This window comes from Streptococcus cristatus ATCC 51100, assembly GCF_000222765.1.
In the GTDB taxonomy this organism is placed as follows: domain Bacteria; phylum Bacillota; class Bacilli; order Lactobacillales; family Streptococcaceae; genus Streptococcus; species Streptococcus cristatus.
Genome location: NZ_AFUE01000008.1, coordinates 60,172 through 175,514 on the forward strand (window position 1 = coordinate 60,172; position 115,343 = coordinate 175,514).

Below are 115,343 nucleotides of genomic sequence, written 5' to 3' on the forward strand. Positions count from 1 at the left end.
ACTATGTGTCAATTATCAATGCGCCAACAGCCGATAAACCTTATGGCAAGTCTTACACAGTCGAGATGTTGGGCAATGTAGTCGGCAGTAAACCTGTTCGCTATTTGAATGTAGAAATGAAACGTCTCAAGGAATTGGCTATCGCTCAGATGCAGGCTGGCGAGACTGTTTGGTTTGGCTCTGATGTGGGTCAGTCCAGCAATCGCAAGGCTGGGATCATGGAAGCAGGTATGCATGATTTAACCTCTAGTATGGATATCCAGTTGACCCAAGATAAGGCGGGTCGTCTTGATTACAGCGAAAGTCTTATGACTCATGCAATGGTACTGGCTGGAGTAGACTTGGATGAAAAGGGTCAAGCTAAAAAATGGAAGGTAGAAAATTCTTGGGGCGAAAAGGTTGGAGATAAGGGATACTTTGTCGCTAGCGACGCTTGGATGGACGAGTATACCTATCAAATCGTCGTCCGAAAGGAGTTTCTGACAGCTGCAGAATTAGCTGCTTATGAAGCAGAGCCTCTTGTCCTAGCACCGTGGGATCCAATGGGAGCTCTTGCTAATGGAGAAATGATTTGATAGGATGAGCAATTGCAGAAAGCTATTGATTTATTTAAACATAAAAAAGATTGGATTTCTAAAATCCAATCTTTTTTGTTTAACGATGTTCAGTTCCTTGGTTAGAACTAGTTGAGCCGCTGGTTGTTCCAGAACTTGTTGAACTTGTTTGGGAACTAGAGTTGGTACTACTATGTTCTTCGCTGGATTCACTCGTACTTTGACTTGAAGATTCTGAGCTTGACTCAGAAGTAGAGCTTGAAGATGATTGGGTATAAGCGCGGCTGTAAGTAGAAGTACCATTGAGATAGAGATAGGATCCGCTACGGAAAAGTCCGCTTGGTGGTGTCCAGTCTTCATTGCTATAGCCTGTCAGATAGAGCATCATAGAGCGGTAAACATCGGTTGCTACCTTAACTCCATCATCTAAAACAGGAGTGAGGCGGTTTGAGTAACCGGTCCAAACAGCCATAGAGTACTGTGGAGTGTAGCCAACAAACAGCTCGTCTGGTGTGACAATGCTAGAACTGTAATAAGGTTTTGTCAACTTCTCTAGTTCATCATCTGCATAGTTGGAAGTGCCGGTTTTACCTGCTTGATAGACTCCTGGAATTGCAGCATTGGTACCAGTTCCAGATTGAAGAACGGTCTTCATCATGTCTGTCATCATGTAGGCTGTCGTTTCTTTCATGGCTTTTGATCCGCCATTTGAAAAGACTTTTTCTGTACCGTCGCTAAAGACAACTCGGTTGACGTATTGCGGTTTGTAATATGTACCGCCATTAGCAAAGGCAGCGTAAGCGGCAGCCATTTTTTCGCTACTTGCTCCGTATTGGTTACCAGATTCGCTTGTATTACTTGAAATCGCATTAGAATAATGCATTTCAGGGTAATTAATACCAAGGCCATTGAGGAACTTCAATGAATTATCTAATCCGACTGCTTCCAGCGATTTGACGGCTGGTACGTTACGGGATTCTTGGATAGCGTATTGGATAGTAATCCAGCCATAATAGCGTTTATCCCAGTTATAGACAGGAGTAGAGGTTCCAGGGAAATAGTAAGGAGCATCTTGGATTGAGGCAGCAGTGGAAGTGAAAACATTGTATTCCAAGGCTGGGGCATAATCGGTGATTGGTTTCATGGTAGAACCCCAGTCGCGATTCGTTTCGACTGCTTGGTTGGTACCAAAAGAAACGTTGGAAGACTGATGGCGAGCACCCAGTTGGGCAATGACTTTCCCGTTGGTAACATCCATAACAGTTGATGCCACTTGCAGTTCATCATCTGGATAAGCAACATATTCTTCCGTGTTGTAAATATCCCACAATTTTTTCTGGGCTTCGGTATTAACGTTGGTATAAACTTCCATACCAGTCGTAAGGACATTGTAGCCAGTTTCTTCTTCGACTTGCTCAATAACTTCTTTTAAGTAGTTATCCATATAGGCAGGATAGCTAGCTGAATTTTTCAAGCTCTGTAAGCCGTCGGTCACTGGTGTATTGATAGCTTGTTCGTATTGTTCTGGTGAGATGTACTTGAGTTCATACATTTCAGATAGTACGAGATTACGACGTTGAGTGGCAGCTTCTGGGTTTGTGTAAGGGTCATATTGGTTAGGAGCCTGAGGCATTCCTGCAAGCAGGGCAATCTGAGGAAGGGTCAAATCTTTCAAATCTTTGCCATAGTAACTTTGAGAAGCTGTTTGCATCCCGTAATTTCCATTAGACATATAGACTTTATTGACATAGTAGGTCAGGATTTCTTGCTTGGTAGCCTTTCGCTCAAGCTGAGTTGCCAGCCATGCTTCTTGGATTTTCCGAGAAAGGGTAGCATCCGCTGAGGAAGTGGAGAAATAAGTCAACTTGATCAACTGCTGGGTTAAGGTAGATCCCCCTTGACGTCCGCCTCCTTTCAGATTGCTTAGGAAGGCTCCTCCTATCCGAATGAAATCAACCCCACGGTGATTAAAGAAGCGGTGGTCCTCAATCGCAACGATGGCATCTACTAGCTGTGTAGGGATTTGGTCTGTTGACGCATTGACCCGCTTTTCAGAACCTAGGTCCGCAATCAGATTGTTATCGCTATCGTAAATCTTACTTGAAGTTGTTGCGACAAGGTCCTTCTCAGAGAGGGTAGGAGACTTGGCGACATAGTATGTGAAGACAAGAACGCCACTCACAACTCCAATGATAAAGAGAGATAAGAGGGCAGTTGCAAGATATTTTAAGGCCTGCAAAAGGGTTTGTTTATTCATTTGTGATACCACCTAGTAGTTTTTGTTCGATAATTTCAAGGTAAGGGATGCTTGGAAATTGCTTTGTTTCGATTAAAAATCCATGTTCTTGAATGTAAGATAAAGGGAGGGATTTTCCGCCTTTATCCATCTTATAAAATGTAATCAAATAAGATGCCGGAAGTAGATAAGTCTCCCGCAAGCTGGAGAAATGAAGTAAGACAAAGCAAATTCCTTTTTGCTGAAGGACAGCTTCCATATGTTCAATCTGGTGTAGATGGAAATTCTTTAGAGGCATAGCCGTTTTTTGCCGTGTTTCCTTGGCTTCAAAGTCAATATAATGTCCCTTAAAGACACCAGAATAATCGGTCGTGGATGCCTGTCGGAAGTAGGCCTCCACAATCTTTGCGCGACTGCGTTGGGGATAGTCCACTTTGACAATCTGAATGGGTGTCGGTTTCTTATGAATGACAGCGAGCCCCCTACTCAAATAGTAGCTGTTGGATTCGTTGATCATCTTCTCAAAAGACATCCCACGATTGGCAAAGTTAACAGTCGTCTTTGAACCTGGATGGGCTAGTTTACTTTTTATCTTTAGCTTGTGAGGGTAGTTGACCATAAAACTCCTTATTGGTACAATAACATCACTCTATTATATCATAAAAATATTTTTTGAGGGAGAATAAATGACAAGTCTATTAATTGTAGGTTACAAGGCTTTTGAACTTGGCATTACGAATGAGAAAGATATGCGGATCAAGATCATCAAAGAAGCAGTCAGACGGGATTTACAGCGCCTGCTGGATGAAGGATTGGAGTGGCTTATCTTCACGGGGAATTTAGGTTTTGAAACTTGGGTTTTGGAAGTTGCTCAGGAATTAAGAGAAGATTATAATTTCAAGATTGCTACGATTTTTCTTTTTGAAGATCAAGGAAAAAATTGGAACGAAGGAAATCAGGCTAAACTAGCAGATTTTAAACAAGTAGATTTTGTCAAATATGCTTATCCTAGCTATCAAAATCCGAGTCAATTTCGCGAGTACAACCAATTTCTGCTTCAAAATACGGACGGGGCTTACCTGTTTTACGATGAGGAAAATGAGACCAATCTTAAGTATCTTTACAGGGAGATGAAGAATCAAGAACAGTATTTTATCAAAAAATTAACATTTGATGATCTGAATGAGGTTGCAGAAATTTTTTCGGAAAAGTAGGGTATACATCTTGCTTTTTATAGGTGATTTCGTATATAATTGGATATGATAAACTAGATTGGAGTGAGAGCATGGCGAGTATTATTTATACAGCAAAAGATATTTTTGATCAAGACTTTAAGCGTGAAGTGCGAGGATATAGCAAGGCTGAAGTGGATGAGTTTTTGGATAATGTAATCAAGGATTATGAAACTTATGCAGCTTTGGTAAAGGAGTTGCGTGAGGAGATTACCCTTCTGAAGGAACAGGTATCGAATCAAGAAACTGCTACTCCTTCAACGCCTAGTCAGCCAGCTCCACCAACAATTGAGATGCCACAGATGGGAACAGCGACTAACTTCGATATTTTGAAACGCTTAAGCCGTTTGGAAAAGGAAGTTTTTGGCAAACAGATTCTGGACAACGAAGAGCAATAATGTTGCAGAGTGCAATTTTTGGATAATCGCGTGAAGATTTGATATTTTCATGAGGAAAGTCCATGCTAGCACCGGCTGTGATGCTGGTAGTGTTTGTGCTAGGCGAAACAATAAGCCTAGGGACGGAGCAATCCGTTACGGCGACTGAAAAGGCTAAGTCTTTAGATAGGTCTGAATAGGTCTGAAAGTGCCACAGTGACGTAGTTCTTCTGGAAACAGAAGAAGTGGAACGCGGTAAACCCCTCAAGCTAGCAACCCAAACTTTGGTCGGGGCACGGAATGCGTGGAAACGAACATAGCATTCTGACTGGAAACAGTAGACAGATGATTATCGAAGGAGATGGTACCTAGTCATTTCTGGAACAAAACATGGCTTATAGAAAATTGCACATAGGTTAGCTAGCGTATGCTAGCTTTTTGATTAAGGTATAGACTCCCTTTGACAGAAGTGAGCTGAAGGGTTAAAATGAGGAAAGCAAGTTTTTTCTCAAAATGAGAAGCCAAGCAAGAACATTCTGCTTTCTAGCTGAGGCTAGTCTTTAACGGTGTGGCCAATCAGAAATTGATAGAGTAAGAAAGAATGAAAGAAAGATTTAATTTAATTGCTACTGCAGCAGCAGGTCTGGAAGCTGTGGTCGGCCGTGAGATTCGGGATTTGGGTCTAGATTGTCAGGTTGAAAATGGCCGCGTTCGCTTTAACGGAGACATGGCTACTATCATTCAAACCAATCTCTGGCTGCGCTCGGCAGATCGGATTAAGATTGTTGTGGGCACATTTCCAGCCAAAACATTTGAAGAGTTTTTTCAAGGTGTCTTTGCTTTGGATTGGGAAAATTATCTCCCCTTAGGTGCCAAATTTCCCATTTCTAAAGCCAAATGTGTCAAGTCAAAACTGCATAATGAGCCCAGTGTTCAAGCCATTTCAAAAAAAGCAGTTGTAAAAAAATTGCAAAAGCATTATGCACGTCCAGAAGGTGTCCCTTTGCAGGAAAATGGAGCAGAATTTAAGATTGAAGTTTCCATTCTGAAAGATTTAGTAACGGTCATGATTGATACCAGTGGCTCTAGCTTGTTCAAACGTGGCTATCGGACGGAAAAAGGCGGAGCACCAATCAAGGAAAATATGGCAGCTGCGATTTTACTTTTGTCAAATTGGTACCCAGACAAACCCTTGATTGACCCGACTTGCGGATCAGGAACCTTCTGTATCGAAGCGGCCATGATTGGGATGAAGATGGCGCCAGGTTTGCACCGTTCCTTTGCTTTTGAAGATTGGAATTGGGTTGACAAGGACTTGGTACGTCGACTTCGGGCAGAAGCCCTGGCTCAGATTGACCAAGATATTCAGCTGGATATTTCAGGTTCCGATTTGGATGCCCGTTTGGTAGAGATTGCCAAGAAAAATGCGGAAGAAGCCGGTGTTGCTGACCAGATTCACTTTAAGCAAATGCGTCTGCAAGACCTTCATACGGACAAGATCAATGGCGTCATTATTTCCAATCCGCCTTATGGCGAGCGTTTGTTAGACAATGATGCGGTAACCAAGCTTTATCAAGAAATGGGAGAAACCTTTGCTCCTTTGAAGACATGGAGTAAATTTATCTTGACCAGCGATGAGGCTTTTGAAGCCAAATACGGCAGTCAGGCGGACAAAAAACGAAAACTTTACAATGGTACTTTAAAAGTTGATTTATATCAATACTTTGGCCAAAGGGTCAAAAGACAACTAGATTAGAAAGGAAATGCTGTGAGCAAAGAAGAAAAGATGCCAACAGAGCAAGAATCAAAAGAAACCGTTCTTGACTTAGAAGATGCGAAAGAAATGACGGTCGGTCAGGCTGCTCGGAAAAACGAGGAAGTCGAAGCTGGTGTGACCGAAGGAGACAATATCCTTGATAAATACATCAAGCAACACCGAGATGAAATCGAAGCAGGGAAATTTGAAACCCAAAAGCTGAGAATCATGGAAGAGCTGGCACAACAAAAAGAAGCTTTGATACAAGAGACCATCAAACAGCTTAAGAGTCAGTCTCAGGCGAAGGGAAATACTGCCAATGTGCCATTACCTTCGGTGCAGCCAGTGAAAGCAGAAGTTGCAAACTCGGCAAACGTAGAAACTACAAAGCCTGCACAACCAGCGCTAACAGTTGCAGCTGAAGCACCAATCATCCCGGCAACAAAGCCGGTATCAAATCCAGTTCCGACAGTGTTTGAAGATGAGGACGAGCCTGAGACAAAACCTTTCTACAAGAAGAAAGGCTTCCTATACTCAGCCTTAGGTCTTGTAGCGCTTGCCGCTGGAACGACTTGGTACTTTCATCAAGGTCGGGGGAGCCACAAGTCGACAACTAGTTCCAGTTCGACCGTTTCTTCTAGCAAAAAGAAATCGACAAGCTCTAGCGAAGCTAAGAAAGAGGCTGCTAAAGAATTTGAAGACCTTTATGCTAGCTTCTTTACGGATAGTAGTCAGACAGCTATCAAAAATGACAAGTTTGGCGATTTGGATAAGCTGAAAACTAAGTTAGATGTCTTAACTGGCAGCTCAGAATATACAGCTGCTAAGAAGAAGTATGATGATCTTGTTAAGCAAATTTCTGCCATCCAAAGTGTGAATTCGCAATTCAATACGGGTGCTATCGTTGATGGTCTCTTGAAGACGGATGCCCAAGTGAAAGAAAACGCTAATCTTCCAGATGTATCGACAGGTAATAGCAAGTTGGATGAGGTCTTGAAGGCGGCTATTGCTCAAGGACGCAGTCAGCAGCTACCAGCACCAGCGCCTAGTCCGACAGTGGAACCGTCAGCGCCTTCTACAGCACCAGTCGCACCATCAACGCCGCCAGCTGTTAATCCTGCGCCTAGTGATCCTAGTGGCATTAGAAATGCAGAAACTGGTATCGGACTACCAAGTGCAGGAGTCAACCTCCAGCGTCACCTTAGCCGTGTGCCTTACAATCAAGCCGCGATTGATGATGTGAATAATCCTGCTTGGACATTCAATCCAGGTGTTTTAGAAACGATCCTCAAGGTGTCTCGCGAGCGCGGCTACATCACAGGAGATCAGTTTATCCTTGAAAAAGTTAACATTGTCAAGGGGAATGGCTACTACAATCTCTATAAACCAGACGGTACTTATCTATTTAGTATGAACTGTAAGACAGGCTACTTTGTAGGAAATGGAGCTGGGTATGCAGAAGATTTGGATTATTAATCATCTTTCTCACTAATCCATTCAAAATATATAAAAAAGTTAGACGGGTCTGAGGTCATGTATCTCGGACAGCCTGTCTAACTTTTTTGTATAAATAGTTACGTATTGTTAATTCCTATAATAATCTATAATTTAAATCTCTAGGTTAATATAGACAGTTTAAAATAGCTTGATTTATCAAGCTTATTTTCAATAAATGAAGATTTCAATAGATTGAATTCTTGTCTTATTTTTGTTAAAATACTACTTGGAGCATTAGGACACCTAGCATAAAAATGTAAAAAAGTGTGTATTTTTGCTTATAAACTATAGCATGCAATAAGTCAGTTTCTTTGCTAATGGTCATGAGATTAACAAAAACTGGCATGTTGGAAAAGGAAAGGAAAAGGATGTTTCGAAGTAAGAAATATAACAAAGATTTCGAGATTATTGACGAAAAGAAGCGATATAAGCTCTATAAGTCTGGGAAAAATTGGGTAAAAGCTTCAAATTCTCAACTCGACCTCTTTCGTATTGGTGGAATGGGAGAAGTTGTCTCGAGTAGCTTGTCAGATACTGAAGAGCTTGATCACGACCATCTGAGCCTCAATACTCTTGCAGGCCTGGGAGGGATATTAGCCGCTGGGGCAGCGGGGCTAATGGTGACTCAGGAGCAGTCTGTCTATGCAGATGAAATATCTGAATCTACTGATAAAGCAGTTGTCTCAGCTGAAGTCAAGGACAATGAGGAAGCAGCAGAAGCAAGTACAAATTCGATCATTGCTCAAGCGCAAGCGGAAATGCGAAAAGCAAAAGCAGAACAAGCTTCTGAGTTAGCCTCTGTTTCAGCCGCTCAGTCAGTCAGCGCTTCTGTCTCTACAAGTGAGTCAGTCTCTCTTAGCATCTCGACTAGCCAGTCTGTTAGTCAATCGCTCAGCCAATCAGTTTCCGCTAGTAACTCAACTTCTATCAGCCAGTCTGTATCTGCTAGCAATTCAGTCTTGACTAGCAAATCAGCGAGTACTGAGCCTGCTACAAAGGTATCAGAAAGCAAAGCGCCAGCTAAGCTAGAAAGTGCTAACACTACAACTTCTCTAGAACAGGATAAAGTGCTAACTAGCGCATCAGTAGCTGATGCTTCTGTCTCAGCTTCTAATTCTGTCTCACTGGATATCAGAGTCAATGTTGCTGATAGCTTTGTCTCATCTGCTGCCGGACAAAGTGTAGCTAGTGCTACGTTGAGCAATAGCCAAGCCCTAGCAACCAGCAACAACTTGGCCGCTGGTGTGGTAGCTGATAAGAACCAAGCCCAAGGCAAGGATGCGCTCAAACAAGCTGAGAAGAGTCAAACGGTAGATAAGACCGTAGCAACTTCACCAAAAGAGTCTGGTCGGTCAGGCTTCCGTAGTGCGGGCTACTCAGGATTCAGAGCTGTCAATAAAAATATTAGGGTTAATGTCAGTCAATCAACAAGTGGATCGAATGTTTCTGTAGTGTCAAGTTTGTCTATTGAACAGAGTGGATCGACGACAGCAATTGACCAGCAACCTTCTACTTCAAAAGAAGCAAAGAACCTTGAAATTGACTCAGCTGAATTAAAAATAACTGAAATTACTGGTAAGAATAGTGTTAGTGGAGTTCAATCAACTTCTGTCACAACTAGCTTAATTGAAGCTGCTGCGGTTGCATTAGCATCTTCAGAAGTCACTGCTAAACAACAAGAAGAAAACCGTAGGAAGTTGACCAATCTTTCAGCTGAAATAGGTGACTATCTAGCAAAAGCGGTTGATTTACCAAATACGGATTCAGCTCTTGCTAAGGCCAATGCTGCAGTAACAGAAATTGAAAAAGCCCTGACTGATCCAACTAGTGATTTAACAACAGTATTGCAAAAAGCTACTTCAGCGCGTAATTCGATTGTCAATGCTGTGTTGGCGGCAAATTCTGGTGTGCGTGATCCACGAAATGGGACAGAAATTGCTAGAGGGGCACACTCACGTGCAGCCTCTAATCCGCCTACGATTTCTATGCCATCTACTATCACAATTTATAATGATGAAGCAATCAATAATTTTCAGATAAGACTGAATGATGATAAAGGGATGGCTAAAATCACGGCCTCCCCATCCAATGCTATTATTACAGGTTTAAAAGCACCGAACTATCCAACTAACAAGAAAGGGGAATTTGGAGATCTATATATCTATGATCAAAGGGGGAATAAAACAGGTGGTCAAAGAACATACACTATTAACATAATAGGGACGGTGGGTCGTGAAAACGGAACTTGGAAACCCTATAAGCCTGGTACCTATGTTCTGGAGTACACAGTAACAGATATTCATGGTCTGACTGCGACAGCACGTACGAATTTCCATATCAAAGGCTTCAACGAACGCCACAACCCAGTTAGTGGGGATACTGTTATTGTTAAGAATCCCTCTTCTTTGACTGTAAGTGAACGCAATCAAGTACTTGAAAAATTTAAAGAAAAAAACCAGTCGCTTTTATCTGGTAGTGATTTTACGAAAGATGGCGTAACCGGAACGATTTCGGTAGCTGAAAATGGGAATATTACCATTACCTACCGTGATAATACTACAGCTGTTATCCCAGCTAATGTGGATGCTGTCCCAGTTCCAAGTGCGACGGTGACTCGTAACGGTCAAACTCTAACACCTGTAAACGGCAACTATGTTGTGTACGCAGGAGATGATATTCAAATTAATTTCACTGCTACAGATAATAGCGGGCAATTATCAGAATTTAAGATCGTTTCAAATGAAGATGCAAATGGTTCAGCCCTTAAAAATAATTTCTTTGAAGATAATAAATATGGGACGGGGACTGTAGAGCATTTAACGGGGAATATCACAGCAACTACTGCTAGTCCAGCTCGTATTACAGTAAGAGCTCATTTGAATGATAATCTAGAGTACGATAAAAATGGTAGAAATAGTTGGCAACGTAATGCAGTAGCAACGGATAAGGCTGGGAATAAAAATAGTGCAGGAAATGCTTCGCCAGGTAATGTCCGTATTGTGCAAGGTAGACTGACAGATATTATGGAAGGGGTAGCACCGACTGAAACCTTCCAAGTAGAGAATGTTTCTGAATTAAAACTTCAAGAAAAAACTCGTATATTGGCGGCTGTTGAGAAACTAAACAATAAGCAGGAAAAACGTATTGATTCCTTTACTATTAGTAACAATGGAACAATTACCATTATCTATAAAGATAAGACTACGGATACGTTCACTGTAAAACTTTCTGATAGTGAGTATAAGAGTAGCAGTACTTCAACTAGTCTAAGTCAAAGACAGTCAACCAGTGCCTCAGTAAGTGCTAGTACATCAGCGAGTGCGTCGGCTTCAACGAGCGCCAGCCGTTCAGTTTCTGCTAGCCAGAGCTTGTCTACTTCCTTGCGCAATAGCCAATCGGCATCGATGAGCGCCAGCCGCTCGGTTTCAGCGAGAAATAGTGTTTCGGCCTCAGTGAGCGGTAGTCAGTCTGTCTCAGTGAGTCAGAGCGCTGCTTCATTGAGCGCCAGCCGTTCAGTTTCTGCTAGCCAGAGCTTGTCTACTTCCTTGCGCAATAGCCAATCGGCATCGATGAGCGCCAGCCGTTCGGTTTCAGCGAGCAATAGTGTTTCTGGCTCGGTTAGCGGTAGTCAATCCGTCTCATTAAGTAATAGTGCTTCATCTTCGTTGAGCTTGAGTCAGTCAGTTTCATTAAGTAAGAGCGCCTCCGCTTCACTGAGTGGTAGTCAATCTGCCTCATTGAGTAATAGCGCTTCGGCTTCGTTGAGCTTGAGCCAGTCCGTTTCAACAAGCGGGTCTGCTTCAGCGTCATTGAGCGCAAGCCAGTCAGTTTCAGTAAGTGCAAGTGCTTCATCTTCGTTGAGTGGCAGTCAATCCGTTTCAGCAAGTGAATCTGCCTCAACGTCATTGAGCACCAGCCAGTCAGTTTCAACAAGCGCAAGTGCTTCAGCGTCAATGAGTTTGAGTCAATCAGTCTCAGCAAGTACAAGCACTTCAGCATCAGTAAGCTTGAGTCAATCAGTTTCAACAAGCGAGTCTGCTTCAGCGTCATTGAGCACAAGTCAGTCTGTCTCAGTAAGCACAAGTGCCTCAGCGTCCTTGAGCTTGAGCCAGTCAGTCTCAGCAAGTGCAAGTGCTTCAGCATCAGTAAGCCTGAGCCAGTCAGTCTCAGCAAGTGAATCTGCTTCAACCTCAATGAGCGCAAGCCAGTCTGTATCAGCAAGCGTAAGTGCCTCAGCATCGTTGAGCTTAAGTCAATCCGTTTCAGCAAGTGAATCAGCTTCAACGTCAGTAAGCCTGAGTCAATCAGTCTCAACAAGCGCAAGTGCTTCAGCGTCCTTGAGCTTGAGTCAATCAGTTTCAGCAAGTGAATCAGCTTCAGCGTCCTTGAGCACAAGTCAGTCTGTCTCAGCAAGCACAAGCACTTCAGCATCAGTAAGCCTGAGCCAGTCTGTCTCAGTAAGTGCAAGTGCTTCAGCATCAGTAAGCCTGAGCCAGTCAGTTTCAACAAGTGAGTCAGCTTCAGCATCGTTGAGCTTGAGTCAATCCGTCTCAACAAGCACGAGCGCTTCAGCGTCATTGAGCTTGAGCCAGTCTGTTTCGGCAAGTGAATCTGCTTCAACTTCATTGAGCACCAGCCAGTCTGTATCAGTAAGCACAAGTGCCTCAGCGTCATTGAGCACAAGTCAGTCTGTCTCAGCAAGTGCAAGTGCTTCAGCATCAGTAAGCCTGAGCCAGTCAGTTTCAACAAGTGAATCAGCTTCAACGTCATTGAGCTTGAGCCAGTCTGTCTCAGTAAGTGCAAGTGCTTCAGCATCAGTAAGCTTGAGCCAATCCGTTTCAACAAGTGCAAGTGCTTCAGCATCATTGAGCACTAGCCAGTCTGTCTCAGTAAGCACAAGCGCTTCAGCGTCATTGAGCGCAAGCCAGTCTGTATCAGTAAGCACAAGTGCCTCAGCTTCGTTGAGCTTGAGCCAGTCAGTCTCAGTAAGCACAAGCGCTTCAGCGTCACTAAGCCTGAGCCAATCAGTTTCAACAAGTGCAAGTGCCTCAACTTCATTGAGTCTGAGCCAGTCAGTCTCAGCAAGTGAATCAGCTTCAACGTCATTGAGCCTGAGCCAGTCTGTTTCAACAAGCACAAGCGCTTCAGCGTCAATGAGCTTGAGCCAGTCAGTCTCAGCAAGTGCAAGTGCTTCAGCATCAGTAAGCCTGAGCCAGTCAGTTTCAACAAGCACAAGCGCTTCAGCGTCAATGAGCTTGAGCCAGTCAGTCTCAGCAAGTGCAAGTGCTTCAGCATCAGTAAGCCTGAGCCAGTCAGTTTCAACAAGCGAGTCTGCTTCAGCATCAGTAAGCTTGAGTCAGTCTGTCTCAGCAAGCACAAGCACTTCAGCATCAGTAAGCTTGAGCCAATCAGTTTCAACAAGTGCAAGTGCCTCAACTTCATTGAGCGCAAGCCAGTCTGTCTCAACAAGCGAGTCTGCTTCAGCGTCAATGAGCACCAGCCAGTCTGTCTCAGTAAGTGCAAGTGCTTCAGCATCAGTAAGCTTGAGTCAATCCGTTTCAACAAGCGCAAGTGCCTCAGCATCAGTAAGCTTGAGTCAATCCGTTTCAACAAGCGAGTCTGCTTCAGCGTCCTTGAGCTTGAGCCAGTCAGTTTCAACAAGCGAGTCTGCCTCAACTTCATTGAGCTTGAGCCAGTCAGTTTCAACAAGTGAATCTGCTTCAACCTCAATGAGCGCAAGCCAGTCTGTATCAGCAAGTGAATCTGCTTCAACTTCATTGAGCACCAGCCAGTCTGTATCAGTAAGCACAAGTGCCTCAGCGTCCTTGAGCTTGAGCCAGTCAGTCTCAGCAAGTGAATCAGCTTCAACGTCATTGAGCACCAGCCAGTCTGTCTCAGTAAGCACAAGTGCCTCAGCTTCGTTGAGCTTGAGCCAGTCTGTCTCAGTAAGCACAAGCGCTTCAGCGTCACTAAGCCTGAGCCAATCAGTTTCAACAAGTGCAAGTGCCTCAACTTCATTGAGCGCAAGCCAGTCAGTTTCAACAAGCACAAGCGCTTCAACCTCATTGAGCTTGAGCCAGTCTGTCTCAGCAAGCGAGTCTGCTTCAGCGTCCTTGAGCTTGAGCCAGTCTGTCTCAGTAAGTGCAAGTGTTTCAGTATCCTTGAGTCTGAGCCAGTCAGTCTCAGCAAGTGAATCTGCTTCAACTTCATTGAGCACCAGCCAGTCTGTATCAGTAAGCACAAGTGCCTCAGCGTCAATGAGCTTGAGCCAGTCAGTCTCAGCAAGTGCAAGTGCTTCAGCATCAGTAAGCCTGAGCCAGTCAGTCTCAGCAAGTGAATCAGCTTCAAGCTCATTGAGCACCAGCCAGTCTGTCTCAGCAAGTGCTTCAGCATCGTTGAGCTTGAGCCAGTCAGTCTCAGTAAGTGCAAGTGCTTCAGCATCAGTAAGCCTGAGCCAGTCTGTCTCAGCAAGTGCAAGTGCCTCAGCTTCATTGAGCGCAAGCCAGTCAGTTTCAACAAGTGAATCAGCTTCAAGCTCATTGAGCACCAGCCAGTCAGTCTCAGCAAGCACAAGTGCCTCAGCTTCGTTGAGCTTGAGCCAGTCAGTCTCAGCAAGTGAATCAGCTTCAACGTCATTGAGCACCAGCCAGTCTGTATCAGTAAGCACAAGTGCCTCAGCATCGTTGAGCTTGAGCCAGTCGGTCTCAGTAAGCACAAGCGCTTCAGCGTCATTGAGCTTGAGCCAGTCTGTCTCAGTAAGTGCAAGTGCTTCAGCATCGTTGAGCTTGAGCCAGTCCGTTTCAACAAGTGAATCTGCTTCAACCTCAATGAGCGCAAGCCAGTCTGTATCAGCAAGTGAATCTGCTTCAACTTCATTGAGCACCAGCCAGTCTGTATCAGTAAGCCTGAGCCAGTCAGTCTCAGCAAGTGAATCAGCCTCAGCTTCGTTGAGTGGCAGCCAATCTGTCTCAACAAGCGCAAGTGCTTCAGCATCGTTGAGTTTGAGTCAATCTGTCTCATTAAGCACAAGCGCCTCAGCATCAGTAAGCCTGAGTCAATCAGTTTCAACAAGTGAATCAGCTTCAAGCTCATTGAGCACCAGCCAGTCTGTCTCAGCAAGCGTAAGTGCCTCAGCATCGTTGAGCTTGAGCCAGTCTGTCTCAGTAAGTGCAAGTGCTTCAGCATCGTTGAGCTTGAGCCAATCAGTTTCAACAAGCACAAGCGCCTCAGCATCGTTGAGCTTGAGCCAGTCAGTATCAGCAAGTGCAAGTGCCTCAGCGTCACTGAGCTTGAGTCAGTCTGTCTCAACAAGTGCAAGTGCTTCAGCATCAGTAAGCCTGAGCCAGTCAGTTTCAACAAGCGAGTCTGCTTCAGCGTCATTGAGCACCAGCCAGTCTGTCTCAACCAGCGAGTCTGCTTCAGCGTCATTGAGCTTGAGCCAGTCAGTTTCAACAAGTGCTTCAGCGTCATTGAGCTTGAGCCAGTCTGTCTCAGCAAGTGCAAGTGCCTCAGCTTCGTTGAGCTTGAGCCAGTCAGTCTCAGTAAGTGCAAGTGCTTCAGCGTCATTGAGCCTGAGTCAATCAGTTTCAACAAGCACAAGCGCTTCAGCATCAGTAAGCCTGAGCCAGTCAGTCTCAGCAAGTGCAAGTGCCTCAGCGTCATTGAGCGCAAGCCAGTCAGTTTCAACAAGTGAATCAGCTTCAAGCTCATTGAGCACCAGCCAGTCTGTCTCAGTAAGTGCAAGTGCTTCAGCATCGTTGAGCTTGAGCCAGTCAGTCTCAGTAAGTGCAAGTGCTTCAGCATCAGTAAGCCTGAGCCAGTCTGTCTCAGCAAGTGCAAGTGCCTCAGCTTCATTGAGCGCAAGCCAGTCAGTTTCAACAAGTGAATCAGCTTCAAGCTCATTGAGCACCAGCCAGTCAGTCTCAGCAAGTGCTTCAGCATCGTTGAGCTTGAGCCAGTCAGTCTCAGTAAGTGCAAGTGCTTCAGCATCAGTAAGCTTGAGTCAATCAGTTTCAACAAGTGCAAGTGCTTCAGCATCAGTAAGCCTGAGCCAGTCAGTTTCAACAAGCGAGTCTGCTTCAATCTCATTGAGCACCAGCCAGTCAGTCTCAGTAAGTGCAAGTGCCTCAGCTTCATTGAGCTTGAGCCAGTCAGTTTCAACAAGTGCCTCAGCTTCAACCTCATTGAGCACCAGCCAGTCAGTCTCAGCAAGTGCAAGTGCCTCAGCGTCACTGAGCTTGAGTCAGTCTGTATCAACAAGTGCAAGTGCTTCAGCATCAGTAAGCCTGAGCCAGTCAGTTTCAACCAGCGAGTCTGCTTCAGCATCGTTGAGCTTGAGCCAATCCGTTTCAACAAGCACAAGCACTTCAGCATCAGTAAGCTTGAGTCAATCCGTTTCAACAAGCGCAAGTGCTTCAGCGTCCTTGAGCTTGAGTAAATCAGTTTCAGCAAGTGCCTCAGCTTCAAGCTCATTGAGCACCAGCCAGTCTGTATCAACAAGTGCAAGTGCTTCAGCATCAGTAAGCCTGAGCCAGTCAGTTTCAACCAGCGAGTCTGCTTCAGCGTCATTGAGCACCAGCCAGTCTGTATCAACCAGCGAGTCTGCTTCAGCGTCATTGAGCTTGAGCCAGTCAGTTTCAACAAGTGAATCAGCTTCAAGCTCATTGAGCACCAGCCTCAGTGCTTCGATCAGTGCTTCAGATTCAGCAAGTACAAGTTTGAGCACCAGCCTCAGTGCTTCAATTAGCGCATCAGATTCATCAAGCACAAGCTTGAGCACCAGCCTCAGTGCCTCAATCAGCACGTCAGATTCAGCAAGCACAAGTGCTTCAGCATCAGTAAGCCTTAGCCAGTCGGTTTCAACAAGTGAATCTGCTTCAAGCTCATTGAGCACCAGCCTCAGTGCCTCAATTAGTGCTTCAGATTCAGCCAGCACAAGCCTGAGCACGAGCCTCAGTGCCTCAATTAGTGCTTCAGATTCAGCCAGCACAAGCCTGAGCACAAGTCTCAGTGCCTCAATTAGCGCCTCAGATTCAGCCAGCACAAGCTTGAGTACAAGCCTCAGTGCTTCAATTAGCGCATCAGATTCATCAAGCACAAGTGCTTCAGCATTAGTAAGCCTTAGCCAGTCGGTTTCAACAAGTGAATCTGCTTCAAGCTCATTGAGCACCAGCCAGTCTGTCTCAACAAGCGCAAGCACTTCAGCATCAGTAAGCTTGAGTCAGTCAGTTTCAACAAGCACAAGCGCTTCAGCATCACTGAGCTTGAGCCAGTCTGTCTCAGCAAGCACAAGCACTTCAGCATCAGTAAGCTTGAGTCAATCAGTTTCAACAAGTGCAAGTGCCTCAGCATCACTGAGCGCAAGCGAGTCTGCTTCAGCGTCATTGAGCACAAGTCAGTCTGTCTCAGCAAGTGAATCAGCTTCAACTTCATTGAGCACCATCCAGTCTGTCTCAACAAGCGAGTCAGCTTCAGCGTCAATGAGCTTGAGCCAGTCTGTCTCAGCAAGCGCAAGCACTTCAGCATCATTAAGCCTGAGCCAGTCTGTCTCAGCAAGCGTAAGTGCCTCAGCATCGTTGAGCGCCAGCCAGTCAGTTTCATTGAGCAAGAGCGCTTCAGCTTCACTGAGTGGTAGTCAATCTGTCTCAGTAAGCACAAGCGCCTCAGCGTCATTGAGCCTGAGCCAGTCAGTTTCAGCAAGTGAATTAGCTTCAACCTCATTGAGCTTGAGCCAGTCTGTATCAGCAAGTGAATCTGTTTCAACCTCATTGAGCACCAGCCAGTCTGTCTCAACAAGCGCAAGTGCTTCAGCATCAGTAAGCCTAAGCCAGTCAGTTTCAACAAGCGAGTCAGCTTCAGCGTCAATGAGCTTGAGTCAATCTGTCTCATTAAGCACAAGCGCCTCAGCGTCATTGAGCCTGAGCCAGTCAGTTTCAGCAAGTGAATTAGCTTCAACCTCATTGAGCTTGAGCCAGTCTGTATCAGCAAGTGAATCAGCTTCAGCATCAGTAAGTCTGAGCCAGTCAGTTTCAGCAAGTGAATCTGTTTCAACCTCATTGAGCACCAGCCAGTCTGTCTCAACAAGCGCAAGTGCTTCAGCATCAGTAAGCCTAAGCCAGTCAGTTTCAACAAGCGAGTCTGCTTCAGCGTCATTGAGCACAAGTCAGTCTGTCTCAGCAAGTGAATCTGTTTCAACCTCATTGAGCACCAGCCAGTCTGTCTCAACAAGCGCAAGTGCTTCAGCATCAGTAAGCCTAAGCCAGTCAGTTTCAACAAGCGAGTCTGCTTCAGCGTCATTGAGCACAAGTCAGTCTGTCTCAGCAAGTGAATCAGCTTCAACTTCATTGAGCACCAGCCAGTCTGTCTCAACAAGCGAGTCAGCTTCAGCGTCAATGAGCTTGAGTCAATCTGTCTCATTAAGCACAAGCGCCTCAGCGTCATTGAGCTTGAGCCAGTCAGTTTCAACAAGTGAATCAGCTTCAAGCTCATTGAGCACCAGCCAGTCTGTATCAGCCAGCGTAAGTGCTTCAGCGTCATTGAGCTTGAGCCAGTCAGTCTCAGCAAGCACAAGCGCTTCAGCGTCATTGAGCCTGAGTCAATCAGTTTCAACAAGCACAAGCGCTTCAGCATCAGTAAGCCTGAGTCAATCTGTCTCATTAAGCACAAGCGCCTCAGCATCATTGAGCGCAAGCCAGTCTGTATCAACAAGCACAAGCGCTTCAGCATCAGTAAGCCTGAGCCAGTCTGTCTCAGCAAGTGCAAGTGCTTCAGCATCAGTAAGCCTGAGTCAATCTGTCTCAGCAAGTGCCAGTGCTTCAGCATCGTTGAGCTTGAGTCAATCTGTCTCAGTAAGTGCCAGTGCTTCAGCATCAGTGAGCTTAAGCCAGTCTGTATCAGCAAGCGTAAGTACTTCAGCATCAGTAAGCCTGAGTCAGTCAGTTTCAGTAAGTGCCAGTGCTTCAGCGTCAATGAGCTTGAGCCAGTCAGTCTCAGTAAGCACAAGTGCCTCAATTTCATTGAGCACAAGTCAGTCTGTCTCAGCAAGTGCCAGTGCTTCAGCATCAGTAAGCCTGAGTCAATCTGTCTCAGCAAGTGCCAGTGCTTCAGCGTCAATGAGCTTGAGCCAGTCAGTCTCAGTAAGCACAAGTGCTTCAACCTCATTGAGCACCAGCCACTCAGTCTCAACAAGCGCAAGTGCTTCAGCTTCGTTGAGTGGTAGCCAATCCGTCTCATTAAGTAATAGTGCTTCAGCTTCGTTGAGCTTGAGTCAATCAGTTTCAACAAGTGCAAGCGCCTCAGCTTCGTTGAGTGGTAGTCAATCTGCCTCATTGAGTAATAGTGCTTCAGCTTCGTTGAGCTTGAGTCAGTCAGTTTCATTTAGTAATAGTGCTTCAGCATCACTGAGCTTGAGCCAGTCTGTCTCAGTAAGTGCCAGTGCTTCAGCATCAGTGAGCTTAAGCCAGTCTGTATCAGCAAGCGTAAGTACTTCAGCATCAGTAAGCCTGAGTCAGTCAGTTTCAGTAAGTGCCAGTGCTTCAGCGTCAATGAGCTTGAGCCAGTCAGTCTCAGTAAGCACAAGTGCCTCAATTTCATTGAGCACAAGTCAGTCTGTCTCAGCAAGTGAATCAGCTTCAACGTCATTGAGCACCAGCCAATCTGTATCAGTAAGCACAAGTGCCTCAACTTCATTGAGCACCAGCCAGTCAGTTTCAACCAGCGAATCAGCTTCAACCTCGTTGAGCTTGAGTCAGTCTGTCTCAGCAAGCACAAGCGCTTCAGCATCATTGAGCCTGAGTCAATCAGTTTCAACAAGCACAAGCGCTTCAGCATCGTTGAGCTTGAGCCAGTCAGTCTCAGTAAGTGCTAGTGCTTCAGCATCAGTAAGCCTGAGTCAATCTGTCTCAGCAAGTGCCAGTGCTTCAGCATCGTTGAGCTTGAGCCAGTCAGTCTCAGTAAGTGAATCAGCTTCAACTTCATTGAGCACGAGTCAGTCTGTCTCAGTAAGTGCCAGTGCTTCAGCCTCAGTAAGCCTGAGCCTGAGCACTAGCCTCAGTGCCTCAATTAGCGCATCAGATTCAGCAAGTACTAGCTTGAGTACTAGTCTAAGTGCTTCGATCAGTGCCTCAGATTCAGTCAGCACCAGCTTGAGTACGAGCCTCAGCGCCTCAATTAGCGCATCAGATTCAGCCAGCACGAGCCTGAGCACCAGCCTCAGTACCTCAATTAGTGCTTCAGAGTCAATAAGTACAAGTTTGAGTACCAGTCTAAGTGCCTCAATTAGCGCTTCTGATTCAGCCAGCACAAGCCTGAGCACCAGCCTCAGTGCCTCAATTAGTGCTTCAGAGTCAATAAGTACAAGTTTGAGTACCAGTCTAAGTGCCTCACTTAGCGCTTCTGATTCAGCAAGCATAAGTTTGAGCACCAGCCTCAGTGCCTCACTCAGTGCTTCTGATTCAGCAAGCACAAGTTTGAGCACAAGTCTAAGTGCATCACACAGTGCCTCAGATTCAACAAGTACAAGTTTGAGCACGAGCCTCAGTGCCTCACTCAGCGCTTCTGAGTCAGCAAGTGCTAGCTTGAGTACTAGTCTAAGTGCTTCGATCAGTGCCTCAGATTCAACAAGTACAAGTTTGAGCACGAGCCTCAGTGCCTCACTCAGCGCTTCTGATTCAGCAAGTGCTAGCTTGAGTACTAGTCTAAGTGCTTCGATCAGTGCCTCAGATTCAGCCAGCACCAGCTTGAGTACGAGCCTCAGTGCCTCACTTAGCGCTTCTGATTCAGCAAGTGCTAGCTTGAGTACTAGTCTAAGTGCTTCGATCAGTGCCTCAGATTCAGCCAGCACCAGCTTGAGTACGAGCCTCAGCGCCTCAATTAGCGCTTCAGATTCAGCCAGCACAAGCCTGAGCACCAGCCTCAGTGCCTCAATTAGTGCTTCAGAGTCAATAAGTACAAGTTTGAGTACCAGTCTCAGTGCCTCAATTAGTGCAAGCGACTCAGCAAGTACAAGTTTGAGCACAAGCCTCAGTGCCTCAATTAGCGCTTCAGATTCAGCAAGCACAAGTTTGAGCACTAGTCTAAGTGCATCACACAGTGCCTCAGATTCAGCCAGCACCAGCTTGAGCACGAGTCTCAGTGCGTCAATTAGTGCAAGCGATTCAGCCAGCACCAGCTTGAGCACAAGCCTCAGTGCCTCACTCAGTGCTTCAGACTCAGCAAGCACCAGCTTGAGCACGAGCCTCAGTTCCTCACTTAGTGCGTCAGATTCAGCAAGCACAAGCTTGAGTACAAGCCTCAGTGCCTCACTTAGTGCTTCAGATTCAGCAAGCACAAGCTTGAGTACTAGCCTCAGTGCCTCAATCAGTACTTCAGATTCAACAAGTACAAGTTTGAGCACAAGCCTCAGTGCCTCACTCAGTGCCTCAGACTCAGCAAGCACCAGCTTGAGTACGAGCCTCAGTGCCTCAATTAGTGCTTCAGATTCATCAAGCACAAGCCTGAGTACCAGCCTCAGTGCATCAATCAGTGCCTCAGAGTCAACAAGTACAAGTGTAAGTACATCTACATCGCTTAGTGATAGCCTTTCAAGCAGCTTGAGTACAAGTGTGTCACAACAATCAAACTCATTCAGCTACAGTAAGGGTGATCCAACCAGCGAGTCTAAGCCAGAGTTTAACCTGCCAAGCTACCTCGCATCTGTAAGTGCAAGTACTTCAGCTTCTGTAAGTGATAGTCAGTCTATCTCTACTTCATTGAGTACAAGTACAAGTATTTCAGGATCAATCAGTGCCAGTCATGCTATTGCTGACGATTCACTTTCAGCAAGTGCCTACTTGAGTACGAGCGTCTCTACCTCATTGAGCACATCCGCAAGTGTGTCACTGAGTGATAGCGCAAGCATCTCTACTAGTCTGTCTGAAAGTGCATCTGTATCTAGTGCTACAAATCACTCTCAAGCACCTAAGCCGCAGCCTGCACAACCAGAAAAAGTTAAGGTTACTCCAAATACTAAAGCTTTACCAAATACAGGAACTGCCAATAATCCATTAGCAGTGCTTGGATTAGGAATAGCAACGTTGGCATCAGCCTTTCTTAAGAACAAAAAGAAGAAAGAATCAACATCTGATGTGAACTTGGAAGACTAATCTTAAAACCTAGCTAAAATGATACCAGCACTTTAGCGATGGAAAGCAAATCCCAGATAGCCATAGGCTATCTGGGATTTTTGCTTTTTGCATATATAGAATATGAGTTGTGCTGAGATAAAAGATAAACTGGGCAATTTAGATGTTTTAAGCCTGAGACTAGAAAGCGGTGAACCAAGCCAAATATTTTGAAATTTTGCTTTTCCTACTTGTCTGTTATTGTGGTGAGAGGGCCTTGCCGCCTGTTCTAGTTTGCTCTTGAGTATGAAGAAAATAAAAGTTTCAAAATGAGCAAAAATAATTCAATTCTTTTTTAGAAAAGGCTTGTGAGATTAGGCTGGATGTTTTAAAATAGTATAGGAGATTATCCGCTATTTATTTTTCGGAGGAAAAGAAATGTCCATTAATTGGCAAGAAATTATATTTAGCTTTTTAGGAGGCTTGGGGCTGTTCCTGTACAGTATTCGTATGATGGGGGACGGCTTGCAGCAGGCGGCAGGAGACCGACTGCGCTATTTAATTGACAAATACACGAGCAATCCTTTTTTAGGTGTGCTAGTTGGGATTGGGATGACAGCCCTGATCCAGTCTAGTTCAGGTGTGACGGTAATCACAGTTGGTCTGGTTAGTGCGGGGCTGTTGACCTTGCGCCAGGCTATCGGGATTGTCATGGGGGCCAATATTGGTACGACTGTGACTTCCTTCATCATTGGTTTTAAGTTGGGTGATTATGCACTTCCCTTGCTCTTTATCGGTGCGGTTTGCCTCTTTTTCACAAAAAATCGCTCTGTTAACAATATCGGGCGCATCTTCTTTGGTGTTGGCGGGATCTTTTTTGCCCTCAATCTCATGAGTGGAGCCATGGAGCCACTTAAAGATCTGCAAGTCTTTCGCGACTACATGGTTCAGCTGAGTAAAAATCCAGTCTTAGGTGTCTTTGTCGGAACGGGTTTGACCTTGCTCATCCAGGCATCATCAGCGACTATTGGTATTCTACAAAATCTCTATGCCAGCAATCTCATTGATTTGCATGGAGCTTTGCCTGTCCTTTTCGGTGACAATATCGGAACGACGATTACAGCGATCATCGCTTCCTTGGGTGCTAATATTGCAGCCAAGCGTGTTGCTGGCGCCCATGTGGCCTTTAACGTTTTGGGGACAATCATCTGTATGATTTTCTTGTTGCCTTTTACATCGCTGATTCAGTGGTTTGAGACAGCCTTACACTTGTCACCAGAAATGACCATTGCCTTTGCCCACGGAACTTTTAATATTACCAATACCATTATCCAGTTTCCTTTTATTGGCTTTTTAGCATATTTGGTTACCAAGTTGATTCCGGGTGAGGATGAAACCGTTAAATACGAATCTCTTTACCTTGATACGATTTTGATTGACCAAGCGCCATCACTGGCTTTGGGAAATGCTAAAAAGGAACTCCTTCACTTGGGTGGCTATGCGGCTAAATCTTTCGAATTGGCCTATGATTATATTATTAACTACGAAGAAAAATCAGCTGAGAAGGGTCATAAGACAGAGGAAGCCATCAATGCTATTGATGATGAATTAACTCGCTACCTGATTGTCCTATCTGGTCAACAGCTCAATCCAAAAGAGAGTGAAGTCTTGACTAGCATTCTGGACTCTAGTCGTGATTTGGAGAGAATCGGCGACCACTCAGAAGCTTTGTTAAATTTGACAGACTACTTGCACCGCAAGAAAGTGGAATTTTCACCGGCCGCCTTGGCAGAGTTGGAAAACATTTATCAACTGACCTTGGACTTTATCAAAGAAGCTTTGACTTCTGTGGAAACAAATGATGTGGAGTTGGCCAATACTTTAGAAGCCAAGCATGCAGCTATTGACAAGTTAGAACGCAGCCTGCGCAAGACCCACATTGCCCGTCTCAACAAGGGAGAATGTACGCCTCAGGCTGGGGTCAACTTCATCGATATTATTTCCCACTATACCAGAGTTGCTGACCACGCCATGAATTTGGCTGAGAAAGTACAAATGGAACAAATCTAAGACAGGAGGCTGGGACAAAAGTCCTAGCCTCTCAATTGTCTTTGGATTGTCGAGCAAGACGCAGTGGTTGAGTGGGATCTACTACGCTGATTTCATCAGCTTTTACAGCCCTACTCAACTGTGCGGAGGTGGGACGACGAAATCGAATTCTAACGAATTACCGATTTCTGTCCCACTCTCTTTTCTTGATTTAAATAATATAATAAATTTTTTCAAAAAAGAGGTATAGACCATTTACAAATAAAATAGAAAGCGTTATAATAGAGTCAATAGAAATAGAACAAGAGGAGGCAGTCAAATGCCTAAATATATAAAAGCCGATCAGTTCTTCTATCCTCAAGGGATTCGCAAGGGTGGATTTTTGGAAGTGATTGATGGAAAATTTGGAAAATTAGTACAAGAAGTCCCTGCGGATGCAGAAGTGGTGGATTACACAGGCTACTCTGTCGCACCAGGTCTGGTGGATACCCATATCCATGGTTTTGGTGGGGTCGATGTCATGGACAATAACATCGAAGGTACCCTCCATACCATGAGTGAAGGGCTTTTGACGACTGGGGTGACCAGTTTCTTGCCGACAACGCTGACATCATCTTACGAGCAACTCCTAGCTGTGACGGAGAATATTGGTGCGCGCTATCAAGAAGCAAGTGGTGCCAAGATTCGTGGTCTCTACTTTGAGGGGCCTTACTTCACTGAAAAGTACAAGGGTGCCCAAAACCCAGCCTACATGAAGGATCCTCGTATGGATGAATTTCGTGCTTGGCAAAAGGCAGCCAATGGCCTGCTTAATAAGATTGCTTTGGCACCTGAGCGTGAGGGCGTGGGAGAATTTGTCCGTACCATCACTGATGAAGGTGTGACAGTCGCTTTGGGGCACTCTGATGCGACCTATGACGAAGCCAAAGCAGCAGTAGAAGCAGGAGCCAGTGTCTGGGTACATGCCTACAATGGTATGCGGGGCTTGACCCACCGTGAGCTAGGTATGGTTGGGGCTATGTACGAGCTGCCTCACACTTACGCAGAGTTGATTTGTGATGGTCACCACGTGGATCCCAAGGCCTGTGATATTTTGCTCAAGCAAAAGGGCCATGAACATGTAGCTCTCATCACAGACTGTATGACTGCAGGTGGGCTGGAAGACGGCGACTATATGCTGGGAGAATTTCCAGTGGTGGTAGCCAATGGCACAGCTCGTCTCAAATCGACTGGTAACTTAGCAGGATCAATTCTGCAGCTCAAAGACGGCCTCAAAAATGTGGTTGAGTGGGGCATCGCAAATCCTCACCAAGCAGTCATGATGGCCAGTCTCATTCCAGCAAAATCCGTCCACATTGACGATGTCTGTGGCCAGATCAAGGAAGGCTACGATGCCGACTTTATCGTGCTGGACAAGGATTTGGAGCTGGTTGCTACTTATTTGGATGGTGAAAAGCGTTTTGAAGCTGTATCCAGTGTTCTTTAATTGAGTCTCCTTATATTTTTAGAAAGGATGGGGTAACCTGTCCTTTTTAATGTGGGGTTGCTGCTTTTCCCTAGGATTTGCTAGAGGTACTTGGGCAAAGCTAGAATGGTTGGCGCAACTAGAAAGTTTCTGAGATATTTTTCTTAACAGATGGTAGGGCTTTCTCAATGAAAGAGAAGATGTTATAATAGGGTTATCACAGACGAGGAGGACAGGATGAAAAAGATTGATTATAAATTTATGGGAATGGGCTTGGTGTTCCTCTTCTTTGGATTATTACTGCATCGTTTCTTGATATTTATTGCTGGGCTGGCCTTTATCATTTACAGCTTTTTCAGCCGAGGCATGGCTCCAACCAAGGAAAATATCTTTAAGCCAAAATTAGCCAAAAGAAAGAAAAATAAGGAGAACAGATATGAAAAATTATACCCTTAACAATGGCGTCAAGATCCCAGTCTTGGGCTTTGGTACTTGGAAGGCTCAGGACGGAGAAGAGGCTTATCAGTCAGTCTTAGCCGCTCTGAAGGCTGGCTATCGTCACATTGATACAGCAGCTATCTATAAGAATGAGGAGAGTGTTGGTCGAGCAATTAAAGACAGCGGCATTCCGCGTGAAGAGCTCTTCATCACAACTAAGCTCTGGAATAGCAAGCATACCTATGAAGAGGCCTTAGAAGCCTTTGACAGCTCTATGGAGCGGTTGGGGCTGGATTATCTGGATCTCTACCTCATCCACTGGCCAAATCCTAAGCCTGTACGAGAATACGGGGCTTGGCAAAAGCGCAATGCAGAGGTTTGGCGGGCTATGGAAGACCTCTATCAAGCTGGTAAGATCCGAGCGATCGGCGTCAGCAATTTCCTGCCTCACCACCTAGAGGCTCTCCTAGAAACAGCGCGCGTCACTCCAGCCGTCAACCAAATCCGCCTAGCGCCAGGTGTCTATCAGACAGAGGCAGTGGACTTCTGCCGTGCCCATGATATCCTCCTTGAAGCTTGGGGACCATTTGGCCAAGGCGAACTCTTCCAAAATCCAGCCGTGCAGGCGATAGCAGATAAGTATGGCAAGACCATTGCCCAAATCGCTCTAGCTTGGAGCCTACAAGAAGGCTTCCTACCCCTGCCTAAGTCAGTCACTCCGAGTCGGATTGCTAGCAATCTGGACTGCTTTGACATCGAACTGAGTCCAGCTGACCTAGATATTCTCAAAAATATCAGCGGTTTGGAAGGCGGAGCCCCTAATCCAGATGGAGTGGATTTTTAAGCGCCTGATAGGTATCAGCTGAGTTGAAATCAATCTACTCGATATGTTAGTTGTTAGTATTTAAGGAAGTTTTATAGTGGCCTAGGCCTCGGCCGGTCACTTTTCCTATAGAATCATGGCGGCTTAGGCCTCGGCCGGTCACTTTTCTTATGGAATCATGGCAACTTAGGTCTCGGCCGGTTATTTTTCCTATAGAATCATGGCAATCTAGGCCTCGGCCGGTCATTTTCCCTATAGAATCTTTGCAATCTAGGCCTCGAACGCTCTTTTCATTTCTAGTTATAAGATCCATCGCCCCTCGGTCATTTGTCGTCAAAAACAAGTGCCAGATGAGGGGTGATTTTGTGTCTTTTTCTTTTGAAAGACTAGAGGAGAGGAAAAGTAGGAAAGAGGCTCCGTTTTTTGAAAAAATGCCCCTTTCAGGGATAAAAAATGACATTTTAGGGCAAGAGGCCCCAAGCTTCATCTCTACATGCTATACTTGCTTTATCAAAAATATTGGAGAGGTTTTATGATAAACACTACTTACACCATTCGCCCCTTGTCTTATAGCAATCTGACCCACCGTGAGTTTGAGAGTCTAATGGTTGATTCTTATCAGGTACTCACGATTTTTACGAGTTCCTATAGAGATGAGGACATGTACAGCAAGCACCTAGAGGGATTTCATAGCAAACTAGAGCAGTTTCAGGCTCAATTGGCCAATGTGGAAAAGAAAGACTCTATGAGTCTTGTAGAACTAGACAAGGAGCGAGATAACGCTCTGGTTGGTCTTTTTACCTTGCATAAGGGCTTTGCCAAAATCAAAGACAGAGACTTGAAAGAAGCCTATGAAGTCTTGCTGCCAGTCTTTAAAAAATATAAGGATATCACCAAGCACACCAATGCTGTCGCAACGGCCGAGATTAAGAGTCTGCTTAAAACATTGCAGGAAGAGCCCTATCAGGGAGCTGTGATGAGTCTAGGCCTTCTCCCTATGCTGACGGCTGTGATAGCGGCTCAAGCGGACTATGATAAAGGAGAAGCAGAAGCGCGTGCAGTCAAGTCAGCCAAGGAAGTCGGTAAAACCAAACAGCTACGCAACGAAATCTCCCGTAGCTACGACCTCTTTGTGCGCTACACAGCAGCCGTCGCAGAAGCCTATCCAGAGAGATCCCACTTGACCAAACTCCTCAAAGACCTCAATACGATCCGAGATAGCAAGCGCCGTTTAGTTGGTACAAATAAGAAAACAAAAACGGAAGAAGCAGGAGAGAGATCAGCATAAAGAAGCCCCCCTTAGAAGTAAGATTCTGAGGGGGATTTTTGTGGATTTGTGATAGGTCTTTAGTAAGTAGAGACAGTGAATTAAAAATTAACTTATTTCAAATTGTTAATATCACTGATGAAAAGTGAGCGTAATATTGTATTCTCTGTTTTTTAACTCCTAAATCATTCCTCATATGGTTCAATATTTCTTCTGATTTATCAAGTAGTTTTTGTCTATCAGTATTTTCGAAAGAAAGCAATATAAACTCAGACCATGATTTTACAACGTTTTTAGACCCCCATAAAGAAAGACATTTATTAAGAGTTAGTATATCATTTTCTAATTCAGGGTAATTTTGATCTTTATTTTTTACTATTTTATAGATTATCGCTACAAATTGTTCATATGGTTCTTCTCGTTTTTGTGTTAAATACTCTCTTTTTTGTTGTTGTCGTTCCCAAATAAATTTGGCAATAGTAGACGCAATTGAGATTGTACCAGACACTAGAGCTACAATAATAACAGTATCCAGTGTTGGTAGGTTATTAAAAAATGTGATTGAGAATAGTATTGCTTTTACTAGTGCCCAAAGGCTAAAAATGAGAATAGCAATTGCAATAATTTGACCAATACGATATGAAATTTTTTCCATTATGGCTCCTTTAAATTAAAGATACTTTTATTTTACAGAATTAGGATTAAGGAATCAGTATTTTTTAGATAGTTGTACATCTCCTATTATGCTGAAAGCATAAGCTGAAGAAATTAAATATTTTTAAATATAGCAATATCAAAATAGTGTTATTTTAGTATAAAAATACTTTATGGTTCGTTGAGAAACTGATAAAATAGTTCGAAGATAAGCAATAAAATTATAAATAGAGATTGAATAAGGGAATTCAATTGTTAATTAGATATAATTGAGAGTATAGGAGATGAAGATTGTTATGGATAAGTTAGCTATTTTTCAAATGTTGGGTGAATTTTTAAATTCACAATTTATCAGTTCAATGCTCGGTGCTCTTTTGGGCGCTGGGGTAGCAGTGTATATTGCAAAGCTTCAAAATAAGCAACAACTTAAACAGTTGAAATATGAACATAAACTACAACGAGAATTTTTTGAAAAACAAGAAGGGAACGAAAGGGAACGTATATTTTTACAATATACTATTGAGCGTGCAGAGCGTTCGTATGAGATATTGAGTGATTTAAGAAGTGCTAAAAAGTTATTTGTAGATGCAATATTTGAATTGATGAAGAGCCTTCCTAATGATTTAAAATTAGATGAAGATATTGAATTTGAAAAACATTTTTCCTTACTATATGCAGAGTATCTGCTTCCTAAATACGACTCTATTATAAAATTAAGAGATATGTTATTACTAACTCTGGTTATTCAGGATGATATTGAACTATCTAGGTTAAAAGAAGAAGTTCGTAAGGAAGTTGCAATCTTTGTAGACTATCACAAAAAAATAAGTCAAGTAAAGATTTTTGAAGAGTATAAAGAAGTAGCTGATGATTTTATGAGTAAGTCAAAACTGACTGAAAAATGTGACGAATTAAGGACTTATTTAACCAAGTATATAACAGAAACTACATTTAGGCTAGTTTCTCCTGAGAGAATGGCTGAGAAGATACTAAAACAAACAAAAGGGGATTTAAATATTCGATTTAAAGTTGTAAGAAAGGAGAATATGAAAGGGGGCAACTGAAGATTAGATTTGAAACTTTTAATAGAAATTGGAGAAAACTTAGACAATGTATACTTGTCCTACAAAAAATACACAAATAATTTAAGAAAAGGATTTAGTTCTGTATTGGACAGGGCTAGGTCTTTTTTGTTTAATTGGTTTGTTCCTCTGTATAGTACTTTCGTGGTAATTTCTTATAAAAAATACCCCAATCGTTAGATTTTATGTCTAACGTTTGGGGTGTGCTTTTTTATTACAATCTGCTTTATTTATCAATACAATTTCAAATCACGAGGGTCAACTGGGAAAGTTGGGTTGTATGGATTGTGACGAAGTTTGAAGTGTTTGACATTTTCGATGGTTTGAGTTCCAGATAGTTGCATGACGGTTTTTAATTCGGCATTGAGGTGTTCAAAGACTTGACGTACACCGACGCTACCACCAAGGGCCAAGCCATAAATAGCAGGACGTCCAATGGCTACCAAGTCTGCTCCTGAAGCCAAGGCTTTAAAGACGTGTTGACCACGGCGAATACCAGAGTCAAATACAATTGGCACACGTTTATCAACTGCTTCAGCAACTTCTTGAAGTGAGTCAAAGGCAGCTGGTCCACCGTCGATTTGGCGGCCACCGTGGTTGGTTACCCAGATACCAGAAGCACCTGCGGCAAGCGAACGTTCGACATCTTCACGGCATTGAGGGCCTTTGACATACACAGGGAGCCCTGAGTATTCAGCGATAAATTCTACATCTCGTGGAGACAGGCGTTGTTTGGCTGATTTGTAGACAAAGTCCATGGACTTTCCGGCACCTTCTGGCAAGTATTCCTCAACGATCGGCATGCCAACTGGGAAAACAAAACCATTGCGCTTATCAACTTCACGATTGCCCCCTACAGTCGCATCTGCAGTTAAGACAATGGCTGTGTAGCCTTCTGCTTTGACACGATCCATGATATGGCGGTTAATCCCGTCATCTTTGCTGAAGTAAAATTGGAACCAGTGCGGTGTTCCTTGGAGGGCTTGAGAAATTTCTGGAAGATCAACTGTGGAGTAGGAGCTGGTCGTGTAAAGAGAGCCAAACTCATGTACACCACGCGCAGTGGCGACTTCTCCTTGCTCATTTGCTAATTTATGGGCTGCAACAGGCGCCATGATGATTGGTGAAGATAGTTTTTCGCCTGCAAATTCAATCTCAGTGCTTGGATTTTCCACATCACAGAGCGTATGAGGGACAATGAGTTTATGGTTGAAAGCTCGAATGTTCTCGCGTAAAGTGAACGTGTCCTCAGCTCCACTCGCGATGTAGCCAAAAGCAGCTTTAGGAATGACTTGCTGCGCCATGGGCTCCAGATCATAGGTGTTGATAAAATCCACAGGGCCTTCGGCATTGCTTGTTTTGTATGACATAAAATGTCCTCCTTGATAAAAGTAAACGTTTACTTTTTTGATTTACAGGAACATCTTAACTCTTTTTCATGTCATTTTCAAAAATTTTGTCTGGAAGTTTCAGATTGCAATAGAGACGATAAATATTTTTTATCATTGTGATAGAAAATACATATTATCCAAACATGTCTTTTAGTGCTACAATAGCTGTATTATTCCTAGATGGGAGGTTCTCTTTTGGATTGGTCCATTGTTGAACAATATCTACCATTATATCAAAAGGCATTTTTTCTAACCCTGCATATCGCAGTTTGGGGTATTTTGGGAGCTTTTCTAGTTGGTTTACTTGTTAGTATTATCCGGCATTATCGTATCCCTGTTTTGGCACAGCTAGCCACAGCTTATATTGAATTGTCGCGGAATACGCCTCTTTTGATTCAACTCTTCTTTCTCTACTTCGGGCTTCCTCGGATTGGGATTGTCCTTTCCTCAGAGGTCTGCGCCACCCTTGGTCTCATCTTTTTGGGAGGCTCCTATATGGCCGAATCCTTCCGAAGCGGGCTAGAAGCAGTTAGTCAAACCCAGCATGAGATTGGCTTAGCGATCGGTCTGACACCCGTTCAAGTTTTTCGGTACGTGGTCTTGCCGCAAGCCACAGCAGTGGCTCTGCCGTCCTTCAGTGCCAATGTAATTTTCTTGATTAAGGAAACCTCTGTCTTCTCTGCGGTTGCTCTAGCCGACCTCATGTACGTTGCCAAGGACTTGATTGGGCTTTACTATGAGACAGACATCGCACTGGCTATGTTGGTAGTGGCCTATCTTATTATGCTCCTGCCTATATCATTGCTTTTTAGTTGGATAGAAAGGAGGCTCCGCCATGCAGGATTCGGGAATACAAGTACTCTTTCAGGGAAATAATCTCCTGCGGATTTTACAGGGATTGGGAGTCACGATTGGGATCTCTATCCTCTCTGTCCTCTTGTCTATGATTTTCGGTACGGTTATGGGAATCATCATGACCTCTCATTCTAGAGTCGTTCGCTTCTTGACACGTTTTTATCTAGAATTTATCCGCATCATGCCTCAACTGGTGCTACTCTTCATTGTTTATTTCGGTTTAGCCCGAAATTTTAATATCAATATCTCAGGAGAGACTTCTGCTGTTATCGTTTTTACCCTCTGGGGAACGGCCGAGATGGGAGACTTGGTGCGCGGTGCTATCACTTCCCTTCCTAAACATCAGTTTGAAAGCGGACAGGCGCTGGGCTTAACGAATTTCCAACTTTACTACCACATCATCATCCCGCAGGTCTTGAGAAGACTGCTTCCGCAGGCCATCAATCTCGTTACTAGAATGATTAAAACGACTTCTCTGGTTGTTTTGATTGGAGTCGTTGAAGTTACAAAGGTGGGACAGCAAATCATCGATAGCAATCGCTTGACCATTCCAACCGCATCCTTTTGGATTTACGGCACCATACTGGTTCTGTATTTCGCAGTTTGCTTCCCTATTTCCAAGCTATCCACTCACTTAGAAAAACACTGGAGGAACTAAATGTCTGATACCATATTAGAAATCAAGGACCTAAAAAAATCCTTCGGAGACAATCCCATCCTCCAAGGACTTTCCCTAGAAATCAAAAAAGGGGAAGTAGTGGTTATTCTAGGACCATCTGGCTGTGGGAAAAGCACCCTCCTTCGTTGCCTCAATGGCTTGGAAACCATTCAAGGTGGAGATATTCTTCTGGATGGCCAGTCCATTATTGGAAATCAGAAAGACTTTCACTTGGTTCGTCAAAAGATTGGCATGGTCTTTCAAAGTTATGAACTCTTTCCCCATCTGGACGTTCTGCAGAACCTTATCTTAGGTCCTATCAAAGCACAAGGACGGGATAAGAAAGAAGTGACGGAAGAAGCCCTGCAATTACTGGAACGCGTCGGATTGCTCGATAAAAAACACAGTTTCGCTCGCCAATTATCTGGTGGTCAGAAACAACGGGTTGCTATTGTCCGTGCCCTGCTCATGCATCCAGAAATTATCCTTTTTGACGAGGTGACGGCCTCACTGGATCCAGAAATGGTGCGTGAGGTCCTCGAACTCATCAACGACCTAGCTCAAGAAGGCCGTACCATGATTCTAGTAACCCACGAAATGCAGTTTGCCCAAGCCATTGCGGACCGGATTATCTTCCTCGACCAAGGGAAGATTGCTGAAGAAGGAACGGCTCAGTCCTTCTTTACCAATCCACAAACCAAACGAGCACAAGAATTTTTAAACGTTTTTGACTTTAGCCAATTTGGCTCATATTTGTAAAGGAGATTCTTATGAAACTACTCAAATCACTCTTAACTGTTTTTGCACTTGCCTTTGCCCTTATTTTTGTCACAGCTTGTGGCTCAGGCGGAAATGCTACTTCTTCATCTGGTAAAACTACTGCCAAAGCTCGCACTATTGATGAAATCAAAAAAAGTGGTGAACTTCGAATTGCTGTATTTGGAGACAAAAAACCTTTTGGTTATGTAGACAACGACGGTTCTTACCAAGGTTATGACATCGAACTGGGAAATCAGCTGGCTAAAGACCTCGGTGTTAAGGCAAAATACGTGTCTGTTGATGCTGCCAACCGTGCGGAATACTTGATTTCTAACAAGGTGGACATCACCCTTGCCAACTTTACTGTCACAGACGAACGTAAGAAACAAGTTGACTTTGCCCTTCCCTACATGAAGGTTTCACTGGGTGTTGTGTCTCCTAAGAAAGGTGTTATCACAGATGTTAAACAGCTTGAAGGCAAGACTTTGATTGTCACAAAAGGAACTACCGCTGAAACTTACTTTGAGAAAAATCATCCAGAAGTTAAACTTCAAAAATATGACCAATACAGTGACGCCTACCAAGCTCTTTTGGATGGACGTGGAGATGCCTTTTCAACTGACAATACTGAAGTTCTAGCTTGGGCTCTTGAAAATAAAGGGTATGAAGTGGGGATTTCTTCTCTCGGTGACCCAGATACTATTGCACCAGCAGTCCAAAAAGGAAACAAAGAGTTGCTTGATTTCATCAATAAAGACATTGAAAAATTGGGCAAGGAAAACTTCTTCCACAAAGCTTATGAAAAGACTCTTCACCCAACCTATGGTGATGCTGCAAAAGCAGATGACCTCGTCGTTGAAGGTGGAAAAGTAGAATAGGACCGTTGGTTAAGTAGAACAATCTGCCTTAAAAAATGAACCGCATCTCAATAGTTAGACAGAAAAAGTCTAGCAGTTGAGGTGCGGTTCAAATTATGTTTGTTTGATTTGTTTTGATTTCTACAAGTAGAGTTCAGTTAGCTTGTGGGCTACACCATCTTGGTCGTTGGTGAGTTCAAGCTGCTGGTCAGCATAGGGCAGCAGGGTTTCGCTGGCGTTTTTCATGGCATAGCCTGTTCCTGCAAATTCCAGCATTTCGGTATCATTGTGCTCGTCACCAAAAGCGATCAGGTCTTTGCGATCGGCATTGAGGATATTGAGCAGGTACTGGAGGGCGAAGGCCTTGTTAACACCTTTAGGACCGCACTCAAGAATATTGAGAGGACCGCCCCAGGTATTGATGGAGAGTTCATGCTGGTAAAAAGCATTCATCTCTTCAGCCAGAGCGTATTTGTCTGTGGCATGTGTTTGCAGCAAGATAGCATTTGGATTTTTAGTGACCAGCTGCGCTTGAAATTGATTTTCTGGCTTGAAATTATCAATTCCAAAGAGCTTGGGATCTGCGATTTCTTCGTTTGTATTGGTGATGTAGAATTTCTTACGGTATTCACCAGCGATGAAGTCGGCTTCGATCTCCTCTTTTCGTTGGACCATATCTAGCAAAAAGGCTTTGTCTACCGTCAAGGATTGTTCAAATTCCCACTTTTTCTCAGGAATATGAGTCAAAGAGCCGTTGAAATTTATCATGGGAGTATTCAGCTCTAATTCTTTATAGAAATCCAGAGCCATGCGGTAAGGACGGCCAGTTGTGATGATGACCTTGTGCCCTTTAGCCGATATTTTTTTGATAGTTTCTTTGGTAAAATCAGAAATCTTACTCTCAGAGTTGAGCAAGGTTCCGTCCAAATCTACAGCAATTACTTTATTCGTCATTCTTTTTCCTCGTACAGTATCAATCAGTATAGTAAATCTATTATAACAGAATTAAGAATAAATGACACAAGTTGTGGTATAATGTTTCCTCAATAGCTAAGACGAAAGTGTTTGCTGATAGTCTATAAGCGAAGAGAGTTAAAGTAAAGGGGATGATCTTGTATGCGTAAACCAATTTTCATTCACATTTTTTTCCTACTAATTGCATTTGTTGTGTATATTCAGGGGATTACGGTTCAGGGACCAGACCTGATATGGAATATGATTCTGGCCTTAATTGCCTATGACGCTGCGGTCTTAACGACGATATCTAAGAAGCAGAAATGGCTTTATCCACTTTTGTTAGTGGTTTGGCTGGCCTTTTATCCTAATACTTTTTATATGCTGACGGACTTAGTGCACATGACTTGGGTGGGAGACACCCTGTGGAACCCTGTCAGCATGCGCCTATTTATGGCTTTCGTGCCGAGCATTTTATTTGGCGTTTACTGCGGGATTGAAAGCTGGAATATCTTGCGTGAGCGCTGGAAGTGGACTTGGTGGTTGGATATGCTTGCGATTGCGGCTCTGTCTTATCTATCGAGTCTAGCCATCTACATCGGTCGTTATGATCGCCTCAATTCCTGGGACTTGGTGACGCGGCCCCAGCTAGTTGTCCAAAAGCTACTGGAGACCTTTCAGAAGGATCGTCTGGTATTTATCCTTGGATTTACCTTTATCCAAATCATGACTTTGCTCTTTTTAAGCAGAGAAAATAAAAAATAAGACGCTTTAAAGTATTTTTTGGAGCAATGGACTTGAAAAAGTGAATGTTTTTGAGTATAATCATAGTATTGTTCGTAAATAACGAATAAGCAGCGCTGTTTTAAAAGAAAATCAGGAGTTCTCTTTTATACAGTTGCCATAAAACAATTTAGGAGATTATCTATAATGGATAAATTATTTAAACTCAAAGAGCACGGTACGGATGTTCGTACGGAAGTTCTCGCTGGGTTAACAACTTTCTTTGCTATGAGCTATATCCTCTTTGTCAATCCAGCCATGCTGTCGCAAACGGGTATGCCAGCTCAAGGTGTCTTTCTGGCTACGATCATCGGTTCTGTTGCTGGAACACTCATGATGGCCTTTTATGCCAACCTTCCTTACGCACAGGCGCCAGGTATGGGTCTCAATGCTTTCTTTACGTTCACGGTTGTCTTTAGTTTGGGCTATACTTGGCAAGAAGCTCTGGGCATGGTCTTCATCTGTGGTCTGATCTCGCTCTTCATTACCCTGACCAAGATTCGGAAGGCTATTATCGAGTCTATTCCATCAGCTTTGCGTTCAGCTATTTCAGCTGGTATCGGTGTCTTCCTAGCTTATGTAGGGATTAAAAATGCCGGACTGTTGAAGTTTTCGATCGATCCAGGCAACTATGTAGTAGCTGGTAAAGGAGCTGACCAAGCCAAAGCTGCTATCACAGCAAACTCAGCTGCGACTCCGGGATTAGTTGATTTTAATAATCCAGCAGTTTTACTCGCTTTACTTGGTCTAGCGATTACAGTTTTCTTTGTTATCAAGGGCATCAAAGGTGGCATTATCTTGTCTATCTTTACAACGACAGTTGTAGCGATTGCTATTGGCTTGGTAAACCTGTCTGCGATTGACTTTGGTCAGCACAATCTGTCAACAGCTCTGAAAGAACTTGGACAAGTGTTCGGGGTTGCGGTTGGTCCAGAAGGCTTGGGAGCTCTCTTTGCTGATACGGCGCGCCTGCCTCAGACATTTATGGCCATCCTAGCCTTCTCTCTGACGGATATCTTTGATACCATTGGTACCTTGATCGGAACTGGTGAAAAAGTAGGGATCGTCGCAAGCTCTGGTGAAAATCATGAGTCAGAAGGTTTGGACAAGGCCTTGTACTCAGACTTGATCGGAACGACTATCGGTGCAATCGCCGGAACGTCTAACGTTACTACTTACGTAGAGTCAGCAGCTGGTATTGGAGCTGGCGGACGGACTGGTTTGACAGCCTTGGTTGTAGCGGTCTGCTTTGCAGTATCTAGCTTCTTTAGTCCACTTTTGGCAATCGTTCCAACAGCGGCAACTGCACCAATCTTGATTGTTGTTGGGATCATGATGCTTGGCAGTCTGAAAAATATCCAGTGGGATGATATGGCAGAAGCTGTCCCAGCTTTCTTCACCTCTATCTTCATGGGCTTCACTTACAGTATCACGAACGGGATTGCAGCAGGCTTTATCATGTATGCTCTTGTGAAAGTCATCAAAGGTCAAGCTAAGGATGTGCATCCAATGATTTGGATTTTAAACTTGCTCTTCATCCTTAACTTTATCAGCCTAGCTCTTTCTTAAGAATCAGTATTAAGAAGTTGGAAATCTTCCAGCTTCTTTTTTATGCGAGAAAAATATTTGTGAATGATCTTAGTTTCTTTTTGATAGAAGTGAATGGCTTGTTTTCGATAAAAGATTTGGAGGTCTATCTAATTTTTTTCAAACATTTTGCTCTCTCTATTAGAAAATTGAGCGCAAACGCAAATCTTCTGGTATAATAAAAGAATGTTTAGTCATAATGAGGAAGAATTAATCAACTGGGGCCAGCGTCTCGGCAGCTTGCTTCAGGAGCAAGATGTTTTGGTTTTGACAGGAGACTTGGGTGCGGGTAAGACGACCTTTACCAAGGGTTTGGCCCAAGGTCTGGGCATCAAGCAGATGATCAAAAGTCCGACCTATACCATTGTTCGCGAGTATGAAGGGCGTTTGCCGCTTTATCACTTAGATGTCTATCGGATTGGTGAAGATCCAGATTCGATTGACTTGGATGATTTTCTCTTTGGTGAGGGAGTTACGGTCATTGAGTGGGGAGAATTGCTAGGTGATAGTTTACCAGATGATTATCTGAAGCTGACCCTTCTAAAGAAAGAAGATGGCCGCGAGCTAGTCTTTGAAAGTCAAGGGCGTCGTTCTCAGGAACTGCTGGAGGAATTGCTGCATGGCTGAGTTTGAATTAGCCTTGCGGGAGGCAGAGAAGGCAGATGCTGCTGACTTGATTCGCTTTTTAAATCAAGTCGGTGCCGAGTCAGACTACATGACCTTGGATGAGGCTGGGATTTTGATGGATGAAGAGCAGATGGCTCAGTTCATTCAGCGTCAAGCTGAGTCAGATAATCAGCTTTATCTTTTGGCCTTACTTGATAATGAAATCGCTGGGATTGTCAGTATCACAGCGGATTTTCATGAGCGGATTCGCCACATTGGGCAAGTCTTTATCGTTGTCAAACAAGCCTTTTGGAATCAAGGTCTCGGTCGTATTCTGCTAGAAGAGGCTGTCGATTGGGCAGAGAATGGGAGCAGTCTCCGCCGTTTGGAACTGACTGTTCAGGTTCGAAATGAGCGAGCTGTTCATCTCTATAAAGAATTAGGATTTGAAATTGAAGGCCTGCAAAAAAGAGGGGCCTATTTAAGAGAAGGGATATTTCTAGATGTTTACCTGATGGGAAAACTGATAGATTGATGAAATATGTTTAAAAAAATTGTACGAATGTTTTTGAGCCTGCTGCTTGTCACAGCTATTGGAGTAGGAGGCTATGCTTGGACTATTTACAATCAGTCAACGGACGCTCTGTCCCATACTTACAAGGGTTTTGGGAATGAGACGAACGTTATTGCGGAAACCAAGCCCTTGACGATTTTACTGATGGGGGTAGATACAGGAAGTGGCTCGCGGTCTGATACCTGGAAGGGAAATAGCGACTCTATGCTTCTCCTATCTGTCAATCCTCAGACTAAAAAGACGGTCATGATGAGTTTGGAGCGGGATATTCTGACTCAAATCGATGAAAATGGCGAAACGACAGAAGCCAAACTCAATGCAGCCTATGCTTATGGCGGTGCAGAATTAGCCATCGCGACGATTGAGAAATTGATGAACATCCATATTGACCGCTATGTGATGATCAATATGCAAGGACTGGTTCAGCTAGTCGATGCAGTTGGCGGTATTGAAGTCAACAATACTTTTGATTTCCCAATTTCCATCGAAGAAAATGAACCAGAATACACTGCAACTGTCGAGCCAGGTAAGCATTTGATCAACGGAGACCAAGCTTTGGTCTATGCCCGCATGCGTTACCAAGATCCAGAGGGTGACTACGGTCGTCAGAAACGTCAGCGTGAGGTGATTCGAAAGGTCGTTGAGAAGGTGCTCAGTCTTAATAGTATCAGTCATTATCAAGCTATTTTGCGAGCAGTCAGCAAGAATATGCAGACCAATGTAGCGCTGGATTCGAGAAGTATTCCTCAGTTATTAGGTTACAAAGATGCCTTTAGAAGCATTCAGTCTGAACAATTGCGTGGGGAAGATGCTACCTTGGCTGATGGGGGTAGCTATCAGCTGGTTACGTCTGAGCATTTACTGGAAATGCAAAATTTGATTCGGAAAAGCTTGGGCTTGTCCACGGTCAAGAGTTTGAAAACCAATGCCGTACTGTATGAAGATTTGATGGGAGGCAGAAGCCTACGTGCGTCTAATTCTAGCTCTTCAACAACTTATCAGCATGACGAGCAGCCGATTTACAATCAACCAACGGAGAGCAATTATGGAAGTGCTAATTACAGTAATTCTACTCCAGCTCCTCCTGAGCCGAGCGCTAGCAGTGAACCGCCAGCAAGTTCTGCGCCTGCATCTACTCCAGCTTCGACACCGTCAGCATCATCTGCCGATCACCCCACAACATCAGCATCTTCAGAATAAATAAATCGAGGCTGGGACAAAAGTCCTAGCCTCTTAATTGTTTTTGGATTTTCGAGCAAGACGCAGTGGTTGAGTGGGCTCTACTAGGCTGATTTCATCAGTTTTTACAGCCCTACTCAACTGTGCGGAGGTGGGACGACGAAATCGAATTCTAACGAATTACCGGTCTCTGTCCCACTCTCGTTTTTTAATGTTTTTGAATTTTATTTTGTTAGTAATTTCCAGAAGAAATCAATAATATAGGTCAGTCCGTAAGTGTAGATGATGAGGGTGATGGGTTTGCAGAGCACGATAATCAGCATGTACTTTTTGAAGGTCATCTTGGTCAGGGCGGCCAGCATACAGAGGAAATCAGCGGGGCTGATAGGCCAAATCATCATAAAGATAAAGAAACGCTCAAAGCGATTGCCCTCATCCAGCCAGCCCACATACTTGTCATAGGTCCGCTTGCTGACGACGGACTGGACAAAGGCTGGTCCGTAGGTGCGAGCTAGATAGAAGATGATGGCACAGCCAATGACGATGCCAACATAGTTGTAGATGGTGCCGACGATATGCCCGTAGATAAAGATGCCTGCAACAGAGGTCAAGGCGCCAGGGATAATGGGCACGACCGTCTGCAAGATTTGTAGGAAGATAAACAGAGGTGGCCCCCAGACGCCTGCTTGTTTGATAAAGGCAGACAAGGTTTCCTTGGACTGGAGAATCCCTGCATAGTAAGCCCAGATGCAAAAGGCCACTGTCCCCACAGCCCCGATGATGGACGACCAGTTGATGATTTTTTGCAAAAAGGGAGAAACAGCTTTCATTTCTCGATCCTTGCTTGCCATAGGCACCTCCAAGAGAATTGTTCTTATATCTACTATAGCATCTTTTGCCTTTTTTGTAAGCTTTGAAGCTATAGGTGCTAAAAAGTATGAAAGATGATATAATGATATGACTGGTGAGCAATCATCTATAAGCATTCAAAAATCAGGGAGAGTGCTTGTGCTCAAACTAAAAATTCTATGAGTTGGGAGAGTTGTAGTGGAAGAATATTTAAACTTATATCATCAAAAAATGTGGGAGATTGCATATGAGAATCTCATAAGAACATTTTTCCACCTTAATACAATTATTCTCTTTGTACTATTTTTAAGTATTTGGTACTTCTTTTTCGGAAAAAAAACGGATTTTACTATTTATAGCTAGTTATTTTTTCTTGTTCCTTTTGGGTGGAGCTGTGGAGTATGTGAACAGCTATGACAAAATTATGAGTCCAGATTCAATTTATAACAAAGACTTTCTTTACAATTCGTTAATTCCAGTAGAAATTCGTTTACAGATTGAGTATGTAGATGAGCAGCCCTTATCTAGTGTTGATGGAGAGCTTAAGAAAGCAGATGTTATACTATTTGCGGTATCTGCTCCTAGATATTATGCTGGTCTTTTTACTGATACAGCATATTTGTTAACAGGTGAGTATAGACGAGGGAAATCATTTTTAGTTGCTCTAGTGGGATACGAAGAGAAAGATGGTGAATGGGAATCTGTTGACATTCGCATTGCTCCTGGTAAGGAGAAAAAGGATTTTCAGAAGTTTTCGAAGATACTTCATATCAAAAAAGCTAAAGAATCGTCTTTTAATGGCATTGTCAGCTATCTTCAAGAACTTCATGAAAAAAAGTTAGAGAGCGAAAAAAATAGATAGTGGTCTTATGAGCATGATCTTTGTTCCATTTTAAATGAAGCTTCCCGCTTGGGAAGCTGTTTTCATTTGTTTGGAAAATAGAGAAGGGTAAGTCTCCCGATGGCTCTTGGAAGAAATGGGGTTATAGGTGCCAAAAAGCCTATTTTATGCTATAATAGTGCGAATACGATTTTTGGAGAGAGATGTGGCGATTGAAGATTACATGCCCGACTTTGCGGTTGAGGCGGTTTACGATTTGACAGTAGAGAGTTTGAAAAGACAGGGCATCAAAGCTGTTTTGGTGGATTTGGATAACACCTTGATTGCTTGGAATAATCCTGACGGGACCCCAGAGATGAAGAAGTGGCTCCATGATTTGCGGGATGCAGGCATTCGGATTATCGTGGTGTCCAATAATAACCAAAAACGGGTCAAGCGGGCTGTTGAAAAGTTTGAAATTGACTATGTCTACTGGGCTATGAAACCCTTCACTTGGGGCATTGACCGGGCGCTCAAGCTTTTTCACTTTGAAAAAAATGAAGTGGTCATGGTGGGCGACCAGCTCATGACGGATATTCGGGCAGCGCATCGGGCTGGAATTCGTTCGATTTTGGTCAAACCGCTGGTCGAGCACGACTCTATCAAGACTCAGATCAATCGGGCGCGTGAACGCCGTGTGCTCAAGAAAATCACTGAAAAATACGGCCCAATTCAATACAAAAAAGGAATTTAAGAATGGAAGAACTTCTCTGTATCGGCTGCGGAGTCCCTATTCAGACAGAAGATAAGGGTAAGCTAGGCTACACGCCCCAGTCAGCTCTAGAAAAAGGCTTGGAGATAGGCGAACTCTATTGTCAGCGCTGTTTCCGCCTGCGCCATTATAATGAAATCAGCGACGTCCAGCTGACGGATGATGACTTTCTGCGGCTTCTGCATGAAGTTGGAGATAGCGACGCCTTGGTCGTCAATGTTGTCGATATTTTTGACTTTAATGGATCGGTCATTCCTGGCCTGCCTCGCTTTGTTGCTGGAAATGATGTGCTCTTGGTTGGGAATAAAAAGGACATTCTGCCTAAGTCGGTCAAGGATAGCAAGGTGACCCAATGGCTGACAGAGCGGGCTCACGAAGAAGGCCTGCGTCCAGTCGATGTGGTCCTAACCTCTGCTCAAAACAAGCAGGCTATTAAGGACTTGATTGATAAGATTGAGCATTGCCGCAAGGGACGTGATGTGTATGTGGTTGGCGTGACCAATGTGGGCAAGTCCACTCTGATTAACGCCATCATTCAGGAAATTACGGGTGATAAGGATGTCATTACGACTTCGCGCTTCCCAGGCACGACTCTGGATAAAATCGAGATTCCTTTGGCGGATGGCAGTCATATCTATGATACACCAGGCATCATCCATCGTCATCAAATGGCTCACTATCTTTCTGCTAAGAATCTCAAATATGTCAGCCCCAAAAAGGAAATCAAGCCCAAAACCTATCAGCTCAATCCAGAGCAAACTCTCTTTTTGGGTGGTTTAGGTCGCTTTGACTTTGTGGCAGGTGACAAGCAGGGCTTCACAGCTTATTTTGACAATGAGCTTAAGCTCCACCGGACCAAGTTGGAAGGTGCTAGCGGCTTTTATGACAAGCATGTCGGCAGTCTCTTAGTGCCGCCAGTTGGCAAGGAAAAGGAAGAATTTCCATCCTTGGTCAAGCATGAATTTACCATCAAGGACAAGACAGATATCGTCTTCTCTGGTCTGGGTTGGATTCGCGTCAATGACAGAGCCAAGGTTGCGGCTTGGGCTCCAAAAGGAGTGGACGTGGTCTTGCGCAAGGCGATTATCTAAGAAAGGTAGGATGTATGACCCAGTCAACTTTTATCACACCAGAAAAATATGTGGAAGCTATTCAGCAAATACCATACGGCAAAGTGGTTACCTTGGCTGATTTGCGTACTCACTTTGGACAGGATAATAGTGCTCCATTTTTTTCAGGTATTGCTGCTTTGATTGTCGCTTGGTCTGAGGAAGATGCCAAAATCCCCTATTGGCGAGTGCTCAAGTCAGGCGGGGAAGTCAATGCGAAGTATCCTGGAGGCCTTGAAGTACAAAGAGGGCTGCTGGAAGCGGAAGGACATAGCATTATTCAAAAAGGGAAAACAAAGATGAGGTACTATGTCCAAGATTTTCAAAAGAAACGGTATTCATTTGATTTGGAAAGAAATCTCATGTGCGGGCAAGACTAATACTCTTTGAGTATAAGCTCTGCTATTTTTAAAAGAATAAGGAAAACTATGGCATTAACAAGTAAACAAAGAGCCTTTCTCAACAGTCAGGCCCACTCACTCAAGCCCATCGTTCAGATTGGCAAAAACGGTCTCAATGACCAGATTAAAACCAGCATTCGTCAGGCACTGGATGCGCGAGAACTGATCAAGGTTACGCTCTTGCAGAATACAGATGAGAATATCCATGAAGTTGCTGAGATTTTGGAAGAAGAAATCGGAGTGGATACGGTGCAGAAGATCGGCCGGATCTTGATTCTCTACAAGCAGTCTAGTAAGAAGGAAAATCGCAAACTCTCTGTTAAAGTGAAACAAATTTAAGGAAAAATTTCTGTGGAGATATCAGCCTATGGCTATTGAATTACTGACCCCCTTTACCAAGGTGGAATTAGAACCAGAAGCTAAAGATAAAAAACGCAAGCAGATTGGCATTTTAGGTGGGAATTTCAACCCTGTCCACCATGCTCATTTGGTCGTAGCGGATCAGGTCCGCCAACAGTTAGGCTTGGATCAGGTCCTGCTCATGCCAGAGTACGAGCCGCCCCATGTGGATAAGAAAGAGACCATCGATGAAAAGCATCGGCTGAAGATGCTGGAGCTGGCTATCGAGGGCATTGAAGGCCTAGGGATTGAAACCATTGAGCTGGAGCGCAAGGGAATTTCCTACACCTACGACACTATGAAGCTGCTGACAGAGCAACATCCAGATACGGACTATTATTTTATCATCGGTGCAGATATGGTGGACTATCTGCCCAAGTGGTACCGGATTGATGAGCTGGTTGAGCTGGTTCAGTTTGTCGGTGTTCAGCGGCCGCGCTACAAGGCGGGAACTTCCTATCCAGTTATCTGGGTAGATGTGCCTCTCATGGACATCTCATCCAGTATGGTACGGGATTTTCTGGTTCAGGGACGGACTCCTAATTTCCTGTTACCTCAGCCAGTCTTAGACTATATTGAGAAAGAAGGGCTTTATCTATGACCTATGAAAGCTATATCAGCATGAGCCGTGAGGCCTTACTGGCTAAGATGGAAACAGTCATGCCCGAGAAACGCCTGCGACATTGTTTAGGTGTGGAAAAAGCTGCCCGTGAATTAGCGGAGCGCTTCGGTCTTGACGTCGAAAAAGCGGGTCTGGCAGGGCTTCTACACGACTATGCGAAAAAGGTCTCGGATGAGGAATTTCTGGCCTTGATTGACAAATACCAGCTGGATCCTGACCTGAAAAACTGGGGGAATAACGTCTGGCATGGCATGGTGGGCATTTACAAGATTCAGGAAGACCTAGGCATCGAAGATGCAGAGATTCTCCGAGCCATCGAGATTCATACAGTGGGCAGTGGCACCATGTCTGAGCTGGACAAGGTCGTCTATGTCGCTGACTATATCGAGCACAACCGGGACTTTCCGGGTGTGGACAAGGCCAGAGAATTGGCCCTGCAGTCGCTCAATCAAACTGTGGCCTATGAAACAGCAAGGACGGTGGAGCATTTAGCTCAAAAGGGAATCCCTATCTACCCGCAGACCTTGGAGACCTATAATGCCTTTGTAGGATATTTGAAGGAAATAAAAGAAAATTAAAGAGGAACTATGAAAGAACAAGAATTATTGGAATTGGTCGTGAAGGCGGCCGATGAAAAGCGTGCAGAAGATATTGTGGCTTTGGACTTGCAAGGCCTGACTACTGTGACAGATTATTTTGTTATCGTCAGCTCGATGAATAGTCGTCAGCTGGATGCGGTCGCTGAAAATATCCGTGAGAAAGCTGCAGCGGCTGGTGTTTCTGCTGGTCATGTAGAGGGAGACGCAGCTGGTGGCTGGGTTCTCTTAGACTTGGGTGGCATCGTTGTCCATGTCTTTTCTGAGGAAATGAGAGCCCATTACAATCTGGAAAAACTCTGGCACGAAGCGACAGGCGTGGATGTTGCGGCCTTATTAGAAGAAAAAAACAAGTGATTTTTTGCCCTTAGGTAAGAAAGTAGAATTCGGCTCAGTCAGCCTGCTGGCTGGGCTATTTTTGAAAGGAAAAGTATGGCAACTTATGAAACCTTCGCGTCGGTTTACGATGCGATTATGGATGATTCTTTGTATGAGAAGTGGACGGATTTCAGCCTGCGCCATTTTCCCAAGGATAAGAAAAAGCTGCTGGAGCTGGCCTGTGGTACGGGCATTCAGTCCATTTATTTTAAGCAGGCTGGTTTTGATGTGACGGGGCTGGATCTGAGTCAGGAAATGCTGGATTTTGCAGAGAAGCGCAGCCGAGAGGCTGGTTTGGACATTCCTTTTATCCAGGGTAATATGCTAGATTTGAGTGGTGTTGGTCAGTTTGATTTGGTGACTTGTTATTCGGACTCGATTTGCTACATGGAAGACGAAGTCGATGTCGGTCAGGTTTTCACTCAAGTTTACCAGCATCTAAATGAGGGTGGCCGCTTTATCTTTGACGTGCACTCGATTTACCAGATTGACGAGGTTTTTCCAGGTTATTCTTATCATGAAAATGCTGAAACTTTTGCCATGGTCTGGGATTCTTATGCGGACGAACCGCCTCATTCCATCGTGCATGAGCTGACCTTCTTTGTCCAAGACGAGGATGGTCGCTTCACGCGCCACGATGAGGTGCATGAGGAGCGGACCTATAAGATTCTGACCTATGATATCTTGCTGGAGCAGGCTGGCTTTAAGAATGTCAAGGTTTACGCGGACTTTGAGGACAAGGAGCCGACTGACAAGAGCGCTCGCTGGTTCTTTGTGGCGGAGAAATGAGATGACAGTTACCGGTATTATCGCAGAGTTTAATCCTTTTCATAATGGGCATAAATACCTGCTGGAGCAGGCTTCTGGTCTGAAAATTATCGCTATGAGTGGCAATTTTGTTCAGCGAGGGGAGCCAGCTATCGTGGATAAGTGGACTCGGGCACAGATGGCTTTGGAAGCTGGAGCGGATTTGGTCCTTGAGCTGCCTTTCTTGGTCAGCGTTCAGGCAGCGGACTTTTTCGCTAAGGGGGCAGTAGACATCTTAGAGAGGCTGGGCATCGAACAGCTAACTTTTGGGACCGAGGAAGTGCTGGACTACGAGAGTGTTTCCAAGGTCTATGGTGAAAAGGCAGAGCAGATGGAGGCTTATCTGGTTGGCTTGCCTGATTCCTTATCGTATCCCCAGAAGACTCAGGCTATGTGGCAGGAGTTTGCAGGGCTCAATTTCTCAGGCTCTACGCCCAATCATATCTTGGGCTTGGCCTATGCCAAGGCTGTGGCGGGAAAAGATATAAAGCTGTGTCCGATTCAACGTCAGGGGGCTGGCTACCATTCCTTATCAGCTGATCAGGAATTTGCCTCCGCAACGGCCCTTCGTCAGAATTTGGATCAGCCAGACTTTCTCAAGAAATTTACACCAGCCCATCACTTACTTGAAACGGCTCCCAAGGTGACCTGGTCGGACCTCTTTCCTTATCTCCGTTACCAGATAGTGACCTGTCCTGATTTGACGGACTACTATCAGGTCAATCAGGAGTTGGCCGTTAGGATTAGAGAGGCCTTGAAAAGCAGTGAGACCATAGAAGAGCTAGTTGAGCAGGTGGCAACTAAGCGCTATACCAAGGCTCGGGTTCGGCGTCTGCTGACCTATATCCTGGTCGGAGCTAGGCAAGAAGAACTTCCGTCAGGTGTTCATATTTTAGGATTTTCCGAGCAGGGACGCCAGCATTTGTCCAAGCTTAAGGGAAAAGTTGAATTGGTCAGCCGAATTGGCAAGGAGCCATGGGATAGTTTGACCCAGCAGGCTGACAAAGTTTATCAGCTGGGCAATCCTGCACTGACGGAGCAGAATTTTGGCCGCTTTCCACTACAAAATACTCTCTGATAGTCTAGATAGATTTGAGAAATTTATTTTTAAATAGAGAGTGGGACAGAAATCGGTAATTCGTTAGAATTCGATTTCGTCGTCCCACCTCCGCACAGTTGAGTAGGGCTGTAAAAGCTGATGAAATCAGCGTAGTAGAGCCCACTCAACCACTGCGTCTTGCTTGACAATCCAAAGACAATTGAGGAGGTTGGGACAAAAAGATTTCAATTTTTAAAAATCTTAATTATTAAGTCCTTCAAATCTATAATTAAATGTGAAAAGCGAACAAAGCAGAATTCTGATTACCAGAAAACTAGTTTTGTTCGCTTTTTATATTTGAGGTCGGACTTTTGTCCCAGCCTCTTCTTATTCACTAAATCGTAGAAAATAACCATCTGGATCCAAAACCGCAAATTCATGAGGGTAAATAAAGGTATTTCCCACTCGAAACTCTCTTTTTGTCAGTAGACGATGGATGGGATAGTTAGCTGCCAGCAGTTTTTGATAGAGCTGAGGGACATCCTCGATGCCAAAGGAAATATTGACACCACGCCCGAAAGGATAGGTCAGTTGGCCTAATTCTTCGGCGCTGCCTTCCTCTAACATGAGCTGGCAGTCTTCAAGTGAGAGGAAAAGAAATTTCTCCTCGGGACGCTCGTATTCGACAGAGAAGCCCAGTAGGTCGCAGTAGAAGTGACGCGACTTTTCGATGTCAGATACCACAAATTCAGGGATGACAGCCTGATAGTCCATCGGTTTCCTCCTTAAAGTTCAATTTCCATGACAATTGGTGTGTGGTCTTGCCGTGCACCGGAGTCAATCATATCAGACTTGGTTACCTTGTCAGCCACGCGGTTGCTGGTCAACCAGTAGTCGATTCTCCATCCTGTGTTGTTGATTTTAGAAGTCTTGCTGCGCTGCGCCCACCAAGTGTATTGGTTAGGGATATCGCCGTGCAAGTGGCGGAAGGTATCGGTAAAGCCTTTAGCCAGCAGGTTGGTGAAGCCAGCACGTTCTTCATCGGTAAAGCCTGGTGAACGGCGGTTGCTGGCAGGATTTGCAAGGTCGATTTCCTTGTGGGCTACATTGTAGTCTCCAGTTGCGAGGACTGGTTTTTGTTCATCCAGTGATGCCAAGTATTCGGCGTATTTGACATCCCAGACTTGACGCTCATCCAAGCGTTTAAGACCGTCGCCAGCATTGGGTGTGTAGACCTGAGTGACGAAGAAGTCATCAAACTCCAGTGTAATGATGCGGCCTTCAACGTCCATTGTTGATGGAGCGCCGATTTCTGGGAAGGTCACGATGGGTGTCAGTTCTTTTTTGTAGAGGAACATGGTTCCTGCATAGCCCTTGCGGGCTGGCTCTTGAGACGAGCGCCAAGTATTTTCATAGCCTGGGAAGAGCTCTTCTAAAATTTCAAGGTGTTTTTTAGTCGGGCCTTTAGCAGATAGCTTTGTTTCCTGAATAGCGATAATATCCGCATTTTCTGCTTGCAAGGTCCGAAGGACAGCCTGAGAGAGCTGAGCGCGTGCAGAATCACTGGTCAAAGCAGCGTTTAGAGAGTCAATGTTCCAAGAGATGAGTTTCATAAAATGTCCTTTTCTAGTAGAAATTTCCTGAGTTTATTATACCAAAAGATAGAGTTGATTTATAGCAAAGTGATTGTAAAGCTACAAAAAGGCTAGAAGAAGGAGGAGTCTCCTCTTTCAATCGTTAGGAAATATGATATAATGAAGTGTTATCAAAAAAGGTTTCATTAGCCTTGAAAGGATTAAAAAATGACTACAAAACAACCGTTTTATATTACGACACCTATTTATTACCCGTCTGGCAAGCTCCATATCGGGTCTGCCTATACGACCATTGCCTGCGACGTCTTGGCTCGCTACAAGCGTCTTATGGGCTATGATGTTTTTTATCTGACTGGTCTTGATGAGCACGGTCAAAAAATCCAGCAAAAAGCGGAGGAAGCTGGTATCAGCCCGCAAGCTTACGTCGATGGCATGGCAGTTGGTGTCAAGGAACTCTGGAAACTGCTGGACATTTCGTATGATAAATTTATCCGTACGACCGATGACTACCATGAAAAGGTTGTAGCCGATGTCTTTGAAAAACTCTTGGCTCAAGACGACATCTACTTGGGTGAGTACGCTGGCTGGTATTCTGTATCTGATGAGGAATTCTTCACTGAAAGCCAGCTGGCAGAAGTCTTCCGGGACGAAGCTGGAAATGTAACTGGCGGAATTGCCCCGTCTGGGCATGAAGTGGAGTGGGTATCAGAAGAGTCTTACTTCCTTCGCCTCAGCAAGTACCAAGACCGTTTGGTAGAATTTTTCAAATCACAGCCCGACTTCATTACGCCAGACGGCCGTCTCAATGAAATGCTGAAAAACTTTATCGAGCCGGGCCTGGAAGATTTAGCGGTATCTCGGACAACCTTCACCTGGGGAGTACCTGTGCCATCTAATCCAAGACATGTTGTCTATGTTTGGTTCGATGCCCTGCTCAACTATGTGACTGCTCTTGGTTACGGTCAAGATGAGCACGGTAACTTTGATAAGTTCTGGAACGGAACAGTCTTCCACATGGTGGGCAAGGATATTCTTCGTTTCCACTCCATCTACTGGCCAGTCCTCCTTATGATGTTGGATGTGAAATTACCAGAACGTTTGATTGGCCATGGTTGGTTTGTCATGAAGGATGGCAAGATGTCTAAGTCTAAAGGAAACGTGGTCTATCCTGAAATGTTGGTTGAACGCTATGGCTTGGATGCCCTGCGCTATTACCTCATGCGCAGTCTTCCGGTGGGATCTGATGGAACGTTCACACCTGAGGACTATGTAGGTCGTATCAACTATGAGTTAGCTAATGACCTTGGGAACTTGCTCAACCGTACGGTTTCTATGATTAACAAGTACTTTGACGGTCAAGTGCCAGCCTATGAAGAAAATGTGACGGATTTTGACGGAGCTCTGGCTCAGGTGGCAGCCCAATCCATCACTGACTACTACAAACACATGGACGCAGTGGACTACCCACGCGCCCTAGAAGCAGTTTGGACGCTCATCTCCCGCACCAATAAATATATTGATGAAACAGCTCCTTGGGTTTTAGCTAAGGATGAAGCTAAGGTCAAAGAACTGGCAGCAGTCATGAGTCACTTGGCAGCCAGCCTCCGTGTTGTTGCCCACATGATTGAGCCTTTCATGATGGAAACTAGCAAGGCTGTCCTCAGTCAACTGGGCTTGCCTCAAGCAGTTTCGTTGGAAAACCTAGCAATTGACCAGCTCCCAGCAGGTCTGACAGTTGTAGATAAAGGGACACCAATCTTCCCACGTCTGGATATGGAAGCAGAAGTCGACTATATCAAAGGACAAATGGAAGGCAACAAACCTGATATTGAAAAAGAATGGAAGCCCGAAGAAGTGGAGCTCAAACTTAACCGTAAGGAAATCAAATTTGACGACTTTGATAAGGTGGAAATCCGTGTCGCAGAAGTCAAAGAAGTTTCTAAGGTTGAAGGCTCTGACAAACTCCTCCAGTTCCGCTTGGATGCAGGAGACGGCGAAGACCGCCAAATCCTCTCTGGTATTGCTAAATACTATCCAAACGAGCAAGAACTGGTCGGTAAAAAAGTCCAAATCGTAGCCAACCTCAAGCCGCGCAAAATGATGGGCCGCATCAGCCAAGGTATGATTCTATCAGCCGAGTACGGCGACCAACTGACTCTCCTTACTGTGGACGAGAAAGTACCAAATGGAAGTTTGATTGGGTAATGTTATTTAGAACAATTTCTATAATAGGAAATGTTGATTAGCAAACCAACCTAGTAAGTAATGAATCCCAGCAAGATGCTGGGATTTTTTGTGAAATAATTTTCTAAAGACACTTGACAATTCATATATATATATATATATAATACCTAATGAAAATATTTTAGGAGTTAAATGATGAAAATAGTAAAAATTGCATCACTTGTTTTGTTGTTGTTTTTAATTGTCCTTCTTTTTCCGCTGAATCCCTATTTATCAGCTATCCTCGCTATAATTAGTATTGGAACAGCATTTTTAATTCGGAGGAAATAGGATAATGAAAATAGTTAAAAATTTCATAAGAAAAGTTTTGGGAGCTAAGATTTACGTTTGGATTGTGGTAGCCATTCTCGCTATCTTTTTTGTTGTTGCGAAAACTTATAATATCGTTGGATATTTCCAAGGGAAAAACGCTTCAGATGAACGAAGCCAAATCTACACGCAGATAACTCACTTGGAAAAAGTTAATGAGAGTGTTTTTTTGAATGTGGGAATTCAAAAAGTTGAAACGATTGAGAAAGATAAAAAAATACCTGGTACTAATATCAGTATTCCACTCTCTATTAAGAAAGCAATCATCATTCTTAATTATACGGCTAAATTTGGAATTAAGGAAGGAGTCAAGGTTAGGAAAATTGCTGAGCATGAGTATGAGCTGACTATTCCTAAATATGAAGTTATAGGAGTTCAGATACCAGATAATCCAAAAGATCGATACAAACTCTATGATATGAGTGGACAGCTATTGAGCGGTTCAACAGAAAATATTGATACTGGAGAACATGTTGCTAAATCTCTTAGCAATAAAGAACAAGAAGAATATCTTAAACAATATAAAAATCTTATCACAGAATCAGCCGAGCAATACTATAGAGCGATTGTAACTGGTATTGACCCTGAAGCTAAAGTTACCTTTAAAAATATGAATAAATAGGAATCATAACTTTTTGAGTATTGTTACAGTTTAGCTGATAGTGAAATGTGTCGTTCTATCAACTGGGGAAAGCATCTTGCACATCATTGCAAGGTTTTTTTTATGTCCTATACCATATCGCTAGCCCTCAATTTTGTTTTAAACAAACAAATAGTCATAACCACCTGTTTAACGGGTGGTTATGACTATTCATCATCTGTAAATTCTAGGATGTCTCCGGGCTGGCAATCAAGGGTCTGACAGATAGCATTGAGGGTGCTAAAGCGGATAGCCTTAGCCTTGCCCATTTTGAGGATGGAAAGGTTGGCGTTTGTGATGCCGATGATATCGGCTAGTTCTCCCAGTTTCATCTTTTTCTTGGCCAGCTGAACATCAAGATTAACGATAATCATGATAGCAGCCTCCTAGATAGTAAATTCATTTTCTTCAGCTATATCAATCCCCTTTTCCAGAATTTTCATCATCAGCCAAATAATCAGAGCGCCTAAGAGAGGTGTAAAGCTCATACTGGCGTTAAAAGAGAAGGGGAGGGCGATGGGATTGCCTGATGCAGCAACCTTAACGGAAAGAAAGGTCAGAGCCAGAAAGACTTTCCATGCCTTATCAGCTAGTTGCGTGTTTGATGAATCAAAAATCTTTCCACCAATCAAATTTTTGATGAAATTACGAGCAAGATAGATGAGATAAATAGTCAAAGAAGCTGTGAGAAGATTTATAACAAAGGCTAAAATGCTCCACCAATTTGAAAAATCAACTGAGGGCAGAAATTAAACATTGAGCTTTATTCCCAACCTGTCGGAAAGACCGGTGTAAGAAATCACACTTAGGATAGTAAGAAAGACCAGAATAGCAGAATAACCCACTATGATAAGATTCAGAAGAGTAACAATATCTTTGAGCAAAGAGTTATTTTTTAATTCAATCTTTTTCATGATGCTTACCTCTATCGAAAATCAGCCGGCAGTAGATTTTCTTTTCCTTTTATTCTTATTATAATCTTATAATCTATTTTTCATTGTATTTCAAGAAAAATATATCGAAAAACGATAATTTTTATAAAGGCAAAAAGATATCCTATAGAGACTTTGGTATCGATGAAAATTTTGATACAATATGTATTGAATATCAAAGTAACGAAGGAAATAGTAATGAATCCTATGATTATGATTGTGGTACTTGGACTACTCTGGTTAGTCATTGTTTTTCCACTCTATCTTCACTATCGAAAAGAAAATTCTATTAGAAGTAAATCAACATCTTTAATATCAGGCAAAGTAGTAGGATATAACAGTACTATCTATAGTCGCCATGGGGAGCCACCTAAGGTGGCCTTGCCTATTGTAGAGTATACCGTTCGCGGCAAACAATATCGAAAAAGTCTTAAGTATAAACGGTTTATCCCTGCATCTTCAGGAAAAATCCAAAAAGATGTTTTTTCAAGTGACTATGTTTACGGCTCGGATAGGAGTCTAGACTTGAAAAAGATATTTCCAGTCGGCTCAGGTATGTCGGTCTATTATAATCCTAAGAATCCAGAAGAGGCATATGTTGAGCGTTGCATCAGCAATGAAAAGTATTTTAAATATTTGTTTATCGGATTTTCTATTTTCTTTCTCATTCTGATTGGAATTAATCTTTTCCGTATATTTTTGTAGTTTGAAAAGTCTATTTTTGGATATTGAGTGATAGAAATTTTATCTTTTTCAAAATCTGTTGAATTCAAATAGAGTAAAAAATAGGATTGAACTCCTCTTTTTGCTTTCTTTATTTAAACTTAAAGCCTTCATAGACCAGATCTGCTTTAGGCTTGGTCTTTTTAAATTCGTTGGCTAGTTTATCCATCATTTTGACAGGTCCGCACATGAAGACGGTGGTTTTGTCGTCCAAAGGATAATTCTTGAAGTCCAAATAGCCAGAGACCTTACTATCAACCAAATGAAGGTCAAACTGCGGATTCTTAGCTGCGTAGTCTGTAAGTAGGTCTAGGTAAACAGCATTTTCATCTCCAGTATAAGCGTAGTAGAAGCTGACTGGACGATTCAGATTAGGATTTTCGCGGATATAGGAGATGAAGGGTGTAATACCAATTCCACCAGCAATCCAAATCTGCTTTTCCTGCCCCTGGTCAAGAATCATGTGGCCATAAGCCCGGTCAATGGTGACCTTGGTTCCCTCTTGGATCTTGTCATAAAGTTTCTTAGTGTGATCGCCAGAATTCTTGATAGTAAAGTAGACGATATTGTCATGACCGCCAGAGATAGAGAAGGGATGTGGCGCTTTTTCAAATCCTTCTTGGAAAATCTTGACAAAGGCAAACTGCCCATACTGGTAGTCTAGCTTTTGACTAAGCTGGATTTTCAACTCCACGGTATCGTGGTTCAGTCGTTTGACCTGCAGAATTTTTCCCAGATGGCGAAAGGCCAAACTTTGATAGAGGAAGATGATGTAAAAGCCAGAAGCTAAACCGATGATAGCGTAGAATCCGACTACGAAGCCTAGCAAGGTCGGTTTCAGGAGTCGACCGCCCATCAGCATATAGGCGTGGAAGAGACCAAAGATATAGGCCAGATAGACAAAGCGGTGAATCCAGCGCCAAGCCTCATATTTTATGTGCTTGCCAAGATAGGCCACCAGAACAATGCTGACAAAGAGATAGATACCGACATTACCAAGCTGTCCTGCTAGATGAGAGCCCCAGAGACTGCCACCCATGGCAACATTGTGGAGAGCGAGCAGGACGACGGAAAAGATAGCTATAAACTTATGATAGGCGTACATCTTTTCGATGCCATTGAACCATTTTTCCAATAGGGCATTCCGAGTCGCAAGTAAAAAGGTCAGCGAAAGGGTAGTTAAGGCCAGACCGGGTACGATAAAGTTGGTCATTCCAGCTGAAGCCCAAGCATAGATGGTCAGGACTATGCTGACAGCGATAAGGGCGATTCCTTTGATAGATTTCATGATGTTCTCCTTTCTGATTTTTATCACTACTTAGTTGTAAATGAATTCATTACATTCTAACAAAGAAAAAACAAGCTGTCAAGACTGAGTTGTAATCATGCTACAAGTTGCGTCCAATTTTAGAGAATTAACTTGTTAGTCATAATAAAACACTCCTGAATCTAGTTTTCTAGATTTTGACAGGAGTGTTTTTCTTTTATATTAGAGAGTTGTCAAGTGCTGTATTTATAGCTTATTGCTCATTGGGTTCATCTGTTTGAACAGGCTCATTACTTGTGAAAGAAAGATTCTTAGTGAATTCGGATAGATTTTCCTTAACCTCTTGAACAAGTTTACTAGGCTTCAGCAGGTTCATGTCGTCTTTCCAAGACTGGTAGCGTATGTCTACCAGTAGTTTGGCCAGGCGCGTCAGCATTTCCCGCTCCTGGTCAGTGAGGGCGTTGGCATTTTCAAAAACAGCTAAGATTTTGTTGAAATTTTCCAGCTTGGTGAGGTCATTGATGGAGCTGATACCAGCATCTAAGATGAGGCCGAAAAAGAGATCGAAAAAGTCTTTTAGTTCGTCATCAGAAACGCTATCTACCCAGTTTTTCAGGGTTTTATCTACTTGAAGGCTGTCTGGATTGAGGTTGTCCAGTAGGACAAAAGTCTGGCCACTGATCTGCCAAGTGAAGGTATCGTGCTGAGCCAGACCGCCGAAAGCTGTGCTTTTGACAATCTGAGCCTGCTTGGGCGTTTCGAGCATCATTCCGACGATAGAGCCTTGCGGGATGTAGCGCTTTATCTTGTCTGAGATAGTCTGGTAGCCTTGACTGGTGATGACCGAGTGATTCAGTCCGGGGGCATCATAACTGTAAATGCTCTGAATGCGCTCTTGATACTCTGGCTCGATCTGACTAGCAGCGTAGGAAGCTAGGTTGCCGCCCTTCGAGTGACCTGTCAGGATGAACTGCCCAGGCAGAGCATCCATAGCTTTTCGCAGATAATTGACCGCCGTTTTTTGAGCTGGGACCTGATCCATATAGGTCATGTGGAAGTCCTCTTTCCAGCCGATAATGGAATCATCAGTTCCGCGGAAGGTTAGAACATAGCTATCAGGCTTGATTTTGAAAATCATAGCTGCGAACTGCTTTTGAACATCAGGATCAATGTCATTGACATAGCCCATGAGTTTGATATTTTTGAAACGGGTGGAACTGGCTGCTTTTTCCAAGAGCTTCAGCCGATTTTTAGTCACTAACATGGACAAATCCTGTGGTACTTTTTCAGCAGCTTCAAACAAGCGGCAACTACAATCAAGGGACATCTGGTCAGACACAATCTGGTCAAAAGGCAGATAAGTTATCTCTGTCAGCATCAGCAAATCCAGTTCATTAAAGGGGGTGTCGTAGATACTATCGTAAGCTACTTGGTCTAGGTAATCAAAAATTATTCCCATATTTATCTCCAATATTCTATCTTCTTCCAGTATAGCATAAGTGGAGCTAGCTGTCAGAAAGGAAAAAATAAAAGAGTGGAGACCTGAAGATATCCTTCAGAATTTCCAGCTCTTTTAATCTAGTAAGCCTTACCGATGAGGATGGCGTAGATAAAGAATAAGGCAAAGCCAAATAGGAAGATCAAACCAAGGATGGAAAGACCTTTTAGCCATTTGCTCAGATGTTTATTCTCGCTCGTAACGAGGAGATAGTTTAGAAGGGCAAAAAATGGAGTAGTCAGGAAGGAAGCAATCATGGCAAAACGAAGCATGAGAGCCACACTACCTTGGAAGAAGTAGATGATGACACCACCGATAATAGCTGTAGCGGTCATCCAGATATGCAGAGTTTTTTGAGAAGTCTTCTCTTCATTGAGAAGGAGGCGTAAGGATTCAGCATTTACACGGGAATAGCCATCGATAACGGTAATAACCGTACCAAAGATACAGAGAAAGGCGATGAAAGTAATCAGAATCCGTGACCAGTCGCCAAGAACGGATGCGTACATCCCAACGAATTGCTGGATGTAGGCAGCACCAGCATCTTGAACTGCTTGACCAGTTGGATACTGGATGAGAGCGCCCATAGCGACGAAGAAGATAGCCAGAATGGCCGTACCGATATAGCCAACGTTAAAGTCAAAGAGTCCGTCCGTAACAGAGATATTGACAGATTTTCCTTTCTCAGCAGTCCAGAGGGAGTTGATTGCTGAAATCTCGATTGGAGCTGGCATCCAGCCCATTAGAGAAACGATGAAAGGCAAGGCAGCCATCTGCCAAGGTGTCTTTTCAACGAAGTCTGCCCCGTACTCAGGATGCTTGATAATGGCAACGATGACCGCAATAACGGTTGCAAAGGTTAGTGCAGACATGATCCATTTGGCAAGGCCATCGAGGAACTTGTAGCCACCAAAGAGTAGCATTGCCCAGATCAGGATGATGAGAATCAGAGACCATTGAGTAATGCTTAGTCCAAGGGCATTTGGAAAGGCGCTGGCGATGATGGCAGCACAGAGAATCCCAACCCCTGCTGTATTGACCAAGGCGGAGAAGACATTTAAAACGAAGAAGATGCCTAAGTAGACTTTTCCTTTTTGGGCATAGCCTTCAACCAAGCTGTGACCAGTTTCTAAGGTGTACTCAGCGCCGAAGCGAAAGAAGGGATATTTGAAGAGGTTGGCCAAGATGACCAGTCCCATCAAGGCCCAGCCATACTTAGCGCCTGCTTGAGCAGAGGAAACAATGTGAGAGCCACCAACAGCGGCAGAGGCCATGAGGATCCCAGGGCCAAGGGCTTTTAGTTTGGACTGCCAGGTAGATGTCTGAGTTTGTTCTAGCATAATAATCTCCTTATTATAAAAAATGAATTTTCAGACAATTCTGAATGTAGTGTTATTGTATCTTTTTACTCTACTTTTGTCAATACTTCTCGAAGGTTTTCTTGAAACTTTCTGAAAATAAGATGAGTCTCAGATCAAAAAAGTCTCTGTGATTTAAGGGAGAATTTGATATAATAGCAGTAAGAAAAATGAGTGAGGAAATGGAATGCACAAGATTTTACTGGTTGAGGATGATGCGGTCATCCGTCAAATGATCAAAAAAATGCTGGAGCAATGGGGCTATCAGGTTGTGGCGATTGAAGACTTCATGCAGGTTTTGACAATCTTTGTCAAGGAGGAGCCCCAGCTGGTGCTGATGGATATTGGCCTGCCTCTCTTTAACGGCTACCATTGGTGCCAGGAAATTCGGAAGATTTCGACGGTGCCGATTATGTTTCTGTCTTCGCGTGACCAGTCTATGGATATCGTCATGGCCATTAATATGGGCGCAGATGACTATGTGACCAAGCCTTTTGACAATAACGTCTTTCTGGCCAAGGTTCAAGGCCTGCTGCGACGTTCATACGAGTTTGGGACGGATCAAAGCCTTTTGGAATATCAGGGCGTGATTTTAAATCTTAAATCCATGGATTTGGTCTATGAGGGCGAGCTTGTGACGCTGACCAAGAATGAATTTCAGATTTTGCGGGTGCTCTTTGAGCATTCTGGTAGCATCGTGGCGCGTGATGACTTGATGAAGGAGCTCTGGAACAGTGATTTCTTTATCGATGACAATACCTTGTCCGTCAATGTTGCCCGTCTGCGTAAGAAGCTGGAAGAGCACGGTCTGAAGCATTTTATTGAGACGAAAAAAGGGATAGGATACGGTTTAACCAATGGACATGCAGGATAAATTTTCTTTTTGAAGCATCATTTGTATTCCCGTCGCTTCATCTTGTTGCTCTTGCTGATTGTATTTTCAATTATGGGGATGTTTGCCTTTATTTTCGAGGATGGGCGCAGCCTGCTAGAGTATCAGCTGCTCTTAGCCTTTCTCCTTGCTAGCTTTTTCTTGGGAATGGATCTAGCTAGTGCCTATAAGGAATACCGTAACCAGCTCTTTTATGCCTCAGGTCGGCCTCAGACAGCCTTAGAGGTTCTCCTTTTTGAGAAACTGGCTCTCTTGGAAATGGACAAGAAGAACCGTGCGATTGAGGAGAGGGAGAAGCTAAATGACCTGATGGACTACTATACGCTCTGGGCTCATCAGATTAAGACGCCTATTGCGGCTAGTTCATTGCTGGTCGGAGAGATTGAGGACAAGAAGGTCAAGAACCAGCTGGAACAAGAGCTCTTCAAGATCGAGTCCTATGTCAATATCGTCTTGCAGTATCTTCGTCTGGAGAGTTTCCATGAGGATTTGGTCTTGAAAAAGGAAAATCTTGAAGATTTGGTCAAGGAGATTGTCAAGAAGTATGCGATTTTCTTTATCCAAAAGGGCTTGAGTCTCAATCTACATGATTTGGACCGAACCATCATCACAGATAGGAAATGGTTCGTCGTTATTTTAGAGCAAGTGTTGTCAAATAGTCTGAAATACACCAGTCAAGGCGGGATTGAAATTTATTTTCAGGAGGATACGCTTTATATCAAAGACAGCGGTTTGGGTATTCAGGATTCGGATTTGCTGCGGGTTTTCGAGCGAGGTTTTTCGGGCTATAATGGTCGTTTGACTCAGCAGTCGTCTGGCTTGGGGCTTTATCTGTCCAAGAAAATTGCAGATGAGCTGGGGCATCAGATCAGCATCGCTTCGCAGGTCGGACAGGGAACGACTGTCATGATTAGTTTTTCAGAGAAGAAGATGATATTTGAATAAGGAATTCTTACAAATTTGTAAGGTTGGCCAGTGAAATTGAAAGGTTAGGTTATGGTACCGACCTTTCTTTTTTTGTAAGATAGATGTATAAAGAAGACAAGGAGATATGAAATGAAAACAAGAGGATTCAATGCTTTCCAACTCAAGCTTTTCATGGCCTTTTTAATGGTTTTTGATCATATTGGTAAGATTCCAGGGCTTTTGCCGACGGGCTGGGACGGGATTTTTCACCTGCTGACTCGCTGTGTAGCTGCTTGGTTTGCTTTTAGCGCAGTAGAAGGCTTTCTGCATACGCGCAATCGCTTGGCCTACAATGCACGCTTGTTTATCTGGGCGGCTATCATGCAGCTGGGCAATAGCATCCTGACCATGCTCTTTCATAGCAAGGGGATTCACCTTGAGAATAATATCTTTCTCAGCTTAGCCTGTGGCGTTCTGGTGCTTAATCTTGTGTTTGGTCTCTCCAAAAATAGTGAAAAGATTATGGATGAGAAGCGCTATTTGCGGATTGGAGCGGCAGTCTTAATTGGTTTGGCAGGAGTTTTTTTGACAGAAGGTGGCATGACCATTATTCCTTTGATGCTGATTAGCTATATCTTCCGCAATCAGCCTGTTCTCAGAACTTTTTCTTACATGGTCTTGGCTTTTATACTCTTCTGTCTGAGCATTGAAATTTACCCAACCATGGGAGCGACCATTTCGATGATGCTCTACAATTCAGACTGGGCCTTTATTACCGTCTTGCCCTTCCTCCATCTCTATAATGGCGAGCGAGGCTATAATGGCAAGTGGGGCAAGTATTTCTTCTATATCTTTTACCCAGCCCATCTCTGGATCATTGCACTGATTGCATATCTAGTGCAGAGATAAAAATATTGGCATTTAAAAATTAGTAAAATATGGAAATAAAGCTGTTTCTGTATTAAAATGGAATCATAGAAAAGGAGATCATGATGACCTTATTAGACGTACAACATGTGAAAAAGATTTATAAAACTCGCTTTCAGGGTAGCCAAGTAGAAGCACTAAAGGATATTCACTTTACGGTAGAAAAAGGCGAATATGTCGCTATTATGGGTGAATCTGGCTCTGGGAAGTCCACCCTGCTCAACATCCTAGCTATGCTGGACAAGCCGACCGAAGGCCGTGTTTTCCTCAACGGAACTGACACGGCAACCATCAAAAACAGCCAAGCTTCCAGCTTCCGCCGGGAGAAATTAGGCTTTGTCTTTCAAGATTTTAATTTGCTGGATACCCTGTCTGTCAAGGATAATATTCTCCTGCCTTTGGTTCTCTCTCGTCGTCCCATTACCGAGATGATGCAAAAGCTGGTTACAACCTGCAATGAGCTGGGAATTAACAAACTTCAAGAGAAGTTTCCATATGAAATTTCTGGTGGTCAGAAGCAGCGGGTGGCAGTTGCTCGCGCTATCATCACAGAGCCTGAGATTTTGCTGGCGGATGAGCCGACAGGAGCCTTGGATTCTAAGTCCTCGGCGGCTCTCTTGGATGTCTTTGATGACATTAATGACCGCGGCCAAACCATTCTCATGGTGACTCACTCGACTTCAGCTGCCAGTCGGGCCAAGCGGGTGCTCTTTATCAAGGACGGGATTCTCTACAATCAAATCTTCCGTGGCAACAAGACCGAGCGGCAGATGTTCCAAGAGATTTCCGATACTCTGACAGTTATGGCAAGTGAGGTGGGCAATTATGTTCAAACTAACGAGTAAACTGGCTTTATCAAATCTGATCAAAAATCGCAGTTTGTATTATCCATTTGCCTTGGCAACGGTACTGGCAACAGCGATTTTGTATAGTTTTGTCTCACTGGCTCACAGTCCAAATATGGAGACCTCTTATGGTGGTACAGCAGCTCGCATGACCTTGCAATTTGGTATCCAGGTCATTCAGATTGCGGTGCTCATCCTTATCACCTATGCCAATAGCTTTGTCATGAAGAACCGTTCGCGGGAGCTCGGTGTTTATAGCGTGCTAGGGATGGAAAAGCGTCACTTGCTACTTATGACCTTCTTTGAGCTCTGTGTCTTTTATCTAGCTACAGTTGGTCTAGGTATCTTGTCTGGCCTAGCTTTGGACAAGATGCTCTACGCCGTTCTTTTGAAATTGATGGGAATGCCGGCCGTTCTTGCCTCGACCTTCCAATGGCAGAATGTTTGGGTGACCCTAGTCAGTCTAGGTGTCGCTTTTGCGGTGATTTTGTTGCTCAACTCCACGCGACTTCTACGCTATAGCTCTCTTAGCCTAATGAAGGAAAAGAAAGCAGGCGAGAAGAAGGGACGCTTCCTTTTTCTGCAAACCTTGCTGGGGCTCCTGCTCATGGGTGTGGCTTATTACATGGCTTTGACTGTCACCAAACCTGTCGCTGCTATCGGCAATTTCTTTATAGCTGTGATCATGGTTATCCTAGCAACCTATCTGCTTTTTAATGCCGGTTCGATTACACTATTGCAATTTCTCAAAAAGCGCAAAGGCTACTACTACAAAACGCAGAATTTCATTTCTGTTTCCAATCTTATCTCGCGGATGCGTAAGAATGCGGCAGGATTGGCAACGATCTCCATTCTATCTACCATGCTCTTAGTGACTCTGGTGGGTACAATCAATATCTATGTTGGTGGTCAGGATTATATTACTACCTTGCATCCAAAGGATTACAATGTCAGCGTCGTCCTGCCAAAATCGACCGATCAGACGGAAACTCTGTTGGACAAGGTCCAGCAGGTCGCTCAGGACACAGGCCTGAAGAAGCCGAGCTATACTACCTATCTCTACCAATCAGCCTTCATCATGAAACTGGCTGGTAATGATGTGACGGTTCCAATGCAAAGCGAGCTGGATTCGGATCCAAGTATCTTGACCAAGTCTGCTGGCACGATTACAGTTATCAATCGTCAGGATTATGAAAAAATGACAGGGAAAAAGATAGACTTGGCAGATGATGAAACTCTTGTCTATGGAAAAAATGTTTCCTTAAATAAGGATAAACCTCTCCGAGTAAATGGTAAAGACTGGAAGATCAAGCAGCTTTTACCGTCGAATTTCACGCATGGGGAAATCCCTAATCCAAACGACGTGGCCATGGAACAGGGTCTCTATATGGTGGTCAATGATAGCAAAGATGTTAATCTCGATGTGGAACATTACTACTACATTGGAGTTGCTTCAGAGACTAAGGGCAGTAAAAAGTTTGTCGAGCAAGTCCAACTGGGATTGAGGGACACTTTGGATCAGGAACAAGCTCAAGATGGTAGCTACGCAATGGCTAGTGACCGTCATAGCGCAGAAAAGAGCTATCAGGAACTTACTGGAACCTTGCTCTTCATCGGTGTCTTCCTCTCTGTTATCTTCCTTCTAGGAGCTGTTCTTGTGATTTACTACAAGCAAATCTCTGAAGGCTATGAAGACCGCGATGGCTTTATCATCTTGCAAAAGGTTGGTTTAGACGAAAAGCAGACTAGAAGTACCATTCGTAAGCAGATTTTGACTGTTTTCTTCCTACCTCTCATCTTTGCTTTTCTACATATAGCGGCTGTCTTTCATATGCTGCGCTTGATAGTTGCTCTATTGGGTGTGACTAATCTTCCTCTCTTAATTCAGACAACACTTGCGACTTGCGGCGTCTTCCTCCTGACCTATATTTTAGTATTCTTACTAACTTCTCGCAGTTACCGCAAGATTGTTGCCCGCTAAGAGCAAATCCCTGACCTCTGGTCGGGGATTTTTTGATGCCTGGAATTTTACCACTCATATCCCTCATTTTACCGCTTGTCCAAAAAGCCGAGATTTTTCAAAAAAGACTTGCTATCATAGTATCAGAAGTTAAGACAGGAGAAAAGAACATGTTAGTCCAAGTAAAAAATCTGACCAAAGTTTATGGAGATAAGGTAGCAGTAAATGGCCTGAATTTAGAAATTAAATCAGGCAGTTTCACAGTAATTTTGGGCCCTAATGGAGCAGGAAAGTCGACAACGATTCAGATGTTGATTGGACTTTTACAGTCAACATCAGGGCAAATCATTTATGCAGAACAAACCAAGCTGGGTGTGGTCTTTCAAAATAGTGTGCTGGATGCCAATTTGACAGTAATTGAAAATCTGCGAATCCGTGCCAAGCAGTACAAGCAGGTGGAAACTGGTAAGATTGAGCAATTGATCGAGCAACTAGGACTGGCTAGCTTTGCCAAACAACGCTACGGGACCCTTTCTGGTGGACAAAAGCGACGGGTGGACATTGCCCGTGCGCTGCTCAATAGCCCTGACCTACTTTTTCTGGATGAGCCGACGACAGGCTTGGATATCCAGACTAGAGAAAGCATCTGGAAGCTACTCAAAGACCTGCAGCAGAAGGAAAAGATGACCGTAGTCCTGACCACCCACTATCTAAATGAAGCCGATGATGCGGATAAGATCTATATCGTAGACCATGGTCAAGTCATTGCGCAAGGTTCTGCTGACCAGATCAAGGAGCGCTATGCCCGCAATGTTTTGCGGATTCTGACCTCAGATTCAGAGGGCTTGAAGGCCGCTTTACCGACTAGTTGCGAATGGGAGCAAGGCAAGGAGAATGAGTTTTTCTTTTATCCAGAGACGACCCAAGAAGCGCTGATGTTGCTGAGCCAGCTTGGCTCCTATATTGAACAATTTGAATTTCAACCAGGAACGATGGATGATGCCTTTATGGCTCTGACAGGAAGAGAGGTACGTTAAATGTTAATGCTGATCAAACGAAACTTTTTACTTTATTTTCGCAATCATAGTGGGGTGATCCTATCTCTCTTTGGAGCCATTATTCCCTTTGTTTTATATCTGGTTTTTCTAAAGAACAACATGAAAGGCTCTTGGTCAGACAGTAGCCATGCGACGGAACTGCTCGACTTTTGGCTGATTAGTGGAACGCTGGCTGTTACTGCCTTGACAACCACCCTATCAGCTTTTTCACAACAAACTGAAGATCGAGAAAGAAAGGTGACCGCTGACCTCTTTATCACAGATTTGGGGCAATGGGGCTTGCGGTTTAGTTACTTAATCAGTGCCTTTGTGATTGGCTTTGTCATGCAAGTCTTCATGTTTGCTGTCATGCTGACCTACTTTATTCTAGCGGACAAGATTGCCTTTGACTGGGGGCTTCTTCCCCAGCTGGTCGGACTCATGCTGCTCAATAGCTTGCTGGCAAGTCTCCTAAATGCGCTAGTTGTTCCTTGTTTCAAATCGGTGAATTCCTTGGGGCAATACGCAACGGTCATCGGTGCAGCCTCTGGTTTTCTAGTGGGAACCTATATTCCGATTGGGACTCTGCCCAGCCTTGCCCAAAATCTCATGAAACTGACTCCCTCAACCTACATGGCTTCCCTCTTCAGACAAGTCCTGATGAAGGAGTCTCTGACTAAAGTTTTTGCGGACCAGAGTCAGCTCCAGCAAGAATTTGAGAAGCTCCTAGGTATCCGTATCGAATGGCAACAGCTCTTGACAAGCCAAGAAACATACTATATAGTTGGAGTAGTGCTCACGGTAGCGGCCCTGTTCTGGCTAGGTCAAAATTGGCTGCTGAATCGACGGATGAGCTTCAAGTAAAGAAAGTAGGAGGCCTAGGTTTGCAGACAAGATTTGAAGAAGATGCTCAGATTTCTTCCCAAGACCCGCTGGTCGTCGTGAAAGCGGATCAGCTGGTTGGTGAGGCCAAGGCTGTCCTAGATTATTTGGAAAACTTCAAGGCTGGACCAAGTGGTGTCCTGCCTATTAAGTCGGATGATAAGCTGGTCATGCTCAAGACGGAAGACATTATCTTGGCCGATATCAACCAGACAACCCTGATGATTTACAGCACCGAGGGCGTTTATACAACGACAGAAACGCTGACTCGCTTTCAAAATCGTCTCAATAGTCGCAATTTTATCCAGGTATCTCGCCACGCAGTCATTAACATCGATCATCTGGAATCCTTGTCGGATGGCTTTTCGGGCAACATGACTGCTAAGCTGAGCAATCAGCTCAAAACCGATGTCAGCCGCCGTTATGTCAAGCTGCTTATGGACTATTTGGGAATTTAGGAGGAAAATAATGACCTTTAAAAAAATTCTGATCGGCATGCAGGATGGTCTGAGAACAGGTAGCTTGGTCTTTCTGCTGGTAGGCCTGTTCTCAGGAAAAACATTTTTGTTGACTCCTAGCTCTATTCTCAGTGTCCTCCTTGTCAGCGCCTTGATTGGAGTAGCAAGCTATATCTTTGATGCGACAGATCGCTTTCCATTTCCTTTCCTACTCTTCTGCCACTTTGTAGTGACAGCAACCATCGTTAGTCTAGCTATGATCTGCAATGGCTGGGGGACCATGCTCTTTGGTTGGCCCTTCTGGCTAAGTTTTGTTTTGATTTACCTCTTGGTTTGGTTTCTTGTCTCCGTCGATTCGATGATCAAAACCAAGAAAATCAACGAGGCCTTGAAAAATCGTAGAAAAAACTAATGTATCCAAGACGCAAGCAAGTTTTATCGAGAACTTGTTTGTTTTTTTGTTTAACAAAGGAGCTTTTATCTCAAACTGCCGTCTTCCTTTCAAAGTACGATTTCCGCTTTTCTTGACAAAGATTTTTAAAGTGCTATAATTTGAATGAATAGAAAATTTAATTCATTCACAAAGGGAGAAGGTCATGGACAAAAAAGCTGAATTATTGGCTGAGGCTAGGCAGGTCTTTGCTGAGAAGGGCTATAAAAAGACGAATATTTCAGATATTACCAAGCGTGCTGGCATGGCTGTTGGCTCCTTTTATAAGTATTATGAGTCCAAGGAAGCTATTTTTTTAGAGGTCTATGTAGCGGAGAATAACCGCATACGTGAGGAAACCATGCAGCGCGTGGATTGGCAGGGTGAGCCAGAGGCAGTCGTTGAACAGCTTTTTGCAGTCACTTTTGAGTTGATTTCGCCTAATAAAATTTTAGCGGAGTGGACCAAGCCGGGCATTTCTCAGATCTTGCACGACTACTATAATCAGGATGCTGGCCGAGCGGCCAATGCCTTTCACCAGTTTCTGATTCAGACTTTCAGCCAGCGTTTGCAGGAGAAGGGCTTTTCGCAAGAGGAAGTCGCCCAAATCATGAAGGCTTATGATTTGATCTACTACATCGACATGCATGTGACAGAGCAGGATTTTCCCGGCTATTTTGAGAGTATCGAGACCTTGGTGAAATATTTTTTAAAGGGAATTTTTGCTAAATAAGAATTTCCTTTTCTTGGAAGATGAGGTGAATGAATTTATTAGAATATTCATTCAGATAAGGAGGTGGATTTGTATGATATAGATCGATGGAGAAAGCAAATTAGAGGAAAATATTTTTTTGAGAAGATGTGAATGAACTTTTAGAAATATTCATTCAAATAAGAAAGTGAGGAAATAATAATGAAACAAGGTGGAAATATGTTGAGTGGAAGGACTATTTTTGGGGTTTGTCTAGTTGTGATAGGTCTTTTGACCCTTGGTTATGGTGGGGTGGAATTTGGCTTTGGCCTAAGTTTAGGCTTTCAGTCATTTCTGATTGGTGGTCTCCTTTGTATCTTGGTTGGATTGCTTGTAATGCCGAGCGTGGCGGTAGCTGTCAAGCTGGTGGTCTTGGCCTTGACGACGATCAGTATCTTGCTCTATATTCACAGTATGCCTGATTTAGCATTTCTCTTACAACTAATATCGGATGTGGCGGTTATAGGCTTTGCTGCTTTTCTAGCAGTGCTTCTTTTGAGAAAGTAGGGAGAGGAAATGATTATAGTTTATGATTCGGTAACGGGTGTTGGGAAGCAATTTGCAGAATCGCTGGGTTATCCGACACAAAGCATCAAGGAAAAGTTGGAGGAACCCTGCATTCTCATTACGCGAAATGCTGGGGCTGGGAAAATTCCCTGGTCCACTAAGCGCTTTATTAAGAAACATTCAAGCTTGATTAAGGGTTTTGTCAATAATGGAGATTCGGTGAAGCATGGACGGACCTTCTGCGGGGCGACAGCTTTGATTATCGAAAAATATGGGCTGGCGCATATCTGTGATATTGACCGAGGTGGCAAGGAAGAGGACATCAAACTTGTGCAAGAATACATAGCTGAACTCTAAGAACAGATTATTTATATGATAAATCTATAAGGAAAGGATGGGTGATAATCACTCATCTTTTTTGTAGGAATGTTCGATAAAGTTTGTTTTTCTCCTAATTTAAGGAAAAACGCTCAAAAATATAAAAATGCTTCTTGGCTTATTGAGATAAGCTAGCTTGTTTTATAAAATAGGAGGGAAACGATTATAAAAAAGTAAAGCGTTTTCCTAAAAATGGAAGCGGTTACTAAAAGAAGGAGGATCCTATGGGAAAGGATCATTGGAATCGAAAGAGAGTTTATAGCATAAGGAAGTTTTCTATTGGCGTTTGCTCGATAGTGATTGGAACTTGCTTCCTCTTATTTGGAGTGAGTGTGGCGGGAGCAACTCCAGTTTATGCAGAGGAGACAACTGCGTTGGTTGCTGCAGAAAAGCCCACGGAGGAAAAGCCCGTTGAGGAAGAAGTGACTGCTGAAGCAGTGACAAGTCAGGCAGCGGAGTCTGTTGTGCATTCTCAGGAGGAGAAAAAAGAAGAAAGCCCTCAGCTTGCTAAAGCAGCGGAGGACATTTCAGCAGCATCTCAAAATGGAGAAAAAGAGAATAGCCAAGAAGCTACTCAAGAAAAAGCTGCGCAGCCTGAGATAAAATCTGCGACCAAGGAAGAAGTGAGCCAAATGATCGAAGACAGAAAAGTGAATTTTAATCAGAATTGGCACTTTAAATTAAATGCTAATGCTAAGGAAGCTGTCCAAGCTGAGACGGATATCACATCGTGGAAAAAGTTAGACCTGCCCCATGACTGGAGTATCCACTTTGATTTTGACCATGAGTCGCCTGCACAGAATGAAGGTGGCCAGCTCAATGGTGGAGATGCTTGGTATCGTAAGCCTCTGAAATTAGACGAAAAAGACCTTGATAAAAATGTTCGCCTCACATTTGATGGTGTCTACATGGATTCGCAGGTCTTTGTCAATGGCCAGCTGGTTGGGCATTATCCTAATGGCTACAACCAATTTTCATACGATATCACTAAATACCTCCACAAAGATGGTCGGGAAAATGTCATCGCTGTGCACGTTATCAACAAGCAACCAAGTAGCCGTTGGTATTCAGGAAGCGGGATCTACCGTGATGTGAGTTTGCAAGTAACAGATAAGGTTCATGTTGAGAAAAATGGTACAACTATCTTAACGCCAGAACTTGAGAAACAACAAGACGGTAAGGTTGCTACTCATGTGACGAGTAAGATTGTCAATACAGACGATAAAGACCATGAAATCACAGCAGAATATCAGATTGTCAGACGTGGTGGTGAGGCAGTCACAGACCTCATCCGTACTACTAGCCAAAAGATAAAAGCCCACGAAAGCCGTGCCATTCAGGCAAGCTTAGAAGTAGAAAAACCGGAATTATGGACTGTATTTAATGATAAGCCTGCCTTGTATGAGCTGGTAACACGGGTCTATCGTGATGGTCAGCTCGTCGATGCGAAGAAAGACTTGTTTGGCTATCGTTATTACAACTGGACTCCAAACGAAGGTTTCTCCCTCAATGGCCAGAAGGTCAAGTTCCACGGAGTATCCTTGCACCATGACCACGGGGCTCTAGGAGCAGAGGAAAACTATAAGGCTGAGTATCGTCGCCTCAAGCAAATGAAGGAGATGGGGGTCAACTCCATTCGTACGACCCACAATCCTGCTAGTGAGCAGACTTTGCAGATTGCGGCGGAGCTTGGTCTGATGGTCCAAGAAGAGGCTTTTGACACTTGGTATGGAGGCAAGAAGCCTTATGATTACGGTCGTTTCTTTGAAAAAGATGCGACTCACCCAGAAGCTAAAAAGGGTGAAAAATGGTCTGATTATGACTTGCGGACCATGGTTGAAAGAGGCAAAAATAATCCTGCTATCGTTATGTGGTCAATCGGAAATGAAATCGGTGAGGCTAATGGCGATGCTCATTCGTTAGCGACTGTTAAACGCTTAGTCAAGGTCATCAAGTCAGTTGATAAGACCCGCTATGTCACGATGGGAGCTGACAAATTCCGCTTTGGTGATGGTAGCGGTGGTCATGAAAAGATCGCAGATGAATTGGATGCAGTTGGCTTTAACTACTCAGAAGATAATTACAAAGCCTTACGTGCTAAACATCCAAATTGGTTGATTTATGGTTCTGAAACATCTTCAGCTACTCGTACGCGTGGCAGCTATTTCCATCCAGAGCAAGAATGGGTTGGAAGCAATCAATCTTGGCGCAACTATGAGCAGTCTGACTATGGAAATGACCGTGTTGGCTGGGGTAAAACGGCAACCGCTTCTTGGACCTTTGACCGAGATAATGCGGGCTACGCAGGACAATTTATTTGGACAGGTACAGACTATATCGGTGAGCCAACTCCTTGGCACAACCAAAACAACACACCTGTGAAAAGTTCTTACTTTGGAATAGTGGACACGGCGGGTATTCCGAAAAATGATTACTACCTTTACCAAAGTCAGTGGGTTTCAGCTAAGAAGAAACCGATGGTTCACCTGCTTCCTCACTGGAACTGGGAAGATCAAGACTTGGCAGACAATGTTGCAGATGCTGAAAATAAAATACCAGTCCGTGCATACTCCAACGCTGCCAGTGTCGAATTGTACTTGAACAACCAATCTTTGGGAGTTAAGAAATTTAATAAAAAAGAAACCAGCGATGGTCGTAGCTATCAAGAGGGAGCTAATCCTCAAGAACTCTACCTTGAGTGGAAAGTGGCTTATCAGCCGGGAACTTTGGAAGCTGTAGCTCGTGACGAGCAAGGTAAAGAAATTGCCCGCGACAAGATTGTCACAGCAGGTCAGCCAGCAGGTGTACGCTTGGTCAAGGAAGAACATGCTATCGCAGCAGATGGAAAAGACTTGACCTATATCTACTATGAAATCGTCGATCGTGACGGCAATGTCGTGCCAACTGCTAATAACCTTGTTCGCTTCCAGTTGCATGGACAAGGCCAGCTTGTCGGTGTAGACAATGGTGAGCAAGCCAGTCGTGAACGTTACAAGGAACAAGCAGACGGTTCTTGGATCCGCAAAGCCTTTAACGGTAAAGGGGTTGCCATTGTTAAATCAACAGACCAGGCAGGGAAATTCACCTTAACGGCTCATTCTGGCTTATTAAAATCAGACCATGTGACAGTCTTTACCGGCAAGGACGAGCAGAAAGAAAAGACTGTTTTGGGTACAGAAGTGCCAAAAGTTCGTACAGTTTTGGGACAAGCTCCAAGCTTGCCAGCGACAGTTCCTTTTGTTTACAGTGACGGTAGTCGTGCGGGACGCCCTGTAACTTGGTCACAAGCAGACGTTAGCCACTCAGGTATTGTAACCGTTAAAGGGGAGGCAGACGGTCGCCAAGTAGAAGCACGTGTGGAAGTTTTAGCCGTTGACAGAGAATTGCCAGTTATCAAACGAGTAGCTCCTGGAACGGACTTGAGCGGTGTAGACAAGTCGATCCCACTAGCTCTAACAGACGGCAGTGTCGAACATTATGATGTAGATGAATGGGAAATCGCGCCAGAAGATCAAGCTAAACTGTCTGTGGCAGGCTCTCGTATTCCAATGACCGGCCATCTAGCAGGCGATACCATTTCTGCGACCTTGCTCGTGGAAGAAGGGGAAGCAGCTGGGCCTGTGACGCCACTAGTGACTGTGGATGGTGAGGCATTATCGGACTTGACTAGTCAAAAACCAGTCCATTATCAGAGCCTTTCCTATGGAGCGCAGCTCCCTTCAGTGGCAGCTACAGCTGAAAATGCGGATGTGACAGTGGTTCAAGCCAGTGCTTCAAACGGTATGCGAGCAAATATTTATGTTCAGCCCAAAGATGGCGGAGCCCTGCAAACTTATGCAGTGCAATTCTTAGAAGAAGCTCCTAAAATTGACCATTTGAGTCTCCAAGTTGAGCAAGCAGACGGTCTCAAAGAAGACCAGACTGTCCAATTAACTGTTTTGGCGCACTATCAAGATGGCACTCAGGCAGTTTTACAGGCTGATAAGGTGGCCTTCTCTACGAAAGGTGAAGGAGAAGTTGCCGTTCGTAAAGGAAGCTTAGAACTGCACAAACCAGGAAATGTGACTCTGAAAGCAGAGTATGACGGTGCTGAAGGGCAAGTGGAACTAGCGATTCAAGCCAATACGGAGAAGAAAGTGGTTCAAGCAGTCCGCCCAGTCCATGTGGTAACAGACTTGCATCAAGAACCAAAACTGCCAACAACCGTGACGGTTGAGTACGACAAAGGCTTCCCTAAAGTTCATAAGGTTACTTGGCAGGCTGTAGAAAAAGAAAAACTTGAACGCTACCATACTTTTGAAGTAGTCGGAAAAGTTGAAGGTATTGAGCAGGAAGCGCGTGCTAAGGTGTCTGTGGAAGGCATTGTCGCAGTAGAGGAAGTCAGCGTGACAACCCCACTTGCGGAAGCACCACACCTGCCAGAGAGTGTCCGGACTTACCATTCAAATGGGCAAGTTTCCTCAGCAAAAGTCACTTGGGATGCTATTTCGCCAAGTCAATATCAAAAAGAAGGTGTCTTCACGGTCACTGGTCAGGTAGAAGGCAGTCAGTTGCCAACCAAACTCCATGTCCGTGTATCTGCTAAGACCGAAAATGGAGCCAATATTTCTGACCAATGGACAGGTTCAGAATTGCCACTGGCCTTTGCTTCGGACTCCAATCCAAGTGACCCAGTATCTTATGTCAATGATAAGGTGATTTCTTACAATGACCAACCAGCCAATCGTTGGACAAACTGGAACCGTCAAGATGAGGCTTCAGTGGGCGTTCTCTTTGGAGATTCTGGTATTATGACTAAGCGGGCAGTAGACAATCTGAACGTAGCCTTCCACGAAGATCACGGCGTTGGGGCTCCGAAATCCTACGTGATCGAGTATTATGCTGGCAAGGCCGTGCCGACCGCGCCTAAAAATCCTAGCTTTGTCGAAAGCGAGGAGCATGTCTTCAACGATGCTGCCAACTGGAAACCAGTGACCAACCTCAAAGCACCAGATCAACTCAAAGCTGGGGAAATGAATCACTTTAACTTTGATAAAGTCGATACTTATGCCCTTCGGATTCGTATGGTAAGAGCGGATGACAAGTGGGGAACCTCGATCACAGAAGTCCAAATCTTCTCGAAACAAGTGGTTGCAGCGAAAGAGGCAGAAACTCGTATCCAAGTGGCTGGTCAAGACTTGCCAAACTTTAACCCAAGCTTGACTGACTATTATCTCCCAGCTAATGACGGAAGAGTACCAGCAGTAACTGCTAGTGTCAGCAATAATGGTCTGGCAACAGTCGTGCCAAGTGTCCATGAGGGAGATCCTGTTCGTGTTGTCGTGAAAGCAGAAAATGGGGATATCCTCGGGGAATACCGTCTCCACTTTACAAATGATAAAGACTTGCTGGCTCGCAAACCAGTAGCAACGGTGAAACAGTCTCGCTTGCTTCACCTAGGTCAAAGCCTAGACTTGCCAAATAAAGTTCCTGTTTACTTCACTGGTAAATCAGACTATGAAGTCAAAGACCTGACTGTTGAATGGGAGCCAGTTCCAGCTGAAAATCTGGCAAAAGCTGGCGAATTTACTGTTCGAGGTCGCCTGCTAGGTAGTGGACTACCTGTCGAGCTCTCTGTCCGAGTGACCGACAAGCAGGGCGCGTCTGTGTCAGACAATCCATATTATGATGAAAATGGTAATCAAGCCTTTGCTTCAGCGACCAATGATATTGACCCAGGTTCTCATGACCGTGTGGACTATATCAATGATGGGGATCATGATGATAGTCGTCGTTGGACCAATTGGTCTGCCACTCCGTCAGCGAATCCAGAAGTCTCAGTAGGTGTCATCTTCAAGAACCAAGGCAAGATTGTCAAGCGGACGGTCGTTCAAGCCAAACTGCGCTTCTTTGCCGATAGCGGAACAGATGCACCATCTAAGCTTGTTTTAGAGCGCTATGTTGGACCAGATTTTGATGCTCCTGTCTATTACTCAAACTATCAAGCCTACGAGCCGAATCATCCGTTTAACAACCCTGACAACTGGGAAGCTGTTCCATATAACATCAACCAAGAAATCCAGGCAGGTACGGAACTTACAGCAAGCTTTAACGCTGTCAAGTCGAAAGCGATGAGATGGCGGATGGAAAGAAAAGATGACAAGAACGGGGTTGCTCTGACGGAGATGACTTTCTTGGCACCAAGCGAATTGGCTAAGGAAAGTACAAATTCTAAGATTTTGGTAGATGGAAAAGAACTACCAGACTTCTCTCAAGAGCGTCAGAATTACCAAGTGACTTATACTGGTCAACGTCCGAAGATTACAGTAGCAGAGAGCGACCAAGTAGCTTCAACGGTTGTGGATAGTGGAGATGATCATTTGCCAGTCTTGGTGCGCCTTGTTTCAGAAAATGGTAAGCAGTTCAAGGAATACCGCATCCAATTGACCAAGGAAAAACCAGTGACTGGGAAAACTGCAGCCGCTGTCCAAGAGGAACTTCCAAGTCTAGAAGTCCTCGAACAAGAGCTCAACTTCCAAACAGTTGAAAAAGAGGATCCGACGCTCAAACTAGGAGAAAAGCGTGTGGCTCAAGAAGGCCAAAATGGTCAGGAACGAGTTCTCACAGAAGTTTACCCAGATGGCAAGCGAGCAGAAAAGCTACGAGAAGTTCTCCAAGCTCCGACAGATCGAATCATACTCATCGGAACGAAGAAAGAGACGCCTCAGCCATCACCTGAAACTCACCATGTGACTCCTCAAAAACCAGAAGAGACTGGTAAGGGCGAAACTCGGATTGTAGAAGTTGAGAAAGGTCAAAGCCCGACTCAGCCAGCAGCAGAAAGACCTGCTCAAGCACCAGTAAAAGCTGAAGAAGAGCCAAAGGCTAAAGAAGCAAAATCGGAAGCTAGAAAAGCAAGTCAAATAGACAGTGGTCGTTTGCCAAACACAGGAAACCGTTCTGCACAGCTAGCAGTACTGGCAGGAATGGGATTGTTAGGCTTAGTAGCTAGTCTTGTAGCAAAACTAAAGAAAAAAGAAGATTAAGTCTCGTAGAGGATTAATCTTGGCAACTAAAGCTGTCGAATGAAGGGAGTGGGACAGAAATCGGTAATTCGTTAAAATTCGATTTCGTCGTCCCACCTCCGCACAGTTGAGTAGGGCTGTAAAAGCTGATGAAATCAGCGTAGTAGAGCCCACTCAACCACTGCGTCTTGCTCGACAATCCAAAGACAATTGAGAGGCTAGGACTTTTGTCCCAGCCTCTTTTGCTGTTTTTCCTAGGAAATTGTAGAAAATAGAGCAACTGAACTATCAATCGTCAAATTTTCTATTTAAGATGACAAAAATGTAAGTTTAAAGTTTAAAATGAAAGGTTATTCGATGGTAGCGGGACGGGGAATTTTATATCATATAGGTGTAAGGAAAAACAAATCAAAAATAATATCCAAATAAAAGGAGGCCCACTATGAAAACAAATCTCTTCAACCATAAACAAAAAACACAAATGGCGCAAAAAATTTCTAAGGAAGAAATCGAAAAAACTAGACTGGGCTGTGCATCAAGCCAGTATTACTTCTGGTTACAATATAGTCATTAAGAAGCAGATGTAGTGAAGGGGTTGGAGAGTGGGACAGAAATCGGTAATTCGTTAGAATTCGATTTCGTCGTCCCACCTCCGCACAGTTGAGTAGGGCTGTAAAAGCTGATGAAATCAGCGTAGTAGAGCCCACTCAACCACTGCGTCTTGCTCGACAATCCAAAGACAATTGAGAGGCTTGGACTTTTGTCCCAGTCCTACCGCCTTTTTGATCAAATAGAACTGAAAGTTCAGAGAGGCAAACTGGGAAGCAGCCTAAATCATACAGCCTGCTCTATCTAATGAACATCAGTTTTTCCAGCACTGGAAGATCGCTAAGTGACAAAAATGTAAGATTAGAGTCCAAAATGAAAGATTAGCTTATGGAAACTTATCGGGCTTTTCGGTATGATAATAGTATCGTTTTTAGTTCGCTTTCAGTAGGAGGCAGTAGCTCAGGCAATAGTAGAGCAGAGCTAGCTAATAAAGCATTGAAAGATAAGCTAAATAACCATTTTACACATAAATAAAAAGAGGTTTAAGTATGACATTATTAGATGTACAACACGTGAAAAAGATTTATAAAACCCGCTTTCAGGGCAGCCAAGTAGAGGCGCTAAAGGACATTCACTTTACAGTGGAGAAAGGCGAGTATGTCGCCATCATGGGTGAGTCGGGCTCTGGGAAATCCACCCTGCTCAACATCCTAGCTATGCTGGACAAGCCGACTGAGGGTCGCGTCTTTCTCAATGGAACTGACACGGCAACCATCAAGAACAGCCAGGCTTCCAGCTTCCGCCGGGAGAAATTAGGCTTTGTCTTTCAAGATTTCAACTTGCTGGATACTCTGTCGGTCAAGGATAATATCCTGCTGCCTTTGGTGCTCTCTCGTCGTCCTATTACCGAGATGATGCAAAAGCTGGTCACCACCTGCAACGAGCTGGGGATTAACAAACTCCAAGAGAAGTTTCCATATGAAATTTCTGGTGGTCAGAAGCAGCGGGTGGCAGTAGCCCGCGCTATTATCACTGAGCCTGAGATTTTGTTGGCGGATGAGCCGACAGGAGCCTTGGATTCTAAGTCTTCGGCAGCTCTTTTGGATGTCTTTGATGACATCAACGACCGCGGCCAGACTATTCTCATGGTAACCCACTCGACTTCGGCAGCCAGTCGGGCCAAGCGGGTGCTCTTTATCAAGGATGGGATTCTCTACAATCAAATCTTCCGTGGCAACAAGACCGAGCGGCAGATGTTCCAAGAGATTTCCGATACGCTGACAGTTATGGCAAGTGAGGTGGAAGCTCATGCTTAGATTAACTAGTAAGCTTGCGCTTTCTAACTTAATCAAAAATCGTAAGCTTTATTATCCTTTCGCTCTGGCGACCTGTCTGGCTATCGCCATCTCCTACATCTTTTTCTCTCTGACCTTTAATCCTAATTTAGTAAAAATGACGGGGGCAAGCGCCGTTTCTATGGTGCTATCTTTTGGAATGGTGATTGTCAGCATCACGACCAGCATTATCGTCTTTTATGCTAATAGCTTTGTTTTCAAGAATCGCTCCAAAGAGCTGGGTCTCTACAGTGTGCTAGGGCTCAATAAATTCCACCTCTTTGTCATGGTGGTAATCGAATTACTGGTATTTGGTCTGGTCACTCTTATCCTTGGACTAGGGATTGGGCTCTTATTTGACCAGTTGATCTATGCTCTCTTGCTGAAAATCATGGCGATAAAGGTCGTCTTGGTGTCAACTTTTCAGCCTGCTGTCGTTATCGCGGTTGCTGTTTTCTACGCCTTTGTCTTTTTCTGCTTGATGATTAGCAATGGTCTGCGCCTGAGAAAGCTTGATGCGCTGCAATTAGTCAAAGAAAAGAATAGCGGAGAAAAGAAAAGTCGCTTTTTATTCCTACAAACGCTACTTGGACTGGCAGCCTTGGCATACGGTTACTTCCTTGCATTAGGAGTGACCAATCCTTTATCAGCAGTCTTTACATTCTTTGTCGCGGTGCTCTTTGTGATTTTAGGCACCTATCTGCTCTTTAATGCTGGAATTACAGTCTTTCTACAATTTTTGAAAAAGAGGAAGTCCTATTATTACCAACCTAATAATATGATTTCCGTTTCCAACCTGATTTTCCGCATGAAGAAAAACGCGGTGGGTCTGGCAACAATTGCTATCCTATCAACCATGGTTTTGGTAACCTTATCTGGCGGAGCTAATATCTATGCTGGCGGTGACTACATGCAAAAGGCTATGTTTCCTCATGACTTTAGCATTCAAGGAAAAGGAACCACAGGTGAGCAGATGGACCAAGTGCTGACAGAGTTTGTGAATGAACAGCAGTTACCAGTCACAAAGAAAGGTGTCTATCCATACTATACGATGGGAGTGACAAGTCGTGCTGGCAACCAGCTTGATATCAATGCTGCCGCTCAAAAATTTGTCACACCGAAAACGTATATTTTGGCTATTTCAGAAGCGGATTATCAGAATATGACGGGGAAAAGTCTTGATCTTGGGGATGATGAAGTGGCACTTTATCAGCAAGGTGTGAAGTTAGATTCCAAGCAAGACTTGCAGCTGGCTGGTCAAACCTTTAAAATAAAAGAAGAACTCAAAGAAGACTTTATCTTTGGTCATTTACCCGATCAGATGAACATGATCGTCCCAGAGAAAATCTACATGGTGCTTAAAAATCCTGACCAAATCTTCTCTGCAATGACGGATAAATATGCTGTAAACCTTAATTATTATGGCTGGCTTGATACAAAGCTGTCAACGGAAGAACAGCGTAATCTGAGGGATGCTTACCAAGAAAAATTGCAGCAGTTTAATCAGACCTTGCCTGAAAATCAAGCGGTCTATGGTTCGGTAACAGCTTTTGATAAGCAAGAAATCAAAGGCATGCTGGGTGGCATGTTCTTCATTGGCATCTTCCTATCAATCGTCTTTATGCTGGGAACCATCCTCATCATCTACTACAAGCAGATTTCAGAAGGGTACGAGGATCGGGATCGCTTTGTGATTCTACAAAAGGTTGGTCTGGATGAGAAGCAAATCAGACAAACCATTCGGAAACAGATCTTGATTGTTTTCTTCCTGCCGCTGGCCTTTGCCTTTATCCATCTGACCTTTGCCTATCATATGCTGAGCTTGATCTTGTCTGCTCTTGGTGTTCTTAACTCAGCTCTCATGCTGGCTGTGACACTGGGTGTCTGTGCAATCTTCTTTATCAGCTATGTGATTGTCTTCATGATTACTTCTCGCAGTTATCGTAAAATTGTCTCTATGTAAGAAGTTGGGATTTCCCAGCTTCTTATTTTGCATTTCTTTGCCAAACGATAAAGTGGCATTTTAAAAGAGACTTTGGTAAATCCAATAATCTATGATATAATAAACCATCTATGCTTTGGAGGGAGATTTTATGAATATTTTTCGAAAAAAAGATGCCAGTAAAAACAGGACGGGAATGCGGCGGCACCTGAAACTGATGGATTTGATTCTTTTAGGGATCGGTGCCATGGTTGGTACAGGGATTTTCACGGTTACAGGAATTGGAGCGGCGACTTATGCTGGTCCAGCTCTGATTGTGTCGATCGTGATTTCTGCCCTATGTGTCAGCATCTCTGCCCTATTTTATGCGGAATTTGCCTCTCGAGTTCCAGCTAATGGCGGAGCTTACAGCTATATTTACGCTGTTTTAGGGGAATTTCCGGCTTGGCTGGCTGGTTGGCTGACCATCATGGAATTTATGACAGCTATATCAGGTGTGGCTTCTGGCTGGGGTTCTTACTTGAAAGGGCTTTTGAGCGGCTTTCATATCCAGCTACCGACAGCCTTGAATGGCACATTCAATCCAAAAGCAGGTACTTATGTGGATCTGTTGCCTATTCTGGTTTTGGTCTTTGTGACAGGCGTAGTACTTCTAAACTCAAAAGCAGCCCTGCGCTTTAACTCAGCCTTGGTCGTCCTAAAATTCTCAGCTTTGGCTCTCTTTATTCTCGTTGGGCTTTTCCATCTTCGACCTGAGAATTGGTCTAATTTTGCGCCTTTCGGTTTTGGCCAGATCTATGGCGGACAGACGGGGATTATGGCTGGAGCTTCTCTGATGTTCTTTGCTTTTCTGGGCTTTGAGTCGATTTCTATGTCTGTGGATGAGATCAAAGAGCCTCAAAAAAATGTGCCGCGCGGCATTGTTCTTTCCCTTGGGATTGTGACCATACTCTATATCTTAGTAACCTTGGTCTTGACAGGCTTGGTCCACTATACCAAGCTAAATGTTCCAGATGCAGTAGCTTTCTCACTTCGCAGTATTGGGTTGGATTGGGCGGCCAATTATGTTTCTATCGTAGCGATTTTAACCTTGATTACCGTCTGCATCTCCATGACCTATGCCTTGTCTCGGATGATTTACAGTATAGCGCGCGACGGACTTTTACCGCGATCTTTCAAGGAATTAACTGCTACTAGCCGTGTGCCTCAAAATGCTACCATCTTAGTGGGGATTGCCTCAGCTATTTGTGCGGGTATCTTTCCTCTTGCTAGCATCGCCTCTTTCCTCAATATCTGTACCTTGACTTATCTGATTATGCTGGCCTTTGCCATTTTGAAGTTGCGGAAGGAAAAGGGACAGCCCAAGGCAGGAGAGTTTAAAACTCCGCTGGTGCCTCTAACTCCGATTTTATCTATTATCATCTGCCTTTCCTTTATGACTCAGTACACGTGGGATACTTGGTTGGCCTTTGGAATCGCTCTTCTTTTGGGAATTTTGATTTACTTTGGTTATGGTTACCGCCATTCAGAAATAGAAGTGAAAGAAAGATAGTGTAAAAAAGTTGTTCTGAACAGAACGTAGAGGGAGAAAAGAATGAAGAGTTTTAACCTAACGAAAAAGAAGAAAGTTTGGCTGTTTACGCTTGCTTTGCTTGCTCTTATCTTACTAGCGATTGTAATCAATATCCAGCTGAATCAACCTGAACATATGAGCGCTGACTATGTTGGTCTTTGGAAGTCAAGATGGCATGAGGAAAATAAAGACTGGCTCTATCCTCTGAAAAATATTTGTCTTCTTATTCTGGCAGTTCTAGCTGGTTCTGGTCTCATGATTGCATTTTCCAAGAGTGAAAGATGGAAATAAGCTTTTGAAAATATGGCATCCAGCCCGATGTCCTAACAGACCAGCCTTTAGAAGAGGCGGAGTCTTGGTTGAAGGGATAGATAGGAGAATAGTTTATTGAAAGCAGTCAAAGAGACTGCTTTTCTGCTATAATAAAGAGAAGAATGAGGTGACAGATGATTCGTAAAGTAAAACTAAGAGACGCCGCAGCCATTCAGCGGCTCAATGCTGAGTGCTTGGGTTATGATTTCGATAGGGACGCTACGGAGGCTCAACTGAAGAGGCTGCTAGAGAATGACCAGCATTTGATTTTGGTTGCTGAAGAAGACGGACAGGTCATAGGCTACGCCCATGCGGCTAGCTACGACTGTCTCTATTTCCCGTCCTTGCTCAATCTCTTGGCTTTGGCCGTCGCTCAGGATTTTCAAGGGCGGGGACACGGCAGAGCGATGATGCAAGCTTTGCGTGAAGAGGCAAAAGCGGCAGGCTACACAGGGATTCGCATTAATTCAGGCATTTCCCGCTCCGCAGCCCATGAATTTTACCGCAGCCTCGGCTGCAGCGAAAAAGCAGACCAGAAACGATTTTATTGGGGATTTTAGAGAAAAGAGGAGTAGATGATGATTGAACCACTAAGCCAGCAGCATGCTTTAGAAATTGCTAACGACTGGCATTACGAGACGCCTTATGACTTTTATGATATGGAAAATGATCTGGAGGATTATGAAGAAATAGTCTCCCCTGAAGCGCGTGGGGACCGTTATTATCAAGTCCTGAGAGAAGGGAAACTCTATGGATTTTTCTGCTTAGAGCAGAAAGGAGAGCGAACTTTGGAGCTTGGTTTGGGGATGAAGCCGGAGCACTGCGGAAAAGGTCAGGGCGCTGTATTTTTGCAGGAAATTCTGGACTTTATCATAGCAAATTTTGCGCCCCAAGTCCTAAGTCTATCCGTGGCTGACTTCAATCACCGAGCCCAGCAGCTTTATCTCAACATGGGCTTTGAAGTGGTGAGGCGCATTCCGCAGGAAAGCAATGGCGATATTCATCTATTTGTGGAGATGGAGAAGGAGCTTTAACTTACCTATGACTGCTAGTAGCATATTTTGATAAGAGTATTAATAAACAAAAGGAGAAAACTATGACATTTGAAGAAATTTTACCTGGCCTTAAGGCCAAGAAAAAATATGTTCGTACAGGCTGGGGCGGGGCGGAAAACTACGTCCAGCTCTTTGACACGATTGAGCAGAATGGGGTGGCCCTCGAAGTGACACCGTATTTCCTCATCAATGTTTCAGGCGAAGGGGAGGGCTTCTCTATGTGGAGTCCGACTCCTTGTGATGTGCTCGCGACAGATTGGGTAGAAGTAGATGACTAAGACAGTATTGGTGACGGGAGCCAGCTCGGGCATCGGCCGAGCTCAGGCTCTGACCTTTTTGGAAAATGGCTACCGCGTTTATGGGGTAGATAAGGGTGAAAATCCGGGGTTTCTAAATGAACTACGTTTTTTTAAAATGGATTTGACAGAGGATTTGACACCGCTCTTCACTAGCTTGCCTGAAGTGGACATTCTCTGTAATACGGCCGGTATTTTGGACGATTATCGTCCCTTGCACGAGACAAGTGACGAGGATTGGGAGCGGATTTTTGCGCTGAATCTGACCGCAACCATGAAAATCACTCGTTTTTACCTTCAGAAAATGCTGGAGAAAAAGTCTGGTATCATCATTAATATGTGCTCGATTGCCAGTTTTCTGGCTGGTGGCGGCGGTGCTGCCTATACAGCCTCTAAGCATGCTCTAGCTGGCTTGACCAAGCAGATAGCCCTGGACTATGCGGATCAAAATATCCAAGTCTTTGGCCTAGCGCCAGGCGCTGTCAAGACAGCAATGACTGCCGCAGATTTTGAGCCAGGCGGAGTGGCAGACTGGGTTGCTGAGGAAACGCCGATCAAGCGCTGGCTGGCTCCTCAAGAAGTAGCTGATGTCAGCCTCTTTCTGGCAAGCGGTAAGGCAGCTGCTATGCAGGGCGAGATTATCAAAATCGACGGCGGCTGGAGTTTGAAGTAGGGGATTTACTGAGTTTAGGGACATCATCCATGGCCAAATCTACTACAAGAGAGAAGACGATTTTAAGAGCATAGGATGAAGATTAACAGGTCTTAGCATAAAAATAAATATTTTTTCTAACTTTTATAGATAAAAATAAAAGAATTTCTAGCAGAATTGCTTGAATTGTGATACAATAAAGCGATTTGTGAAAGGAAATGATTGAATGAGTGAAAATGAGTTGAAAAATAACGAGAAAACAGAAAAGAACGGGATGAAACGAGGCTTACAAAATCGGCATGTTCAGATTATAGCCATTGCTGGAACCATCGGCACGGGACTTTTCTTGGGGGCGGGGCGCTCGATTAGTTTGACGGGTCCATCTATTATCTTGATTTACATGCTGACGGGGCTTTTCATGTATCTGATGATGCGGGCGATTGGGGAAATGCTTTACTACGACCCTGACCAGCATACCTTTATCAACTTTATTACCAAATATTTGGGAACTGGCTGGGGGTATTTTTCTGGTTGGTCCTACTGGATTTCTCTGATTTTTATCGGAATGGCTGAGATTACGGCTGTTGCCCAGTATGTGCAATATTGGTTTCCTGATTGGCCAGCTTGGATGATTCAGCTTGTCTTTCTAGCCCTTCTTAGCTTGGTCAATCTGATAGCGGTTCGAGTCTTTGGCGAGGTCGAATTTTGGTTTGCTATGATAAAGATTGTAGCCATCATTGCTTTGATTGCAACGGCTGTCTTTATGGTATTGACAGGCTTTAAAACGCCTCACGGAGTAGCTAGTCTTGGGAATATTGGCCGAGGTTTTCAGCTTTTCCCTAATGGCTTTGTAAGTTTTGTCATGGCTTTCCAGATGGTCTTCTTTGCCTATCAGGCCATTGAATTTATCGGGATTACCACTTCTGAAACGGCTAATCCACGGGCGGTCTTGCCAAAGGCCATCAAAGAAATTCCTTTGCGGATTGTCTTGTTTTACGGGGGTTCTCTCCTTGCCATTATGGCCATCATTCCTTGGGAAAAACTGGCAACGGCTGACTCTCCCTTTGTTATCGTTTTTCAGTTAGCGGGTCTCAAATGGGCGGCAGCCTTGATTAACTTCGTGGTTCTGACCTCAGCGGCCTCCGCACTGAACTCGACCCTTTACTCAACAGGCCGCCATTTGTATCAGATTGCCCACGATACGCCCAATCCTTTTCTTGAGAAAATAGGAGCTGGGAAGCTATCTCGGCAAAATGTTCCGCAGAATGCGATTCTGGCTTCGGCGACTACCATTGCCTTTGCGGCCTTTATCAAGATTCTTCCGGGAGTATCGGACTCCTTTGCTCTGATTACGGCCTCCTCATCTGGTGTCTACATCGCTATCTATGGTCTGACTATGCTGGCCCACCTCAAATATCGTAAGTCACCAGATTTTATGGCAGATGGTTATCTCATGCCAGCTTACAAGTTTCTCAATCCTTTGACCATGCTCTTCTTTGCCTTTGTCTTTGTCACTCTTTTCTTACAAGAGTCAACTGTGGTGGGAGCGATCGGTTCAGCTGTTTGGATCGTCGTCTTTGGTCTTTACAGCCAGTTCAAATTCCGAAAATAATCCCTTTTTAGGAAAAATGTATTTTCTCTCAGTCCAGCTGGCTGAGAGATTTTCTTTTTAGTTGTTTCATTGGCTGTTTGGGGTATAGGTATTTGGCTGAGAAAATGGTATAATGAAGAAAGAAATAATGTAAAACGAGGCTGAAATGTTAAATATTCAAGAAATTAAGAAGAATGCTGGCGGCTTGCAGTTCGACCAAGAATTTGATTTGGCGCAAGAGCTACAAGAGCGTAATCGTGAAGTGTTAGATATCCAGAAGATCGTGGCTAGAGGTCAGGCTCAGTATGAAAATGGGTTTTATTTTTTGGATTACACCTTGACCTACAAGATTACCCTCGCTTCTAGTCGCAGTATGGCTCCAGTTGATAGGGAGGAAGCCTACACGGTTCATGAAGTCTTTGCTTCTGTCGAAGATGGCTCTGTGCAAAAAGATTTGCTGGAAGATGATTTGGTTCTACCATTTGAGGGGGATTCGATCGATCTGGCAGCCAGTGTGGCGGACAATATTTTACTTCATATTCCGCTAAAAGTTTTGACTCCTGAAGAGGAAGCTGGTGCGAGTATGCCTACGGGAAATGACTGGCAGGTGTTGACGGAGGAAGACTACCAAAAGCAGCAAATGGAGAAGAAAGAAGCCAACAGTCCTTTCGCCAGTCTTCAAGGCTTATTTGATGAATAAAAGCGTCTAAAATCTAGCAGAATTCTGGAGGATTATCAAGGAAATCTCTTTGAATCTTCTTGAAATATGAGCGCAATTTTGTTACACTAGATAGAAAGACTGTGAAGGAGATATGATGACAGAACGAGGCTTGTTAATCGTCTTTTCTGGCCCCTCAGGCGTTGGAAAAGGAACAGTAAGACGGGAAATTTTTGAGAGTACGGACAATCAGTTTCAGTATTCTGTATCTATGACGACTCGTCCGCAGCGTCCTGGAGAAGTTGATGGTGTTGATTATTTCTTTCGCACTCGTGAAGAGTTTGAGGAGTTGATCCGTCAAGGGCAGATGCTCGAGTATGCAGAGTATGTCGGCAATTATTACGGGACTCCGCTCACTTATGTCAATGAGACCTTGGATAAGGGGATAGATGTTTTCTTGGAAATCGAAGTCCAAGGAGCTCTACAAGTCAAGAAAAAAGTGCCCGATGCTGTGTTTATCTTTTTAACTCCGCCAGATTTGGAAGAGTTGAAAGACCGTTTGGTTGGGCGTGGTACAGATAGTGCAGACGTTATTGCTCAGCGAATTGAGAAAGCAAAAGAAGAAATTGCCTTGATGCGAGAGTATGACTATGCCATTGTCAATGACCAAGTACCTTTGGCAGCTGAACGTGTGAAACGTGTAATTGAAGCCGAGCATTTTCGTGTGGACCGTGTCATCGGTCACTACCAAGACATGCTTCCTAAGGATGAAGCAGTCGTCCGTTAATAAAGTTAGAAATTAGGTAAATAGTTATGATGTTAAAACCGTCTATTGATACCTTGTTGGACAAGGTACCGTCAAAATATTCTTTGGTTATCTTAGAAGCTAAGCGTGCCCATGAGCTAGAAGCTGGCGCTAAGCCAACTCAAGATTTTAAATCAGTGAAATCAACGCTGCGAGCTTTGGAAGAAATTGAATCTGGTAATGTTGTGATTCATCCAGATCCAGAAGGAAAACGCGAAGCAGTTCGCCGTCGTGCGGAAGAAGAACGTTTGCGTAAAGAAGAAGAAGAGCGCAAGATCAAAGAACAAATTGCCAAAGAAAAAGAAGAGGGTGAGAAAATTTAAGGTTGGGGTTACTCAATCTTATTTTTCGTTTAGGGAAAGCGGGGTGAGAGTGTGAAAGTTGCCAAGGTTATTGTCGATGTTCCTCTGATGCAGACGGATAAACCATACAGCTATGCGGTTCCAGAGGAGTTTTCTGGGATGCTAGAAGCTGGGATGCGGGTGCATGTGCCTTTTGGCAAGGGCGGTCGGTTGATTCAGGGGCTGATTGTTGGCTTGTCTGATGAGAGAGTTGAAGATTTGGCGGGGCATATCGGAGAATTGAAAGATATTGCTGAAGTTCTGGACTTTAGGCCGGTTCTCAATGCGGAGCAGCTCTGGCTAGCTGACCAGCTGCGACAGTCTGTCTTTTCCTATAAAATTTCCATCCTGAAGGCCATGTTGCCGAGTCTTCTTAATTCCAGCTATGACAAGTTGCTTTATCCAACGGAGCAGCTTTCTTCTGAGGAGCGGCAGGCCGTTTTCGGTCAGGAAGCTAGTCTTCGTTTTTCTGATCTGGACAAGAAAAGTCAGTCCAAGCTCATGCGGCTGACTCAGGCTGGTAAGATTCGTTTGGAATACCAAGCGATCGACCGCAAGCATATCAAGACTGAAACTTGGTATCATGTGAACAGAGAGAAATTGACTCAGTTCTTGCCTTCTACCCGAGCGAAAAAGCAGCAGGAGCTTCAGACTTATCTGCTGGAAAATCCACAATCAGGTCTTTTCAAAGACTTACGAAAACTCTTTTCACCTGCAGTCGTCAATATTTTCTTAGAAAAAGAGCTTCTTCATACAGAGGAGAGAGAGGTCAGCCGGTCTGCGGCGCATTTCCAGAAGGAGCGACAGGATAAAAAGCTGGTTCTCAATGAGGAGCAGGCAGCTGCGGTCACTGCGATTTGTGAAAAAATCGGCCAAGCTGACGCTCAGCCCGTTTTGCTAGAAGGAGTGACGGGGAGTGGCAAGACCGAGGTTTATCTGAAGGTGATTGAGGAGGCTCTAATCCAAGGAAAGACTGCGATTATGCTGGTGCCGGAAATTTCTCTGACTCCTCAGGTGACCGATCGCTTTATTTCGCGCTTTGGTGACAAGGTGGCTATTTTGCATTCTGGTCTATCTGACGGTGAGAAGTACGATGAGTGGCGCAAGGTGGAGCGGGGAGAAGCTCAGGTCGTTGTCGGTGCGCGTTCGGCCATCTTTGCCCCCTTGACAAATATCGGAGCCATCATCATTGATGAGGAGCATGAGTCCTCCTATAAGCAGGATTCCAATCCTCGCTACCATGCCAGAGAGGTTGCTCTCCTGCGAGCTCATTACAATCAAGCTGTTTTAGTGCTGGGTTCGGCGACTCCGAGTTTGGAAAGCAGGGCCAGAGCCAGCCGTGGCGTCTATGACTTTTTGCAGCTGACCAAGCGGGCTAATCCGCTGGCGCAGATTCCTCAGGTTCAAGTGGTGGACTTCCGAGATTATATCGGGCAAAATGAAGCCAGTAATTTCACTCCAGTCTTGCTAGAAGCTATTCAGGATCGTCTGAATAAGGGCGAGCAGACGGTTCTCATGCTCAACAGGCGAGGTTATTCTAGTTTTGTTATGTGTCGAGAATGTGGCACGGTGGACACCTGTCCCAACTGTGATATTTCTCTGACCTTGCATATGGATACCAAGACCATGAACTGCCACTACTGTGGATTTACCAAGGATATTCCGCAAGCCTGTCCTAATTGTGCCAGTCGCAGTATCCGCTACTATGGTACGGGAACGCAGAAAGCCTATGATGAGCTGACGACTCTCTTTCCAGAGGCTCGCATTCTGCGGATGGATGTGGATACGACCCGAAAAAAAGGGAGCCACGAAGAAATCCTAGAGGCCTTTGGTCAGGGACAGGCAGACATTCTGCTGGGAACTCAGATGATTGCCAAGGGACTGGATTTTCCTAATGTGACCTTGGTCGGTGTGCTTAATGCAGACACAGCGCTGAATTTGCCAGATTTTCGCTCTTCAGAACGAACCTTTCAGCTGCTGACTCAGGTAGCAGGTCGGGCAGGTCGGGCTGAAAAAGCTGGGCAAGTCTTTATCCAGTCTTACAACCCGCATCACTATGCCATTGACTTTGCCAGAAAGCAGGATTACGAAGGCTTTTACGCTTATGAAATGGGAATTCGACGGCAGTTGGGCTATCCGCCTTATTACTATACAGTCGGGCTGACCCTATCCCACAAGGATGAGGAAATGGTAGTCAAGAAATCTTATCAAGTTATGGATATTTTACGGAGTGGCCTGTCGGACAAGGTGCAAATTTTGGGTCCCACACCCAAGCCCATTGCTCGAACCCATAATCTATACCACTATCAGATTTTACTGAAGTATCGCTTTGAGGATGACCTGCAAGCTACACTCAATCAGGTTTTGGAATTAACGCAGCAAGCGGAAAACAAGGACCTGCGGCTCAGTATTGATAATGAACCCCAGAATTTTATCTGATGGCGAAAGTGAGCGAGAGCTATCAGCTTTGCTCGCTTTTTTGATATAATAGAAAGAAAAACAGTTGCAGGGGACAGGATTCTGCGACAGATTTGAGGAAATGACAGTGAAATTAATTTTTATGGGAACGCCTGACTTTTCAGCAACGGTCTTAAAAGGCCTGCTGGAAAGCGAACAATATGAAATTTTAGCGGTGGTCACTCAGCCAGACCGAGCGGTGGGCCGCAAAAAGGAAATCCGCATGACACCGGTCAAGGAAGTGGCTTTAGCTAACGGCTTGCCAGTTTACCAACCAGAAAAGTTAGCTAAAAGCGCGGACTTGGAAGAGATTATGAACTTAGGGGCTGACGGCATCGTGACAGCAGCCTTTGGTCAATTTTTGCCTAGCCGCTTGCTGGACAGCGTTAACTTCGCAGTGAATGTCCATGCGTCTCTCTTGCCCAAATACCGTGGCGGAGCACCTATTCATTATGCCTTGATAAATGGTGACCAAGAAGCTGGTGTGACCATTATGGAGATGGTCAAGGAGATGGATGCTGGTGATATGATTGCCAGTCGAGCAACAGCCATTGAAGAGTCTGATAATGTCGGAACTCTCTTTGAAAAATTAGCTGTGATTGGTCGCGATCTTCTTTTAGAAGTCTTGCCAGCCTATGTAGCGGGAGAGATTCAAGCTCATCCTCAAGATCCAGAGCTGGTAACTTTTTCACCCAATATCAGCCCAGAGCAAGAGCGGATTGATTGGACAAAGACTAGTCGCCAGATTTTTAATCAGGTTCGGGGCATGAATCCTTGGCCGGTGGCCCATACCCTGCTAGCTGGTCAGCGCTTCAAAATTTACGAAGTTAGCCAAGCGGAAGGCAGTGGTCGTCCGGGTGAAATCTTGACAATCAGCAAGAAAGAATTAGTGGTCGCAGCTGGTCAGGGAGCCCTTTCTCTAAAGACGGTGCAGCCATTCGGCAAGCCCAAGATGGACATCAAGGACTTCCTCAACGGTCTGGGTCGAAGTTTAGCAGTAGGTGATGAATTTGGAAAGTAAGCAAAAAAGAGCCCGAGAGCTTGCTCTGGAAATTCTGGAAGAAGTCTTTGAAGAGGGAGCTTATTCCAATATTGCCCTTAATAAGGCGCTGAAACAGAGTGCCCTCAGTTCAGCTGATAAAAGCTTGGTTACGGAGCTGGTCTATGGAACAGTCGCTCGCAAAATTAGTCTGGAATGGCAACTGGCTCATTTTGTGGAGGATAGAGACAAGCTGGATGCTTGGCTTTATATCCTGCTTGAGCTCAGCCTCTACCAGATGCTCTATCTGGATAAAATCCCCCAGCATGCTGTTGTCAATGAAGCTGTTGAGATTGCAAAAGGCCGCAAGCGTGGCAGTGAAAAATATGTCAATGCGATCCTGCGGAAAATCGAGCGGGACGGTGCGGCCGATCCGATTACTATCAAACGCAAGAATAAGCGCTACTCAGTCCAGTATTCTCTGCCGGTCTGGCTGGTCAAGGTGTTGATTGACGAATACGGGGAGGAACGCGCGGAAGCCATCTTTGCTAGTCTCTTTGAGCGCAACAAGGCCAGCATTCGAGTGACGGATGTGGCTCGAAAGGAAGAAATTAAAGCCGTTTTGAATGCGGACGATTCGCTCTTGGCACCTTCAGCCTTGGTCAAGAAGCAAGGTCATTTTGCTGGTCATGAGTTTTTTGAAAAAGGCTTGATTACTATTCAAGACGAGTCTAGCCAGCTGGTTGCTCCAACCTTGCAGATTGAGGGCTATGAGCAGATTCTAGATGCCTGCAGTGCGCCAGGTGGCAAGGCTGTGCACATGGCTTCTTATCTGACGAGTGGTCAGATTACAGCCTTGGATCTTTACGTTCACAAGCTGAACTTGATTCGTCAAAATGCAGAACGGCTAGGCTTAGCAGATAAAATCACCACTAAAAAACTGGATGCGACCAAGGTGTTTGAGACTTTTGGACCTAATGCATTTGATAAAATCCTAGTGGACGCTCCCTGCTCTGGCATCGGCTTAATTCGCCGTAAACCAGACATTAAGTACAATAAAGAAAACGCTGATTTTGAAAATTTACAAAAAATTCAGCTGGATATATTAGACAGCGTTTGTCAAAGTCTACGTAAAGGTGGTATAATAACTTATAGTACTTGCACGATTGTGTCTGCAGAGAATTTTGAAGTAGTTAAGAAATTTCTAGAAAGACACCCAAATTTTGAGCAAGTTAGACTAGAACATGAAAGAGAAGATATCGTGAAAGACGGCTGTATCTTGATTACGCCGGAATTATACGGAAGCGATGGATTTTTTATCAGTCAATTTAGGAAGATATCGGACTAAGAGGAGGAAACTGACAGTATGGAAATTTCAATATTAACAGATGTTGGTCAAAAGCGGACAAATAATCAGGATTATGCCAATCTTTTTGTAAATCGGGCTGGCAAGACCATGATTATCTTGGCTGATGGTATGGGTGGTCACAGAGCTGGTAACATTGCCAGCGAAATGGCTGTAACAGACCTGGGTGCTGCATGGGTTGATACTCAGATTGACTCAGTGAACCAAGTCCGTGAATGGTTTGCAGAGCATTTGGAACAAGAAAATCAGCGGATCCATCAATTTGGTCAGGACGAAGAATACAAGGGCATGGGCACGACGCTAGAGGCCTTGGCCATTATTGGTAATCAAGCCATCTATGCTCATATTGGTGATTCTCGCATTGGCTTGATTCGTGGTGAGGAATATAGCCAATTAACTAGTGACCATTCACTTGTTAATGCTTTGCTCAAGGCTGGACAGATTACACAAGAAGAGGCGGAACGCCATCCGCAGAAGAATATTATCACTCAATCTATCGGTCAAAAAGACGAAGTGCAGCCTGACTACGGCATGATCACGTTAGAAGATGGTGATTACCTTCTGCTCAACAGTGACGGTCTGACTAATATGATTTCAGACAGCGAAATTTATGATATTGTCACTAGCGATATCAGCCTATCTGAAAAAACTGAAACCTTAATTCGCTTTGCCAACAATGCTGGAGGGCTGGATAATATCACAGTTGCTCTGGTTCGTTTTGACAAGGAGGAACAGGAATGATTCAAATCGGCAAGATCTTTGCCGGGCGATATAAAATCATCAAACAGATTGGCCGTGGAGGCATGGCAGATGTCTATCTAGCCCGAGATCTGATACTTGATGGTGAAGAGGTTGCTGTAAAGGTTCTTAGAACCAATTACCAGACAGATCCTATTGCAGTTGCCCGCTTCCAAAGAGAAGCCAAAGCAATGGCGGACTTGGATCATCCTTACATTGTCCGGATTTCCGATATTGGAGAAGAAGATGGTCAGCAATATTTGGCCATGGAATATGTGTCTGGGCTTGACCTTAAGCGCTATATCAAAGAAAATTCTCCACTTTCAAACGAAGAAGCAGTCAGAATCATGGGGCAAATCCTACTGGCTATGCGCCTGGCGCATACACGCGGGATTGTCCACCGTGATCTAAAACCACAAAATGTCCTCTTGACACCAGATGGCGATGCTAAGGTAACAGATTTTGGGATTGCCGTGGCTTTCGCTGAGACCAGTCTGACTCAAACCAATTCGATGCTGGGCTCGGTGCATTATCTCTCGCCAGAGCAGGCACGGGGCTCCAAAGCCACTGTTCAGAGCGATATTTATGCCATGGGGATTATTTTCTACGAGATGTTGACAGGACATATCCCTTATGACGGAGATAGTGCTGTGACGATTGCTTTGCAGCATTTCCAAAAGCCCCTGCCTTCAATCATCGCAGAAAATCCGAATGTTCCTCAGGCCTTGGAAAATGTGGTCATTAAGGCAACGGCTAAAAAGCTGAGCGATCGCTATCAATCCGTTGCAGAGATGTATGTTGATTTGTCCAGTAGCTTATCCTATGACCGTCGAAATGAAAAGAAACTGGTCTTTGATGATGGGGCCAAGGCAGATACTAAAACTTTGCCAAAAGTTCCTCCAATTCCTCAGTCAGCTCCAAGTCCTGTCGCAGAAGCAGTGGCTCCTAAAGCTGCGGCTGATGTGAAGAGAGAGGCCCCTGTTTTAAAAGCTCCAGTCAAAAAGCCGAAAAAACGTCATTTAAGAGCTAGATACAAAGTTATGTTTTTAGCTATTCTCTTAGTTTTTGCAGCCTTCTTCTTTCTGATCTACAAGAGTCCTGCCAATACTACGGTTCCAGATGTAGCAGGACAAACAGTGGCAGAAGCCCGTTCGACCATTACTGCTAAGGGTCTTGAGGTAGGAGAAATCAAGGAGGACTACAGTGATAAAGTGGCGGAAGGTAAGATCATCAAGACAGATCCACCAGCTAATAGTCAACGTCGTGAAAACAGTAAAGTGGATTTGATTGTCTCCAAAGGAGCAAAAACCTTTACGGTAGAAAATTATGTAGGTAAGAAGTCCTCAGAGGCGATTGAAGATCTGAAAAGCACTTACAATATTCCTGAGAAGCTGATCAAGATTGTAGAAGAAGAAAGTTCTGATGTTGAAGAAGGAGTGGTCATCAGCCAAACCCCAGCTGCAGGCTCTTCTTATGATGTGACGTCAAATAAACAGATTACTCTGACAGTTGCTAAAACAGTGACTACTGTTCCAATGCCGGACTTTGGTCATCTCCAAGTTTCGTATGCTTATGCGCGGTCCTATCTGATGGAGATGGGAATTGCTTCGTCTCGTATTGAGCGAGTGATTGATCGCTCCGTGGAGTCCAGTCAAGCTGATTTGGTGACATCCCAGTCTCCAGCAGCTGGTCAAGGTATTAAATTGAAATCAAATACCAAGATTACTTTCTACGTGACAGACGGTACGGTAACAAGTTCTTCTAGTACAAGCGAACGTTCATCGTCGTCATCGCCTTCCAGCAGCACCACGAGTGAGAGTGAAAGTCATTCTAGCTCTTCCAGCAGCTCTACAACAGCATCGACGGACCATCAATAAGGCGTCTAGCTACAGTTATTCTATCTAGTCTATTTTAGACTTTGTAGAGAATTAGAAGTATATCCCTTGATTTTCAAGGCAGACTATGGTATAATCATTTTAGTGAATATAAAAGAGAGGCGAGGAAGTATCTTCGCCTCTTGTCTGTGAGGAGGTGCAGTCTTATCGCAACAATTGTTGAATTAGTAAGAGAAGTCATTGAGCCAGCCATACAAGAACCCTATGAATTAGTAGATATTGAATACGGCAAGATGGGCGGTGACTATGTTCTCAGTGTTTTTGTAGACAAGCCCGAGGGGATTACGGTCAATGATACAGCAGATTTGACCGATATTATCAGTCCTCTGTTGGACTCTATCAAGCCCGATCCTTTTCCTGACCAGTATTTTCTGGAAGTGACTAGCCCAGGCTTGGAGCGTCCGCTGAAGACCAAGGAAGCTGTGGCAGCTGCAGTTGGAAGCTATATCCATGTCAGTCTTTATAAGGCACTGGATAAAAATAAGGTTTTCGAAGGAACTTTGCTTGGATTTGAAGACGACGTCTTGCTCATGGAATATATGGATAAAACACGCAAAAAAGAAGTTGAAATTCCATATAATCTAGTGTCAAAAGCAAGATTGGCCGTTAAATTTTAGTAAAAAATCGTAATATAATGAAGAAAGGAATACTTTTGCTTCAGCAAAAGTTACATGAAGATGAGTAAAGAAATGCTAGAGGCCTTCCGTATTTTGGAAGAGGACAAAGGTATTAAAAAAGAAGATATTATCGAAGCAGTGACAGAATCCCTTCGCTCTGCTTATCGTCGTCGCTACGGTCAGGCAGACAGCGCAGCCATTGAGTTTAATGAAAAAACAGGTGATTTCCATGTCTATACTGTCCGTGAAGTCGTGGACGAGGTCTTTGACAGCCGCTTGGAAATCAGCCTCAAGGATGCCTTGGCTATCAGCTCTGCCTATGAGCTAGGAGACAAGATCAAGTTTGAAGAAGCGCCAGCTGAATTTGGCCGGGTAGCAGCTCAATCTGCTAAGCAGACCATTATGGAAAAGATGCGCAAGCAAACTCGTGCTATCACTTACAACACCTACAAAGAACATGAAAATGAAATCATGTCAGGAACAGTGGAGCGCTTTGACAATCGCTTTATCTATGTCAATCTTGGTAGCATTGAAGCACAATTATCGAAGCAAGACCAGATTCCTGGTGAGGTCTTTGCCTCTCATGACCGTATCGAAGTTTTTGTCTACAAGGTAGAAGACAATCCGCGTGGTGTCAATGTCTTCGTTAGCCGTAGCCACCCAGAAATGATCAAGCGCCTGATGGAGCAGGAAATTCCTGAGGTTTACGACGGAACTGTGGAAATCATGAGCGTGTCTCGGGAAGCGGGCGATCGGACCAAGGTAGCGGTTCGCAGCCACAATCCAAACGTGGATGCGATCGGAACCATCGTCGGACGTGGTGGTGCCAATATCAAGAAGATTACCAGCAAATTCCACCCAGCCAAATACGATGCCAAAAGTGGCCGTATGATTCCGACTGAAGAGAATATCGATGTCATCGAATGGGTTTCCGATCCAGCCGAGTACATCTACAATGCCATTGCTCCAGCTGAGGTCGATCAAGTTATCTTCCATGCAGAAGACAACAAGCGAGCACTCGTTGTTGTGCCAGATAATAAGCTTTCTCTAGCTATCGGCCGTCGTGGTCAAAACGTTCGCTTGGCAGCTCATTTGACTGGCTTTAGAATTGACATCAAGTCAGCCAGCGAATTTGAAGCAATGGAAGCAGCCAACGAGCTTGGTGGATTTGGACAAGATTACGTACCAACCGAAGTAGATGCTCCTTCAGCAGAATTTGAAGCGGAAGAGCTGAATGATACAGAAGTGGCAACTGAAATTGAACTCGAAGAAAGTGAAGCAGTAGCCGCAGAATAAGGGAGGCAGATATGGCAAAAACAAGAAAAATCCCTTTAAGAAAATCAGTTGTGTCAAATGAAGTGATTGACAAGCGTGATCTGTTGCGCATCGTCAAGAATAAAGAAGGTCAGGTCTTCATTGATCCGACAGGCAAGGCCAATGGGCGGGGCGCTTATATCAAGCTAGATAATGAAGAAGCTCAGCAGGCCAAGAAAAAGCGGGTCTTTAATCGTAGTTTCAGTATGGAAATAGAAGAAAGTTTCTACGACGAGCTGATTGCCTATGTCGATCACAAGATCAAGAGAAGAGAGTTGGGTCTTGAATAAAGAAAAACTAGCAAACTTGCTGGGTTTGGCCCAGCGGGCTGGCCGCATCATTTCAGGAGAAGAATTGGTCATCAAAGCCATCCAAGAAGGCAAGGTTCATCTGATCTTTTTAGCTGAGGATGCCGGACCAAATCTGACAAAAAAGATTACTGATAAAAGCCATTATTACAAGATAGAAGTGTCAACCGTGTTTTCAACACTGGAATTAAGCACTGCGATTGGCAAAGCTCGTAAAGTAGCCGCCATCACAGATGCTGGTTTTACAAAGAAAATGAGGTCTCTTATGCAATAGAAGAGGAGGACAAGAATTGTCTAGAATTAGATTGTACGAAATCGCAAAAGAATTGGGGAAGGAAAGTAAAGAGGTAGTAGCTCGGGCTAAGGAATTAGGCCTAGAAGTCAAAAGCCATTCTTCCAGTGTAGAAGAAGAAGCAGGTCAGCGCATTAAGGCTAGCTTCGCAACTAAAGAAGTTGCTAAGCCTCTTCCAGAGAAAGAAGTGGCAGTCCAGCCCGCACCCAAAAAAGTAGCTGAGAAACCTGCTGCTCCAGTCCAAAAAGAAGTGGCCCCTGTTAAAAAAGAAGAGCCAAAAGTAGCCGACGCACCGGCAGCTGAAGCTCCTGCTAAACCGGCTCCAGCTCGGCCACAAAGTCGAAATTTTAAGGCAGAGCGTGAAGCACGTGCCAAGGAACAAGCAGAGCGTCGTAAGCAGCAACAAAATCGGAAACCACAAAATTCTGACCAGAAGGAAAGCAATGAGCGTGATCGTCATGACCGCAAGGCCAACAACGATCGCCAAGAGCGCCGTAATGACCGTCGTGATAATCGTGGTCAAGATGGCCGTCGGAATGGTCAGAATCATCAAGGATTTAACGGTCAGAACCGCCAACAGCCTCAAGGGCCGAAAATTGACTTTAAGGCTCGGGCAGCAGCTCTGAAAGCAGAGCAAAATGCGGAGTATGCCCGTTCTAGTGAGGAGCGTTTTAAACAGGCTCAAGCAGCTAAAGAGGCACATGAACGCCAGAATAGACGAAAAGAGCCAGTCCAAGCAGAGACAACAACTGCTGAAGTATTTAAAGCTACTCCAGCTGAAACAGTCCAACAGGCTGCTCCTGCACCAGCACAAGCTGCGGTAGATACTCGTCGTAAAAAGCAAGCTCGACCAGATAAGAAGCGCGATGATTTTGATCGCGAAGAAGAAGGTCCAAGAAAACAACAAAAGAATCGAAATAGTCAAAATCAAGTGAGAAATCAAAGAAACAGTAACTGGAATAACAATAAGAAAAATAAAAAAGGAAAAGGTAACCAGAATCAGGTTCCAAAACCTGTTACAGAACGCAAGTTCCATGAGTTGCCAAGCGAATTCGAATACACAGATGGCATGACCGTTGCGGAAATCGCAAAACGGATCAAGCGCGAGCCAGCTGAAATTGTTAAGAAGCTCTTTATGATGGGCGTGATGGCAACGCAAAACCAATCTCTTGACGGTGATACTATTGAGCTCCTCATGGTGGATTACGGTATCGAAGCTAAGAAGAAGGTAGAAGTGGACACAGCTGATATTGAGCGCTTCTTTGTTGAAGAAGGCTACATCAATCCAGATGAATTAGTAGAACGTCCGCCAGTTGTCACTATCATGGGACACGTTGACCATGGTAAAACAACCCTCTTGGATACTCTACGTAACTCTCGCGTTGCGACAGGTGAAGCAGGTGGTATCACTCAGCATATCGGTGCCTACCAGATTGAGGAAAATGGCAAGAAGATTACTTTCTTGGATACACCTGGACACGCGGCCTTTACTTCGATGCGTGCGCGTGGTGCTTCTGTTACCGATATTACCATCTTGGTCGTAGCAGCTGATGACGGTGTTATGCCTCAGACTATTGAAGCGATCAACCACTCTAAAGCCGCTAATGTGCCAATTATTGTGGCCATCAACAAGATCGATAAGCCAGGTGCCAATCCTGAGCGCGTAATTGGTGAATTAGCTGAGCATGGTGTTATGTCAACTGCTTGGGGTGGAGATTCTGAGTTTGTTGAAATCTCAGCTAAGTTCAACCAAAACATCGATGAACTTTTGGAAACAGTTCTACTTGTAGCAGAAATTCAAGAACTCAAGGCAGATCCGACTGTTCGCGCTATCGGTACGGTTATCGAAGCACGTTTGGATAAAGGAAAAGGTGCAGTTGCAACCCTTCTCGTCCAACAAGGTACGCTGAATGTTCAAGATCCAATCGTTGTCGGAAATACCTTCGGACGTGTTCGGGCTATGACCAATGACTTAGGTCGTCGTGTCAAAGTGGCAGGTCCATCTACACCGGTTTCTATCACCGGTCTCAATGAAACTCCGATGGCAGGTGATCATTTTGCCGTCTATGAAGATGAAAAAGCTGCGCGTGCGGCTGGTGAAGAACGTGCTAAACGTGCCCTTCTCAAGCAACGTCAAGCTACTCATCGTGTCAGTCTGGAAAATCTCTTTGATACCCTCAAAGCCGGTGAAGTCAAGTCTGTTAACGTCATTATCAAAGCCGATGTACAAGGTTCTGTAGAAGCCTTGGCTGCTTCCTTGCAGAAAATTGAAGTGGAAGGCGTTAAGATTACCATTGTCCACTCAGCGGTTGGTGCTATCAATGAATCCGACGTAACTTTGGCAGAAGCTTCAAATGCCTTTATCATTGGATTTAACGTTCGCCCTACACCGCAAGCTCGCCAGCAAGCAGAAGCTGATGATGTAGAAATCCGTCTTCACAGCATTATCTATAAGGTTATCGAAGAAATGGAAGATGCCATGAAAGGAATGCTGGACCCAGAATACCAAGAAAAAATCATCGGGGAAGCCCTTATCCGCGAAACTTTCAAAGTTTCCAAGGTTGGTACTATCGGTGGATTCATGGTTATCAATGGTAAAGTTACCCGTGATTCTAAGGTTCGTGTCATCCGTGATGGCGTCGTGATTTACGACGGTCAGTTGGCTAGCTTGAAGCACTTCAAGGATGATGTGAAAGAAGTCACTAACGGCCGCGAAGGTGGTCTCATGATTGACGGCTATAACGATATCCAAGTGGATGATACGATTGAAGCCTATATCATGGAAGAAATCAAGAAATAAGAGAATTCCGCCGAAAACTTCCAGTGAAAAGCATATTGGGTGGAAGTTGATACTTCTATCCCAAGCACCTTTTTCGCAAAGAGTTTAGAGCAAATTTCATTCAACTAAAACTAAAAATATGAGAGTGGGACAGAAATCGGTCATTCGTTAGAATTCGATTTCGTCGTCCCACCTCCGCACAGTTGAGTAGGGCTGTAAAAGCTGATGAAATCAGCGTAATAGAGCCCACTCAACCACTGCGTCTTGCTCGATAATCCAAAGACAATTGAGAGGCTAGGACTTTTGTCCCAGCCTCATATTGCAGAAGAAAAAATTAGAAAGGAAATCCTATGGCAAATCATTTTCGTACCGACCGTGTAGGAATGGAAATCAAGCGTGAAGTCAATGAGATTTTGCAAAAGAAAGTCCGTGACCCACGTGTCCAAGGTGTGACCATTACCGATGTCCAAATGCTGGGCGATCTGTCTATGGCCAAGGTCTACTATAGTATCATGAGTGACTTGGCTTCGGATAATCAAAAGGCACAGCTGGGCTTGGAAAAGGCAACCGGTACCATTAAGCGTGAACTGGGCCGAAACCTCAAGATGTATAAGATTCCAGATTTGACTTTCGTCAAAGATGAGTCTATTGAGTACGGTAATAAGATTGATCAGATGTTGCGCAATTTGGAAAAACACTAATAAGAAGAGTGAGATGGGGCAGTGTTTACGAGTCCTATCTCATTTTTATTTTTGAAAAGACTTTTAAAAAGTTTTGAAAAAAAGGTGTTGACAAGTGGAGATTATCCTGTTATACTAGTAAAGTACTCAATCGCGGGGATGGCGGAATTGGCAGACGCGCAGGACTAAGGATCCTGTGACCGCTTTAGGTCGTGAGGGTTCAAGTCCCTCTCTCCGCATAGGATTAGCTGACTTCGGTCAGTTTTTTTTGTTTTCTCAAAGAAGCTGAAGATGTCTGAATTCAAAAATTACTTGGGAATTACTTAAAATTTCAGGAAAAACTAGCAATTTTAATGAAAAAGTGATAAAATAAACAATGTAAGTGGTTCATTCCACAAAAAATTAGAGGAGGCCTATTACAAATGGCAATCGTTTCAGCAGAAAAATTTGTCCAAGCAGCTCGTGACAATGGTTATGCAGTTGGTGGATTTAACACAAATAACCTTGAGTGGACTCAAGCTATCTTGCGCGCAGCAGAAGCTAAAAAAGCACCAGTTTTGATCCAAACTTCAATGGGTGCTGCTAAATATATGGGTGGTTACAAAGTTGCTCGCAACTTGATCGCTAACCTTGTTGAATCAATGGGTATCACTGTACCAGTAGCGATCCACCTTGACCATGGTCACTACGAAGATGCACTTGAGTGTATCGAAGTTGGTTACACTTCAATCATGTTTGACGGTTCACACCTTCCAGTTGAAGAAAACCTTAAATTGGCTAAAGACGTTGTTGAAAAAGCACACGCTAAAGGTATCTCAGTAGAAGCTGAAGTTGGTACTATCGGTGGTGAAGAAGACGGTATCATCGGTAAAGGTGAATTGGCTCCAATCGAAGACGCTAAAGCAATGGTTGCAACTGGTATTGACTTCTTGGCAGCTGGTATCGGTAACATCCACGGTCCTTACCCTGCAAACTGGGAAGGTCTTGACCTTGACCACTTGAAGAAATTGACTGAAGCTCTTCCAGGTTTCCCAATCGTATTGCACGGTGGTTCAGGTATTCCTGATGATCAAATCCAAGCAGCGATCAAACTTGGTGTTGCGAAAGTTAACGTTAACACTGAATGCCAAATTGCATTTGCTAACGCAACTCGTAAATTTGCTCGTGACTACGAAGCAAACGAAGCAGAATACGACAAGAAGAAACTCTTCGACCCACGTAAATTCTTGGCTGACGGTGTCAAAGCTATCCAAGCATCTGTTGAAGAACGTATCGACGTATTCGGTTCAGAAGGTAAAGCATAAGAAGCTTGCAAAAGCTTGATATAACGGGGTTTATCCAATTTGGATAAACCTTTTTTCTTTGTTTTGCCACACTTATTTAGTTAACGAATCTAATACAGGAATAATGAGATCTTTTGCTTTTTGTGTAAGGTGCAAATAGATATCTGTAACACGACTTCCTCGTGTGTGCCCAACACGATCTTGAATTGCTTCGAGTGGAATTCCTTGCTCATCTAAAAAACTGATACGTGTGTGACGAAAAATGTGAGTTGAAATATGCTTATTGAATCTTTGGTTCGATATTTTAAATATAGGAAAAATAAATTTTAAAAATACTAATTAAGAAAATATTGAAATAATAGTAATTGAACATATGGTATAATAAAATGAAATCAAGTGCTGGTAACACATCTAACCTAAATCTAAACAGTATAAAATTACGAGGAGATTATAAGATGAACGATTATATAAAATTCAATGAAGATAGATGGAATAATGTAAAAAATGACTATACTGAGCCATTGACACATGAAGAATTAGAAGAAGTTAGAAAACATCCAATTTCTGTTGCCTTAACTGTTGGAAAAAAAGTTCCGAAAGAATGGTTTGAAAAAGCCAACGGAAAAAGATATTAGGGTTAGCTTGTGGTGGTGGACAGCAGGGTCCCGTTTTCGCTGCAAAAGGTTATGATGTAACCATAATGGATTTTTCTAAATCGCAATTACAAAGAGATGAGTTGGTTGCTAAAAGAGAAGGCTTAAAGATCAATACCGTTCAAGGCGATATGACAAAACCATTTCCATTTGAAGATGAAACTTTTGATATTGTTTTTAATCCAGTTTCAAATGTATATATAGAAGATTTAGAAAACATGTATAAAGAAGCCTCTCGAGTATTGAAAAAGGGCGGTTTGTTAATGGTCGGATTTATGAACCCTTGGATATACATGTATGATGCTGACACTGTATGGGATAAACCCGATGAGGAATTACTTTTAAAGTTTTCAATCCCTTTTAATTCAAAAGAGCTTGAAGAGGAAGGCAAGATAACCATAAATCCAGAATATGGATATGAATTTAGCCATACCTTAGAAACTCAGATTAGAGGACAACTTAAAAATGGTCTCGCTATGATAGATTTTTATGAATCATGTGATAAAAGAAATAGATTATCACGTTATGGAAATGACTATATAGCTACACTCTGCATTAAACTATAATATTATAGAATATACTTCAGGAGAATAGCCCGTTTTATTTTCCGTAAGGGTTAAAATCTAAATCCCAGTTTGTCGAAATAAAATAATTAAATAAAATGATAGAGAGGAGGTAAAAGCAAATAGCCGCTATTTCCTTTTTTGTTGTCAAACATTCAAAAAAGAAAAGGAGAATTTATGGAAGAACTGAAAAATACAGATAAAAAAGGCAGTAGCACAAAGAGAAAGATTGGAAAGACCACCTATGAGGTTGTTGTCCATTTCAATGAAAATACAACTGAAACAATGCAAGATAAACTTATAAAAATAATGCTGAGGAAGCTTAGGAGACAATTGGATGAAAAAAGATGATTTTGATTAAAAAGCCTTTGACAAGTAGCAACAGGAAAAACAGCAAAGTCTATTCTAATTTCATGTGGTGCAAGGCTTGCATAATATAGGAAATATAAACGAATAATCAGGCTATAGATAGAAAATCTCGCTCCAGCGGGATTTTTCTTGTATAATGAAGCTAGAAAGTAGCTGATGGAGGTAAAGAAAGGTTGAAATGCAAGGAAAAAATGTTTAGCGCTGTTATTGATCGGCCGGTCGGTTTTAAAGATTCTTTTGGGAATGTCTATCCGATTAATTATGGCTATATCCCTGAGCTGATGGGTGGAGATGGCGAAGAGCAGGATGTGTATATTGTTTCCCATGACCAGCAGCAGCCTCTGGAAAATTTTACAGGAAAGCTGGTTGCTATCATCCATCGGCGTGATGATACAGAAGACAAGTGGGTTTTGGCTCCTGTTAATGAGGAGGTTGACAAAACTTTGATAGCAGAGCAGACTCAATTTATGGAGCAGTATTTTGATTTCTGGATTGAGATGGTGGAAGAGACCGCTGATTCAAATCCTTAATATCCATGATAAAGACCAGAAATCGGCTCTTGTTAGCGCTGTTCTAACTGGTTTAGCTTAATAATGAAAATCTATATTCGATTAAGCTTTCCTCAATATCAGATAAAATTGCAAGATGGTCAGCCACGAAAAAAATCGCATGGATGAATCTGAAATGATTGGTCCATGCGATTTTTATATTTAAGAGGCTATCGTAAGCAAAGGTTTATCTAGCAGAATAGAAATCTTTACGCTTCTTTCTTTTTGAGTAGGATGAGACCACTGCTTGTAGCCAGAAGAATCGTTGCAACTGTAAAGAGAGCAGAGTTTTCCTTGCTTCCTGTTTGTGGGAGCTGGGCCTGCTGAGTATTTGTTACTTTTTGAGCTGTAGCGATAGGCTGTGCTTCGCTTGTTTTCTGAGCAAGGCTTTCTAATCGCTCTTCTTTCGCTTTCGGAGTTGTCGGTTTGTCGGCTGTTTTGCCTGTTTGTTTTGGCTGAGGTTTTTGGTTCAAAATTTCAACAATTTCGACACTTGGTTTGTGAGTGACAGGCATATCTTTCAGCTCAGCCAATTGATCGCCAAAGACAGCGTTCGATACCCAACGGTAGAAGTGAATGGTATGTAGACGATTGGTTGGATTTCCAGCATAAACGAAGAGTGGATGTTCCTTGTAATTACCAGAAATAGCAACGATTTTATTGGCTAATTTTTCGTTGCCTGGCCACCAGCCTGCAATGTAATAGTCACTGTCTGCAATAGTCGCCAAAGTCTTGAAGTTGGCAGGAGCTTTTGCGATCCAGTTTCCAGAATTAGAATAGAAGAGATCATTCTTCTTATAGCCGCTAGTCAATGGATCTTTGTCGTCTATAATAGCCTTCATCAGACCTTCAAAATCGCTACCGCCGGAGAATCTTTCCGCATCAAATCCATCTAGAACACCCAGTTTTTCAAGGCGTTGCATAGCAGAGCCACCCACTACAATGGTTGGTTTGCGACCAAGAATAGACTTGTCAAATTTGTTGCTTTCAAGGACGATGACATCAGCTTCATCAGGCGTATCGACAATATCAAAGCCTAGATTTTTCAGTGCCAGAGCGGTATGAGTAGGTGAGTCCACTCCTGCCCAGTAGAATTGATGAGGGGGTGCATAGACCTTCAGTGCTTTTAAGCTTGGCCCTTCCGGAACCTTATACAAGGCATCTCCATAAATAGCATAATCACCTAAAAGATTTGCAAAGGTTGATGTATCAACGATATAGCCATCTTCTGTCAGATAGACCTTCTTACCTTGGCGAATAGCTTGGTTGACAGCTTTGACTGCGCTGTCAGATGTATTAGCGATGACATAGTAAGGTGCTGAGTAGTTGATATCGCGCGTCCGAGTAGCACGGAGAGCAGTGACTTCGCCGAGTTTGCCATCAAAGAGTTTATCTTTAAAGATAGGTTCAGCTTTAAAGCCTCTCATATCTGGGAAGTTTACCAAAAGTTCAGCATACATGGCAGCCCAAGCAGATTCGTTTGAACCTTTATAGAGGATATGGTTGGCATAGCCACGCTTAGCTTGAGCCATATCGACAATTAGGTCGCCCTTCTTATAGTTGCCAACATCTTCCTTCAATTCTTGAATGACAACACCATTTCTCTTGAAGTATTCAATCATATTAAAGGCTTGTTGGGAATCATTGTCTTTGTCGAGCCCCATAGGGATGACATAATAGTCAGGGAAGAATTTTTTCTGACCGTTTTTCACCCGTCCAACAACCTTGCCATCAGGTCCGACCAACTCATTTTCGGCTTTTGGATCTTCAACCTTGTTGATGCCACGGAGATAGAAGTTGAGGCGCATTTCCATGAGCTTGTCAGGGTTTTGGGACAGGTAAGAGATACCTCCAAGGACGGCGTGATAGCCAGCCTTATAGGATTCCTGATTGCCCTCAGGGATTTCAATGGTATGACCTAATATGCCGTGGTACATGGCATAGACACCAGTGTAGCCTGAGAAGGAGTCATCCCAGCCATCGCCCCAGTCTAGTTTAGGGATGATATAGCTGTCATACTTAGAGTTAGCGACGCCGGCACGTCCCATGTGGTGGGCGTTTTCCAACATATTTTTTGACAGAAGGTCATATTCAAAGTTTGGATCGTGCGGCGGTGTCGCTGGCTCGATCAAGAATTCTTTAACGAATCCATGAATGTCATAAAGAGCAATTGGATTCCATTTGTTAATGAGTCCGGCTACAGTACGGGTTTCTGGGTTGGCCTGATAGCTAGTGTCGCGGTTTGGATCGATTCCGTTGGCAAGAGCACGCGTATTGGCAACATCTCCGTCAGGATTTTCAGTAAAGTCAAAGAGGAAAATAAATTTCTTGAGGAGTTCTTTGACATTGAGGGTGATATTTTTAGCAGCACCGTTGGCATCAGTTGTTTGGAAGGAAATTTGCTCTTTGGTCGCAAAAGTATTGAAGAGTCCAGTGATGATGTCAATAGCTGGCTGTTCGTCAGCGTGGGTGTTATTGATAAGGACTGGAAGTTTATAGTCCAGCGTACTATTTTTTAGCGCAGCTAACATTTCAGCTGGTTTAGTAAGGGCAACTTTATTGGTTGTGTTGAGATAGTCGTCAATACTCTTTTGGTCGGAGCTGATGATACCGAGCTTGACGTCACGACCTTGGGCACTCTTTCCGATGTTCTCAATCTGTACCAAGCGATCCGTTTTAGCATCTTGTCGACTCTTTTCGATAGCTGCCAGCATTTCATCGTGGGTATGGAAATCTTCGTAAGGTCGCAGAACGATGTTCTTGCGAATAGTCAGGCCAAGATCTTCGCTGGTTCCGACTAATTCATGACTTCCCATAAAGTTGCGGTAGGTCCTACGGATATTGTTTGGTGTCCGCAGGCTTAAGTCTTGCCCAAATAATTCATTAAATTTTAGGGAAACTTTTAGGTCGTTTCCATCAGCTTTTTCTTCGACAGTGACAAATGGATCACCTGTGAAGCTTCCATCATCCATTTTCCAAGTTTTCCACTCGCTAATCGGCTTGTTATCCAGTGTCCAAGTGATTTTACCAGCTTGAGCCCCCTGCTCTTGAATAGTTTCTTCAATACTAGCTTTTTCGGACATGTAAACCTTACTGTCGGCAAGCTGAACCTTGTTTTCTTGGGAGCTAGCTGCACGGACTTCTGTTTTAGTCGTAGTGTCCAGTTTTTGGGTAGTTTCAGCTGCTTTTTCCTCTGACGCTGTGGAAGGAAGACTTGGAGACTTGCTGTCGGTAGCTTCAGATGGGCTGCTTTTTTCCAGTGGTTCAGCTTGTGGAGTAGTCGAAGGTTCTTCAGCCTTATCTGTACTTGCAGGTGTAGGCTGCTCCACAAGAGTACTGATTTTGCTGCTGTCTTGAGGAGGTTCAGCAGGGTTAAGCGTATCAGCTGCCGCATTTCCTTGAGCTAAAACAGCTAAGAGAACCGCAGCGGATAGGCTGAGGGCTTGAGTATATAAGCGTTTCTTATAAGAATTTTTCATAAGAAACCTCCTTTTTAATGTGTTCTTTAAGTTTAGTATAACAGAGTTTGAAACCGTTTACAAATAAAAAACATAGATAAAAAATAAACTTCTAACAAAAGGATGAGATATGTGTAGTTTCTGAAGAGTATTTGAGTCTGATATTTAAACAGCACGCAATATTCGCAGTTTGGATTTTTGCAATTTCATGCAAAAAACAGGCATTTATGCTACAATATTAGCAATAAAGATGATTGGAGCAAACGATGAAAGCGATTATTACGGTTGTTGGAAAAGATAAGGCAGGGATTGTGGCTGGTGTAGCTAGTAAAATTGCCGAGCTGGGGCTCAATATTGACGATATTTCTCAAACTGTTTTGGATGAATTTTTTACCATGATGGCCGTCGTTTCTAGCGACGAAAAGCAGGATTTTGCAGCACTTCGTAGTGAATTTGAGGCCTTTGGGCAGACCCTCAATGTCAAAATCAATATTCAAAGCGCAGCCATTTTTGACGCTATGTACAATATCTAAGGAGAGGGCACATGGATATTAGACAAGTTACAGAAACCATTGCCATGATTGAGGAGCAGAATTTTGATATTCGGACCATTACCATGGGCATTTCTCTCTTAGACTGTATCGATACAGATATTGAGCGGGCGGCGGACAAGATTTATAAAAAAATTACGACTAAAGCGAAAGACCTAGTGGCAGTTGGGGATGAAATTGCTGCTGAGCTGGGGATTCCTATCGTCAACAAGCGGGTCTCCGTGACTCCGATTTCTCTAATTGGGGCAGCGACGGACGCTACGGACTATCTGCCTCTGGCTCATGCTCTGGATCGGGCAGCAAAAGAAATCGGTGTGGACTTTATCGGTGGCTTCTCGGCCTTGGTCCAAAAGGGTTATCAAAAAGGAGACGAAATCCTCATTAATTCCATTCCACGCGCTTTGGCGGAGACGGACAAAGTCTGCTCCTCTGTCAATATCGGCTCAACCAAGACCGGCATCAACATGACAGCAGTTGCGGATATGGGGCGGATTATTAAGGAAACGGCCCAGTTTTCTGACATGGGTGCGGCCAAGCTGGTCGTCTTTGCCAATGCGGTAGAGGACAATCCTTTTATGGCAGGCGCCTTCCATGGTGTCGGTGAAGCAGATGTGGTCATCAATGTCGGTGTTTCTGGGCCAGGTGTTGTCAAGCGAGCTTTGGAAAAGGTCCGTGGTGAGAGCTTTGACGTAGTCGCTGAAACAGTCAAGAAAACGGCCTTCAAAATCACTCGTATCGGCCAGTTGGTCGGTCAGATGGCCAGCGAGCGTCTGGGCGTCAAGTTCGGGATTGTTGACTTGAGTTTGGCGCCGACGCCAGCAGTCGGGGACTCAGTGGCCCGTGTCTTGGAAGAAATGGGCTTGGAAACAGTCGGCACTCACGGTACGACAGCGGCGCTTGCCCTGCTCAATGACCAAGTCAAAAAAGGCGGTGTTATGGCCTGCAATCAAGTTGGTGGACTGTCTGGTGCTTTCATCCCTGTGTCAGAAGACGAGGGCATGATTGCGGCTGTCCAAAATGGCTCGCTCAATTTAGAAAAGCTAGAAGCTATGACAGCTATCTGCTCGGTAGGCTTGGATATGATTGCCATTCCAGAGGCGACGCCGGCTGAAACCATCGCAGCCATGATTGCGGATGAAGCAGCGATTGGCGTTATCAATCAAAAGACGACTGCTGTGCGGATTATTCCAAAGGGCAAGGAAGGCGATATGATCGAATTTGGCGGGCTCTTGGGAACAGCTCCGGTCATGAAGGTTAATCAGGCTTCGTCAGCTGCCTTTATCGCGCGTGGTGGTCAGATTCCTGCACCCATTCACAGTTTTAAAAACTAAGTAAATAGGGGGTCTGTTTAGACAGACCCTTTCCCTCTGCCTTGCTCAGTCAAGTGCGAGGCAAATAAGCCACTCCTTATCCGAGTGGCCTTGATTAAAAAGGAGACATTCATGGCAAAAACAAAATTATACATCATCCGGCATGGTAAGACTATGTTTAATACTATTGGTCGAGCTCAGGGCTGGTCGGACACTCCCTTAACTGAAGAAGGCGAACGTGGTATCCGTGAACTAGGGATTGGGCTGAGAGAGTCTGGCTTGGAATTTACCAAGGCATTTTCGAGCGACTCTGGTCGAACCATTCAGACCATGGGGATTATCCTAGAAGAGCTGGATTTGGTAGGGAAGATTCCTTATAAGTTTGACAAGCGTATTCGAGAGTGGTGCTTCGGGAGCTTTGACGGGGCTTATGGTGGTGATCTTTTCCGTGGAGTGATTCCAAGGGTGCGTGATACTGACAATTATAAAGAGCTGACTTTCCCAGAATTGGCTGACGGTTTGGTTGAAGTGGATACGGCTGGCTGGGCTGAACCATGGGAGCAACTCAGTGGGCGGATTTTAGCTGGATTTACAGCTATTGCTCAAGAAGTGGAAGCTGCTGGTGGAGGCAATGCTTTGGTCGTCAGCCATAGTATGACCATTGGGACTTTTGCCTATCTGCTCGATAAATCCATTAGCAAAAATCCTGAGGTGGACAACGGCAGTGTGACAGTCGTCGAATATGAAAAAGGGCAATTTACGATTCAGATCTTAGGAGATGTGTCCTACCGTGAAGTTGGTGCCAAAATTTTGGACGCTAAAATAAACAGTTAAAAGAAATCATGGAAATAGTTGAGTTTTATTGAGCTGTCTTCTTTCAATCTTAGAAACTGCTTTTTTTCAGAAACGTGATATAATGAGAGGAGAATAAGGGGGGAAGTGTATGGCAAAAACAAGATTATACCTCATCCGGCATGGTAAGACCATGTTTAATACAATCGGACGAGCTCAGGGCTGGAGTGATAGTCCGTTGACAGCAGAAGGCGAACGTGGCATCCATGAATTAGGGATTGGTTTGCGAAAAGCGGGTATTGATTTTAAACTAGCTAGATCCAGTGATTCAGGTCGAACCATTCAGACCATGGGAATTATTTTGGAAGAGCTGGGCTTGACTGGAAAGATTCCTTATCGGTTTGACAAGCGCATTCGAGAGTGGTGTTTTGGCAGCTTTGATGGTGGCTATGATGGTGAGCTTTTTATGGGAGTCATGCCTAGGGTCTTTAATATCGACCATGTCCATCAACTCAGCTATGCCGAGCTGGCAGAAGGTTTAGTAGAAGTCGACACGGCTGGCTGGGCTGAGAATTGGGAAAAACTCAGCGACCGAATTTGGCAAGGCTTCTCAGAGATTGCTGAGGAGCTGGAGGCTGCAGGTGGTGGCAATGCTTTGGTGGTTAGTCATGGCATGACCATCGCCACCTTTGTCTACCTAATTAATCTCATGCAGCCTCATGGCCTAGGCAATGGTAGTGTGACCATCGTAGACTATGAAGATGGACAATTTTCGGTTGTTTCCATCGGTGATATGTCCTATCGTGAAGTTGGAGCGAAAGAGCTGGAGGACAAGTCTTGAGACGAGGTCGCCATGAAAGAAAGAGAAAACTCTCTCTGTTTCGACTAATAAATAGGCTCTTATTTCTAGGAATTGGGATCAGTTTGCTGTTTGCCCTATTGCGAGTTCAAGATATGGATGAAGACTTGCCAACTTTTATTAATCATGGTCTTAGAGTCCAGAGTTCTGACTTGCCTAAGGTGTCAGTTGATGATTGGGAGTTGACTTTAATCAATCGTAGCCATTTACAGGAAGAGTCTCATCCTAGGTTGACCCAAATCGATGATATTCAGGTAGATAATCGTATTGCTGAAAATACTAGACAATTTTTAGCTGCAGCTAGGGCCATTGCGCCAGAGGAAACCTTTATTTCGGGCTATCGTAGCCGAGCTGAGCAGACAGAGCTCTATGAAGAAGCCCTAGCTTTGGCCGAAGAAGAAGGCCTGTCTCGGCAAGAAGCGGAGCAAGAAGTGCAAAAGCGGATCCAGCTGCCAGGTGCCAGTGAGCATCAGACAGGCTTGGCGATTGATATGAGCGAGCCAGAAGGTCAGAATGATGAGGTAGCAAATAAGATTGCGGAAATTGCCCCTAAATACGGCTTTATTCTGCGCTATCCTGAAGGGAAAAGCGATATTACTGGTGTGGATTTTGAAAATTGGCACTATCGTTATGTTGGCGTAGAGTCGGCACAATATATGCAAAAACATCACCTAGTTTTAGAGGAATATCTGACCCTTTTGAAAGAGTCGGCTCGGTAAAACGTTACAACCCATTGATAGACAAAAAATCAGCTGCTCAAATGAGCAAGCCGATTTTTAAATTTCAGGGTTTAAACAATACCTTGTGCAATCATAGCGTTTGCCACGTTTTCAAAGGCAGCGATATTTGCTCCTGCAAGGTAATCAGTACCAAGACCGTATGTTTCAGCCGTTGTTTTAGCTGTGTTGAAGATGTTGGTCATGATGTCTTTGAGACGTCCATCAACTTCTTCACGAGTCCATGAGAGGCGAAGGCTGTTTTGGCTCATTTCAAGGGCAGATACAGCTACACCACCAGCGTTGGCAGCTTTGGCAGGTCCGTAAAGGATTCCGTTTTCTTTGTAGACTTTAATCGCATCAAGGTCACTCGGCATGTTAGCACCTTCAGATACACAGATAACGCCTTGAGCAACCAAACGTTTAGCTGCGTCACCGTTGATTTCGTTTTGAGTCGCACATGGAAGAGCAATATCATAGTTACCAGCGTAAGTCCATACAGAACCTTCATGGTAAGTAGCAGTTGCTTTTTCAGCTGCGTACTCAGTCAAACGAGCACGGCGTTTTTCTTTAACATCAACCAAAAGATCAAAGTCAATACCATTTTCGTCGATGACATAACCGTTGGAGTCAGATACTGAGATAACAGTAGCGCCAAGTTCAGTCGCTTTTTGAAGAGCGTATTGAGCTACGTTACCAGAACCGGAAATCACCACTTTTTTACCAGCAAAGCTGTTACCGTTAGCTTTGAGCATTTCTTCAGTATAGTAAACCAAACCGTAACCAGTTGCTTCTGGACGGATCAAGCTACCACCAAATCCAAGAGGTTTACCAGTCAAGACACCCGCATCAAATTGGTTCAGGCGTTTGTATTGACCGTAGAGGTAGCCGATTTCACGTCCACCAACACCGATATCGCCAGCTGGGACATCAAGTGATGGTCCGATGTATTTTTGCAATTCTGTCATAAAGCTTTGGCAGAAGCGCATGACTTCGGCGTCCGTTTTTCCTTTAGGATCGAAATCTGATCCACCTTTACCACCGCCGATTGGAAGTCCAGTTAAGACGTTTTTAAAGATTTGTTCAAATCCGAGGAATTTCAAGATCCCTTGGTTTACAGTTGGGTGGAAACGAAGTCCGCCTTTATATGGTCCAACAGCTGAGTTGAATTGAACACGGTAACCACGGTTGACTTGCACTTTTCCATCACGGTCGACCCAAGGAACACGGAAAGAAATCACGCGCTCAGGCTCGGTGATACGTGCTAAGATGTTTTCTTCGATATACTCAGGGTGTTTTTCAAATACAGGCTCTAGAGTGCTGAAGAATTCTTCAACCGCCTGGAGAAATTCGGCCTCATGCCCGTTACGAGCTTTCACAGTTGCAAACACGCTTTGGATATATTCTTTAGCAGATGTCATATCGTTCTCCTTTTGTTGTCATATTTTATTACATGAGCCATTATAGCAGAATTTTTTTAGGGTGTAAAGAAAAAAGTTGAATTTTCTGAAAATTTCCATAATATTTTTTTGAAGATTCTAGGTGGAAATGCCGAACCTTTTGCTAGAAAATTAGGATAAATTCTTTATAGGAAGAATTTTAATGATATAATAGAGAAAATTAAGGAATAAGAGGTCAAAATAATGACAACAACCAAGACAAAAATTGCGGGTTTTGATTTTGATAACTGCCTGATGAATGCAGCAGGAGTGGCTTGTATGACAGTGGAAGAGTTAGAAGAAGTCAAAAACTCTGCTGCGGGAACTTTTGTGACTAAGACGGCAACGCTGGACTTTCGTCAAGGTAATCCAGAACCTCGCTATCAGGATGTGCCACTGGGCTCTATCAACTCCATGGGCCTGCCCAATAATGGTTTAGATTATTATCTTGACTATTTGCTGGAGCTGCAAGAAAGCGTGCCAAATCGCACTTTCTTCCTTTCCTTGGTTGGTATGTCGCCAGAAGAAACTCACACTATTCTCAAGAAAGTGCAGGCAAGCGACTTTAAAGGGATTACTGAGCTCAATCTCTCCTGCCCAAACGTTCCAGGTAAGCCGCAGATTGCCTATGATTTTGAAACAACTGATCGTATCTTATCAGAGGTTTTTGCTTATTTCACTAAGCCATTGGGAATCAAGCTGCCACCTTACTTTGATATTGTACATTTTGATCAGGCTGCCGCGATTTTTAACAAATATCCGCTCAAATTTGTCAATTGTGTCAACTCGATCGGGAATGGTCTTTATATAGAAGATGAGTCAGTGGTCATTCGTCCGAAAAATGGTTTTGGCGGTATTGGCGGCCAGTACATCAAGCCGACTGCTTTGGCCAATGTCCATGCCTTTTACCAACGCCTGAAACCGGAAATCCAAATCATCGGAACTGGGGGCGTCCTGACAGGGCGCGATGCCTTCGAGCATATCCTTTGCGGTGCCAGCATGGTGCAGGTAGGAACAACCCTTCATAAAGAAGGCGTGGCAGCCTTCGAACGCATCACCGCCGAACTCAAGGCGATTATGGAAGAAAAAGGCTATGAAAGCCTGGAAGATTTCCGTGGAAAATTGAAGTATATTGATTAAAAGTTTAAGAAAGGAGGCTGGGACAAAAGTCCTAGCCTCTCAATTGTCTATGGATTGTCTAGCAAGACGCAGTGGTTGAGTGGGCTCTACTAGGCTGATTTCATCAGCTTTTACAGCTCTACTCAACTGTGCGGAGGTGGGACAACGAAATCGAATTCTAACGAATTACTGATTTCTGTCCCACTCTCTTTAGTATTGTTAGGGGAATAGAAAAAGCCCTCCAAGATTAGATAGGAAATCTTGGAGGGACATGGATAATTTATTTATCTAGAACGTTGTTTACCAGCGTTGCGTTTGTTTTTCTTTTTATTGCTATGAGTGATTGCTTGGCTCGCTTTTGGCGTCACATCCTTGATGCGGCCTGCATTGCTCATGGCTTTCGGAGGATTCTTTTCATATTCTTCAGCTACTTGCTTTCTAATTCGCGGACGAATCAAGTAGTTAATGATGAATTGTTGGATAATTTGGATGAAACCACCGACTACCCAGTAGAGGGTCACAGCCGCTGGTGACATGAAGGAGAAGACAACAATCATAATAGGGCTCATGTAAGTTGCACTCTTCATCTGCGCTTTTTGGGTTTCATCTTCGATCCCATGTAGGGAGAGCACCGACTGGATATAGTAGAGTACACCGACAATGAGAGTCAAGGCCAGACTAGGTTTTCCAAGATTGATGCCAAGGAATGTACTGCTTGCTACGCCGTTTGTGTATTGGGCAGCGAAGAAGAGAGCTGAGAAGAAAGGCATTTGAATGAGTAGAGGAAGGCAACCGATACCGCCAAACATACTGAGACCATTTTCTCTTTGAGCAGCCATAAGTTCTTGCTGGGCTTCCAGTTTTTCTTCTTGAGTTTCGGCATTATTGATCCGTTCTTGGATAGGGGCAAAGATGGGCTTGAAGTAGTTCATCTTTTCTGACTGAAGAGTAGCCTTCCAAGACTGATAGATTCCCAGTGGGAAAATAATCAGCCGTACGATGAGTGTAACGATAATAATCGCTAGACCATAACCAAGGCCTGAATTCTTGGCAAAGAACTGGATGCTATCTGCCATAGGCTGACCAAGTACGTCCCAAATGATACCAGAAGGATTGCCAGCCTTGTCTCGTCCGACACACCCTGTCAATAATAGCAGGAGGGACAAGCTCATTCCAGAGAATAAAATACGTTTAAATGTTTTCACGAGTTCATTTCCTTTGTTTCTAAAAAAATAATACCTATCTATTCTACTGTTTTTTAAGGAAATATACAATAGTTCTCCAGACCTAATTTGCAATTTTAAAGTCGGTATAGGAATCAAAATTGGCCATGGTGACATCTAAATAGCTGACTTTTGAAAAAGGAGTTGGTCCCTTGCGGATTTCTTGAATGAACTTGGCCATGAGGGCAGAGCTTTCAGCTTGAGCCAAAATTTCGACTGTACCGTCGTCATTATTCCAGACGCGACCTGTAATCCCGCCAATCTGCAAAGCAAGGGAGTAAACGCCCCAACGAAAGCCGACGCCTTGGACTCGTCCTTGCGCAATCATTCTTACTTTTTGCATCGTTACCTCCTTTTGTAGCGGTTTGAAACTCGCTTCTCAGCCCCATGGTGTAGCGAGCAGCTGGTTGCTTGGGATAAGATTTTCTCTGAGGATAAGTCTAGAGGATGAGTTCAAAACTGCTAGATTGTGTTATAATGTATTTATGAATATTATAACCTCAAAAGCCAATAATGTGGTAAAAAAAGCTAAAAAGTTGCATCAAAAAAATATCGTAGCGAGTCGTATTTGATTGAGGGCTGGCATCTTTTTGAAGAGGCTCTGGCCAGTCAGGCACGGATTCTGCGAATTTTTGCTTTGGCAGAGTACGAAGAGCGTTTGGCAGCATTTTCCCAGACTATTTTTGTCAGTCCAGAGATTCTCAGTGATTTAGCAGATAGCAAGACACCTCAGGGAATCGTTGCAGAATTAGCCTTTGAGGAGCAGAATATTCCAGAAAAGCTGGAAGGTGCCTACCTCTTTTTAGAAGATGTGCAGGATCCTGGTAATGTCGGAACCATCATCCGAACAGCGGATGCGG

113 protein-coding genes, 1 tRNA gene, 1 other RNA gene and 6 pseudogenes (2 of these 121 only partly in view) are annotated in these 115,343 nt (G+C 44.1%); 86 read left to right on the top strand and 35 right to left on the bottom strand.

What is annotated here, in order from left to right:
• Positions 1-575: the end of an aminopeptidase C gene (gene pepC, locus HMPREF9960_RS07015; protein WP_005592378.1), read on the top strand. It extends 772 nt beyond the left edge of the window; the window shows 575 of its 1,347 coding nt (coding positions 773-1,347); the start codon falls outside the window, past its left edge; it ends in the stop codon at positions 573-575.
• Positions 576-654: 79 nt separating this feature from the next.
• Here the strand turns inward: pepC and pbp1a are convergent, their stop codons facing one another.
• Positions 655-2,811, bottom strand: coding sequence for a penicillin-binding protein PBP1A (gene pbp1a / locus HMPREF9960_RS07020; protein WP_005591061.1), 2,157 nt, complete (start codon positions 2,809-2,811; stop codon positions 655-657).
• Positions 2,804-3,409, bottom strand: coding sequence for a Holliday junction resolvase RecU (gene recU / locus HMPREF9960_RS07025; RefSeq protein WP_005591059.1), 606 nt, complete (start codon positions 3,407-3,409; stop codon positions 2,804-2,806). Before recU ends, pbp1a begins: the two co-directional genes overlap by 8 nt.
• A 67-nt stretch (positions 3,410-3,476) precedes the next feature.
• Between recU and HMPREF9960_RS07030 the strand changes: the two genes are divergently transcribed.
• From HMPREF9960_RS07030 to HMPREF9960_RS11075, 6 genes and pseudogenes are all read left to right on the top strand, one after another.
• Complete coding sequence (locus HMPREF9960_RS07030; RefSeq protein WP_005591057.1) at positions 3,477-4,004, top strand: SLOG family protein; 528 nt, start codon at positions 3,477-3,479, stop codon at positions 4,002-4,004.
• Positions 4,005-4,075: 71 nt separating this feature from the next.
• The gene (gene gpsB / locus HMPREF9960_RS07035; protein ID WP_005592386.1) at positions 4,076-4,420 is read left to right on the top strand and encodes a cell division regulator GpsB; all 345 of its coding nucleotides are present in this window, start codon (positions 4,076-4,078) and stop codon (positions 4,418-4,420) included.
• A 14-nt stretch (positions 4,421-4,434) separates the two neighbouring features.
• Positions 4,435-4,802: RNase P RNA component class B (rnpB, locus tag HMPREF9960_RS10115), an RNA gene on the top strand.
• Positions 4,803-5,000: 198 nt separating this feature from the next.
• Positions 5,001-6,155, top strand: a complete 1,155-nt coding sequence (locus tag HMPREF9960_RS07040) for a THUMP domain-containing class I SAM-dependent RNA methyltransferase (protein ID WP_005591054.1) — start codon at positions 5,001-5,003, stop codon at positions 6,153-6,155.
• A 12-nt stretch (positions 6,156-6,167) separates the two neighbouring features.
• Positions 6,168-7,631: a cell division site-positioning protein MapZ family protein gene (locus HMPREF9960_RS07045; protein WP_005591052.1), complete on the top strand. Its 1,464-nt coding sequence runs from the start codon at positions 6,168-6,170 to the stop codon at positions 7,629-7,631.
• A 389-nt stretch (positions 7,632-8,020) separates the two neighbouring features.
• Positions 8,021-8,158 (top strand): annotated as a pseudogene (locus HMPREF9960_RS11075) (KxYKxGKxW signal peptide domain-containing protein); the annotation flags it as partial.
• A gap of 377 nt (positions 8,159-8,535) precedes the next feature.
• Here the strand turns inward: HMPREF9960_RS11075 and HMPREF9960_RS07050 are convergent.
• The gene (locus tag HMPREF9960_RS07050) at positions 8,536-8,928 is read right to left on the bottom strand and encodes a hypothetical protein (RefSeq protein WP_005591048.1); all 393 of its coding nucleotides are present in this window, start codon (positions 8,926-8,928) and stop codon (positions 8,536-8,538) included.
• 784 nt (positions 8,929-9,712) lie between these two features.
• On the opposite strand from HMPREF9960_RS07050, the pseudogene HMPREF9960_RS11080 reads away from it, so the two are divergent.
• Positions 9,713-10,858, top strand: a pseudogene (locus HMPREF9960_RS11080) (MiiA motif-containing surface protein); the annotation flags it as partial.
• Positions 10,859-11,270: 412 nt separating this feature from the next.
• On the opposite strand, the gene HMPREF9960_RS10520 reads toward HMPREF9960_RS11080, so the two are convergent.
• The 16 genes from HMPREF9960_RS10520 to HMPREF9960_RS10955 all read right to left on the bottom strand — a co-directional run bounded on the left by HMPREF9960_RS10520 (position 11,271) and on the right by HMPREF9960_RS10955 (position 21,141).
• On the bottom strand, positions 11,271-12,209 hold the full coding sequence (locus HMPREF9960_RS10520) for a hypothetical protein (protein ID WP_141561244.1): 939 nt from the start codon (positions 12,207-12,209) through the stop codon (positions 11,271-11,273).
• Entirely contained in the window at positions 12,193-12,333 is a 141-nt protein-coding gene (locus HMPREF9960_RS10670; protein WP_005591044.1) for a hypothetical protein, read from the bottom strand. The genes HMPREF9960_RS10520 and HMPREF9960_RS10670 overlap by 17 nt, the downstream gene beginning before the upstream one ends.
• Before the next feature lie 3 nt (positions 12,334-12,336).
• Complete coding sequence (locus tag HMPREF9960_RS10525) at positions 12,337-12,885, bottom strand: hypothetical protein (RefSeq protein ID WP_005591042.1); 549 nt, start codon at positions 12,883-12,885, stop codon at positions 12,337-12,339.
• A gap of 123 nt (positions 12,886-13,008) precedes the next feature.
• The gene (locus HMPREF9960_RS10675; RefSeq protein WP_005591041.1) at positions 13,009-13,149 is read right to left on the bottom strand and encodes a hypothetical protein; all 141 of its coding nucleotides are present in this window, start codon (positions 13,147-13,149) and stop codon (positions 13,009-13,011) included.
• Positions 13,150-13,248: 99 nt separating this feature from the next.
• A complete protein-coding gene (locus HMPREF9960_RS10825) occupies positions 13,249-14,535 on the bottom strand; it encodes a hypothetical protein (RefSeq protein ID WP_005591039.1) in 1,287 nt (428 codons plus the stop codon).
• Between the two features lie 171 nt (positions 14,536-14,706).
• Positions 14,707-14,871 (bottom strand): hypothetical protein, encoded by a 165-nt coding sequence (locus HMPREF9960_RS10830; protein ID WP_005591037.1) that lies wholly within the window; start codon positions 14,869-14,871, stop codon positions 14,707-14,709.
• 357 nt (positions 14,872-15,228) lie between these two features.
• On the bottom strand, positions 15,229-15,561 hold the full coding sequence (locus HMPREF9960_RS10910; protein WP_005592396.1) for a hypothetical protein: 333 nt from the start codon (positions 15,559-15,561) through the stop codon (positions 15,229-15,231).
• 93 nt (positions 15,562-15,654) lie between these two features.
• Positions 15,655-15,843 carry a hypothetical protein gene (locus tag HMPREF9960_RS10915; protein WP_005591036.1) on the bottom strand — a complete coding sequence of 63 codons (189 nt, stop codon included), beginning with the start codon at positions 15,841-15,843 and terminating at the stop codon, positions 15,655-15,657.
• Positions 15,844-16,038: 195 nt separating this feature from the next.
• On the bottom strand, positions 16,039-16,851 hold the full coding sequence (locus HMPREF9960_RS10920) for a hypothetical protein (protein ID WP_269460055.1): 813 nt from the start codon (positions 16,849-16,851) through the stop codon (positions 16,039-16,041).
• Entirely contained in the window at positions 16,773-17,084 is a 312-nt protein-coding gene (locus HMPREF9960_RS10925; RefSeq protein WP_269460056.1) for a hypothetical protein, read from the bottom strand. Before HMPREF9960_RS10925 ends, HMPREF9960_RS10920 begins: the two co-directional genes overlap by 79 nt.
• Positions 17,047-17,259, bottom strand: coding sequence for a hypothetical protein (locus HMPREF9960_RS10930; RefSeq protein WP_005592407.1), 213 nt, complete (start codon positions 17,257-17,259; stop codon positions 17,047-17,049). Before HMPREF9960_RS10930 ends, HMPREF9960_RS10925 begins: the two co-directional genes overlap by 38 nt.
• A 27-nt stretch (positions 17,260-17,286) precedes the next feature.
• Complete coding sequence (locus HMPREF9960_RS10935) at positions 17,287-17,427, bottom strand: hypothetical protein (RefSeq protein ID WP_155114479.1); 141 nt, start codon at positions 17,425-17,427, stop codon at positions 17,287-17,289.
• Between the two features lie 99 nt (positions 17,428-17,526).
• Complete coding sequence (locus HMPREF9960_RS10940) at positions 17,527-17,811, bottom strand: hypothetical protein (protein WP_005592410.1); 285 nt, start codon at positions 17,809-17,811, stop codon at positions 17,527-17,529.
• Positions 17,812-17,814: 3 nt separating this feature from the next.
• Positions 17,815-17,955 carry a hypothetical protein gene (locus tag HMPREF9960_RS10945; RefSeq protein WP_269460057.1) on the bottom strand — a complete coding sequence of 47 codons (141 nt, stop codon included), beginning with the start codon at positions 17,953-17,955 and terminating at the stop codon, positions 17,815-17,817.
• A gap of 99 nt (positions 17,956-18,054) precedes the next feature.
• A complete protein-coding gene (locus HMPREF9960_RS10950; protein WP_005592363.1) occupies positions 18,055-18,219 on the bottom strand; it encodes a hypothetical protein in 165 nt (54 codons plus the stop codon).
• 1,419 nt (positions 18,220-19,638) lie between these two features.
• Positions 19,639-21,141, bottom strand: coding sequence for a coiled-coil domain-containing protein (locus HMPREF9960_RS10955; RefSeq protein ID WP_050784092.1), 1,503 nt, complete (start codon positions 21,139-21,141; stop codon positions 19,639-19,641).
• Between the two features lie 112 nt (positions 21,142-21,253).
• Between HMPREF9960_RS10955 and HMPREF9960_RS10960 the strand changes: the two genes are divergently transcribed.
• From HMPREF9960_RS10960 to HMPREF9960_RS07135, 6 genes are all read left to right on the top strand, one after another.
• Complete coding sequence (locus HMPREF9960_RS10960) at positions 21,254-21,793, top strand: LPXTG cell wall anchor domain-containing protein (protein WP_248678147.1); 540 nt, start codon at positions 21,254-21,256, stop codon at positions 21,791-21,793.
• Positions 21,794-22,189: 396 nt separating this feature from the next.
• Complete coding sequence (locus HMPREF9960_RS07110; RefSeq protein WP_005592350.1) at positions 22,190-23,821, top strand: Na/Pi cotransporter family protein; 1,632 nt, start codon at positions 22,190-22,192, stop codon at positions 23,819-23,821.
• Between the two features lie 298 nt (positions 23,822-24,119).
• Positions 24,120-25,286 (top strand): N-acetylglucosamine-6-phosphate deacetylase, encoded by a 1,167-nt coding sequence (gene nagA, locus HMPREF9960_RS07115; RefSeq protein ID WP_005591030.1) that lies wholly within the window; start codon positions 24,120-24,122, stop codon positions 25,284-25,286.
• A gap of 216 nt (positions 25,287-25,502) precedes the next feature.
• On the top strand, positions 25,503-25,721 hold the full coding sequence (locus tag HMPREF9960_RS07120) for a hypothetical protein (RefSeq protein WP_005592390.1): 219 nt from the start codon (positions 25,503-25,505) through the stop codon (positions 25,719-25,721).
• Complete coding sequence (locus HMPREF9960_RS07125; RefSeq protein ID WP_005591028.1) at positions 25,702-26,547, top strand: aldo/keto reductase; 846 nt, start codon at positions 25,702-25,704, stop codon at positions 26,545-26,547. Before HMPREF9960_RS07120 ends, HMPREF9960_RS07125 begins: the two co-directional genes overlap by 20 nt.
• A 514-nt stretch (positions 26,548-27,061) precedes the next feature.
• Positions 27,062-27,814, top strand: a complete 753-nt coding sequence (locus HMPREF9960_RS07135; RefSeq protein ID WP_174263567.1) for a DUF6261 family protein — start codon at positions 27,062-27,064, stop codon at positions 27,812-27,814.
• A 97-nt stretch (positions 27,815-27,911) separates the two neighbouring features.
• Here the strand turns inward: HMPREF9960_RS07135 and HMPREF9960_RS07140 are convergent, their stop codons facing one another.
• Positions 27,912-28,448 (bottom strand): hypothetical protein, encoded by a 537-nt coding sequence (locus tag HMPREF9960_RS07140; RefSeq protein ID WP_005592339.1) that lies wholly within the window; start codon positions 28,446-28,448, stop codon positions 27,912-27,914.
• Positions 28,449-28,743: 295 nt separating this feature from the next.
• Between HMPREF9960_RS07140 and HMPREF9960_RS07145 the strand changes: the two genes are divergently transcribed.
• Positions 28,744-29,511, top strand: coding sequence for a hypothetical protein (locus HMPREF9960_RS07145; protein ID WP_005592420.1), 768 nt, complete (start codon positions 28,744-28,746; stop codon positions 29,509-29,511).
• A 251-nt stretch (positions 29,512-29,762) separates the two neighbouring features.
• On the opposite strand, the gene lctO is transcribed toward HMPREF9960_RS07145, so the two are convergent.
• The gene (gene lctO, locus HMPREF9960_RS07150; protein WP_005591022.1) at positions 29,763-30,899 is read right to left on the bottom strand and encodes an L-lactate oxidase; all 1,137 of its coding nucleotides are present in this window, start codon (positions 30,897-30,899) and stop codon (positions 29,763-29,765) included.
• Positions 30,900-31,115: 216 nt separating this feature from the next.
• On the opposite strand from lctO, the gene HMPREF9960_RS07155 reads away from it, so the two are divergent.
• The 4 genes from HMPREF9960_RS07155 to HMPREF9960_RS07170 are packed head-to-tail and all read left to right on the top strand — an operon-like array spanning position 31,116 to position 34,070.
• Positions 31,116-31,796: an amino acid ABC transporter permease gene (locus HMPREF9960_RS07155; RefSeq protein ID WP_005592376.1), complete on the top strand. Its 681-nt coding sequence runs from the start codon at positions 31,116-31,118 to the stop codon at positions 31,794-31,796.
• A complete protein-coding gene (locus tag HMPREF9960_RS07160; RefSeq protein WP_005592385.1) occupies positions 31,756-32,433 on the top strand; it encodes an amino acid ABC transporter permease in 678 nt (225 codons plus the stop codon). The genes HMPREF9960_RS07155 and HMPREF9960_RS07160 overlap by 41 nt, the downstream gene beginning before the upstream one ends.
• Positions 32,434-33,192 (top strand): amino acid ABC transporter ATP-binding protein, encoded by a 759-nt coding sequence (locus HMPREF9960_RS07165; protein WP_005591017.1) that lies wholly within the window; start codon positions 32,434-32,436, stop codon positions 33,190-33,192.
• Between the two features lie 11 nt (positions 33,193-33,203).
• Positions 33,204-34,070: a cysteine ABC transporter substrate-binding protein gene (locus HMPREF9960_RS07170; protein ID WP_005591015.1), complete on the top strand. Its 867-nt coding sequence runs from the start codon at positions 33,204-33,206 to the stop codon at positions 34,068-34,070.
• Between the two features lie 120 nt (positions 34,071-34,190).
• Here the strand turns inward: HMPREF9960_RS07170 and HMPREF9960_RS07175 are convergent, their stop codons facing one another.
• Positions 34,191-35,003, bottom strand: coding sequence for a Cof-type HAD-IIB family hydrolase (locus HMPREF9960_RS07175; protein ID WP_005591012.1), 813 nt, complete (start codon positions 35,001-35,003; stop codon positions 34,191-34,193).
• A 162-nt stretch (positions 35,004-35,165) separates the two neighbouring features.
• Between HMPREF9960_RS07175 and HMPREF9960_RS07180 the strand changes: the two genes are divergently transcribed.
• The 5 genes from HMPREF9960_RS07180 to lytR all read left to right on the top strand — a co-directional run bounded on the left by HMPREF9960_RS07180 (position 35,166) and on the right by lytR (position 39,753).
• The gene (locus tag HMPREF9960_RS07180) at positions 35,166-35,768 is read left to right on the top strand and encodes a DUF1361 domain-containing protein (protein WP_005591011.1); all 603 of its coding nucleotides are present in this window, start codon (positions 35,166-35,168) and stop codon (positions 35,766-35,768) included.
• A gap of 165 nt (positions 35,769-35,933) precedes the next feature.
• Entirely contained in the window at positions 35,934-37,355 is a 1,422-nt protein-coding gene (locus HMPREF9960_RS07185) for an NCS2 family permease (protein WP_005591010.1), read from the top strand.
• A 204-nt stretch (positions 37,356-37,559) separates the two neighbouring features.
• Positions 37,560-38,000, top strand: coding sequence for a tRNA (adenosine(37)-N6)-threonylcarbamoyltransferase complex ATPase subunit type 1 TsaE (tsaE, locus tag HMPREF9960_RS07190; RefSeq protein WP_005591008.1), 441 nt, complete (start codon positions 37,560-37,562; stop codon positions 37,998-38,000).
• Positions 37,993-38,514, top strand: a complete 522-nt coding sequence (locus tag HMPREF9960_RS07195) for a GNAT family N-acetyltransferase (RefSeq protein WP_005591007.1) — start codon at positions 37,993-37,995, stop codon at positions 38,512-38,514. The genes tsaE and HMPREF9960_RS07195 overlap by 8 nt, the downstream gene beginning before the upstream one ends.
• 6 nt (positions 38,515-38,520) lie before the next feature.
• Positions 38,521-39,753 carry a glycopolymer--peptidoglycan transferase LytR gene (gene lytR, locus HMPREF9960_RS07200; RefSeq protein WP_005591006.1) on the top strand — a complete coding sequence of 411 codons (1,233 nt, stop codon included), beginning with the start codon at positions 38,521-38,523 and terminating at the stop codon, positions 39,751-39,753.
• A 203-nt stretch (positions 39,754-39,956) separates the two neighbouring features.
• Here the strand turns inward: lytR and HMPREF9960_RS07205 are convergent, their stop codons facing one another.
• A complete protein-coding gene (locus HMPREF9960_RS07205; protein ID WP_005592323.1) occupies positions 39,957-40,583 on the bottom strand; it encodes a TVP38/TMEM64 family protein in 627 nt (208 codons plus the stop codon).
• A gap of 401 nt (positions 40,584-40,984) precedes the next feature.
• Between HMPREF9960_RS07205 and HMPREF9960_RS07210 the strand changes: the two genes are divergently transcribed.
• The 10 genes from HMPREF9960_RS07210 (at position 40,985) to HMPREF9960_RS07255 (ending at position 47,563) form a co-directional block, all read left to right on the top strand.
• Complete coding sequence (locus HMPREF9960_RS07210) at positions 40,985-41,443, top strand: hypothetical protein (RefSeq protein ID WP_231913454.1); 459 nt, start codon at positions 40,985-40,987, stop codon at positions 41,441-41,443.
• A gap of 184 nt (positions 41,444-41,627) precedes the next feature.
• Positions 41,628-42,155 (top strand): YqeG family HAD IIIA-type phosphatase, encoded by a 528-nt coding sequence (locus HMPREF9960_RS07215; RefSeq protein ID WP_005592391.1) that lies wholly within the window; start codon positions 41,628-41,630, stop codon positions 42,153-42,155.
• 2 nt (positions 42,156-42,157) lie between these two features.
• The gene (gene yqeH / locus HMPREF9960_RS07220; protein WP_005590998.1) at positions 42,158-43,264 is read left to right on the top strand and encodes a ribosome biogenesis GTPase YqeH; all 1,107 of its coding nucleotides are present in this window, start codon (positions 42,158-42,160) and stop codon (positions 43,262-43,264) included.
• Positions 43,265-43,278: 14 nt separating this feature from the next.
• Entirely contained in the window at positions 43,279-43,662 is a 384-nt protein-coding gene (locus HMPREF9960_RS07225; protein WP_005590997.1) for an MGMT family protein, read from the top strand.
• A gap of 48 nt (positions 43,663-43,710) precedes the next feature.
• Entirely contained in the window at positions 43,711-44,022 is a 312-nt protein-coding gene (yhbY, locus tag HMPREF9960_RS07230) for a ribosome assembly RNA-binding protein YhbY (protein ID WP_005590995.1), read from the top strand.
• A 28-nt stretch (positions 44,023-44,050) separates the two neighbouring features.
• Complete coding sequence (locus HMPREF9960_RS07235) at positions 44,051-44,683, top strand: nicotinate-nucleotide adenylyltransferase (RefSeq protein ID WP_005590993.1); 633 nt, start codon at positions 44,051-44,053, stop codon at positions 44,681-44,683.
• Entirely contained in the window at positions 44,680-45,282 is a 603-nt protein-coding gene (gene yqeK, locus HMPREF9960_RS07240; RefSeq protein WP_005590992.1) for a bis(5'-nucleosyl)-tetraphosphatase (symmetrical) YqeK, read from the top strand. The genes HMPREF9960_RS07235 and yqeK overlap by 4 nt, the downstream gene beginning before the upstream one ends.
• 9 nt (positions 45,283-45,291) lie before the next feature.
• Positions 45,292-45,657 (top strand): ribosome silencing factor, encoded by a 366-nt coding sequence (gene rsfS / locus HMPREF9960_RS07245; RefSeq protein WP_002915774.1) that lies wholly within the window; start codon positions 45,292-45,294, stop codon positions 45,655-45,657.
• 75 nt (positions 45,658-45,732) lie between these two features.
• Positions 45,733-46,467, top strand: coding sequence for a class I SAM-dependent DNA methyltransferase (locus HMPREF9960_RS07250; RefSeq protein ID WP_005590991.1), 735 nt, complete (start codon positions 45,733-45,735; stop codon positions 46,465-46,467).
• Between the two features lies 1 nt (position 46,468).
• Positions 46,469-47,563 carry a nucleotidyltransferase gene (locus tag HMPREF9960_RS07255; RefSeq protein ID WP_005590990.1) on the top strand — a complete coding sequence of 365 codons (1,095 nt, stop codon included), beginning with the start codon at positions 46,469-46,471 and terminating at the stop codon, positions 47,561-47,563.
• Between the two features lie 348 nt (positions 47,564-47,911).
• Here HMPREF9960_RS07255 and HMPREF9960_RS07260 read toward each other — a convergent pair whose 3' ends face one another.
• Positions 47,912-48,298 carry a bleomycin resistance protein gene (locus HMPREF9960_RS07260; protein WP_005590989.1) on the bottom strand — a complete coding sequence of 129 codons (387 nt, stop codon included), beginning with the start codon at positions 48,296-48,298 and terminating at the stop codon, positions 47,912-47,914.
• An 11-nt stretch (positions 48,299-48,309) separates the two neighbouring features.
• Positions 48,310-49,137: an exodeoxyribonuclease III gene (locus HMPREF9960_RS07265; RefSeq protein ID WP_005590988.1), complete on the bottom strand. Its 828-nt coding sequence runs from the start codon at positions 49,135-49,137 to the stop codon at positions 48,310-48,312.
• A 189-nt stretch (positions 49,138-49,326) separates the two neighbouring features.
• Between HMPREF9960_RS07265 and metG the strand changes: the two genes are divergently transcribed.
• Positions 49,327-51,324, top strand: coding sequence for a methionine--tRNA ligase (gene metG / locus HMPREF9960_RS07270; protein ID WP_005590987.1), 1,998 nt, complete (start codon positions 49,327-49,329; stop codon positions 51,322-51,324).
• Positions 51,325-51,637: 313 nt separating this feature from the next.
• Complete coding sequence (locus HMPREF9960_RS07275; protein WP_005590984.1) at positions 51,638-52,294, top strand: DUF4230 domain-containing protein; 657 nt, start codon at positions 51,638-51,640, stop codon at positions 52,292-52,294.
• 185 nt (positions 52,295-52,479) lie between these two features.
• Here HMPREF9960_RS07275 and HMPREF9960_RS07280 read toward each other — a convergent pair whose 3' ends face one another.
• Positions 52,480-52,686, bottom strand: a complete 207-nt coding sequence (locus HMPREF9960_RS07280) for a helix-turn-helix domain-containing protein (protein WP_005590983.1) — start codon at positions 52,684-52,686, stop codon at positions 52,480-52,482.
• Between the two features lie 12 nt (positions 52,687-52,698).
• Positions 52,699-53,226 (bottom strand): annotated as a pseudogene (locus HMPREF9960_RS07285) (DUF2975 domain-containing protein).
• Between the two features lie 216 nt (positions 53,227-53,442).
• Between HMPREF9960_RS07285 and HMPREF9960_RS07290 the strand changes: the two are divergent.
• A complete protein-coding gene (locus HMPREF9960_RS07290) occupies positions 53,443-53,949 on the top strand; it encodes a DUF3592 domain-containing protein (protein WP_005592402.1) in 507 nt (168 codons plus the stop codon).
• Between the two features lie 109 nt (positions 53,950-54,058).
• Here HMPREF9960_RS07290 and HMPREF9960_RS07295 read toward each other — a convergent pair whose 3' ends face one another.
• The 3 genes from HMPREF9960_RS07295 to HMPREF9960_RS07305 all read right to left on the bottom strand — a co-directional run bounded on the left by HMPREF9960_RS07295 (position 54,059) and on the right by HMPREF9960_RS07305 (position 58,072).
• A complete protein-coding gene (locus HMPREF9960_RS07295) occupies positions 54,059-55,255 on the bottom strand; it encodes a ferredoxin reductase family protein (RefSeq protein WP_005592417.1) in 1,197 nt (398 codons plus the stop codon).
• A 232-nt stretch (positions 55,256-55,487) separates the two neighbouring features.
• On the bottom strand, positions 55,488-56,693 hold the full coding sequence (locus HMPREF9960_RS07300) for a DUF2974 domain-containing protein (RefSeq protein ID WP_005590977.1): 1,206 nt from the start codon (positions 56,691-56,693) through the stop codon (positions 55,488-55,490).
• 119 nt (positions 56,694-56,812) lie between these two features.
• On the bottom strand, positions 56,813-58,072 hold the full coding sequence (locus HMPREF9960_RS07305) for an NRAMP family divalent metal transporter (protein WP_005590976.1): 1,260 nt from the start codon (positions 58,070-58,072) through the stop codon (positions 56,813-56,815).
• Between the two features lie 205 nt (positions 58,073-58,277).
• Between HMPREF9960_RS07305 and HMPREF9960_RS07310 the strand changes: the two genes are divergently transcribed.
• From HMPREF9960_RS07310 to HMPREF9960_RS07495, 39 genes and pseudogenes are all read left to right on the top strand, one after another.
• Positions 58,278-58,964: a response regulator transcription factor gene (locus HMPREF9960_RS07310; protein WP_005590974.1), complete on the top strand. Its 687-nt coding sequence runs from the start codon at positions 58,278-58,280 to the stop codon at positions 58,962-58,964.
• Positions 58,948-59,927: pseudogene (locus tag HMPREF9960_RS07315) on the top strand (sensor histidine kinase). The gene HMPREF9960_RS07310 and the pseudogene HMPREF9960_RS07315 overlap by 17 nt, the downstream one beginning before the upstream one ends.
• Positions 59,928-60,038: 111 nt before the next feature.
• Entirely contained in the window at positions 60,039-60,797 is a 759-nt protein-coding gene (locus HMPREF9960_RS07320; RefSeq protein ID WP_005590971.1) for a TraX family protein, read from the top strand.
• Between the two features lie 83 nt (positions 60,798-60,880).
• Entirely contained in the window at positions 60,881-61,660 is a 780-nt protein-coding gene (locus HMPREF9960_RS07325) for an ABC transporter ATP-binding protein (RefSeq protein WP_005592422.1), read from the top strand.
• Positions 61,641-63,641, top strand: coding sequence for an ABC transporter permease (locus tag HMPREF9960_RS07330; RefSeq protein WP_005590969.1), 2,001 nt, complete (start codon positions 61,641-61,643; stop codon positions 63,639-63,641). The genes HMPREF9960_RS07325 and HMPREF9960_RS07330 overlap by 20 nt, the downstream gene beginning before the upstream one ends.
• A 149-nt stretch (positions 63,642-63,790) precedes the next feature.
• A complete protein-coding gene (locus tag HMPREF9960_RS07335) occupies positions 63,791-64,657 on the top strand; it encodes an ABC transporter ATP-binding protein (RefSeq protein ID WP_037586309.1) in 867 nt (288 codons plus the stop codon).
• Complete coding sequence (locus tag HMPREF9960_RS07340; protein ID WP_005590966.1) at positions 64,658-65,521, top strand: ABC transporter permease; 864 nt, start codon at positions 64,658-64,660, stop codon at positions 65,519-65,521. It abuts the gene before it with no gap.
• A 20-nt stretch (positions 65,522-65,541) separates the two neighbouring features.
• Positions 65,542-65,997 carry a LytTR family DNA-binding domain-containing protein gene (locus HMPREF9960_RS07345; RefSeq protein ID WP_005592352.1) on the top strand — a complete coding sequence of 152 codons (456 nt, stop codon included), beginning with the start codon at positions 65,542-65,544 and terminating at the stop codon, positions 65,995-65,997.
• Positions 65,998-66,007: 10 nt separating this feature from the next.
• The gene (locus HMPREF9960_RS07350; protein ID WP_005590963.1) at positions 66,008-66,409 is read left to right on the top strand and encodes a DUF3021 domain-containing protein; all 402 of its coding nucleotides are present in this window, start codon (positions 66,008-66,010) and stop codon (positions 66,407-66,409) included.
• Between the two features lie 184 nt (positions 66,410-66,593).
• Positions 66,594-67,160, top strand: coding sequence for a TetR/AcrR family transcriptional regulator (locus tag HMPREF9960_RS07355; protein WP_005590962.1), 567 nt, complete (start codon positions 66,594-66,596; stop codon positions 67,158-67,160).
• A 180-nt stretch (positions 67,161-67,340) separates the two neighbouring features.
• Positions 67,341-67,685, top strand: a complete 345-nt coding sequence (locus HMPREF9960_RS07360; RefSeq protein WP_005590960.1) for a hypothetical protein — start codon at positions 67,341-67,343, stop codon at positions 67,683-67,685.
• 9 nt (positions 67,686-67,694) lie between these two features.
• Entirely contained in the window at positions 67,695-68,042 is a 348-nt protein-coding gene (locus HMPREF9960_RS07365; protein ID WP_005590959.1) for a class Ib ribonucleoside-diphosphate reductase assembly flavoprotein NrdI, read from the top strand.
• A 245-nt stretch (positions 68,043-68,287) separates the two neighbouring features.
• Positions 68,288-75,088: an LPXTG-anchored adhesin/beta-galactosidase BgaA gene (gene bgaA / locus HMPREF9960_RS07370; RefSeq protein WP_005590957.1), complete on the top strand. Its 6,801-nt coding sequence runs from the start codon at positions 68,288-68,290 to the stop codon at positions 75,086-75,088.
• A 421-nt stretch (positions 75,089-75,509) separates the two neighbouring features.
• On the top strand, positions 75,510-75,641 hold the full coding sequence (locus HMPREF9960_RS10835) for a hypothetical protein (RefSeq protein ID WP_005590956.1): 132 nt from the start codon (positions 75,510-75,512) through the stop codon (positions 75,639-75,641).
• A 523-nt stretch (positions 75,642-76,164) separates the two neighbouring features.
• Positions 76,165-76,932, top strand: coding sequence for an ABC transporter ATP-binding protein (locus tag HMPREF9960_RS07375; protein ID WP_005590953.1), 768 nt, complete (start codon positions 76,165-76,167; stop codon positions 76,930-76,932).
• On the top strand, positions 76,925-78,913 hold the full coding sequence (locus tag HMPREF9960_RS07380) for an ABC transporter permease (protein WP_005590950.1): 1,989 nt from the start codon (positions 76,925-76,927) through the stop codon (positions 78,911-78,913). The genes HMPREF9960_RS07375 and HMPREF9960_RS07380 overlap by 8 nt, the downstream gene beginning before the upstream one ends.
• 130 nt (positions 78,914-79,043) lie before the next feature.
• Positions 79,044-80,444, top strand: a complete 1,401-nt coding sequence (locus HMPREF9960_RS07385) for an amino acid permease (protein ID WP_005590948.1) — start codon at positions 79,044-79,046, stop codon at positions 80,442-80,444.
• 42 nt (positions 80,445-80,486) lie between these two features.
• Positions 80,487-80,756 carry a hypothetical protein gene (locus HMPREF9960_RS07390; protein WP_005590946.1) on the top strand — a complete coding sequence of 90 codons (270 nt, stop codon included), beginning with the start codon at positions 80,487-80,489 and terminating at the stop codon, positions 80,754-80,756.
• A 155-nt stretch (positions 80,757-80,911) separates the two neighbouring features.
• The gene (locus HMPREF9960_RS07395) at positions 80,912-81,337 is read left to right on the top strand and encodes a GNAT family N-acetyltransferase (RefSeq protein WP_005590945.1); all 426 of its coding nucleotides are present in this window, start codon (positions 80,912-80,914) and stop codon (positions 81,335-81,337) included.
• 15 nt (positions 81,338-81,352) lie between these two features.
• Complete coding sequence (locus tag HMPREF9960_RS07400) at positions 81,353-81,811, top strand: GNAT family N-acetyltransferase (RefSeq protein WP_005590944.1); 459 nt, start codon at positions 81,353-81,355, stop codon at positions 81,809-81,811.
• Positions 81,812-81,873: 62 nt separating this feature from the next.
• Complete coding sequence (locus HMPREF9960_RS07405; RefSeq protein WP_002899859.1) at positions 81,874-82,110, top strand: DUF2829 domain-containing protein; 237 nt, start codon at positions 81,874-81,876, stop codon at positions 82,108-82,110.
• Positions 82,103-82,801: a 3-oxoacyl-ACP reductase gene (locus HMPREF9960_RS07410; protein WP_005590941.1), complete on the top strand. Its 699-nt coding sequence runs from the start codon at positions 82,103-82,105 to the stop codon at positions 82,799-82,801. The genes HMPREF9960_RS07405 and HMPREF9960_RS07410 overlap by 8 nt, the downstream gene beginning before the upstream one ends.
• 205 nt (positions 82,802-83,006) lie before the next feature.
• On the top strand, positions 83,007-84,392 hold the full coding sequence (locus HMPREF9960_RS07415) for an amino acid permease (protein ID WP_005590940.1): 1,386 nt from the start codon (positions 83,007-83,009) through the stop codon (positions 84,390-84,392).
• Positions 84,393-84,537: 145 nt separating this feature from the next.
• Positions 84,538-85,071 (top strand): DUF177 domain-containing protein, encoded by a 534-nt coding sequence (locus tag HMPREF9960_RS07420; protein WP_005590939.1) that lies wholly within the window; start codon positions 84,538-84,540, stop codon positions 85,069-85,071.
• A 112-nt stretch (positions 85,072-85,183) separates the two neighbouring features.
• Complete coding sequence (gene gmk / locus HMPREF9960_RS07425; protein ID WP_005590938.1) at positions 85,184-85,816, top strand: guanylate kinase; 633 nt, start codon at positions 85,184-85,186, stop codon at positions 85,814-85,816.
• Between the two features lie 26 nt (positions 85,817-85,842).
• Positions 85,843-86,157: a DNA-directed RNA polymerase subunit omega gene (rpoZ, locus tag HMPREF9960_RS07430; protein ID WP_005590937.1), complete on the top strand. Its 315-nt coding sequence runs from the start codon at positions 85,843-85,845 to the stop codon at positions 86,155-86,157.
• Between the two features lie 51 nt (positions 86,158-86,208).
• The gene (locus HMPREF9960_RS07435) at positions 86,209-88,614 is read left to right on the top strand and encodes a primosomal protein N' (RefSeq protein ID WP_005590936.1); all 2,406 of its coding nucleotides are present in this window, start codon (positions 86,209-86,211) and stop codon (positions 88,612-88,614) included.
• 100 nt (positions 88,615-88,714) lie between these two features.
• Positions 88,715-89,653, top strand: a complete 939-nt coding sequence (gene fmt / locus HMPREF9960_RS07440) for a methionyl-tRNA formyltransferase (RefSeq protein ID WP_005590935.1) — start codon at positions 88,715-88,717, stop codon at positions 89,651-89,653.
• Complete coding sequence (gene rsmB, locus HMPREF9960_RS07445) at positions 89,643-90,959, top strand: 16S rRNA (cytosine(967)-C(5))-methyltransferase RsmB (RefSeq protein WP_174263565.1); 1,317 nt, start codon at positions 89,643-89,645, stop codon at positions 90,957-90,959. The genes fmt and rsmB overlap by 11 nt, the downstream gene beginning before the upstream one ends.
• Before the next feature lie 18 nt (positions 90,960-90,977).
• Entirely contained in the window at positions 90,978-91,718 is a 741-nt protein-coding gene (locus HMPREF9960_RS07450) for a Stp1/IreP family PP2C-type Ser/Thr phosphatase (RefSeq protein WP_005590932.1), read from the top strand.
• Positions 91,715-93,592: a Stk1 family PASTA domain-containing Ser/Thr kinase gene (gene pknB, locus HMPREF9960_RS07455; RefSeq protein ID WP_005590930.1), complete on the top strand. Its 1,878-nt coding sequence runs from the start codon at positions 91,715-91,717 to the stop codon at positions 93,590-93,592. Before HMPREF9960_RS07450 ends, pknB begins: the two co-directional genes overlap by 4 nt.
• Positions 93,593-93,738: 146 nt before the next feature.
• Positions 93,739-94,227, top strand: a complete 489-nt coding sequence (gene rimP, locus HMPREF9960_RS07460) for a ribosome maturation factor RimP (RefSeq protein WP_037586333.1) — start codon at positions 93,739-93,741, stop codon at positions 94,225-94,227.
• A gap of 60 nt (positions 94,228-94,287) precedes the next feature.
• The gene (gene nusA / locus HMPREF9960_RS07465; RefSeq protein WP_303620869.1) at positions 94,288-95,523 is read left to right on the top strand and encodes a transcription termination factor NusA; all 1,236 of its coding nucleotides are present in this window, start codon (positions 94,288-94,290) and stop codon (positions 95,521-95,523) included.
• A gap of 11 nt (positions 95,524-95,534) precedes the next feature.
• Positions 95,535-95,831, top strand: coding sequence for an RNase P modulator RnpM (gene rnpM, locus HMPREF9960_RS07470; protein ID WP_005590927.1), 297 nt, complete (start codon positions 95,535-95,537; stop codon positions 95,829-95,831).
• Positions 95,824-96,123, top strand: a complete 300-nt coding sequence (locus HMPREF9960_RS07475) for a YlxQ-related RNA-binding protein (RefSeq protein ID WP_005590926.1) — start codon at positions 95,824-95,826, stop codon at positions 96,121-96,123. The genes rnpM and HMPREF9960_RS07475 overlap by 8 nt, the downstream gene beginning before the upstream one ends.
• 16 nt (positions 96,124-96,139) lie before the next feature.
• On the top strand, positions 96,140-98,941 hold the full coding sequence (gene infB / locus HMPREF9960_RS07480; RefSeq protein WP_005590925.1) for a translation initiation factor IF-2: 2,802 nt from the start codon (positions 96,140-96,142) through the stop codon (positions 98,939-98,941).
• A gap of 329 nt (positions 98,942-99,270) precedes the next feature.
• Positions 99,271-99,621 carry a 30S ribosome-binding factor RbfA gene (gene rbfA / locus HMPREF9960_RS07485; RefSeq protein WP_005590924.1) on the top strand — a complete coding sequence of 117 codons (351 nt, stop codon included), beginning with the start codon at positions 99,271-99,273 and terminating at the stop codon, positions 99,619-99,621.
• Between the two features lie 132 nt (positions 99,622-99,753).
• Positions 99,754-99,839 (top strand) — tRNA-Leu (locus tag HMPREF9960_RS07490).
• 183 nt (positions 99,840-100,022) lie between these two features.
• Positions 100,023-100,904 (top strand): class II fructose-bisphosphate aldolase, encoded by an 882-nt coding sequence (locus HMPREF9960_RS07495; RefSeq protein WP_001018995.1) that lies wholly within the window; start codon positions 100,023-100,025, stop codon positions 100,902-100,904.
• Positions 100,905-100,976: 72 nt separating this feature from the next.
• Here the strand turns inward: HMPREF9960_RS07495 and HMPREF9960_RS10135 are convergent, their stop codons facing one another.
• Positions 100,977-101,204, bottom strand: a complete 228-nt coding sequence (locus HMPREF9960_RS10135; protein WP_111705376.1) for a tyrosine-type recombinase/integrase — start codon at positions 101,202-101,204, stop codon at positions 100,977-100,979.
• A gap of 134 nt (positions 101,205-101,338) precedes the next feature.
• On the opposite strand from HMPREF9960_RS10135, the pseudogene HMPREF9960_RS07500 reads away from it, so the two are divergent.
• The 3 genes and pseudogenes from HMPREF9960_RS07500 to HMPREF9960_RS07510 all read left to right on the top strand — a co-directional run bounded on the left by HMPREF9960_RS07500 (position 101,339) and on the right by HMPREF9960_RS07510 (position 102,998).
• A pseudogene (locus HMPREF9960_RS07500) lies at positions 101,339-102,102 on the top strand (class I SAM-dependent methyltransferase).
• Positions 102,103-102,276: 174 nt separating this feature from the next.
• Entirely contained in the window at positions 102,277-102,450 is a 174-nt protein-coding gene (locus HMPREF9960_RS07505) for a transposon-encoded TnpW family protein (RefSeq protein WP_005590922.1), read from the top strand.
• 209 nt (positions 102,451-102,659) lie between these two features.
• Positions 102,660-102,998 carry an inorganic diphosphatase gene (locus tag HMPREF9960_RS07510; protein ID WP_005590921.1) on the top strand — a complete coding sequence of 113 codons (339 nt, stop codon included), beginning with the start codon at positions 102,660-102,662 and terminating at the stop codon, positions 102,996-102,998.
• Between the two features lie 227 nt (positions 102,999-103,225).
• Here HMPREF9960_RS07510 and HMPREF9960_RS07515 read toward each other — a convergent pair whose 3' ends face one another.
• Entirely contained in the window at positions 103,226-106,495 is a 3,270-nt protein-coding gene (locus HMPREF9960_RS07515; RefSeq protein WP_005590919.1) for an LPXTG-anchored zinc carboxypeptidase, read from the bottom strand.
• A 245-nt stretch (positions 106,496-106,740) separates the two neighbouring features.
• Here HMPREF9960_RS07515 and HMPREF9960_RS07520 point away from each other — a divergent pair, with 245 nt between their 5' ends.
• From HMPREF9960_RS07520 to HMPREF9960_RS07540, 5 genes are all read left to right on the top strand, one after another.
• Positions 106,741-107,007: an ACT domain-containing protein gene (locus HMPREF9960_RS07520; protein ID WP_005590918.1), complete on the top strand. Its 267-nt coding sequence runs from the start codon at positions 106,741-106,743 to the stop codon at positions 107,005-107,007.
• Positions 107,008-107,018: 11 nt separating this feature from the next.
• Positions 107,019-108,356, top strand: a complete 1,338-nt coding sequence (locus tag HMPREF9960_RS07525) for a PFL family protein (RefSeq protein WP_005590916.1) — start codon at positions 107,019-107,021, stop codon at positions 108,354-108,356.
• A 111-nt stretch (positions 108,357-108,467) separates the two neighbouring features.
• Positions 108,468-109,169: a histidine phosphatase family protein gene (locus HMPREF9960_RS07530; protein WP_005592405.1), complete on the top strand. Its 702-nt coding sequence runs from the start codon at positions 108,468-108,470 to the stop codon at positions 109,167-109,169.
• Between the two features lie 109 nt (positions 109,170-109,278).
• Positions 109,279-109,968 carry a histidine phosphatase family protein gene (locus HMPREF9960_RS07535; RefSeq protein WP_005590912.1) on the top strand — a complete coding sequence of 230 codons (690 nt, stop codon included), beginning with the start codon at positions 109,279-109,281 and terminating at the stop codon, positions 109,966-109,968.
• Positions 109,965-110,705 carry a M15 family metallopeptidase gene (locus tag HMPREF9960_RS07540; RefSeq protein ID WP_005590910.1) on the top strand — a complete coding sequence of 247 codons (741 nt, stop codon included), beginning with the start codon at positions 109,965-109,967 and terminating at the stop codon, positions 110,703-110,705. Before HMPREF9960_RS07535 ends, HMPREF9960_RS07540 begins: the two co-directional genes overlap by 4 nt.
• Positions 110,706-110,776: 71 nt before the next feature.
• On the opposite strand, the gene gdhA is transcribed toward HMPREF9960_RS07540, so the two are convergent.
• Positions 110,777-112,123, bottom strand: a complete 1,347-nt coding sequence (gene gdhA / locus HMPREF9960_RS07545; protein WP_005590909.1) for an NADP-specific glutamate dehydrogenase — start codon at positions 112,121-112,123, stop codon at positions 110,777-110,779.
• A 222-nt stretch (positions 112,124-112,345) separates the two neighbouring features.
• Between gdhA and HMPREF9960_RS07550 the strand changes: the two genes are divergently transcribed.
• Entirely contained in the window at positions 112,346-113,281 is a 936-nt protein-coding gene (locus tag HMPREF9960_RS07550; RefSeq protein WP_005590908.1) for a dihydroorotate oxidase, read from the top strand.
• A 263-nt stretch (positions 113,282-113,544) separates the two neighbouring features.
• Here HMPREF9960_RS07550 and yidC read toward each other — a convergent pair whose 3' ends face one another.
• Together yidC and HMPREF9960_RS07560 are read right to left on the bottom strand one after the other, a co-directional pair.
• Entirely contained in the window at positions 113,545-114,465 is a 921-nt protein-coding gene (gene yidC, locus HMPREF9960_RS07555) for a membrane protein insertase YidC (RefSeq protein WP_005592325.1), read from the bottom strand.
• Between the two features lie 82 nt (positions 114,466-114,547).
• Complete coding sequence (locus HMPREF9960_RS07560; RefSeq protein WP_005590906.1) at positions 114,548-114,826, bottom strand: acylphosphatase; 279 nt, start codon at positions 114,824-114,826, stop codon at positions 114,548-114,550.
• A gap of 142 nt (positions 114,827-114,968) precedes the next feature.
• Here HMPREF9960_RS07560 and HMPREF9960_RS07565 point away from each other — a divergent pair.
• A pseudogene (locus HMPREF9960_RS07565) lies at positions 114,969-115,343 on the top strand (TrmH family RNA methyltransferase) (it continues 365 nt past the right edge of the window).

Bases quoted from the DNA above. Each gene is read 5' to 3' on its own strand.
- pbp1a (WP_005591061.1), bottom strand. From the start codon at position 2,811: ATGAATAAACAAACCCTTTTGCAGGCCTTAAAATATCTTGCAACTGCC.
- recU (WP_005591059.1), bottom strand. From the start codon at position 3,409: ATGGTCAACTACCCTCACAAGCTAAAGATAAAAAGTAAACTAGCCCAT.
- HMPREF9960_RS07030 (WP_005591057.1), top strand. From the start codon at position 3,477: ATGACAAGTCTATTAATTGTAGGTTACAAGGCTTTTGAACTTGGCATT.
- gpsB (WP_005592386.1), top strand. From the start codon at position 4,076: ATGGCGAGTATTATTTATACAGCAAAAGATATTTTTGATCAAGACTTT.
- HMPREF9960_RS07040 (WP_005591054.1), top strand. From the start codon at position 5,001: ATGAAAGAAAGATTTAATTTAATTGCTACTGCAGCAGCAGGTCTGGAA.
- HMPREF9960_RS10925 (WP_269460056.1), bottom strand. From the start codon at position 17,084: ATGAAGTTGAAGCTGATTCACTTGCTGAGACAGACTGACTTGTGCTCA.
- HMPREF9960_RS07110 (WP_005592350.1), top strand. From the start codon at position 22,190: ATGTCCATTAATTGGCAAGAAATTATATTTAGCTTTTTAGGAGGCTTG.
- nagA (WP_005591030.1), top strand. From the start codon at position 24,120: ATGCCTAAATATATAAAAGCCGATCAGTTCTTCTATCCTCAAGGGATT.
- HMPREF9960_RS07120 (WP_005592390.1), top strand. From the start codon at position 25,503: ATGAAAAAGATTGATTATAAATTTATGGGAATGGGCTTGGTGTTCCTC.
- HMPREF9960_RS07125 (WP_005591028.1), top strand. From the start codon at position 25,702: ATGAAAAATTATACCCTTAACAATGGCGTCAAGATCCCAGTCTTGGGC.
- HMPREF9960_RS07140 (WP_005592339.1), bottom strand. From the start codon at position 28,448: ATGGAAAAAATTTCATATCGTATTGGTCAAATTATTGCAATTGCTATT.
- HMPREF9960_RS07145 (WP_005592420.1), top strand. From the start codon at position 28,744: ATGGATAAGTTAGCTATTTTTCAAATGTTGGGTGAATTTTTAAATTCA.
- lctO (WP_005591022.1), bottom strand. From the start codon at position 30,899: ATGTCATACAAAACAAGCAATGCCGAAGGCCCTGTGGATTTTATCAAC.
- HMPREF9960_RS07160 (WP_005592385.1), top strand. From the start codon at position 31,756: ATGCAGGATTCGGGAATACAAGTACTCTTTCAGGGAAATAATCTCCTG.
- HMPREF9960_RS07165 (WP_005591017.1), top strand. From the start codon at position 32,434: ATGTCTGATACCATATTAGAAATCAAGGACCTAAAAAAATCCTTCGGA.
- HMPREF9960_RS07170 (WP_005591015.1), top strand. From the start codon at position 33,204: ATGAAACTACTCAAATCACTCTTAACTGTTTTTGCACTTGCCTTTGCC.
- HMPREF9960_RS07175 (WP_005591012.1), bottom strand. From the start codon at position 35,003: ATGACGAATAAAGTAATTGCTGTAGATTTGGACGGAACCTTGCTCAAC.
- HMPREF9960_RS07180 (WP_005591011.1), top strand. From the start codon at position 35,166: ATGCGTAAACCAATTTTCATTCACATTTTTTTCCTACTAATTGCATTT.
- HMPREF9960_RS07185 (WP_005591010.1), top strand. From the start codon at position 35,934: ATGGATAAATTATTTAAACTCAAAGAGCACGGTACGGATGTTCGTACG.
- tsaE (WP_005591008.1), top strand. From the start codon at position 37,560: ATGTTTAGTCATAATGAGGAAGAATTAATCAACTGGGGCCAGCGTCTC.
- HMPREF9960_RS07195 (WP_005591007.1), top strand. From the start codon at position 37,993: ATGGCTGAGTTTGAATTAGCCTTGCGGGAGGCAGAGAAGGCAGATGCT.
- lytR (WP_005591006.1), top strand. From the start codon at position 38,521: ATGTTTAAAAAAATTGTACGAATGTTTTTGAGCCTGCTGCTTGTCACA.
- HMPREF9960_RS07205 (WP_005592323.1), bottom strand. From the start codon at position 40,583: ATGGCAAGCAAGGATCGAGAAATGAAAGCTGTTTCTCCCTTTTTGCAA.
- yqeH (WP_005590998.1), top strand. From the start codon at position 42,158: ATGGAAGAACTTCTCTGTATCGGCTGCGGAGTCCCTATTCAGACAGAA.
- HMPREF9960_RS07225 (WP_005590997.1), top strand. From the start codon at position 43,279: ATGACCCAGTCAACTTTTATCACACCAGAAAAATATGTGGAAGCTATT.
- yhbY (WP_005590995.1), top strand. From the start codon at position 43,711: ATGGCATTAACAAGTAAACAAAGAGCCTTTCTCAACAGTCAGGCCCAC.
- HMPREF9960_RS07235 (WP_005590993.1), top strand. From the start codon at position 44,051: ATGGCTATTGAATTACTGACCCCCTTTACCAAGGTGGAATTAGAACCA.
- yqeK (WP_005590992.1), top strand. From the start codon at position 44,680: ATGACCTATGAAAGCTATATCAGCATGAGCCGTGAGGCCTTACTGGCT.
- rsfS (WP_002915774.1), top strand. From the start codon at position 45,292: ATGAAAGAACAAGAATTATTGGAATTGGTCGTGAAGGCGGCCGATGAA.
- HMPREF9960_RS07250 (WP_005590991.1), top strand. From the start codon at position 45,733: ATGGCAACTTATGAAACCTTCGCGTCGGTTTACGATGCGATTATGGAT.
- HMPREF9960_RS07255 (WP_005590990.1), top strand. From the start codon at position 46,469: ATGACAGTTACCGGTATTATCGCAGAGTTTAATCCTTTTCATAATGGG.
- HMPREF9960_RS07260 (WP_005590989.1), bottom strand. From the start codon at position 48,298: ATGGACTATCAGGCTGTCATCCCTGAATTTGTGGTATCTGACATCGAA.
- HMPREF9960_RS07265 (WP_005590988.1), bottom strand. From the start codon at position 49,137: ATGAAACTCATCTCTTGGAACATTGACTCTCTAAACGCTGCTTTGACC.
- metG (WP_005590987.1), top strand. From the start codon at position 49,327: ATGACTACAAAACAACCGTTTTATATTACGACACCTATTTATTACCCG.
- HMPREF9960_RS07275 (WP_005590984.1), top strand. From the start codon at position 51,638: ATGAAAATAGTTAAAAATTTCATAAGAAAAGTTTTGGGAGCTAAGATT.
- HMPREF9960_RS07280 (WP_005590983.1), bottom strand. From the start codon at position 52,686: ATGATTATCGTTAATCTTGATGTTCAGCTGGCCAAGAAAAAGATGAAA.
- HMPREF9960_RS07290 (WP_005592402.1), top strand. From the start codon at position 53,443: ATGAATCCTATGATTATGATTGTGGTACTTGGACTACTCTGGTTAGTC.
- HMPREF9960_RS07295 (WP_005592417.1), bottom strand. From the start codon at position 55,255: ATGAAATCTATCAAAGGAATCGCCCTTATCGCTGTCAGCATAGTCCTG.
- HMPREF9960_RS07300 (WP_005590977.1), bottom strand. From the start codon at position 56,693: ATGGGAATAATTTTTGATTACCTAGACCAAGTAGCTTACGATAGTATC.
- HMPREF9960_RS07305 (WP_005590976.1), bottom strand. From the start codon at position 58,072: ATGCTAGAACAAACTCAGACATCTACCTGGCAGTCCAAACTAAAAGCC.
- HMPREF9960_RS07310 (WP_005590974.1), top strand. From the start codon at position 58,278: ATGCACAAGATTTTACTGGTTGAGGATGATGCGGTCATCCGTCAAATG.
- HMPREF9960_RS07320 (WP_005590971.1), top strand. From the start codon at position 60,039: ATGAAAACAAGAGGATTCAATGCTTTCCAACTCAAGCTTTTCATGGCC.
- HMPREF9960_RS07325 (WP_005592422.1), top strand. From the start codon at position 60,881: ATGACCTTATTAGACGTACAACATGTGAAAAAGATTTATAAAACTCGC.
- HMPREF9960_RS07330 (WP_005590969.1), top strand. From the start codon at position 61,641: ATGTTCAAACTAACGAGTAAACTGGCTTTATCAAATCTGATCAAAAAT.
- HMPREF9960_RS07335 (WP_037586309.1), top strand. From the start codon at position 63,791: ATGTTAGTCCAAGTAAAAAATCTGACCAAAGTTTATGGAGATAAGGTA.
- HMPREF9960_RS07340 (WP_005590966.1), top strand. From the start codon at position 64,658: ATGTTAATGCTGATCAAACGAAACTTTTTACTTTATTTTCGCAATCAT.
- HMPREF9960_RS07350 (WP_005590963.1), top strand. From the start codon at position 66,008: ATGACCTTTAAAAAAATTCTGATCGGCATGCAGGATGGTCTGAGAACA.
- HMPREF9960_RS07355 (WP_005590962.1), top strand. From the start codon at position 66,594: ATGGACAAAAAAGCTGAATTATTGGCTGAGGCTAGGCAGGTCTTTGCT.
- HMPREF9960_RS07360 (WP_005590960.1), top strand. From the start codon at position 67,341: ATGAAACAAGGTGGAAATATGTTGAGTGGAAGGACTATTTTTGGGGTT.
- HMPREF9960_RS07365 (WP_005590959.1), top strand. From the start codon at position 67,695: ATGATTATAGTTTATGATTCGGTAACGGGTGTTGGGAAGCAATTTGCA.
- bgaA (WP_005590957.1), top strand. From the start codon at position 68,288: ATGGGAAAGGATCATTGGAATCGAAAGAGAGTTTATAGCATAAGGAAG.
- HMPREF9960_RS10835 (WP_005590956.1), top strand. From the start codon at position 75,510: ATGAAAACAAATCTCTTCAACCATAAACAAAAAACACAAATGGCGCAA.
- HMPREF9960_RS07375 (WP_005590953.1), top strand. From the start codon at position 76,165: ATGACATTATTAGATGTACAACACGTGAAAAAGATTTATAAAACCCGC.
- HMPREF9960_RS07380 (WP_005590950.1), top strand. From the start codon at position 76,925: ATGCTTAGATTAACTAGTAAGCTTGCGCTTTCTAACTTAATCAAAAAT.
- HMPREF9960_RS07385 (WP_005590948.1), top strand. From the start codon at position 79,044: ATGAATATTTTTCGAAAAAAAGATGCCAGTAAAAACAGGACGGGAATG.
- HMPREF9960_RS07390 (WP_005590946.1), top strand. From the start codon at position 80,487: ATGAAGAGTTTTAACCTAACGAAAAAGAAGAAAGTTTGGCTGTTTACG.
- HMPREF9960_RS07395 (WP_005590945.1), top strand. From the start codon at position 80,912: ATGATTCGTAAAGTAAAACTAAGAGACGCCGCAGCCATTCAGCGGCTC.
- HMPREF9960_RS07400 (WP_005590944.1), top strand. From the start codon at position 81,353: ATGATGATTGAACCACTAAGCCAGCAGCATGCTTTAGAAATTGCTAAC.
- HMPREF9960_RS07405 (WP_002899859.1), top strand. From the start codon at position 81,874: ATGACATTTGAAGAAATTTTACCTGGCCTTAAGGCCAAGAAAAAATAT.
- HMPREF9960_RS07410 (WP_005590941.1), top strand. From the start codon at position 82,103: ATGACTAAGACAGTATTGGTGACGGGAGCCAGCTCGGGCATCGGCCGA.
- HMPREF9960_RS07415 (WP_005590940.1), top strand. From the start codon at position 83,007: ATGAGTGAAAATGAGTTGAAAAATAACGAGAAAACAGAAAAGAACGGG.
- HMPREF9960_RS07420 (WP_005590939.1), top strand. From the start codon at position 84,538: ATGTTAAATATTCAAGAAATTAAGAAGAATGCTGGCGGCTTGCAGTTC.
- gmk (WP_005590938.1), top strand. From the start codon at position 85,184: ATGATGACAGAACGAGGCTTGTTAATCGTCTTTTCTGGCCCCTCAGGC.
- rpoZ (WP_005590937.1), top strand. From the start codon at position 85,843: ATGATGTTAAAACCGTCTATTGATACCTTGTTGGACAAGGTACCGTCA.
- fmt (WP_005590935.1), top strand. From the start codon at position 88,715: ATGACAGTGAAATTAATTTTTATGGGAACGCCTGACTTTTCAGCAACG.
- HMPREF9960_RS07450 (WP_005590932.1), top strand. From the start codon at position 90,978: ATGGAAATTTCAATATTAACAGATGTTGGTCAAAAGCGGACAAATAAT.
- pknB (WP_005590930.1), top strand. From the start codon at position 91,715: ATGATTCAAATCGGCAAGATCTTTGCCGGGCGATATAAAATCATCAAA.
- nusA (WP_303620869.1), top strand. From the start codon at position 94,288: ATGAGTAAAGAAATGCTAGAGGCCTTCCGTATTTTGGAAGAGGACAAA.
- rnpM (WP_005590927.1), top strand. From the start codon at position 95,535: ATGGCAAAAACAAGAAAAATCCCTTTAAGAAAATCAGTTGTGTCAAAT.
- rbfA (WP_005590924.1), top strand. From the start codon at position 99,271: ATGGCAAATCATTTTCGTACCGACCGTGTAGGAATGGAAATCAAGCGT.
- HMPREF9960_RS07495 (WP_001018995.1), top strand. From the start codon at position 100,023: ATGGCAATCGTTTCAGCAGAAAAATTTGTCCAAGCAGCTCGTGACAAT.
- HMPREF9960_RS07505 (WP_005590922.1), top strand. From the start codon at position 102,277: ATGGAAGAACTGAAAAATACAGATAAAAAAGGCAGTAGCACAAAGAGA.
- HMPREF9960_RS07510 (WP_005590921.1), top strand. From the start codon at position 102,660: ATGTTTAGCGCTGTTATTGATCGGCCGGTCGGTTTTAAAGATTCTTTT.
- HMPREF9960_RS07515 (WP_005590919.1), bottom strand. From the start codon at position 106,495: ATGAAAAATTCTTATAAGAAACGCTTATATACTCAAGCCCTCAGCCTA.
- HMPREF9960_RS07520 (WP_005590918.1), top strand. From the start codon at position 106,741: ATGAAAGCGATTATTACGGTTGTTGGAAAAGATAAGGCAGGGATTGTG.
- HMPREF9960_RS07525 (WP_005590916.1), top strand. From the start codon at position 107,019: ATGGATATTAGACAAGTTACAGAAACCATTGCCATGATTGAGGAGCAG.
- HMPREF9960_RS07530 (WP_005592405.1), top strand. From the start codon at position 108,468: ATGGCAAAAACAAAATTATACATCATCCGGCATGGTAAGACTATGTTT.
- HMPREF9960_RS07535 (WP_005590912.1), top strand. From the start codon at position 109,279: ATGGCAAAAACAAGATTATACCTCATCCGGCATGGTAAGACCATGTTT.
- gdhA (WP_005590909.1), bottom strand. From the start codon at position 112,123: ATGACATCTGCTAAAGAATATATCCAAAGCGTGTTTGCAACTGTGAAA.
- HMPREF9960_RS07550 (WP_005590908.1), top strand. From the start codon at position 112,346: ATGACAACAACCAAGACAAAAATTGCGGGTTTTGATTTTGATAACTGC.
- HMPREF9960_RS07560 (WP_005590906.1), bottom strand. From the start codon at position 114,826: ATGCAAAAAGTAAGAATGATTGCGCAAGGACGAGTCCAAGGCGTCGGC.